This is a genomic window from Streptomyces sp. NPDC002623, from assembly GCF_053592635.1.
Window position 1 is genome coordinate 171,198 of record NZ_JBSFWB010000013.1, and the last position, 89,888, is coordinate 261,085.

An 89,888-nucleotide genomic window follows, 5' to 3' on the forward strand; every position below is an offset into this window, starting at 1 on the left:
GCAGCACGCGCGGCTCCGCCGTACTGCGCTGGGCGCGCGAGTCCCGGGACGACTGGAAGGGCTGGGCGTTGACGGTGGCCGCCGCCCCCGCCCAGACGGCCGGCGCCACCGGGGCCAGTCCGAACGCGGTGAACGACACGCCCTTCGACGCGGACGAGCCCACACTGTGCGCGACGGCGGTGGAGGAGTTGTGCTGCACGTCCACCTTGGTCGCCGCGCCCTCGGCATCGGGACCCGCGGCGGAGAACACCGGGGGCCGGTCGTCGACCGCGGGGGAGAGCGTCACCGTGACGTCGTAGCGGTCCGTGCCCCGCGGCCCGGTGACCGCGAAGGCCCGGCCGCGCCCGTAGAACGACTCGGGCCGCCCGGCCAGCTCCGCCCCGATCTCGGCGACGACGTCGTCGCGGCGGCCGATCTGCTCGGCCAGGGTGGTCGTGACGAACTCATGGCCGGTGAGCGCGTAGGCCGTCGACAGTCCTCCCGCCTCCATGTACCGCAGATACGGCGGGAGTTCCAGGGCGTCGTCCGCCACCTCCTCGACGACGTCGAGCATCGGCGCCTTCCGGCGGCGGGCGGTGGAGGGCCCCGCCCCGTTCAGCGCCGCGACGGTCGCCGCGTTGCCCGCGCTCTGCTGAAGCCCCAGCAAGGGGTTCGGCCCACCGCTGCGACCTGCCGCCCAGGGCGCACGCGTCGCCAGCGGGGACCGCTCACGGGCACTGCTGTGACGGTCGTCGCCCGCCTGCCGATGATCTCGCACGCGCGTCAGCGTATGGAGCGTCCAGCGGCCCGGCGGGCGTCGCGCGAAGTGTTCAACTGGCGTATGCCCGCAGGTCGTCGACCACGAGGAACGACTCCCCCGGCGGGGGTGGCCGCCCCTGACGTGCGGCCACCCCCCACGTGCGGGGAGACGGGTGTGGTGCGGGGGCCCAAGGGGGGCCCTGGGCCTTCGGTCAGTAGGTGTGCAGGGTGAGTCCGTAGCGGTTGAGGATCTCGTTCACCGGCTGGAACCATGTCTCGCCGCCGCCGGTGCAGTTGCCCCAGCCGCCGGAGGTGACACCCTGTGCCTGGTCGCCGCTGATGAACGAGCCGCCGGAGTCGCCGCCTTCGGCGCAGACGCTCGTCTTCGTCATCTGGTGCACCGCGCCCTGGCTGTAGTTGACGGTCTCGTTCTTCGCGAGGACCGTGCCGCAGTGCCAGTGCGTGGTCGACCCGGACCGGCAGACGGACGAGCCGACGGGCGCCTCGGCCGAGCCGCGCACCAGCCGGTCGGGGATCGTCCCCCAGCCGAGCACGACCGGCACCGTCCACCAGCCGCTGCCCACGTTGACCCAGGCGTAGTCGTTGTCGGGGAACGAGGAGCCCTGGAAGTTGCCGATGTACGAGCCGTCCCAGCCCCGCACGCCCGCGCCCGCCTGACCGCAGTGACCGGCGGTCACGAACCCGCCGTGCACCGAGAAGCCGATGGAGCAGCGGACGTTGCCCGTGTAGTAGGGGTCGCCGCCGACCGTGCCCGCCGCGAAGGTGCGCGGGGCGGCGGCGACCGTCTCGACGGTGACGGGACCGGCGGCGCGGGCCTGCGCCAGGAACCGCTGGACATCGTTGTCCGAGCGTCGGTCGCGGACGACGGTGACCACGACGGTGTTCGCCACCGGGTCGACGTGCCAGCTCCCCACCGCGGAGGGTGCGGAGAGCCGGTCGAGGCGCGCCTTCGCCGCGTCCAGCGCCCGTGCGCTGTGCTCGACGACCCGGACATCGGCCCCTTCGGCGCGGATCGCCGCGCGCGCGGCCTGCGACGCCTGCGAGGTGACGGCCACGGTCAGCCGGTCCTCGGCGGCGTCGAACCAGGACCCCGCGTACGCGGCCCCGGCCGTGCGGCGCGCCTTGGGTTCGAGCGCGGTGGCGGCCTGCTCGGCCTCGAGGCGGGCGACCGCCTGTTCCTCGGTGAGCCCGAACTCCTGCCGCATGGCCTGGAGCAGCCCCGGGGAGGCGGGGGTGGCGGCGGGGGCGGTCTCGGCGGTCGATCCGGCCGCCGCCGCGGGGAGCGTGTTCGTGCCGCCGAGCGCGGCGAGCGTCAGCAGCGCGGCCAGACAGACGTGCTTGAGCCGTGTGCGTCTCATGGGAGTTGCCCTTCGTCGTTCCAGGAGGTGGGGGTGGAACAGCGGATCCGTGAGAGCGCTCTCAGGTATGGCGCGGCAGAGCCTAGCCCGTCCGTGGTGTCAGGTCTATGCCAATGCGGGGCCGGGTTTCCGGGCCGGGACGACGCTGCTGTTCAGGGCCTGACGAAGCCGGGCTCCGCACCCCCGTACCCTGTTGCGGGTGTCGTCTTCCCGCCTCCGACGTGTCGCCGTCCTCGTGCTCGAAGGGGCGAAGCCGCTCGATGTCGGCATCCCCGCGCAGGTCTTCACGACCCGCGCGAGCATGCCGTACGAGGTGCGGGTGTGCGGGGCCGCGCCCGGCCTGGTGACCGGCGGCGACGGTCTGTCGTACCACGTCGCCCACGGCCCCGAGGCGCTCGAATGGGCCGAGGTTGTCTTCATCCCCGGCTACCGCTTCCCCGACCGTGAGGACCCGCCGCGGGTGGTGGTCGACGCGCTGCTCGCCGCCCATGCCCGCGGCGCCCGGCTCGCCGCCATCTCGACCGGGGCCTTCGCGCTCGCCGCCACCGGACTGCTCGACGGCAGACGCGCCACGACCCACTGGCACTACACCCGGGCGCTGGCGGCGAAGCACCCGCTCGTCCAGGTCGACGAGAACGTCCTGTTCGTCGACGAGGGCAGCGTCCTGACGTCGGCCGGCGCCGCCTCCGGCATCGACCTGTGCCTGCACATCCTGCGCCGCGACCTCGGCGTCGCCGCCTCCAACCACGCGGCCCGCCGCCTGGTCGCGGCCCCCTACCGCAGCGGCGGTCAGGCACAGTACGTGCCCCGCAGCGTGCCGGAGCCGCTCGGCGAACGGTTCGCCGCCACCCGGGAGTGGGCCCTGCACCGGCTCGGCGAACCCCTCACCCTGGAGGCGCTCGCCCGGCACGCGGCGGTCTCCGAGCGCACCTTCTCGCGCCGCTTCGTCGAGGACACCGGGTACACGCCGATGCAGTGGGTCATGCGCGCCCGCCTCGACGCGGCCCGTGAGCTGCTCGAACGTTCCGAACGCGGCGTCGAGCAGATCGCGGGCGACGTCGGGCTCGGCACCGGGGCGAACCTGCGGATGCACTTCCAGCAGATCCTCGGCACCACGCCGAGCGAGTACCGGCGCACCTTCACCCAGGGCGAGTAGCCGGGACGTCCGCAGGGCTGGCGAGATCCTTGCGAACCATGGCGCTCACGCCCTGGCCACGGGATCGGGCCGCGCGCGAGGCTGGTGGCGAACCGAAGGGACACCATTCATGACTCGCATCGCCGTCAACGGATTCGGCCGCATCGGACGCAACGTGCTGCGCGCGCTCCTCGAACGCGACAGCGACCTCGAGATCGTCGCCGTCAACGACCTCACCGAGCCCACCGCCCTCGCGCAGCTGCTCGCCTTCGACTCGACGTCCGGCCGGCTGGGCCGCCCGGTCGGCGTGGAGGACGGCGACACCCTCGTCGTCGACGGCCGTCGTATCAAGGTGCTCGCCGAGCGCGAGCCGGCGCAGCTGCCGTGGGCCGAGCTCGGCGTCGACATCGTGCTGGAGGCGACCGGCCGCTTCACCTCCGCCAAGGCGGCCCGCGCCCACCTCGACGCCGGCGCGAAGAAGGTGCTCGTCAGCGCGCCCTCGGACGGCGCCGACGTCACGCTCGCCTACGGGGTCAACACCGACGCCTACGACGCCGAGCTGCACACGATCGTCTCGAACGCCTCCTGCACCACCAACGCGCTCGCGCCGCTGGCCGCCGTCCTCGACGACCTCGCCGGCATCGAGCACGGGTTCATGACGACCGTGCACGCCTACACGCAGGAGCAGAACCTCCAGGACGGTCCGCACCGCGACCCGCGCCGTGCCCGCGCCGCCGGCGTCAACATCGTGCCGACCACGACGGGCGCCGCCAAGGCGATCGGCCTCGTGCTGCCGAACCTCGAGGGCAAGCTGTCCGGCGACTCGATCCGGGTGCCCGTCCCGGTGGGCTCGATCGTCGAGCTGAACACCACCGTCGCCCGCGACGTGACCCGTGAGGACGTGCTCGCCGCGTACCGCACCGCCGCCGAGGGCCCGCTCGCGGGCGTCCTCGAGTACTCGGAGGACCCGCTCGTGTCCTCCGACATCACCGGCAACCCGGCCTCGTCGATCTTCGACTCGGCCCTCACCCGGGTCGAAGGCCGCCACATCAAGGTGGTCGCCTGGTACGACAACGAGTGGGGCTTCTCGAACCGGGTGATCGACACCCTCGAGCTGCTCGCCGGTCACTGACCGGAGCGCGCCGCGGGCGAGCCTGACCGGTGGCCGGTACCGGCCCGGAGGTCCGCCGCGAGCGCGTCGAGCCACACCTCGACGTCGCTCAGGAGCGACAGGACCGGCGGCGGCGCCCGGGACGTGAGGGACGGCGGCGGCGTCAGCCGGACCCGCAGCCCGTCCGGGGGGAAGTCCGCCGCCCGGACGGCGGCCGCCTGCACCGCCTCGCCGACGTCCCGGACCCACGTCCGGGCGGCGGCGGGCAACTCGTGCGCATGAGCCGTCCGGGGCAGCCAGTAGGCGCCCAACTGGACGCGGGCGCCGAAGTTCAGCACGGCGAGGTAGTCGGGTTCGGCCCCGGGGGCGGACGGCCCGGGAGCGGACGGAGCGGGCTCGGTGCGGTACTGCGCATACGAGCCCTCCGCCATGCGCAGCCGGTGCCGGGCCAGCCGCAGGGCCTGATCCGCGGCGCCGTCGCCTCCGGTGGGTGCGTCACCGGTCACGGCCCTGGTGGTGTCCCGGATCAGGGGCGCGGCGTCCCGGAGCAGCGCCGCCATGCTGCGCCGGGTCTCGGCATGGGCCCCGAAGGGCCAGGCCAGCACACCGCACAGCAGCCCGACCGCGCTCCCGGTGAGCACATCGACGACCCGCAGCTCCGCGAGCCGCCAGGTCACGGGCGCGATCTGGGCGAACGCCACCGACACGACAAGGGTGAACAGCCCCTGCGCCCAGGCGGGTCCCTCCAGGGGACCCACGGTGAACGCGAGCAGCATCATCGGGACGAGCAGGGCCGCGTACACCTCGGTGGCGTCGCCCGCCCCGATGAGGAGCAGTCCGGCGGCCAGCGCGCCGGCGAGGGTGCCCAGGACAGCCGCGCGGACGGCGGACCAGGTGGCCAGCGCCGTGGTGCGCCCCAGGGTCAGCACGGCCAGCAGCACCCAGAAACCGTGCGAGAGGTCCAGCGAGCCCGCCACCAGGCGGGCCAGCGCGAGACCGAGCGCGGTGCGCAGTGCGTTCTGGAAGGTGACGGAGCGCCGCGTGAGGTTGCCGGCGAGGCGGATGCCGAAGAGACGGACCGTCGGGGTCCGGGCGTACCAGAACTGCTCTTCGGGCAGACCGTGCACCGGCTGACGGCCGCCGAACGCCAGCGTGACCGCCGTGCGCACGATCACCGCCGACACCGCGGCGGTCAGTACGGTCGACTGCCGCACCAGCGCCTCGTGCGGCAGTCGACCCCCGCGCTCCGCCACCGTCCCCGCCCCTGTCGCCGCCTCTGACGTCGGCGCGTCGCGCGCGGCCAGGAACTGGGCGATCATCTCCTCGAGCAGCCCGGGCCCTGTCCCGGGGCGGGCCCGGCGCAGCGCGCCGGCCGTCTCGGCGCAGGCCGCCGCCGTGCCGTGCAGGAGGGTCTGCGAGGCCAGGTCCGCGGGCGCGGCGGGCAGCGCGGTGAGGGCGGCCAGCTGGTCCACGAGGCGCCGGGTCGCGGAACCCGCCTCGGCCAGCGCCCGGGCCGTCCGCCCCGCGCCGGTCGGACGTGCACCGGGAGGCTGCTGCGAGAACCGCAGGCCCCGGCCCGCCGCCCTCAGCCGTTCGGCCGCACCGGGCTCGGGGACCCCGGCGCGCAGCAGCGACCCGGCCGCCCGGGCCGCGAGATCCAGCGTGTCGGCGAGCCGGTCGCGGTACGCCGGATCCGGGAGGTCCCCGGCCGCCGCCAGCTCGCACAGGACGAGCGCCGCCCCGCCGACCGCGACCCCGGTCAGCCGTTCGGGCAGCGTCTCGGGGGCGAAGGGCGGAAAGCACGCCAGGATGTAGAACAGCAGCAGCCCGGGCACGGTGCCGGACAGCCGCGGCCCGCACACCGCGCCGAACCTCAGCCCGAACCCGACGAGCAGCATCCCCGCCACGGCCGGCCAGGTCCCCACCGCGAGGGCAGTGCCCAGGGCGGTGAGGACGGCGGCGGCCGGCAGGGCGTTCAGCACCGTCGCGGCCCGCCGGCGCCCGGATCCGGGCACGGGCGAGAGGACGCCGAACGCGATGGGCGTGAACAGGGCGTAGATCGCGGTCACCGGCTGATCGAGCAGGTACGCCGCCGGATAGAACCCCGCCGCGGCGGCGACCGTGACCCGAGCCGCACGCCGACCCGCCCCGACGGATTCGGCGAGCGACGGCCGCTTGGGCATCAGGGCTCCTCTCCGTACGCGCCCCGAGGATCGTCCGCAACCTCAGTGTCGCGCGGGTCGGGTGATCACGCAGTCGGGCGGCCCCGACGCGAGCCCCCGGTCACCGACGCCGGCACACCTCTGACGCGACGTCACATGCGGTTCTCCGCCCGGGTGGTCGCCGACAGCCGCCGCGCTGCGGCCGACCCCCTGCGTCCGGCTCCTACGATGGCCCGGTGACGAAGGCCCCGAAAGCCCTGACCTCCGGCGGTGTCGATGTCTTCGACGTTCCCCGGCTCCGGCTGGTGGAGGCCGCGCCGCCGCGTCTGTCGCCCGCGGACGAGGCGGCCCGGGACCGTGCCTGGCAGCAGGCGGTCGAGGCCAACCCCGACCTCTTCGACGGCCCGGTGGCGGCGTGTGCGGGGGTGGCCTGGGAGGGGCCGCATCGTCTCGTCCTGTCCTGGACGCGGGTGACCTACCGGCACTACGCGCTGCGCCGGGTGCCGGGCAACCGGGCCTGGCTGCCGTCGCTGTTCGTGTACGTCGTGCAGCCCACGGACGACGGCAGGATGCTGATCGCGCGGATGTCGTCGTCGACGTCCACCCCGGGACGATGGCAGCTGCCGGGCGGCTCGGTCGAGCCTCCGCAGGACGGCGCGGAACTCGACGAGGAGGCCCTGCGCGCCCATGCCGCGCGGGAGCTGGCCGAGGAGACCGGCGTCGACCTCCCGGCCCGGCAGCTGGCGCTGTGGGCGGTCACCCGCGGCGCGCACCGGAGCATCGGCCTCGCCCATCTCGCCCCACCGCGTCCGGCGAAGGAGCTGCGGGAGGCATTCGAGGCCATGACGGCCGCCGAACGGACCGCAGGGCGTGTCCCGGAACTGGACCGCATTACCCTGGTGAGCTGCCCGGCCGAGCTGGCCGGACTGGCGGGTCCACACGTGGACTACCTGGAGCCCATCATCCGCCGCTACACGAGCACGGCCAGGTGAGAGAGGCGGCGGGGGAGTTGCGCGAACGAGGAGCCGTCGAGGCGGCCGGAACCGCGCTGGTGGTGCGGCACACACCGGTGGGGCCGCCGGGCGCCGCGGTCGTGGTCCTGCACGGCGGCCGCGAACGCGGCCGGCAGCCGTCGCGGGCCTGGCATGCGGCCGCCCTGCGGATGCGTCCCGTCCTGCGGGCGGCCGTTGCCGCGACGGACCGTCGGGACGTGCTCGTCGCCGAGGTGCGGTACCGCTATCGCGGCTGGAACGCGACCGCCGACCCGGTGCACGACACCGCACGGGCGCTCGACGAGCTGCGAAGGCTGGCGGGCGAGGTGCCGGTGACCCTGGTCGGGCACTCCATGGGCGGCCGAGCGGCACTGCGGGCGGCGGCCGACCCTGCCGTGCACGGAGTGCTCGCGCTCGCCCCGTGGTGCCCGCCCGACGAACCCGTGGCCCACCTCGGCGGGACGCGGATCGTCGTCCTGCACGGAGACCGCGACCGGGTCACCGATCCCGGGGACTCCGCGGCCTACGTCCGACGGGCGCGGGGGACTGCGGCGCAGGCCGGCCTCGTCCTCGTCCGCCGGGGCGATCACGCGATGCTCCGGCGCGGCGGCGACTGGCACCGCGCCACCGGCGCGATCGTCGCCCAACTGCTGCGCCCCGAACCGGTCCGTGAGGGACTCGCCGGCGAGGCCTGCGCGGCGGACGGCCCCCTGCCGTGGTAGGGCCCGGGGGAGTCCGCGCGGGCCTCCTCCGTGCTCCCCTGAGCCCCCTGGTCACCCGCACCATGCCGCATCAGGGACAATACGATGGTGCCGTCGCCGACGGTTGAGCTGTCGAATCGTCAGGCGACGTCGCGCAAGCGTCGATTCGTCCCGTCGGATCGCCGGCCGTGTCCGAAGCAAGTCCTGCCGTGTCGGCCCGCCCGACCGTCCACGAAAGCAGAGCCTCCTCGGTGACCCCCGTCTTCGACGACACCCCGATCTACCACCGTCTCATCACCGAACGCGGTGACATCCCCGCCCAGGTGCGCGGCGAGGCCGAGCGGATCAAGCGAGACCTGGACCGGGTCATGAGCGCCCCGTCCTCCTTCACTCCCGGCCTGCCCGCGCCGCGGGGGTTCTTCGGCTGAGCACGCCCGGATCCGAGGAGATTCGTGAACGAAGGCGAAGTCGGCACCGTGCCCCGGCCGTTGACGCTGCCCGACGGCCGGCCCGCGCTGTCCGCCTGGACGCTCGACCCCGGGATGCGGCACCTCAACCACGGCTCGTTCGGCGCGGTCCCGCGGGTCGCGCAGGAGCGGCAGAACGCACTGCGGGCCGAGATGGAACGCGCCCCCGTGGCGTGGTTCCCGGCGCTGCCCGGACGGCTGGCCGCGGCCCGCGCGGCCGTCGCCGGCCATCTGCGGACCGACGGCCGGGACCTGGCCCTCGTACCGAACGCCAGCGCCGGGGTCGGCATCGTCCACGCCGCTCTGGCCGCCCGCCCCGGCGGGGACATCGTGGTCACCGACCACGGCTACGGCGCCGTCACCATGAGCGCCCAGCGGCTGGCCGACCGCTGGGGAACGCGCGTGCGCACCGCCCGCGTCCCGCTGGCGGCCGACGCCGAGCAGGCGTACGAAGCGGTGCTGGCGGAGGTCGACGACGACGTCGCGCTCATCGTCCTGGACCAGATCACCTCCGCCACGGCCCGCCGGATGCCGGTCGAACGCGTCGGCGCCGAAGCCGCCCGGCGCGGGGTCGCCCTGCTCGTCGACGGCGCACACGCCCCCGGTCTGCTCGCCGCGCCACTGGACGGCCTGGTCTGCGACGCCTGGGTCGGCAACCTCCACAAGTGGGGATGCGCCCCGCGCGGCACGGCGGCCCTCGTCGCGCGCGGTCCGCTGCGCGCGGACCTGCACCCGCTGATCGACTCCTGGGGCGCGGCCGAACCCTTCCCGGACCGCTTCGACCATCAGGGCACGATCGACGCCACCGGCTGTCTGGCCGCGCCCACGGCCCTGGAGTTCATCGACGGCACCTGGGGCTGGGACACCGCCCGCCGCTACATGGACGAACTGGCCGAGCACGGCGCCCGCGTCGTCGCGGAGGCCTTCGGCCGGACCGGGAACCCGGCGGACCCCGTCGACGTCGGGATGCCCGTCCCCGGCATGCGTCTGGTCCGCCTGCCCGACGGCCTGGGAGACAGCCGGGTCGCGGCCGACGCCCTGCGCGACCGGGCGACCGCCGAACTGGGCGTGGAGGCCGCGTTCACCAGCTTCGACGGGCTCGGCTACCTCCGGCTGTCCGCCCACGTCTACAACACCCCCGAGGACTACGAGCACTTCGCCGAGGCCTGTGTGCCCGTCGTCGAGAAGTGGGCCCGCGGGCTCTGAGGCCCGTTGTCAGTGCCGTGCTGAAGGATGCGCAGGTGAGATCAACTTCGCCACAGGCACTCGACGTTCTGCGCATCGTCTCCGATTCGCGCACACCCGTGTTCGTCACCGAGTACGCCAGTGGACGGCGGGTGTACGGCTACTGGCGGCCGTTGGACGCCGTCGGCGGCCGGGGAGGCTGCTACGTGGCGCTGTCCACCGCCGAGTGCGACGAGCTGTACCGGACCGGGCGGATCACCCTCGGCGAGCCGGTCATGGACCCGACGAAGACGACCTATCGGGTCCGCCGCCCTGAGCCTTCGATTGCACGACAACTCTCCGTTGCTTGAGAGGTTTTGAAAGGCGGTCAGGTCTCACAGCAGGTCTTCAGTCAATTCCTGCTTCTTTCATTGACAGCAGAAAATAAGGGCCATAGGTTCCCGGCCATGCCTTCGCTCTCCCGCTCGCACCCCGCCGAGAGGTTCCCCGCCGGCACGCCGGCCGCGTCGCAGATCTTCACCACCGCGCTGTCCCAGGGGCCGCTCACCCGGCTCGAACTGGCCCGCCGGGCCGGGCTGTCCGCGGCGGCCGTCACCAAGGCGGTCCGGCCGCTGATCGAGTCGGGATACCTGGTGGAGGACGCGGACCCGGACGCGCCCGTGGCGCTCGGGCGGCCCGCGAACCTGGTGCGGGTCGACGGCGGCCGCGCCCTGTTCCTCGGGCTCAAGCTCACCGGCGACGAGATCATCGGCGTGCTCACGGACCTGCGCTGCCGGATCCTGCTGGCCCGGCATGTGCCGCTCACCGACCGCGCTCCGAAAGCCGTCCTGACCTCGGTCGCGGAGATCGTGCGGGAGCTGCTGACGGAGGCGGACGGCTACGGCGTACGCGTCATGGGACTCGGCATCGCCGTCTCCGGCGACGTCGACCGCGGGGAGGGCGTGGTCCGCTACTCGCCGTTCCTCGAGTGGCGTGACGTACCGCTGGCCGAACTCGCCTCCACCGTCACCGGCCTGCCGGTCACCGTCGACAACGACGTACGGGCCCTCACCGTCGCCGAGCAGTGGTTCGGCGCCGGCGTGGGCCTGTCGGACTTCGCCGTGGTGACCGTCGGCGCGGGCATCGGCTGCGGCCTCGTGGTCCACGGCCGGGTGGTCGCCGGGGCGCACGGCGTGGCCGGCGAGATCGGCCATGTCACCGTCGACCCGAACGGGCCGCTCTGCCACTGCGGCAACCGCGGCTGCGTCGAGGCCGTGGCCGCGGACCCGGCGATCCTCGCCCGGATCCGCGAACGGACCGGCGTCGAGGTCACAGGCACCGCCGAGGCCGTCGAACTCGCCCGCCGGGGCGACCCCGAGGCGCGCGAGGCGTACGCCAGGGCGGGGGAGGCGATCGGCCGCGGCATCGCCACCGTGGCCAACCTCCTCGGCCCGGAGCGGGTGGTCATCTCCGGCGAGGGCCTCGCCGCCCACGACCTGTTCGCCGAGCAGATCCGCAGCGCCTTCGCGGCGGCCGCGTTCGGCTCGGCCGCGCAGTGCGACGTCCAGACCCGTCCGCTGCCCTTCGAGGAGTGGGCGCGGGGCGCCGCGGCCACCGCCATCCAGTCCTTCATCACCGACCCCGACTGACAGACCCCGCACCCGCACCCCCACCGTCACCCCCACCCCCAGGAGGTACGACCCATGCGGTCACCCTCGCACTCCGCCCTGCCCGCACGCGCCCTGAGGGCGGTCAGAGCCGTCCGGGCCGTCCGGGCCGTGGTCGTCCTGGCGCTCGCCGCCGGCACCGCGACCGTCGCCCCCGCGGCCCATGCCGAGACGCTCGCGCCTGCCGCGCCCGGGATCGCCGCGAAGCCCTACATGGGCTGGTCGAGCTGGAGCATGCAGTCCTCCAAGTACCCGGGCCTGAACCCCGACGGCGACTACAGCTACCTCACCGAGGCGAACGTGCTGAAGCAGGCCGACGCCCTCGCCGGGAAGCTGAAGAAGTACGGCTACGAGTACGTCAACATCGACGCCGGCTGGTGGATGGACAAGGCATGGAAGGCGGGGTTCGACCAGTACGCCCGCCAGCGGGCCGACCCGCAGCGCTTCCCCCAGGGCATGAAGGCGGTCGCCGACCACGTGCACGCCAAGGGCCTCAAGGCCGGCATCTACCTGCCCGTCGGCCTGGAGAAGGGGGCGTACGCCGACGGCAAGGCCCCGATCTGGAACGCCGACGGCTGCACCACCGCCGACATCGTGCACTCCGATCTGCGCACCACCAACGGCTGGGACAGCGCCTACAAGATCGACTTCTCGAATCCCTGCGCGCAGAAGTACATCGACTCCCAGGCCCGGATGTTCGCCGACTGGGGCTATGACTTCCTCAAGCTCGACGGCGTCGGACCCGGCTCCTTCAAGAGCGGCGACAACTACGACAACATCGCCGACGTGGCCGCCTGGCAGAAGGCGATCGCCGCCACCGGCCGTCCGATCCATCTGGAGGTGTCCTGGTCCCTCGACATCGGACACGCCGCCGACTGGAAGAAGTACAGCAACGGCTGGCGGGTCGACACCGACGTCGAGTGCTACTGCAACACCCTGGTCTCCTGGGAGAACTCCGTCGACGACCGCTTCGACGACACCCCGGCCTGGACCCGGCACGCCGGCCCCGGCGGCTGGAACGACCTCGACTCGCTCGACGTCGGCAACGGGGCGATGGACGGTCTGACCAAGGCCGAGCGGCAGACCTACGCCACCCTCTGGGCCATCGCCAAGTCCCCGCTCTACACCGGCGACGACCTCACCCGCCTGGACTCCTACGGTCTGTCCCTGCTCACCAACCGTGAGGTCATCGCCGTCAACCAGGGCGACACGCCGCCCGCGCACCCGGTCACCCCGTCCGACCCCCAGCAGGTCTGGGCCGCGAAGAACCCCGACGGCACCTACACCGTCGCCCTGTTCAACCTGGCCGACGCGCCGGCCTCGGTGAGCGCCGACTGGACGACGCTCGGCTTCACCGGCAAGGCGTCGGTCCGCGACCTGTGGAACCACGAGAACCTCGGCGCGTACAAGAACGGGATCACCCAGGCACTGCCCGCCCACGGCTCCCGCCTGTTCACCGTCACCCCGCGCGGCGCCACGCTGACGTACAACGGCCATGAAGCCGAGGCCGCGGCGAACACCCTCGCCGGGAACGCCTCCGTCGCCGACTGCTCGACCTGCTCCGACGGCAAGAAGGTCGGCAACCTCTACCTCGGCGGCAAGCTCACCGTGAACGACGTCGTGGTCGACAAGGCCGGTGTCTACCAGGTCAAGGTCGCCTACATCAGCGGCGACGCCCGCTCGCTGGACGTCTCGGCGAACAGCGGCGGCGCCGTCCGGCACAAGTTCCCGTCCACCGGCGACTGGGGGACCGTGTCGGTCGTCCATGTGCCCGTGACGCTCAAGGCCGGCGTCAACACGATCACTTTCGACAGCGGTTCGGGCTACGCGCCGGACATCGACCGGATCGACGTACCGAAGTCCTCCTGAACACTCCGGGGCCCCGCGCCGTCCGCGGGGCCCCTTCTCAGACTTCTGGAGCCGTCATGAACCCCCGCCCCAGCAGAAGAACCCTGCTCTCCCTCGCCGCGACGACCGGAGCCCTTGCCACGCTCCCGACCTTCACCGCCACCGCGGCACCTCAACGTCCCTCTGCGTCAACGGTGTTCGAGGGCGATCCGCGCCACCAGCTGTGGTGGCAGGCCCCCGCCGACGACCACTCCATGATCGAACAGGGCCTGCCCGTCGGCAACGGCCGCCTCGGCGCCCTCGCGAGCAACGATCCGGGCCGCGAACTCCTGCTGGTCACCGACGCCACCATGTGGACCGGCGGCCTCAACGACACGCTGGACGCCGACGGCCAATTCCCCTACGGCCGCGCCGACTTCGGATCCTTCACCCTGCTCGCCCGGCTGACCGTGGAGATCCCCGACCACGACCTGTCCGGCGTCAACGGCTACCGCCGCACCCTCGACCTCGCCCAGGCCGTGCTCACGACGACCTACGTCCGCTCCGGGGTGACGTACCGGCGGCAGATCTTCGCCAGCCGCCCCGACGACGTGATCGTCCTGCACTTCACCCAGAGCGGCGGCGGCCGCTACACCGGATCGGTGACCCTGGACGGCACGCACGGCGAGACCGGAACGGGAGCGGAGTCGTTCGGCGCGTCCCTCCCGAACGGCCTGCGCTACGGCGCCGCCGTCACCGCGCACGGCAGCGGCGGCAGGGTCCGGGTGAACGGGACCCGGATCGACTTCACGGGCTGCACCGACCTCACGGTGGTGGTCAGCGGCGGCACCGACTACGCACCCGACGCCGAGGCGAAGTACCGCGACCCGTCGCTCGACCCGCAGAAGCTGGCCCGGACGAAGGTGCGCGCGGCCGCCGCCCACTCCGTCCCCACGCTGCTGCGCACCCATGTCGCCGACTACCGAGCCCTGTACGGCCAACTCGACCTCTCACTCGGCGAGTCCACCGCCGAGCAGCGCTCCCTGGACACCTGGCAACGCCTCACGGCACGCGCCCGCGACACGACGCCGGACCCCGAACTCGAAGCCTCCTACCTTCAGTTCGGCCGCTATCTGATGATCTCCGGATCCCGCGGCAGCCTCCCGCTCAACCTCCAGGGACTGTGGCTCGACGGCAACGACCCGGACTGGATGGGCGACTACCACACCGACATCAACCTCCAGATGAACTACTGGATGGCCGACCGCACGGGCCTGTCCCAGTGCTTCGACGCCCTCACCGACTACTGCCTCGCCCAACTGCCCTCCTGGACCGCGCTCACGCGCTCCCTGTTCGACGATCCCCGCAACCGCTATCGCAACTCCACCGGCAAGAACGCCGGTTGGACGGTCGCGATCTCCACCAACCCGCACGGCGGCATGGGCTGGTGGTGGCACCCCGCAGGCAACGCCTGGCTGGCCAACACCCTGTGGGAGCACTACGAGTTCACCCGCTCACGCGCCCATCTGGCCAGGATCTACCCGCTGTTGAAGGGCGCCTGCGAGTTCTGGGAGGCACGGCTGCTGCCGACGACCCTCCCCGGCTCCGCACAGGAGGTCCTCGTCGCCGACAGCGACTGGTCGCCCGAACACGGCCCGCTCGACGCCCAGGGCATCACCTACGCCCAGGAGTCGGTGTGGGAGCTGTTCGGCCACTACGGCGCCGCCGCCGGGGAGCTGGGGGAGGACGCCGCCTACGCCGACACCATCGCAGGCCTGCGCAAGCGGCTGTATCTGCCCGAGGTGAGCCCCAGGACCGGCCGGCTGCAGGAATGGATGTCCCCGGACGACCTCGGCGAGACCACCCACCGCCATCTCTCCCCACTGGTCGGCCTCTTCCCCGGCGACCGGATCCGCCCCGACGGATCCACGCCGAAGGACATCGTCGACGGCGCCACCGCCCTCCTCACCGCGCGCGGCATGAACAGCTTCGGCTGGGCGAACGCCTGGCGCGCCCTGTGCTGGGCCCGCCTGAAGAACGCGGAGAACGCCTACCAACTGGTCGTGAACAACCTGCGCCCGTCGACGGGCGGCGGCAACGGCACCGCCTTCAACCTGTTCGACGTCTACGAGGTCGAACCGGGCCGGGGCATCTTCCAGATCGACGCCAACTTCGGCACGCCCGCCGCGATGAGCGAGATGCTCCTGTACTCCCGCCCCGGACACCTGGAACTCCTGCCCGCCCTGCCCGCGGCCTGGGCCGCCGCCGGACATGTCACCGGCCTGCCTGCCCGTGGCGGTTTCGTCGCCGACCTGCGCTGGCGCGACGGCACACCCACCTCGCTGCGGCTGCGCAGTGTCGGCGGCCGGACCACGACGGTGACGTACGCGGGGACCTCCCGGACCGTGGACCTGCGACCGGGGGAGTCCGTCACGCTGAAGGGCTTCACCCGATGACGGCCCGTCGCTCGCCGGTGCGGCTGTTCGTCGCCGTCCTGTCGGCCGTCGCCCTGCTCCAGGCCCTCCCGGCGGCCCATGCGGCCGAACCCCGGCACGACGTCATCACCTGGGGCGCGTCCGCCGACCGGATGGGTGAGGGCGTCGCCGACCGCGGCTACCGGCTCGTGGTGCGCACCAGCGTCGGCGGCAGCGACCTGCGGATCCGGCTCACCAACGCCTTCGGCGACCGTCCGGTGACCTTCGACAGCGTGTACGCGGGGGTGCGGCAGCAGGGCGCGGCACTGGTGCCCGGCAGCAACCGGCGGCTGAGTTTCGGCGGCGCGGACTCCGTCACGATCCCCGCCGGCGGCACGGCGCTGAGCGACGCGCTGCCCGGCAGCCTGCCCGCCGCGACCGACCTGGCGGTCAGCCTGCACTCATCGGACGCGGCGGGCCCGGCGAGCGGTCACGGGATGGCCATGCAGACGTCGTACATCGCCCAGGGCGACCACACCGCCGAGGAGAGCGCCGAACGGTGGACCGGGGCGATCGGCTCGTGGTTCTACCTCGACGCCGTCTCCGTGCGCGCGAACGCGTCGACGGGCGCGGTGGTCGCGCTCGGCGACTCCATCACGGACGGCTGGCAGTCCACGTCCGATCTCGACCGCCGCTGGCCCGACTACCTCGCCCGCCGGCTGCAACAGGCGAAATCCCCGATCAAGGGGGTGGCGAACGAGGGGATCTCCGGCAACAAGGTCCTCGCGGACGGACTCGGCCAGAGCGCGCTGAACCGGCTCCAGCGGGACGTGCTGTCCCACCCGGGCGTGCGCACGGTGTTCCTCTTCGAGGGCGTGAACGACATCAAGGCCCACACCGGAGTGACGGCCCAGGACCTGATCGCCGGCTACCGGGAGATCGTCCGCCGGGTGCACGCGGCGGGCAAGTGCGTCGTCGGCGCCACCGTGGCCCCCTTCAAGGGCTGGTCGGAGTGGGACCCGGCCGCCGAGTCCGTACGCCAGGAAGTCAATGCGTTCATCCGCACCGGCGGGGAGTTCGACGCCGTCACCGACTTCGACCGCATCCTGCGCAGCCCCTACGACGCTGAGCGGATCCTGCCCTTCTTCGACGGCGGCGACCATCTGCACCCCAACGACAAGGGGATGCAGGCGATGGCCGACGCGGTGGACCTCACGGCACTCGACTGCCCCTGATCGCGTGACCGAGCGGCGCGTAACCGGGCGGCGCCTACCTGGGCAGTGCGTACCCGGGCAGCTCCCGCCCGGGCTGAGGGGGCGGCGAAAGCGAGGCATGGTGGAGTCATGATCGTGCTCGCCGTGCTCTTCGCCGTCCTGGGCGCCGCCAGCAACGCGGTGGGCACGGCCTTCCAGCGCAAGGCCGCCGCCACGGTGGCGCGGGGCGGCGGAGTGCGGCTGCTGCTCGCGCTCGCGCGGCGGCCCGCCTGGGCGATCGGCATCGCGGGCGTGACGGGGGCCGCGGTGTTCCAGGCCCTGGCCCTGATCAACGGACCCATGGCCCTGGTCCAGCCCGTGTTCATCCTCGAACTTCCGTTCGCCCTGCTGGTGGCGGTGCCCCTGCTGCACCGCCGGCTGTCGGCAGCCGCCTGGTGGGCCGTCGGGGCGGTGGTGGCCGGACTCGCCCTGCTCCTGGCCGCGGCGGCCCCCTCCGGCGACCGGCACCAGGCCGCCATGGACTGGTGGATCCCGGTACTGGTCGTCGTCATGGCGGTGATGGCCGGCGCGGCTCTCCTGGCCCGCTCCGCGTCCTCGCCGTTGTTCCGGGCAGCCGCGCTGGCGTCGGCCGCGGCGGTGGGCAACGCCCTGACGGCAGCTCTCCTGAAGTCGGCGACAGGCCGTCTCGCCGACGGCGGCCTGTCCGCCTTCCTCAGCGCCTGGCAGACCTACGGCTTCGCGATCACCGGGGTGGCGGCACTCCTGCTGCTGGAGAACGCGCTGCAAGCCGGCCCCCTGGCCGCCTCCCAGCCCGCGCTGACCATCGGTGACGCCGCGGTGAGTCTCCTGCTGGGCGTCGTGCTCTTCGAGGAGCAGATCCGCACGGGCTGGTGGCTGCTGCCCGAGGCGATCGGCGTGCTCCTCATCCTCTGGGGCGTACTACGGCTGACCCGCGTGGTGCCGCACCTCGCCGACGTCGTCCACTGAAGCCGGACGGTCAGCGGCCGCCGCGCCCGTGGGTGAGGCGCTTCAGCACCGCACCCGCCATGGCTTCCTCCCCCTTGGCGTTGGGGTGTGCGGGAGCGGCCGGCGAGGCGGGCTGCAACGGCTCGATCCAACGGACGGCCGGGGACTTGCACATGTCGTGGCCGATGGTCGGACCGTAGGTGTCGACGTACTCCACGTGGTTCCAGCGGGCCACCAGACGGAGCATCAGGTTGAGACGCTTCTCGGTGTCCCGGAGGTAGGGGAAGTCCCCTGTCGCGAAGGGCACCGACGGCGCACAGCCGCTGCCGTCGTCGGGCAGCAGGTCCGGATAGCCGACGAGGAGCACCCGGGCGCGCGGGGCCCGGTCGTGCACGGCCTCCAGCACCCGTGCGATCTTGGGCGCGGTCTTGGCGATCGTGACGCTGAGCTGGTCGACGCCGGAGGCGCCGTAGTGGCGCCGGCACGGATCGCCGGTCGGGTCCGTCGGAGCCAGCTGCGCGCAGGTGCCGATGATGGTGCCGAAGCCGATGTCGTTGCCGCCGATCTGCACGGTGACGACGTCGCTGTTGCGGCCCACCGCGTCGAGCTGCGGGCCGTTGGTGCCCTGTGGCTTCCACATGTGCTCGGTCGTCGCCCCGCTGCAGCTGACGTCCTTGAACTGGCTCACCCGTAGCTGCCCGGCCACGATCGACGGGTAGTTGTGGTCGGAGCGCGCGCAGTTGGCGTCCACCTGCCGGGGGATGAAGGGGCCGGAGGTGTAGGAGTCGCCGAGCGCGACGTACTGGCTGTCACGCCCCCCGCCGTGCGCCGCGGCGGGCACCGTGGAGGCGGCGACCAGCGCGCAACCCCCCAGCGCTGCCAGGAGGGTGACGCCCTTTCGGCGGTTGATCCGGCTCGCCTTGCCCACGTTGCTCTGCATCGCGTTCCTCCCCCTTGAACCGACGCCTGACCGACGACGCCGTCACGTACGGCCGTTGTACCGTTCGACGGGGCTTGTATACCGCCGGGTAGGTCGCCGGGGCCAGAGCCGGGAGCGTACGCGTTCGCCGAGGGCTCGAAACCGTCGACGACTTGGCCGACTCATGGAGTGGAACCGGGATGCCTGACGGATGGCAGTGGGACCGCACCCTGTTCCAGGGCAGCGCGGCCCATTACGAGCGCGGTCGGCTCCCCTACGCCCCGGGCTTCGCCGACACACTGGCGACGGCCCTCGGACTGGACGGCCGGGGCAGACTCCTCGACGTCGGCTGCGGCCCGGGCATCGTGCTGCTCCCGATGGCGCGGTTCGTCACCGAGGCGGTCGGCCTCGACCCGGACGAGGACATGCTCACCGAGGCCCGGCGACAGGCCGGACGACGCGGGGTGACCAACGCACGGTGGGTGGTCGCCCGCGCCGAGGACCTCCCGGCGGGGCTGGGCGCGTTCCGGGCCGTGGTGTTCGCCCAGTCCTTCCACTGGACGGATCGCGATCGCGTCGCGGCCACCGTGCTGGAGATGCTGGAGCCGGGTGGTGCGTTCGTCCACATCAGTGACCTCAAGGACCCGCCCGCCGACCCGAGGCCGCTGCCCTCGCCCGAACCCCCGTACGACCGGATCCGCGATCTGGTGCGCGGATACCTGGGGCCGGTGCGCCGAGCGGGGCAGGGCACGCTCGTGCACGGCACGCCGGACCGGGAGGACCTCGTCATCGCCCGGGCGGGATTCGGGCCCGTCGAGCGACACGTCGTGCCTGCCGGGGACGTCGTCGACCGCACGGCGGACGACATCGTCGCGTGGACGTTCTCCCGATCCGACTCCGCGCCGCACCTGTTCGGCGACCGGCTGGCGGACTTCGAGCGGGAGCTGCGCGCGCTGCTGCGGCAGACGGCAGCACCCGGGAGCGGCTTCGCGGAGCGACTTCCGGCGACCGAGATCAGGATCTGGCGCAAACCACAGGATCGAGCCTGACGAAACCTGTCGACCCCGACCATCACGGTGATCTGCGTCACGCGGGCCGTCTTCGCTGTGATGATCTTCAGCCCCGGAGCGCTGTACGCGGAGGGGGCCCGCGAGACGGGTGTGCCCCGCGTGCCATGTCTTCTGTGGCCTTACCGGCCGTCTTTGGGGGTTTTCGTCGTGAGTCGTCGTTCGTCGCATGCGTACAGACCATTGAGCCTGAAACGGCGCGCGTGGCTGACGCTGGGCGCGGTCGTCCTGGGCGGTGGCGGTGTGGTGACCTACGCGGTCGCCAGCCCCTCCGACCATTCCGAGGCCTCGGGCCGGTCCAAGCGGCCGGTGAAGGTCTACGACGTGGGTCTGAAGAGCGCCGCGGGCGACCGCCGTGAGCTGGCGCGCACGGGCACCGCGCAGTTCTCGATGCTCGGCGTCTCCTGGACGGGGGCCGCGAAGCGGCTCGACGGCACGGCGCAGGTCCGCACCCGCAGCCTGACGAGCGGCGAATGGAGCGCCTGGCACGACCTGGACGTGGACGTCGACCCGCTGGACCGTCCGGAGCCCGGGGTGCGCGGCGCGTCCGAGCCCCTGTGGGTCGGCCCCTCGGACGGCGTGCAGGTACAGGTCGTCCGCAAGAACGGCACCACGAGCACTTCGCTGCCCAAGGGCATGGAGGTCAACCTCGTCGACCCGGGTGTGGTGACCGCGGCCGAGGCCAAGGTCGACGCGCCGGAGCCGGCCGCGTTCGTCGCCGACGAGACCCCCGACCCCACGGACACCGCTTCCACCGAGTCCACCGACTCCGCCTCTCCGACCGACAGCGCCACCTCGACCCCGACGGACAGTCAGACCACCGCGTCCGCCGAGCCGACCGACACCACGACCTCGGCCACGCCGACGGACTCGGGTTCCCCGTCCGCCACGCCGAGCACGACCCCGAGCCCGACGGCCACCGTGCCCACCGCGCCGTCGTCCACCGTCCCCGAACCGCCGATCACCTCACGGGTCGGCTGGGGCGCGGACGAGTCGATCAGCCCCGAGGCGCCGGAGTACAACGCGGACGTCAAGGCCGTCTTCGTCCATCACACCGACGGGGCCAACGACTACTCCTGCACCGCCGACTCGGCGTCGATCGTGCGCGCCATCTACGCCTACCACGTGCAGGTCAGCGGCTGGAAGGACATGGGCTACAACTTCCTGGTCGACAAGTGCGGCACGATCTTCGAAGGCCGTAAGGGCGGCGTCGACCTGCCGGTGTTCGGCGCCCACACCTACGGCTGGAACCGGGAGGCCGCGGGCGTCGCGGTGCTCGGCGACTACACCACCGCCAGCCCCTCCAGCGCCGCCCTCGCCTCGGTCGCCCGCCTGGCCGCCTGGAAGCTGGGCCAGTACGGCGCCGACCCCGCCGGGACCGTCCAGCTCACCTCTGGCGCCACCCAGAAGAACTTCTCCGGCACCGCCTTCACCGCGGGCACCAAGTACACCTTCCAGCGCATCTCCGGGCACCGGGACGGCTACAACACCCTGTGCCCCGGCGGTCTGCTCTACGACCAGCTGCCGACCATCCGCGCCTGGGCCGCCGGCCCCGTGCAGGGGTTGAAGGTCGCCTCGGTGAGCGGCGCGACCCTGTCCGGCTCGACGTACTACACCAAGGGCGCGATCACCGCGCGCTGGTCGACGACCACGCCCGGCACGCTCATCTCCAGGACCGAACTGCTGGTCGACGGCAAGATCGCGGCCACCGCCGCCGGCACCGCCACCTCCGCGAGCGCGACCCTGGCCGCGGGCAGCCACACCGTCGCCGTACGGGCCGTCCACCAGTCCGGCAAGGCGACGACCACCGCCGCGCTCACGGTCGTGGCCGACACCGCCGCCCCGACCTTCACCACCGCCCCGAAGCTCTCCCTGCGCACCGGCGTCGTCACCGCCACGGCCGTCCCGGTCACCCTCGGCTGGAAGGCCGTCGACGACAAGGCGCTGCGGGAGGTGAGGCTGCTGGCCCCCACCACGGCCACGTTCGGCCCGACCGTCACCGCCTCCAGCCGCACCGCCAAGCCCGGCGCCGCCGCCACCTGGTCGATGCAGGCCTATGACTATGCGGGCAACTACCGCGCCTCCTCGGCCTCCTACACCCCGGCGATCCTCCAGGAGACCTCCGCGGCCAAGTCCGGTGCCTGGACCGCCCGTTCCTCCACCAGCTACCTCGGCGGCAAGTCGTACTCCAGCGCAGCCAAGGGCGCGAGCCTCACCTGGACCTTCACCGGGCGCTCCGCCGCCTGGGTGGTCTCCCGCGCCGCCACCTCGGGCCAGGCGTACGTCTACGTCGACGGCGCCAAGGTCGCGACCGTCGACCTGAAGTCCGCCACCACCCTCTACCGGCAGGCGGTCTGGACGAAGACCTGGTCCACCGCCGCCAAGCACACGGTCAAGATCGTCGTCGTGGGCACCGCGGGCCGCCCGACCGTCACCACCGACGGGCTCGTCCACATCAAGTAGGCGCGATGGGTGTCGTCCACCTCAGGGTGTGGGCGACACCCGTCTTCCCGATTGTCGAACGCCGTCGGCAGCACGCCTGCCACCATCGCCGTGTCGGGGAACGGCCGGAACGGAAGGCGGCGTGGAACATGATCGAGTGGGTGTCCCTGAGGCCAGGTACCAGGCCCGTGCCCCAGCCCGTCGCCACCCCGCTGGTGTGGGCCACGGCCTTCGGCGGTGCGCTGATCCTGGTGGCGCTGCACAACATCCTGCTGGGCACGGACCGGCCGGGGCTCGCGCTGGCGGCGCTGTCCGCGCTGGCGGCCTTACTGGGGCTGTGCGCCCGCTTCACCGCGGCCCCCGGCACCGCCGTCCTGTGCTGGCTGATGCTCAACGGGTTCGCCGTCCCGCCCGCCGGCACCCTCACCTGGGCCGGCGACCGGGACGCGTTCTGGCTGAGCTGCCTGTGCGCCGCGGCCCTCGTCGGCACCGCGCTGGCCCGGATCCTCGACGCCCGCGCCGCCTATCGCCGTATCGCGGCGACGGCGCCCGCTCCGGCGACGGACCCGGAGGACGCAACGGCGGACGGACCGACCTGATCGCCGACTCGACGATGCGCACGGCGACATGGCCCGAGCACAGGCGCGACGGCGAGGGTCTCGCGCGGCGATCCGACCCTGTCCCCGAGTTCCCGAACACGACTACCCGGCCGAGGGGTCGGGATCGGCGGTCTTCGCCGTCGCGTCCTGATGGCGCAGTGCCTGGCGGACGGACCACACCACGGCCACGAAGGGCACGGCCACGACCGCTCCGATCACGCCGGCCGCGACCGCTCCGCCGGTGACCGACAGGGCGACCACCACCGGATGCAGCCGGACGGCCCAGCTCATCACGATCGGGTGCAGCAGATGGCCCTCGATCTGACCGATGATCACGATCAGCGCCACGACCACCGCCGCGGTGAGCACCCCCTTCGACGCGAGTGCGACGACGGCCGCGACGGAGAGCGCGATGGGCGAGCCGATCAGCGGGATGAACGCGGCGGTGAATTCCAGGAGTGCCAGCGGCACCGCGAGCGGGACGCCCAGCAGGGACAGGGCGATGCCGACGAGGACCGCGTTGGTGGCGGCGACCAGCAGGATGCCATGGGTGTAGCCGGTGAAGGTCCGCCAGGCCGTCCGGCCCGCGAGTGCCACCCGGCCCTGCGCCGGCGGCGGCAGCTGGTCGCAGAACCAGCGCCACTGCCGGTCGCCCGAGTGGGTGAAGAAGACCGAGCAGAACAAGGCGAGGGCGAGGACGGTCAGCACCTCGAGGAGTCGGCTCGCGCCGCTCAGCGCGGTGCTGATGACCGTGGAGCGGTGGCTGGAGAGCAGCCTGCCGATCCGGGACCGGACGTCGTCCAGCGCCCCCGGCTCCAGCCGGAAGGGCGGATCCTCCAGCCGGTGCTCGATCCGGTCGAAGCCCGAGACGAACTCCCGCTCGAGTCCGGTCCGCTGTCCGGCGACGGTCTCGCCCACCAGAGCCAGGCCGCCGAGGACGAGGACGATCCCCGCGACGACGGCGACCGCGACCGCGAGCGGCCGGGGCAGGACACGGGAGAGCAGGTCGGCCAGGGGCTTCAGCACGGCCGTGATGACGAGACCGAGAAAGACCGCGACGGCGATGCGATGGAACTGTCCCAGCACGGAGAACGCGGCCTGCACGACGACGCCGACCACCAGGATGCGCCAGGCGTACGCGGCGGCGCTCCGCAGCGTGCGCGGCACGCGGGTCTGCGTACCGCCGGTCCGGCCGGGCGGTGACGCGGGCGGGTCGGAGTGGGGGGACATGCCCCTCTTCGTTCCACCCGCGGCCCGGCGGCCCACGCGGACGGCCGCGGATTCCCCCGAAGGCCTGGCGGCGCCCGTTCTCGGCCCGGCTCCTCAGACGAGCTGGTAGCCACGCAGGTTGGTGAGCAGGAGATAGCAGTCCTGCAGGGACCCGGAGGTGTCGCCGAGGGAGCGGTAGATGCCCCACTTCGGGCGCACCCGGTCGGCGAGGAAGGTGTCGACGCCGGTCTTCGAGGCGTCGACGACGGTGGTCGAGCCGCTCTTGAGGATCCAGCGCACCGAGCCGGCCGAGCCGTCGCCGACCTTGATCTGGAAGTCGACGTCGGTCCATTTGTCGTGCAGGGGCGCGAGGTCGGTGCGGCCCACCAGGATGTCCTGCTCGAACAGCTTGAGCTCGATGGTCTGCACCCCGTTCACCCGCCGCAGCGACTGCACGACGATCGGCGAGGTGCCGGTGCCCGGCTGCTTCATCTGCATGATGTGCGTGAAGGTGGTGGTTGCCTTCAGGGAGCTGGGGATGTACATCGAGTACGTGACCCGCCAGGTCTGTCCCGAGGTCCACTTGAGGTAGTCGCTGCCGCTGCCGTTGCGCAGACCGGTGACCTCCTGACGCTGACGGTCGGTGGAGGTGTCCCGGTCGCCCATGTGCATGTTGAAGCGCCAGTTGTTGCCGGTGGCGAAGATGTGCGGCTGACCCGATGTGTGGGAGTCGGCGCGGTCGTCCTCGATCGTCTCGAAGGCGCCCAGGCCGGCGCTGCTCGCCGACGGCGCCCACTTCTGCTGCCAGGCGGCGGCGTGGGCGGTGCCGGGCAGGCCGCCGACCGTGACCGCCGCCGCACCGCCGAGTGCCGCGCCGAGCAGGGTCCTGCGGGACGCGTTGCGGGATGTGCTCATGATGGACTCACCTCGTTCTCGTTCATATACATGGACAGAGTTCATGCATCAGATTGAGGGGCGTGGAACAGAGTCCCGGTCGGACCGGGCACGGTCAATGGTCCGGACCGATGAGGCCGGATCGGTTTCCGGCCAATCTCCGCGGCGGTGAAAGCTTCGCCCGCGAAACCCTCCCGGCTCAGGCGCCGGGCAGTCCCCAGCGGGGTGCGTCCTCGTTCGCGCGCACGGGTGCGACGGTCAGGTCGGGGCGGTCGCCCCTGGCGGTGATCAGCGCCGACTCGCCCTTGCGCAGCGGGACATGGACGGCGCCGTCGCCGGCCTCGGAGTGCCGCAGGACGCGGCCCCGCCGGTCACGGACATCGACCGGTCCCGGGATCCCGTGCCGTACGACGCAGTCGGCGCCCGCCTCGCTGACCAGCCGCACCCAGCGGGTGGCGCCGCCCTGGCGGCGGGCGCTCAGCAGGAAGGCGCCCTGGGTGCGGAAGTCGTGCACGACGAGGTCCGCCCAGGCGGCGGGCAGTGCGGGGAACACCCTGATGATCCCGCCCCAGGACTGGCAGACCATGTCGTGCAGGGACTGGGCCGCCGACAGGGGCGTCTCGATGACCGGGCCCGACTCCTGGTACATGGTGTTGGGCTTGATGAAGCGGGTCATGAGCTCGCCGAGGTACCGCAGCGCGTCCTCACCCTTGCCGAGCAGTGCGGAGATCGAGGCGGCGCCCGTGAACGTATAGCCCTGGAGAGCCCCCTCGAAGCCCACCCAGTGCGCCAACGACCGCTCGATCAGGGCGCGTTCGTCGGGCGTGCGGCCGGTCACCTCGTACAGCGGGTAGACGGCGAGCAGGTGCGAGTAGTGGCGGTGGGACTTCGCGAAGGGGATGTCCGCGCCGATCATGAAACCGTTCGCGTCCGTCGGATACGCCGCCCGCTTCGCCAGCACCTCGCGCCAGCGGGGGGCCGACGGGTCCTGGACGCCGAGGAGTTCGGCGGATTCGAGCAGGGTGCGGCAGCCCCAGGTCAGGAGCATCAGGTCGTAGTTGCAGTCGCGCGAGTCGCCGCCGTACTCGGGGGAGAAGGTCGCGGGCAGGTGCAGTCTGCCGTCCGGTCCGGGCTCCAGGAAGTGCAGGTAGTAGTTGATCGCCTTGCGGAGGAGGGGGTAGAGGACGTCCCGGAGGATCGACCTGTCCATTGTGTGGCGGTAGCTGAGCCAGACGTTGTGCAACGCCCAGGTCAGATTGCCGACTTCGGGGGTCGGCGGGTCCTGGCCGGGGACGCCGACGCCGTACCCCATCAGGGCGCTGGCCGCGCCGTTGACCAGGTGGGGGTCGGTGGTGCGGGGGATGCCGAGCGAGTCGGTGCGGTACGGCGTCGGCACCTCGGCCGCGAGGTTGTCCCGGAACTCGCTCAACGCCCTTGTGATCGCGTCGAGTTCGAGATGGTTGGAGCCGTGGATGAGCCAGTACTCCAGCTGGGCGTTGAGGTTCCACCAGGTGTTGGGCCAGGGCGTGGGCTCCAGCCAGGGGCCGCTCGTCGCCATCACCGGAGCGTCGCGGCGGGCCGCGGAGGCGGTCTTGTAGAGCTGGATCCAGTAGAAGCGCTGGATACGGGCGTCGGGGACGGACAGGAAGCTCTTGCGGTAGTACGCGTGCCACCACGCGCGATGGCTCACGGCCAGGGCGGAGTACGGCAGCAGGGCCGCGGCACGGACCGCCCCCAGGGCTCGCTCCAGGGCTGTGCTCCGCGGGAACGAGTGCGCGACGTGCACGTAGAGCGTCCGCGTCCGGCCCCTGGTCCGCTCCCGCCAGGCGGTGACGTGCTGTCCGCCCGCCAGCAGTGGCTGCACGGCGGCCGTCACCCCGCCGTGGTCGGCGACCTGCGCGGGCGGGTTGCCCCGGTAGCCGTCCGGCAGCGGCTTGAACGCGGCTCGTGGACTGATCGCGTCCGCCGGGTGGAACACCCAGCGGAAACCGCGCTCGCCCGTGCTCGGCGTCACCTCCACGGCGAGGACCGAGCGGTCGTTGTGGACCAGGGCGCGCAGCGACAGAGTGCCCTTGTCGGTGGTGAGCGTGCCGGTCAACTCGGCCTCGTGCAGCGACAGTCGCCAGTCCAGACCGGTGATCGCCCCCACCGGCTCCAGGGTGAAGTAACCGATCGGCAACCGGGCCAGGCCGAAGAGGGAGCCGAACTCCGGCCGGTGGTCCTGCACTTCGGAGTGCTGGACGTTGAAGCGCACGGCCGTCGACGCCGCGCCCGGCTCGGCGCTCGGCTCCGCGTAGATCCCGGAGCCGAGGAGGCCGTTGCCGAGGAACGGGCCCTCGTACCAGGTCGTCGGCATCCGCTGCCAGACGAGGTCGGCGTCGTCGAGAACGACCCGCCAGGGGTCCTCACGGGTCGTGGCCGTCTCGGCGCGGTCGGCCGCGCTCGCCCGGGCGGCCGACAGGCCGGTGGCCAACACCGCGCCGCCCACGGCGGATCCGGTGGCGAGGACGGTACGTCTGGACGGGTCGGGCGCGGCGGGGCAGGGCACGGTGCCTCCAGGCAGGCTCGGCGATTCATCGGAGCTATCCCGTGGCGCAACATAGGGAAGGGGATGATGTACGTCAATGCACTGCGAGAGATCCGATCTATCCGACCTGCCGGGGGCCGACAGCCAAGGGCCGTGGGCAGTGTGAGCAGGGCCTGCCCTGCGCCGCGCGGACCGTGCGCCGTGGCTCAGCCGAAGCGGCCCGCCACATAGTCCGCCGTCCGCGGGTCCTTCGGGGCGCCGAAGACATCGGTCGTGGGGCCGGCCTCGACGATGCCGCCCGGGGTGCCCTGTTCGGCGAGGAAGAACGCGCACTGCTGGGAGACGCGGGCGGCCTGCTGCATGTTGTGGGTGACGATCACGACCGTGACCTGCCCGGCCAGCTCCTGGACGGTCTCCTCGACGCGGCGGGTGGAGGTGGGGTCCAGCGCCGAGCACGGCTCGTCCATCAGCAGCACCCGGGGGCGTACGGCCAACGCCCTTGCGATGCACAGACGTTGCTGCTGACCGCCGGACAGCGCGCCGCCGGGCTGGCGCAGCCGGCCCTTGACCTCTTTCCAGAGGCCGGCGCGGGTCAGGGACTCCTCGACCAGGACGTCCCGCTCGCGACGGCCGGTCCGGGTGCCGGTGAGGCGCAGGCCCGCCACCACATTGTCGTAGATCGACATGGCGGGGAACGGGTTCGGCTTCTGGAAGACCATGCCGATGCGCCGCCGGGCGTCCGTGAGCCGCCACGACGCGTCGTAGACGTCCTCGCCCTCGAAGAGCACCTCGCCGCCGAACCGGGCGGCCGGGGTCAGCTCGTGCATCCGGTTCAGGGTGCGCAGGAACGTCGACTTGCCGCAGCCGGAGGGGCCGATGAGGGCGGTGACCTCGCCCGCGGGCATCGTCAGCGACACCCGGCTGAGCACCTGGTGGCTGCCGAACCAGGCGGAGACGGAACGCGCTTCGAGGGTGGCGGGGGCGGCGGCCGGAGCAGGAGCGACGGTCGGCAGGACGATCGTGTCGGTCACGGGGGCACCTCGGGTCTAGAGCAGATTGGGCAGGAGTTCGGTGGTGCGGGTGGCGACCTGGAGGCCGAGGACCAGCACGACGGGGGCGAAGACGATCCAGGTCTGGTGACGGCCCCACCGGTGCCAGGTCCACACGGCGGCCACCGAGACCAGCAGCAGCGCCTGGAGCCACATCACCAGCGGCCAGGGCGCCCCGGACGGGCGGGCCAGCGGTTCCTCGGCGTCCGGGAGCGTGCCGGAGCGGATGACCGCCGCCGGGGTCTGGAACGGCGCGGAGACCAGATCGGCGTCCACCCGCAGCAGTCCGGCCGGCATGAAGCGGTGACCGGTGGCGGTGACCAGGACCAGGCGGCCCTTGCCCGCGGCGAGCGGAGCGGGGGCCGGGTCGCCGGCCCGCCGCACACCGGTGACCTGGTAGGTCGCCTTGCCCTGGCCGGTGGTGACGGTCAACGTGTCGCCCGCGCCGAGGGAGGCCAGCTCGCCGAAGGGGGCGCCGTACGCGGCGGCGCGGCCCATCAGGACGCTGGTGCCGGCCTGACCGGGCAGGGGAGTGTCCCGGCGGTGGCCGGGGCCCTCGGTCAGGACGGAGGAGTCGGTGCCCTCCAGGACCACTTGGGTCATGCCCAGCCGGGGGACGTCGATCAGCGCGACCGGTGTGCCCGGCGCGAGCAGCCGGCCGTCCTGGTCGGTCTGGGCCACCGGGGCGGTGCCCAGGGCCAGTCGACCCCGCAGTTCGTCGAACGAGGCCTGCTGCGCGGACCGTTCCTGGACGCCGCTGACCAGCAGCAGCTGAGCGGTGATGCCGAGCAGCAGGGCGGCGAGGGCGAGCAGCCCGCCGCGCGCGAGGTGGCGGACGGCGGTGACGCCGCGGGCACGGGTGAGCGTGATGGGTACGGCGACCGTCACGGCGGCCCGCCTCCTTCACAGATGTCGGCCCGGCGGCCCGAAGTTCGGGCCGCCGGGATCACCCCATGGGCTGGGGATCAGGTGGACTTGATGACGAAGTTGGCGCTGCTCCTGCTGGTCACCGTCGTCGAGCCCACGTAGAAGGCGCGCAGGGTGTGCCGGGCCTTGCTCAGCTTCGGCAGGGTGACGATGACCTTGCCGCCGCTCAGGGTGCCGGTGGCGATCACGCGGGAGCCCTCGTAGATGCGGACCGTGCCGCCGGGGACGGTGCCGGTCGCGGTGACCTTGACGGTGACCTTGGCGCGGGCCGTGTGCTTCACGGAGACGGGCGCGCTGGTGGAGACCGCGGGCGTCGCCTTGGTGACCGTCAGGGAGACGGTCGTCGCGGACGCGTTGAGCTTGGCGGAGCCGCCGTAGGAGACGGTCAGCTTGTGCGTGGCCGGCTTCAGGTGGTTCGACAGGCTGACGGTCACCTTGCCGGTGGAGCCGAGGATGCCGGTGCCGAGGATGGTGGCGCCCTCCTTGACGGTCACCTTGCCGCCCGCCACGACCGAGTGCGTACCGGTGACGGTGACGGCGATCTTCGGGGTCCTGCCGTACTGGGTCGCCGCGGTGGTCGCCTTGGTGGTGCTGGCGTACCGGACCGAGCCGGACCAGGTGGCCTCCGCGCCGGTGCCGTTGACGTTGTTCGCGGTGACCGTGGCGGTGTAGGCGCCGGTGGCCAGGCCGGTGAAGGAGTACGACGTGGTGGCCGCCGTCAGGTCCTTCGTGGCGACGACGCCGCCGTCCGCGTCCTTCAGGGTGACGCGGTAGTCGGTGATCGCCTGTGCGGGGGCGGGGCTGGGCGCGGTCCAGGCCAGCTTGAGGCTCGCGTCGCCCAGGGTGGTCGTGAGCGTGGGCTTGGCGGGCGTGCTGCTGTCCAGGCCCGAGATCTCCAGGCCGCCGACCTTGGCGTGCTTGGCCAGGTTGATCGAGCCGTTGTACGACTCGTTCAGGAAGCCGAAGCCGGAGATGACCTTCTCGGCGTTGTCGGAGGCCAGGGCCGCCTCGTGGGTGCCGCTGGTGACGAAGACGTCGTAGAGGTCCTTGTCGAAGAAGATGCTGGTCGGGTCGATGGCCCGGCTCGGGACGACGTTGTAGACGTCACGGCCGAAGGTGGCGTTCTCGTAGTAGCCGGCGACCGGGGTGAGCTTGCCGTTCACCGTGGTGACCGGGCTGGTGTCGCCGCTGTCGTTGGGCAGCGTGATGCTCGCCAGGTGCGCGCCGGCGGCGATCGCGGTGTCGCTCTTGGTGGGGGCGACGCCGTTGCTCTGGGCGATCCAGCTGCCCACGGAGAACGGGACGAGCGTGCCGTCCTCGGTGAGGGCGTCGTTCGCCTGGTTCTCCTGGACGGTCGGCAGGCTCGTGTCCACCGTGTTCTCGCTCAGGCCGATCGCCCCGAGGAAGAACTTGCGGGTGCCGGAGCCGCTCTGCGGCAGGACCGGGTGCACGGTCTGGCCGTTGACCGTGTGGGCGCTGCCGGCCGCGTAGACGTCGTGCAGCTGGGCGACCGTCAGCGAGTCGAGGCCGGAGCCGCGGACCGCGACGCCGACCGCGTCCCGCGCGAACGGGATGTAGGTGAGGGCGTTGCCGGAGACGCTCGGACCGCCGGAGGACCGGGCGAAGTCGACCTGGCCCTGGACGGCGACGCCGGTCGCGGTGGGGAACTTGTCGCCGGTCAGCGACATGCTGAGCGCCGTACGGCCCGGACCCGAACCGTTGGGGCGGGTGAAGACCGGACCGCCGGAGCGGGTCTGGATCGTGCTGGAGCCGATCGCGTCGTACGAGGCGATGCCCGCGCCGGACGCCGACTTCACCGCAGTGGGGGTGTAGTCCGTGCCGTTGACAGTGTCGCCGGCCAGGGCGTTCAACACGTCCTGGGTGGTGTCGGAGCCCGTGCCGACCAGCTGGCGGAAGGTTCCGGCGGGGGTGGGATCGGCGTACGCGGGGCTCGCGAGAGCCATGCCGCCGGCCACCACTGAGGCGGCGACGAGGGCCGCCGTGGAGCGCGTTCTGCGCATCGAGAGTCTCCGTGACTGTGCGAATGGGGTGGTGCGGAGAGGGATCTGGCAGGGTGGTGCGGGCCGTCCGCCCCGACTGTCCTTCGGGGCGGGCGGCCGTCCGTGGGGGCGCTCTCAGCGCCGCAGCAGCTTGTGCAGCCGCTCGGAGAGCGCCGGCAGGGCCGGCAGGGCCGGTAGGAGGGTCGCCGTGCGGCCACCGGGCAGCCGCACCCGCAGCGGGAGCCGCAGCCGGCGGCCGCCCGCGAAGGGCGCGCCCACCGCGGCCGCCGCGCCCAGGGCGGCGCCCACGGGAACGGCGTAGCGCAGGGCGTTCGCGGGGTCGTCGGGGGTCGTGCCCAGCGCGGTCGTGCGCACCGCGTCGCCACCGCCGAACGACGCCGAGGCGGCCGGAGAGGCACTCGCGGCGCCGCTCGCCGCCGCGCCGGCGCCGCCGTCGGCCGAAGCACTGCCCGCGCCGGTCTCCGTGCCGGAGCCGCCGGTCGACGAGCCGGCGGAGGAACCGCTGCTCCCGCTGCCGGAGGGGCCGCCCTTGTAGGCGGCCAGGGCGTCGGCGGCGGAGACGGTGCGGTCGCGCAGCTTCTTCGGCAGCGGGGCGTAGCCGGCGGGCAGCCGGCCCGGGTCGGCGCCGGTGAGCTGGCCGTCGCCCGCCGCGTACCGCAGCAGGGTCGCGTAGTCCTTGCGGGCGGCGGCGTCCAGCTCGGCGGGGCGGGCGGCGGCGTAGACCAGCTGGGCGAGCGGGTAGGCGGCCTTGGCGGTGGCCGTCGCCGGACTGATCTCGGCGACCTGGGAACCGGCGGCGCTCGCGGCGGCGGCGGTCAGGGCGGCGGTCGTCGGCGCGGCGAACGTTCCGGCCGTGTTGCGCAGCCGGGCGGTCTGCAGGCCGTAGCGGGTGGCCGAGGCCGCGTCGGTGACGGTGATGACGAACCGGGAGCCGACGGTCTGCGGGCCAGGGCTCTTGTAGGCGGGCGGGCTGGCCAGCGGGTCCCAGGTGGACTTCCACAGGCCGTCCGTGCGGCGGGTGTGCAGCGCGGCGGAGTGCATGTCGTCGACGTACGGATGGAAGTCGATCATGCACTGCTGCTGGGTGGCGCCGGTGCCGGGCGGAACCGTGCACCAGGGGTCGCTCTTCGGGTAGTCGTCCGTGCGGGACGGGTCGAAGGCGGCGCCGGTCGGGTTCACATCGGCGTTCGTGGAGTAGTACGGGTTGACCCGCATGCCCCAGTCGTCGGAGACCCCGCCGAGGAACTGCCGGGCATCCTTGTCCGACCGGATCCACTGCCACAGCGCACGGGCCGAGTCGGAGTGGCCCAGCGAGGTGAGCAGGTCCGTGTCGGTGGCCGGGGTCTCGGCGACCGACAGCTCCGCGAACTCGGGGTTCAGCTCCACGAACTCGGGGTCGGTGGCGAGGCCGGCCGGGTTGTTCTTCGCCCAGCCGTAGTTCTTGGCGGCGGTGCCGCTGATCACCGCGCCCCAGGGCGAGTTGCGGTAGGACGAGGTGAGCAGCTTGGCGACCAGCCGCGGGGTGAGGTCGATCGACTCGACCTTCGTGCCCGCGAGTCTCTCCACCGCCTGCGACGCCCCGGCCTTCGGCCTGCGTTCGACGGTGAACCCGATGACGGTTGCGGACAGCGCGACCGGCGCGTACGACGTCGTCCCCGAAGGAGCGGTCGTGCCCTCGTCGGCGCCCAGCGCACGGGTGGTGAAGGCGAGCCCGGAGCCGCCGTCGCGGGTGAGACGGGCGCGGGCGTCGGGCTCGCCGAGCTCCGTGTAGCCGTACACCTTGCCGGACGGGCACAGGGCCGCCTGCCAGCTGGTCATCGCGTCGGCCGCGAGCTCGCTGCCGGCGGTGGCGCGTTCGTCCGAGCCCAGGGCGCAGTTGACGCCGACCTGGTTGAAGCCGAGCGGGATCGCGATGCGGTTCTGCCAGTTGCTGGAGGAGACCGGGGAGCCCGCGTTGACCTGGCTCCGGTCGGCGTACGGCTTGCCGTCGAGGTCGAGACGGCCCTGCGGGACGATCACCAGCCAGCAACCGCGCGGCTTGGTCACACCGCCCGCGGTGACGGGTGCGCCGCAGCCGAGATGCGGGGCCTCGTTCGCGGTCTGGACCTCGAAGAACTCCTTGCCGGTGCCGTCGGCGCCGGTGCGGGCGAAGTCGACCTCGTTGGTGGTGTTGCGGTTGAAGTAGGGGTTGTTCTGGGTGCCGCTGGTGACGGTGTCACCGCTGACCGGCTTGAAGGGGACCTCGCCCGGCGCGTTCGGGTTGGCGGCCCCGTAGCGGTTGTCCTGACCGTAGTTGGCGGGGTCCGCGCTGTAGAAGACGCGGCGGGTGTCGTCGTAGTCGTTGCCCGGCCAGCTGCCCCGGTCGGTGGTCGGGGAGGCCCCGAACTGGCACTGGGTGCGCGACGGGCCGGGGTTGGCCGGGACCGTCCCGTCGTCGTCGCCCCAGCACTGCATGATCTGCACGAAGTCCGTGTTGAACAGGGTGCCCGCGAACGTCGTCGGGGTGCCCCCGGTCCAGGAGACGGTGACCGCCTGGCTGGTGAGGTGCGTGGTCCGGTCGACCGTGAACCTCATGTCCTTGAACTCGCCGCGGCCGGAGACCGTGACGGCGGATCCGCTGCCGGTGCTCGCGGCGGTCGCGGGCGGGGCCGCCTGGGCGACCGCGAGTCCGGCGAGCGCGCCGACGGCCGCGCCGGCCAGGAGACGGGTGAGAAGACCGCGGACGGCGTTCTTCATCGCGAAGCCCCCTTGTCGCGGAGGAGACGGGACACCACGGACGGCAGCAGGATCAGCCCGAGCACCAGGAGCGCGGCGAGCAGCATCAGGGTCTGGGCGCCGGTCCAGCCGGTGCGTCCGGCGACCGCGACAGGCTGGGCCAGCGCGACCGTGCCGTCCGCGGCGGTGGCGGCGTCCCCCGAGCCGCCGGCGGTACCGGATCCTCCGCCCGGGCTCAGCGTCTGGCCGGTGTCGGGGTCGACGGAGGGCCGGCCGCCGGCGCTTCCCGCGGAGGAGCTGCCGCCGGTCGTGCCGCCGGACGTCGTGCCTCCGCTGGATCCGCCGGAGGCAGCGCCGGAACCGGTGCTCGTGCCGGTCGACTTGGCGCCGCCGCTGCCGCCGGTGCAGGACGCGGCGCCCTTCTTGTCGCAGGCCTTGGGGTAGGGGGCCGTCTCGGCGAGCTTGTTGCGGCCGTTGGAGGTGAAGGTGGGGTTGTTGCACTTGCTGATGTCGATGTTCTGCGCCTGCACGCCCGGGATGCGGCGGATCTGCTCGAAGCCGGCCTGGACGAGGTTGATCGGCAGCGGCGAGTAGCCGAGGTCGGGCGCCTGCTGCTGGCCCTGGCACATGAAGTAGTAGGAGAACGCGCCGAGCGTCTTGCCCTTGGCCTTGGTGAAGGTGCCCTGCACCTTCAGCGGCAGGATCATGTACGAGTAGCTGGACAGCGGGTAGTTGCGCCGGTCGCTGTCGTTGTAGACGCCTTCGAGCTGCTGGGTGAGGTAGTCGGCGGAGCTCCTGTTGGTGTTGATCTTCGCCTTGAGGAGCGACACCGCGACGTTCTGCGGGGTGGGCTCGGTGTAGTAGCCGGCGTGGTTGAGGACCTTGGCGACCGGATAGTGCGCGTTGAGGGCGTACGAGTAGTTGACGTAACCGATCGCGCCCTCCCCGTAGTTCTGGGCGACGTAACCGGCCACGCCCAGGTCGCCGGACTGCGCGATCATGCCGGAGACGGTGGGGAAGTACGAGGTCTGCCCGCATGCGCCCGAGCGGCCCACCTTGGCGCAGTAGGCCTGCCACAGCGACTTGTGCTGGTTGGCCATCCACATCGTGAACTGGGCGGTCGAGCCGGAGCCGTCGGAGCGGACGACGGGCACGATCGTGCGGTGGGGGAGCTGGAGCCCCGGGTTGTCCGCCTTGATGACGGGGTCGTCCCAGGTCTTGATCACCCCGGTGAAGATCTTCGTGACGACGTCCCCGGAGAGACGCAGGTTGGTGACCCGCTTGCCGTTGACGGTCAGGTGGTACATGAACACCGTGCCGCCGGCGACGATCGGCATGTAGGCGTACGATCCCGCGCCCGGGCGCTCGGCCGCGGAGCCGTCGGTCGGGTTGGTCTGGAACGGGATGTCCGAGACGGCGAAGTCGACGGTGCCGGAGAGGAACTGACGCCGTCCGTCGGAGGAACCGGTACCGGCGTAACTGATCCGCATGCCGTACTGGTTGACCGCCCTGCGCCACTCGTCCACGGCGTTCTCGGCCCAGGTGGAGCCGGCGCCGGCGATGGGAGTGTAGGTCTCGGCCGAGGCGGGCGTGGCCGTGCTGAGGATGCCTATCAGGGCGGCCAGGATGCCCAGTCGTCTGAGGGCGTTGATCATCGGTGAAGATCTCCGTTGTCGGGTGCGGGTGCGTGGGGGCCGGTCGCGCCCGGGGAGTTGGTCTCGGCGTATCTCTGGACGTCCCGGCGGGACGCTCCGGCCGTCCTGCGGGCCTGGCGTTTCGTCTGGTGGCCCGGGCCCCGGCCGCCGATGACACGGGCGATCATGAAGAGGATCAGGACCAGGCCCATCAGCACCGCCGCCGCACCGAAGCCGCGCGCGATCATCGTGGGCTCGGGGGACTTGACGAAGTTGAAGACCGCGAGGGGGAGCGAGACCATCGGCCCGCTCGTCGGGTCGGCGTTGAGCGCGGCCGTGAAGCCGGCCGTGAGCAGCACGGGCGAGGTCTCGCCGATGCCGCGCGCCGTGCCGAGGATGACCGCCGTCGCAAGGCCGGAGCGGGCGGTCGGCAGGACGACGTGCCAGACGGTCCGCCAGCGCGGCGCGCCCAGCGCCTCGGCGGCCTCGGTCAGCGTGCCGGGAACCAGCCGCAGCACCACGTCCGCCGCGCGGATCACGATCGGCAGCATCATCACGCTGATCGCGAACCCCGCCGCCAGCCCCGACTTCTGCATGCCGAGGCCGAGGATCCAGACGGCGTACACCATGAGCCCCGCCACGATCGACGGCAGCGCGGTCATCGCCTCGACGATGGTCCGCACGAAGCGGGAGAAGCGGCCCGGGATCTGGTTGAGATAGACCGCGCAGGCCAGCCCCAGCGGGACCGTGACGGCCAGCGCGATGGCGATCATGATCAGCGTGCCGACCATCGCGTGGGCGATGCCGCCGTTGCTCAGCGGGTCGAGCGGGCCGGCCGCCTGCATGTCCTGGGTGAAGAAGTTGCCGTGCGGCAACGCCTCGCGCCCGCGCCACGCGGTGAAGCCGACGACGAGGGCGAGCGCCGTGAACAGCAGCCCCGCCGCCGTCCACAGCACCGTGGTCATCACCCGGTCGCGGACCGCCTGTCCGTCCTCCTCCAGGCCGGTGAGCACGGCGTAGATCGCGAGGAAGGCGGCGTACCAGGTGACGGCGAAGCCCAACGAGCCGGAGAACGGCGCGATCTGACCGAACAGCAGCACCGCGACGCACAGCCCGGACACGGCGGCCCCGCACAGCGCCAGCACACCGGAACGGGTGGGTCCGCCGATGCGGCGCGGCTGGTCGGGAGGCTCGACGGGGGCTTCGAGGGGGTCCGGAGCGGCGTCCGTCACCGAGGGCATCTCTTCTACGACGGTCATCTCATGCCTCGCTCTGCGCGCCGGACCGGGAGCGGGCCACGATGGAGGAGGCGGTGAAGTTGACCGCCAGGGTGAGCAGGAACAGCGCCAGGCCCGCTGCCATCAGCGCCGACATGCCGAAGTCGGAGGCGTCGCCGTAGTGCAGGGCGATGAGGGAGGAGACCGAGTTGGAGCCGGTCTGCAGGATGTGCGGCTGGATGAGGAAGACCGGCGAGATGATCAGATAGACGGCGATCGTCTCGCCGAGCGCCCGCCCGAGCCCCAGCATCGTGCCGCCGATGATGCCGCCCTTGCCGTACGGCAGGACGACCGAGCGGATCATCCCCCAGCGGGTGGCGCCCAGCGCGTACGCGCCCTCCCGTTCGCCGGCCGGGGCCTGCGCGAACACCTCGCGCATCACCGAGCACTGGATCGGCGCGACCATCAGCGCGACGACGATCCCGGCGACGAACGCGGACGCGGTGTACACGCTCTCGGACGCGAGAGGTTCGCCGGGATCGGCGCCGTCGACCGCGAACAGCGGGATCCAGCCGAACCAGGTGGACAGCCACCGCGACAGTCCGATCACATGCTGCTGGAGGAAGAACAGCCCCCACAGCCCGTACACCACCGACGGGACGGCCGCCATCAGGTCGACGAGCGTGACGAGGGTGCGGCGCAGGCCGCGCGGGGCGACGTCGGAGATGAACAACGCGGTCCCGACGGCCAGCGGCACGGAGATCGTCACCGCGACGGCCGCGATCAGCAGGGTGCCGGTGAGGACGGCCGCGATGCCGAAGTTGTGGACGTCCGGCTGCCATTGGGCGGTGGTGAGGAACCCGAACCCCCGCGCACGCAGCGCCTGACCGGCCCTCAGCAGCAGGAACAGTCCGACCGCCGCCATGATGCCGAGGACGACGACCCCGGTGGCCGTCAGCTGGAACCGGAAGATCCGGTCACCGAGCCCCCGGGCCGTGTGCAGTTGCCGTGGCACGGGTGGGTCCAACTTTCCCGACAAGCCGGATCTATCGGGCTCCGGTTCATCGGCAGCGTCCAGTACGGACGTCACTGCTCCCCCCAAAGGAAACGTTTCTCCGCAAGCGGCTTCGTGATCGAGGCGCGCGTGCAGAGTCAATGGCCGAATCCTTTCCCCCCAACGCGTCGGATGTGGACAAGATGTGAACCCCTCATGTCTCTTTCGTGGGGGCGCTGTGGGGCTGGAGGGTGGCCCGGGGGTGTCGCGGGTGACTCGAAGGGGTCAGGCGGCGGGCCGGCGCAGGCCCGCGACGAGGAACGCGACCAGTCGGCGTGCGTCGTAGCGCGAGTCGCTGTCGGCGCCGATGCAGAGGTTTCCGACGCCGCGCATGAGTTGGTAGGCATCCAGGTCGGCGCGGATCTCGCCGGAATCGGCGGCGGCGTCGAGGAGTTGGGTGCACACCGGCAGGAGGCGGTCGAGGAAGTAGGTGTGCAGCGCCTCGAAGCCGGCGTTGTCCGTCTGCATCGCGGCTGCCAGTCCGTGCTTGGTGACCAGGAAGTCGACGAAGAGGTCGACCCACTTGCCGAGGGCCGCGTGCGGTGTCGGGCCGGCCGCGAGCAGAGCCGGGCCCGCCTCGGCGCAGGCCTCCACCTGATGGCGGTAGACGGCGATGACGAGATCCGCCCGGGTGGGGAAGTGGCGGTAGATCGTGCCCATCCCGACGCCGGCCTCGGCCGCGATGTCGCGCACCGGCGCCTCCACACCCGAGGTGACGAACACCGCGGCGGCCGCGTCCAGCAGGGTCTGCTGATTGCGCCGGGCGTCCTTGCGCTTGGACCCGGCCGCGCTGCCCGCCTTCTGGCCGCTGTCGTCCACCGCGGCTCTCCTTCCGTGACTTCCGTGACTTCCATGGCTGCTGTGGCTTCCATGGCTGAACCTTGCGAAGCGGAACAGTGTTCCGTATCGTAAGCGGAGCAAGGTTCCGGTTTGCTCATGATGGCAGACCGGGGGACCGGCGGCCATGCCGTCATGCCATCACATGCCACCCGCGTCCACCCGGCCCGGCCTGCGGCGCGCCTCGCCGCCGGGCCCGCCGAACCAGGACTCGAAGACGCCGAAACAGCCGAAGAAACCGAAGAAACCGAAGAAACCGAAGAAGCCGTACGGAAGGCACATCCATGTCCGGATCAACCGCTCCGACCACCTCGACCACCTCGACCAGCTCGACCGCCTCGACCAGCTCGACCGCCTCGACCAGCTCGACCGCCTCGACCAGCTCGACCGCCTCGATCAGCTCGACCAGCTCGACCACCGTGATCTCCGCGAAGCCCGTCGTGCTGTCCGCCCCGGGCCGGGGCGAGGACCTCCAGGTCCGCGTGTCCGCCCCCGCCGCCCCCGCCGCCGGCGCCGACCTGCCCGTCATCGTCTTCTCGCACGGCTTCGGCTGGTCGATGAACGGCTATGCCCCGCTGGCGGACCACTGGGCCGCGCACGGCTTCGTGGTCGTCCAGCCCACCCACCTCGACTCCCGGACGCTCGGCATCCCCGCCGAGGACCCCCGTACACCGCGGATCTGGCGCATCCGGATCGAGGACCTCACGCGCGTGCTGGACGGACTCGACGTGCTGGAAGCCTCCGTGCCGGGCCTCGGCGGGCGGATCGACCGCGATCGCATCGCGGTGGCCGGCCACTCCTGGGGCGCTCAGACGGCGAGCGCACTGCTCGGCGCGCGGGTCCTCGACTCCGCCGGCGCGCCCGGCGAGGACATGTCCGACCCTCGCGTCAAGGCGGGCGTGCTGCTCGCCCTGACCGGCCTGGGCGACGACCTCACCCCGTTCGCCGCCGAGCATCTCCCCTTCCTGAGGCCGTCCTTCGACGCCATGACCCCGCCTGCTCTCATCGTCGCCGGGGACAACGACCGGTCCCAGCTGTCCACCCGCGGACCGGACTGGTTCACCGACCCCTACACCCACAGCCCGGGCGACAAGAGCCTGCTCACCCTGTTCGGCGCGGAGCACTCGCTCGGCGGCATCCCCGGCTACGAGGTCGCCGAGACGACCGACGAGAGTCCCGCCCGCGTCGCCCTGATCCAGCAGCTCAGCACCGCTTACCTGCGCAGCGTCCTCCACCCCGGGGACACCTCCTGGAAGGCGGCGACCGTCGCACTCGAGGGCGACGGTCACCCGCTGGGGAAGCTGGAGAGCAAGTGACGGCTCACGGTTCCATGGCGCAATCCCCCACCCCCCGATTCGGCATCATGACCGCTCCCTCGCAGGTCGACTACGACGACATCCTGCGGGTCTGGCGTGAGGCCGACACCCTCCCGGAGATCGAGCACGCATGGCTGTTCGATCACCTCATGCCGATCGGCGGCGACCCCGACGGCGTGACCTACGAAGGCTGGACGCTGCTCTCCGCCCTGGCCGCCCACACCCGACGGCTGCGTCTGGGCGTGATGGTGACCAGCAATCGCTTCCGGCCGCCGGCGATGCTGGCCAAGATCGCCACGACCGTCGACGTCGTCTCCGGCGGACGCCTCGACTTCGGCATCGGCGTCGGCTCACGCCCCAGCCACCCCATGGCCCGGCGCGAGTACGCCGCCCACGGTCTGCCCTTCCACGACACCGCCCAGGCGGTGAACGGCCTCGCCGAGGCGTGCACGGTGATCCGGCGGCTCTGGACCGAGACCGAGCCGTTCGACTTCCACGGCACCCAGGTTCAGCTGACCGGCGCCTTCGGCAACCCCAAACCGGTCCAACGGCCCCACCCGCCGATCCTCATCGGCGGACGCGCCGCCTCGACGCTGCGGGTGGTCGCCGAGCACGCCGACCTGTGGAACATCCCGGGCGGCGACATCGCCGACGCCGTCGAGCGCAGCGCACTGCTGGACCGGTACTGCGCCGAGATCGGGCGCGATCCCGCCGCCATCACGCGTTCGATCGTGCTCCAGGTCTCCTATGACGACCCCGGCGCGACCCGGCACGCCATCGCCGAAGCGATCGACGCCGGTTTCCGGCACATCGTCCTCGGACTGGCCGCGCCCTACCCCGACGACGTCGCACGCTGGGTCGCGGAGGAACTCGTCGCCGCCTCGATCGAGGGACGCCGCCCGGGGTGAGGCACTGCGTCTCGTACCCGGCTTCGGTGTCAGCCCTGTGCCGCGGTGATGTTGACCATCCATGTGATGCCGAAGCGGTCCGTACACATGCCGAACACGTCGCCCCACATCTGCTTGTCCAGCGGCACCGACACCGTGCCGTCGGCGGACAGCTTGTCCCAGTAGCCGCGCAGCTCGGCGTCGTCGTCCCCGCTCAGGCTCACGGAGAAGTTGGTGCCGACGGTGAAGTCCATGCCGGGCGGGGTGTCCGCGGCCATCAGGGTGAAGCCGCTCGGGGTCTCCAGCATGCCGTGCATAATCTTGTCCGCGCCGGCCGAGCCCGGGGCCTCGGCCTGGCCGAAGTCGCCGTAGGTGTTCAGCGACAGGGTGCCGCCGAAGACCTCCTTGTAGCGCTCCAGCGCCTGCCGGGCCTCGCCGGCGAAGGTGATGTAGGGGTTGAGTCGCGAAGCCATGGAATCCTCCTGAAAGAGGCAGCGGGTCGGTTCTGCGGACATTAGCCGGGGGCACTGACAACGGCACCCGGGACGGCTCCGGCTGCATCGGCTCCGTCCCCCATATGACCGACGCGAGGCGCCGAACTCATCGGTGGCCACGGACGTTGTACCTTCGTCGGTACCTTCGTCGACGGGAACGAGGGTCGGCTCCGGGGCCTGCCCGCACGGAAGGGGATGGTGGAGATAGCCACGCAGGTCGGCACCGCCGCGCAGCCCCGCGCGCCGTTGAGCAGGCAGCGGGTGCTGAGTGCCGCCGTCGCCCTGGCCGACGAAGGCGGAGTCGACGCGCTCAGCATGCGCAGGATCGCGCAGGCGCTGGGTGTCGTGCCCATGGCGCTGTACAAGCACGTGGCGAACAAGAACGAGCTGCTGGACGGCATGATCGACGTCCTCGTCGGCGAGATCGACCCGCCGGCCGGTGACGCCGACTGGAAGACCGCCGTCCGACTGCGGGTGCTGTCGGCCCGCCGCATGCTGCTGCGCCACCCGTGGGCGCCCGAGGTCATCGAGTCGCGGATGAAGGCGCGGTCCGCCCCGACGCCCGCGCTCATGGCGTATCTGGACTCGATGATCGGGATCTTCCGGGCCGGGGGGTTCTCGCTCGACCTGGTCCATCACGCGATGCACGTCATGGGGAGCCGTCTGCTGGGCTTCTCCCAGGAGTTGTTCGAGGACAGCTCCGACCGCGAGCCGGATCCGGACGCGTTGCCGCCCGAGGAGATGGCCGCGCGCTATCCCCACATCACGGAACTGGCCATGGCGGTCGCCCATGACGAGGAGTCCGTGGTCGGCTCGGGCTGCGACGACCAGTTCGAGTTCGAGTTCGCGCTGGACCTGACCCTGGACGGCCTCGAACGGCTCCAGCGCGCGATCTGATCCAGTCGCTCGGTTTTCCTGGTTCTGCCCTCTTCCCGCTTCGCCCCTTGACGGGTGTACGGCGTACACCTACCGTGCGACTGAGGGTGTACGCCGTACACCTCCAGTCGCGATCACGAGGTGGCAGGGGAGACGAGACCTGATGAAGGCGATCGTTCAGGAGCGGTTCGGTCCGCCGGACACACTGCGGCTCGCGGACACCGACCGGCCGAAGCCCGGGGCCGGCCAGGTGCTGGTACGGGTGCATGCCGCCGCCCTCAACCCCTACGACTGGCACATGCTGCGCGGCGACCCGTATGTGGCACGGCTGATGGGCGGCGTGGGGTTGACCCGGCCCAGGTGCCGGGTGGCCGGCATCGACGCGGCCGGACGGGTGGAGGCGGTCGGCGCCGACGTACGCGGGCTCGCGCCGGGCGACGAGGTGCTGGGCTTCTGCCCGGGCTCCTTCGCCGAGTACGCGCTCACCACCGCGGACCTGCTGGTGCCCAAGCCCGCCGGTCTGACCTTCGAGCAGGCCGCGGCCGTGCCGATGGGGGCGGTGACCGCCCTGCGCGGCATCCGGACCGTGGGGCGGACGCAGGCCGGACAGCGAGTGCTGGTCAACGGGGCCGCCGGTGGCGTCGGCACGTTCGCCGTGCAGATCGCCGCGGCCCTCGGCGCGGAGGTCACCGGCGTGTGCAGCGCCCGCAACGCCGACCTGGTGGCCGCACTGGGCGCCGCGCACGTCGTCGACTACGCCCAGGAGGACTTCACCGACGGCCGCGTGCCCTACGACGTCATCCTGGACAACGTCGGCAACCGCCCGCTGAGCCGGCTGCGCCGGGCGCTCGCCCCGAGCGGGACCCTGGTGGCCAACGGCGGCGGCTCGCCCGGCCATGTCTTCGGAGCCGTGGGCTCCATGCTGCGGCTGGTCGCGGCCGACGCGTTCGCCCGGCAGCGGCTCCGCCCGATCCTTCCGTCGGCCCCGGCCGGGCCCACCCAGGAGGACCTGCTCGCCGTCACCGCACTCATCGAGGCCGGCACGCTCACCCCGGTGGTCGACCGGGCCTACCCCCTGGCCGACACCGCCGAAGGCGTGCGCCATGTGGAGCGGGGCCACGCCCGCGGCAAGGCTGTGATCACCGTGCCGTGAGGGCCGTGAGGGCCGTGAGTGCCGTGAGTGCCGTGAGTGCCGTGAGTGGTGTGAGCGTGCGGAGCCGTGAGCCGCTCCGTCTGACGGACGCTCAGGGCGCCGCTGTCCGCGAGGCGGTCGGTGTCACGTACACCCGCCAGCCAGCCACCTCGTGCCAGGGCCAGGCGCGGGCGTACGCAGGCGGGCCGGCGTCCCCCTTCGCCAGTACGGCGACCGGGGTGTGGCGCGCGGTGCGCAGCAGGGTCGCCGCCGTGGTGTTGGCGTTGTGGCCGACGGTCGCCACGGAGGAACAGCCCGCGTAGAAGGCGATCGGGACGTTGAAGTGCCCGGTGAGCAGACAGGGCGGCCGGATGCCGAGCCGGTGCAGGCCGGCGGCGACGTGGGTCCAGTTGTGGTGGGCGGCCGTGGTCCGCCGTACCGTGCGGTCCAGCACGGCGAACTGCACGGCGAGATGCCCGGCCAGCGCCACCGTCACGCAGATCACCGCGACCGTCCGCCGGACCCGGCCCCGCGTCGTGACCAGGCGGACGAGCAGGTCGGCGATCGGCACGGCGAGCAGCGCGTAGGCGGGCAACAGGAAGCGGGGCGCGGCGTATCCGATGAGGAAGAGGTAGGGGAAGGCCGCCGTCGCGGCGCAGGCCAGCGGCACCAGCGTGGCGGCCGTGCGGCGGGCCCGGACGGCGACCACGAGTGCGAGGGCGGCGAGCAGCGGGAGGGCGTACCACCACAGCGTCACCGTCGGGTGGGGCAGGTCGCCTGTGCATGGGCGGCACAGGGTACGTCCGTCCATGCTGCGCAGTTGGTCCGCGACGGCGATGTTCCAGCCCAGGCCGCCCTGGATGCGGGAGCCGTCCGACAGCCGCTGCGCCAGGCCGCCGTAGGAGACGTATGCCTCGACGACCCACTGGGCGGCCCCGGCGACCAGGCCGCCGGCCAGTGCCAGTAGCAGCGCAAGCCGCCGCCACTTCGGAACGCACACGAGCAGGACGAGCAGCGGCAGGGTCGTCCAGAGTGCGTCCGTGGGGCGCATCCAGGCCATCACGGCGGCGCTCAGGCCCACGCCCCACAGGGCCGTGCGGTCGTGCCGGTCGGCCTGGGCGCGCAGGAAGTACCCGGTGCCGGCCAGGGCGGCGACGGCGACCCAGTAGTTGGGCATGGCCTGCGGGCCGTAGAACAGCGTCACCCACAACGTGGCGAACAGGCCGCCCGCGGTCGCGAGGACGCGGATCGGGAAGACGCCCCGCCAGGCGTGCAGCGCCAGGAAGAGCGTCAGGCCGGACAGGGCCGCCAGGTAGACCCGCAGCAGTTCGGTGGACGACGACCACGCGGCGATCGGCGCCACCAGCAGCGGGACGCCACGGGCGCGCGGGGCGCTGAAGAACGCGGCCGGCACGTGCGGGCTGACCTGGCTGACATAGACCGTCTCGTCCCAGCCGAGGCCCATCCCCGGCCGGACGAGGAGGAGTTGGGCCAGGGTGAAGGCGCCTGCGACGAAGGCGAGCCACACCGTGCCGCGAACCGGCCACCGAGCGCCCTCGGCCGTCGGCGCCGCTCGCCCGCGGGCGCTGCCGACCAGCGTGGCCTGGGAGCTGTCGGTCATCGCTCACCCCTTGCCCCTACCGCCCGCAGGGTCCGTTTCGCCCCATGGGACGCGGGGCTGCGACAAGGGCCGGTCCAGCAGCCCCTACAGCCGCAACGTTTCACCCATGGTCGGCCCGGGCGCGCGGGGCACCGCCGAACGGCGTAACGCGCCTCGATGCCTCAAGGGGGCGTCGGGTGGTCAAGGTCGGTGCGTGACGGTCACCTGCACGGTCATCGAACCCCGGTTGTCCTGGGAGCAGAGGCCGGCGACGTCGTTCGCGCCCAGTTGCAGGGTGCCGTTCCCGGCCGCCCGGAAGGTCAGCTTCCGCCCGACGGAGCCGGCGGAGGGGTGTCCCTGGAGGACATCCGCAGCCGCGACGTGGGGCCGTAGTCGGCCGGGCGCTGTCACGAAATGTGCGAGTGGCTGTGTCGATGGTTGCGTGATGGGATCGACTCGTCCCGCACGTCGCGTCGACCGCACGGCGCGTCGACCCCGGTGGAGGAGGGTTGCTGTGAGCGATCGTCAGCACCCGACCGGGCCGGACGACGGTTCGGTGCCGAGATCGGAGTCGGCCGGCGGGCCGAGCGCGCGGGACGCCGTCCGCCTCGCGGTGGTGATCGGCGCCCTCGGCGTCGTGTTCGGTGACATCGGGACCAGCCCGATCTACACCCTCCAGACCGTGTTCAACCCGAACGACCCGCACCCCGTCCCGGTCAGCACGGCGAACGTGTACGGCGTGGTGTCCCTCGTGTTCTGGTCAGTGATGATCATCGTCATGGTCACCTACGTCCTGCTGGCGATGCGCGCCGACAACGACGGCGAGGGCGGCATCATGGCGCTGATCACGCTGCTGAGGCGGCAGAGCGAACAGCGCGGACGGCGGGCCGCCGCCTTCCTCGCGGCGCTGGGCATCTTCGGCGCGTCGCTGTTCTTCGGAGACAGCATGATCACCCCGGCGATCTCGGTCCTGTCCGCGGTCGAGGGGCTCAAGGTCGTCGAGCCGTCCATGGACGACGCGGTCGTCCCGATCACCGTAGTGATCATCGTGGCGCTGTTCCTGGTGCAGCGCAGAGGGACCGCGGCCGTCGGCAGGGTGTTCGGACCGGTGATGATCCTCTGGTTCGTCTCCATCGGCGCCTGCGGCGTGGACGGCATCGTCGACCACCCGGAGATCCTCAAGGCGCTGTCGCCGTCCTACGCGCTGGGCTTCCTGACCGGTCACTTCGGCACCGCGTTCTTCGCGCTGGCCGCGGTCGTGCTCGCGGTCACCGGGGCCGAGGCGCTCTACGCCGACATGGGGCACTTCGGGCGCCGGGCGATCACCCGCGCCTGGCTGCTCCTCGTCTTCCCCGCGTGCATGCTCAGCTATCTGGGCCAGGGCGCCCTGATCCTGGGCGACGAGGCGCACGTCAGCAGCCCGTTCTTCCTGCTCGTGCCCGAGTGGGGACGATGGCCCATGGTCGTGCTGGCCACGGCCGCGACGGTGATCGCCTCCCAGGCGGTGATCACCGGGGCCTACTCGGTCGCCTCCCAGGCGGCCCGGCTCGGCTATCTGCCCAGGCTGCGGATCGAGCACACCTCCGAGTCCACCATCGGCCAGATCTACGTACCGTGGATCAACTGGCTGCTGATGGTCTCGGTCCTCACCCTCGTCTTCGCCTTCCGCAGCTCCGCGGCGCTGGCCTACGCGTTCGGCATGGCGGTGACCGGGACCATCACGATCACCACCCTCCTGTTCTTCTACGTCGCCCGCGTCAAGTGGTCGACGCCGCGGTGGCTGCTCGCCGGCGGCCTGAGCGTGCTGCTGTTCGTGGACCTGCTCTTCGTGGCGGCCAACCTGACCAAGCTCGTCCACGGGGCCTGGTTGCCGCTGCTGATCGGCGTCACCGCGTTCACCGTCATGACCACCTGGCAACGCGGCCGCGCGATCGTCACCGAGGAGCGGGTACGGCACGAAGGCCCGCTGCCCGAGTTCATCGACCGACTGCGCACCGGGGAGGCGCCGACGTTCCGGGTGCCCGGCACGGCCGTCTTCCTCAACCGGGGCAGACAGACGGCGCCGCTGGCCATGCGGGCCAACGTCGAGCACAACCATGTGCGACACGAGCAGGTCGTGATCCTCTCCCTCGAGACCGAGCCGGTGCCCAGGGTGCCGGCCGACCGGCGGATGAGCGTGGACCCCCTCGGCTACGGCGACGACGGGATCATCTACGTCACCGCCCGGTACGGCTACCTGGAGACACCGGACGTGCCCTCCGCACTGGCGACGCTCGACCCGGCCCTGACCGAGGGGCTGCTGGAGCTGGACCAGGCGTCGTACTTCGTCTCGAAGATCAAGCTCCGGCGCGGAGCGGAGCCGACCATGGCGTCCTGGCGGAAGCGGCTGTTCATCGCCACCTCCTACATCACGGCCGACGCCGCCGAGCACTTCGGCCTGCCCCGCGACCGCACGGTCATCATGGGAGCGCACATCGACGTGTAGCGGATCCCTCGACCGAGATCCCGGACACCGACGGCTCTCGCGCGAGCCGGGCATCCGCACGTCCGACCACGCGTCACCGGCCCCAGATCATCCGGTAGGCCTCCTGGTAGCCCGACGGGTCCCAGGAGGTGGCGCCCTGGCTGTTCTCGGCCGTGGCGATGTGGACGGGGGCCACATACCCGCTGGCGGGCCGGCCGGAGAAGGCGCGGTTGAACTCGTCGACGATCTGCCAGCCCTGCAGGGTCAGTGGCTCGGGCACCGTGGCGGACTGGTACTGCCTGCTGTCGATGCGCTGGAAGGCCGAGGGGTCGCCGTCGCCCGCACCGATGTTGAAGGGCGGGCCGGAGCCCTTCCGGCCGGCCGCGCGGAAGGCGGGGGCGGCGTCGGCGAAGTACAGGTCGTTGATGGCGACGGAGTGGGTCCACCTCCCTCGGAACCGGGAGAGGAGGGTGGAGATCTCCCACCGGGTGCGGTTGCTCGCGTCCGCGATCGGGATGTTCTCGTACGAGAGCAGCCGCACGCCCGAGCAGGTGGCGAGTTCCTCTCGGATCAGTTCGGACTTGTGCTTGGCGAACGGGATCGAGGCGTCGGTGATGAGCACGACCCCGGCGTGGCCGTCGGAGTGCGCGATGATCCACTGCGCGCTGATGTCGGCCACGTCCTCGACCCGCGTGGTGACGTTGGTGAAGAGCGGGGGGCGCCGACTGGGACCCGGTGTGGCGACCGCGTGCCAGCCGATGAGCGGGATGCCCATGGCATCGGCCCGGGAGACCTGCCGTGACGTCGAGCCGGGGTCGAAGCCGCCGATGACGATGCCGGACGGCCGGAGCGCCACGGCCTCGCTCATGGCCGCCTGGATGCCCGCGGGCGTTCCCCCGCCGTCGATCACCCGGACGTTCCATCCGATCGCCCGCGAGGCCTCCCGCACCCCCTTCGCGGCCCCCGCGACCCCGGGATTGATCATGGCCTGGGCCACGTAGACGAGGCTCTTGCCGGATGTCGCCGTGGGCCCGGTGGTCGGACCGTTCCAGGGGACGTCGGTCTGCTCCGCCCGGACGACGGCGGCCTGAGCCCTGCCGCGAACGGCAGGACAGCCGCCCGGACCGCCTGTCGAGGCCGCGTCCGACCCGTCCGGCGAGCCGCGCTCGCACCCACCGAGGAGGCTTGCCGTCGCCGCTGCCGCCAGGACACCCGCAACGAGCCGCGAACGCGGACTGCCGACCGGGCGGCGGTCCCGACACCCCGCGCGGGCCCGACGCGCGGCCCGCCGGGTTCGCCCGGTCACGGTGGAGGGCCCGTCGTGTCGGCGGGTTCCCGTGCCGGCGCGGGTTCCGGGCCTCTGCGCAGGCGGTGGCGGGCCGTGTAGCCGGCCAGGCCGACGGCGGCCAGGAGGGTGCCGCCGTAGAACAGGGGGACCGTCCAGAAGTCGGCGCCCAGTTGGCCGATGCCGGTGAGGCCCACCGCGAGGACCGCGACGGCGACCACGGTGCCGAAGGCGTTGGGGCGGCCGGGCTTGATGGCCGTGGCGCCGAGGAGCGCGCCGACGAACGCGGGCAGCAGATAGTCGAGGCCGACGCTCGGGTTGCCGATCCGCTGCTCGGCCGCGAGCAGCACGCCGGCGCAGCCGACGATCAGCCCCGACGTGGTGAACGCGTAGACGGTGTATCTGCGGGTCGGGATGCCGACGAGGTCGGCGGCGCGCGGGTTCGAGCCGATGACGTACAGGTACCGGCCGAGCGGCAGTCGCTCCAGCATCAGCCAGAGCACGACCGCGAGGGCGAGCACATAGAAGGCGGGGACCGGCAGGCCGAGGAACGTGGAGTCGTACAGATCGGTGAACGCGGTCGGCAGGCCTTGCGGGCCGGGGACGATCCGGCCGCCGTCGGTGACCCAGCCGGTCACGGCGTAGAGCATGCTGCCGGTTCCGAGGGTGGCGATGAAGGAGTCGATCCGGCCGAACACGACGATGACGCCGTTGACGACGCCCATGACCGCCCCTCCGACGATCACCGTGAGGCAGGCGAGCGGCCAGGGCCACCCGGCGTGCACGATGAGCTGCATGACCATGACGTGCGCCAGGCCGAGGGCGTAGCCGAGGGAGAGGTCGAACGAGCCGGTCACGATCGGGACCATGGCGGCGAGCGCGAGGACGGCCGGGATCGACTGGGTGTAGAGGATCGAGTCGACCGTGTCCAGCGTGGGAAAGGTGCGCGGCAGGGCGAGGGAGAAGACCAGGAAGAGCAGGGCCGTCAGAGCGAGCAGACCGTAGGCGCTGATGAGCTGCCCACCGGGGCGATGTGCCCCGGGTCGCCCGCGCGAGGCCGTCATGCGTGCGCCGGAGGTTCGGAAGGGGGCACGGGCGGTGGCGTGGAACGCGGCACGGACGGCGGCACGGACGGCGGAGTGGAAGGTGGCACGGACGGCGGAGTGGAAGGTGGCACGGATGGCGGCATGGCCGAGGCCGCTCGGGTGAGTTCCGCGACCGTGAGGGCCGTACCGCTCAGTTCGGACGTCACGGCTCCGCGCACGAAGACCAGGGCGCGTCGGCACACGCTCGCGACCTCCTCGAAGTCGGTGGAGACGAGCAGGACCGCGAGGCCCGCGGCCACCGCCTCGTCGAGCAGGCGGTGGATCGCGGCCTTCGCCCCGACGTCCACACTCGCGGTCGGCTCCTCGAGGATCAGCAGCCGCAGGTCCACGCGCAGCCACCGGCCGAGCATGACCTTCTGCTGGTTGCCGCCGGACAGGATGGCGATGGGCGCCTCGCTGTCGCGGGGGCGCACCGAGAACCGTTCGATCAGGGCGGCGGCCTCGGCGCGTTCGCGGCGGGGGAGGAGCGGGCGCAGCGCGGACAGGCCTCCCGCACGCGGATTGGCCAGCAGGTTCTCCCGGACGGTCAGCCCGGCGGCGCAGCCCTCCCGCACCCGGTCGCCCGGCACGAAGCCGACTCCGAAGCCCACGGCCTCCGCGACCGTACGGGGGCGGTACGGCTGTCCGCCGAGCAGGGACCGCCCGTCGAGGAGGGGCCCGGACCCGGCGAGGGCCCGGCCCAGCTCCAGATGTCCGGCCCCCGAGAGGCCGACCAGGCCGAGGACTTCCCGGGCCCGCAGCTCCAGGCCGACCGGCCCCGTGCCGACGGTCCGTACGCCGTCGAGGTCCAGGAGGGCCGGTCCGTCGGCCGGAGTCATGGCGGACCGGTGAGCCGTCGGTTCCACGCCGTCCCCGTCCCCGTTCCCGTCCGCGTCTCTGTCTCCGTCTCCGCCTCCGCCTCCGCCGACGATGTCGTGGACCAGGCTGACCGGGCTGTGGCCCGCCAGCGGGCCGTGGCTGACGAGGCGGCCGTCGCGCAGCACGGCGAAGGAGTCGGCGACCCGGTACACCTCGTCCAGCCGGTGGGTCACGTAGAGGATGGCGTGCCCCCGGACGCGCAGGGCGTGCAGGACGTCGAACAGCCGGGCGCAGTCGGCGGCCGGGAGGCGGGCGGTCGGCTCGTCGAGGACGATGAGCTTCGCGCGGGCCGCGAGTGCCCTGGCGATCGCGACCAGCGAGCGCTCGGCCGGGTCGAGCCCGGCGATCGGCGCGTCGGGGTCGAGCTGCCCGGCGACGGCCCGCAGGGCGTCGGCGCAGCGCTCGCGGGTCCGCCGCCAGGAGATCAGTCCGGCGCGGCGCGCATAGCCGGCGCTCAGGGCGATGTTCTCGGCGACCGTCATCCACTCCACGAGACCGAGGTCCTGGTGGATGAAGGACATGGTCCGGGAGGCGGCGTGACTGCCGAGCGGGTGTCCGGCCACGGTGATCCGCCCGGCGTCGGCGTGGTGGACGCCGGCCAGCACCTTGATCAGCGTCGACTTCCCCGCGCCGTTCGGCCCGAGCAGGGCGAGCGTGCTGCCGGCGTGGACGTCCAGATCGACGTCGTCCAGCGCGATCGTCCCGCCGAAGCGCTTGCGGAGCCCGCGGACGCGGACCAGGGGCTCCGACGCGAAGGGACGCATGAACTGATCCTATAGGGATCATTCATGATATTTCAGACATTCACTTCACGCCGCGTCGAGCCCGCATTCGGCCCAGATGACCTTGCCCTGCGCGAGGTAGCGCGTGCCCCAGCTCCGGGACAGCTGCGCGACGAGGAACAGGCCCCGTCCGCCCTCGTCGGTGCTGGCCGCCCGGCGCAGGTGCGGGGCGGTGTTGGCGGCGTCGGAGACCTCGCAGATCAGGGCGCGGTCGTACAGCAGCCGCACCCGGATGGGCCCGGAGCCGTGGCGGACGGCGTTGGTCACCAGCTCGCTCAGGATCAGCTCCGCGGCGAACGAGGCCTCGTCGAGTCCCCAGTCGGCCAGCTGGCGCATGGCGGCCGCCCGGACTTCGCTGACCTGGGCCGGGTCGGCGGGCAGCTCCCAGGTCGCGATCCGGGCGGGGTCCAGCGCGTGGGTGCGGGCGACGAGCAGGGCGATGTCGTCGCAGGGGTGGGCGGGCGCCACGGTGTCCAGGATCGCCTGGCAGGTCTCCTCGGGGGTGCGCCCCGGCTGGGCCAGGGCCTCGCGCAGCTGTTCGAGGACCAGGTCGACATCGCGGTGCCGGTCCTCGATGAGCCCGTCGGTGTAGAGGACCAGCTGACTGTCCTGCGGGACGTCGATCTCGACGGCGTCGAAGGGCAGCCCGCCGAGGCCGAGCGGCGGCCCGGCCGGCAGGTCGGGATAGGACACGGTGCCGTCGGGGCTGACCAGCGCGGGCGGCGGATGACCGGCGCGGGCCATGACGCACCGCTGCGTGGTCGGGTCGTAGACGGCGTAGAGGCAGGTCGCGCCGATGATGCCGACGCCCTCGCCGTCGGGGTCCTCCCGGTCCAGCCGTCCCACGAGGTTGTCGAGGTGGACGAGGACCTCGTCCGGCGGGAAGTCGAGTTCGGCGTAGCTGCGCGCGGCGGTGCGCAGCCGGCCCATGGTGGCGGCGGAGAGCATGCCGTGCCCGACGACGTCGCCGACGAGGAGGCCGATGCGGCTGCCCGAGAGCGGGATGACGTCGTACCAGTCGCCGCCGACGTCGGATTCGGCGGGCAGATAGCGGTGGGCGACCTCGACGGCGTCCTGATCGGGCAGACCGTGCGGGAGCAGTCGGCGTTGCAGGGCCAGGACCATGGCGCGTTCGTGGGTGTAGCGCCGGGCGTTGTCGAGGGACAGGGCGGCCCGGGTGGAGAGTTCCTGGGCGAGCGAACGGTCGTCGTCCCCGTACGGCTCCCCTGCGCGGTAGAAGCTGGCGATGCCCAGGAGGACGCCACGGGCGACCAGGGGGACGGCGATGAGGGAGTGGACATGCTCCAGCAGCTGCTCGGTGTGCTCGGGATCCTGGGCGAGCCAGCCCGCCGCGGCCTTCAGGTCCGGCTCCAGCACCGCCCGTCCGCTGGTCAGGCACCGCAGCTGGGGCGCGGTCGGGCCGAACTCGATCCGCTTGCCGACCGGAGTGAAGGGCAGACCGTCGCGGATGCCGTGGACCACGACGCGGCGCAGGTCCTCGACGGGGTCGGCGGACTCCTCGCCGCGCAGCGCGGCCTCGGGCAGATCGACGGTCACGAAGTCGGCCAGTCGCGGGACCGCCGTCTCGGCCAGTTCCTCGGCGGTGCGGCGTACGTCCAGCGTGGTGCCCATCCGGGCGCTGGCCTCGGACAGCAGCTCCAGGCGGCGGCGCGCGGCGACGGCGTACGTCCCCACGTGCGGCTCTCCCAGCAGCACCAGCCCTCTGGCCGCGGGCGACGGCTCCGCGGCCTCGGGCAGCCGCCCGGTCCGCCCGGTCCGCCCGGTCCGCACGGCGACCGCGAGTCGTGGGCGCGATCGGGCCGCCGAGAGGACGGCGGGCTCGGCAGCCAGCTCGGCAGCGGGTTCGGCGGTGGCCTCGGCGGTGGCCTCGACGGTGGGGAAGCCCAGCACCTCGTCGACCTTGTGGGGGACGAGCAGCGGCGCCCCCGGGACGGAGCCGGGGAGCAGCGCCTCGATGGCGATGCCCTGCACCCCGGACGCGCTCGTCATCGGACGGCTCACCAGCGTGATGCGTCGGCCGCCGGGCAGGGAGACGTCGACGGCGGCCCGCTGGGCGCCCGAGATGAGCTCGGCGGCCTTCTCCTTGAGGATCGCCCGGTCACGAGGGTGCAGATCGAGGGCCGGCACGCGGTCCAGCCCGTCGGCGGCGTCGGCGCCCGGCACGTCGGTCCTGGTCGCCAGATACGCCTGCAGCAGAGCGCGCTCACGCGTGGAACTCTGCCTCAGCAGCCGCCGCTCCGTGGCCTGGGCCGCCTTGCGGATCACGGCGGTCAGCGCCGGGGTCTCGGCGCTGAGCGGGTAGCCGAAGCAGAGGATCCCCTCGATGCGCCCGCTGAGCGGGTCGCGGACCGGCAGCGCGATGCAGGCGCCCCGCTGGGAGCGCTCCGCGAAGTGCTCGGCGCCGTAGACCCGTATGAGCTGCCGTTCGGCCAGGGCGAGGCCGATGCCGTTGGTGCCCGCGACCTGCTCGGCGAACACGAATCCGGGCACGGTCTGGATCGCCGGCAGCTTTCTGAGCAGCGACGACTGTCCGAAGCGACGCAGCAGGACGGTGCCGCTCGCGTCGGCGAGGGAGATGTTCATCTCGCTGCCGGAGAACCTGGTCTGCAGCCGGTCGAGCACCGGCACGGCGGCGCGGACGAGCCGGCCGCCCGGATCGAAGTCCTCCCGGAAGGGAAGGTCGGTCTGGTCCGGCGAGAGGCCCAGGGCCCGGCTGCGCCGCCACGAGCTCAGAATGGGCGTGCGGACGCCCGCGTCGACCGGCTCGCCCTGCAGAAACCGCTCACGGAAGCGCGTGGGTCCCGTGCCGCCCGTCGCACGTCCCGTCGCTGTCGGTATCGGTGTCGGCTCGCTGTCGGACCGGACCACGCTCTGCCTCGCTCGCCTCTGCCATAAGCCACTTTCCGGAGGAATCCGGCATTGCCGAGGATACGGTCATTGGTGGCGCGAGTCACGGCCGTCACCTCACGCCCGGCACCGGGCAGCCGTCAGAGAACCGCGACCGGGGTGACCGGCGAACCCGTGCCGCCCGGCACGTTCAACGGCGACACGACGAACAGGAACGTGTGGCGCCCCGCCTCGGCGGTCGCGGCGGAGAGGGCCTCCAGGTCCAGGTTGTCCAGCAGCGGCACCCCCAGCGCGGCGACGGCCAGGGTGTGCACCGGCGAGTGCACGCCGGCCACCGGCGAGGGCCGCACATCGCTGTCGCCGTCGCCGCCGAGCAACGCGATCCCCCGCTCCGCCAGCAGCGGCACGGCGTCCACATGGAAGCCCGCGCTGCCCGCGCCGGAGTCCCAGGCGCCGAGTTCCGTGCGGCGACGGACGTGCCCGGAACGCAGCAACACCGCGTCGCCCTCGCCGATCGTCACCCCGAGCGCCTCCTCCACGGCGATGACGTCCTGCGCGTGCACCGCCCGGCCCGGCTCCAGCCACGGGACGCCGAGGACGGCCGGCAGGTCGAGGAGCACGCCCGTCGTGACCAGGGGGCCGAGCGCCGACACCGCGCCGAAGCGGGCGCCCGCGGCGTCCACGACCTCGTGCGCGGTCCGGCCGTCGTAGAGCCGCCCCCGGTAGGCGATGTGGCACAGTGCGTCCAGATGGGTGACGGCCTTGCCGTGGTGGTCGACGGCGATGAAGTCCTTGTAGGCGGTCGGCTCCGGGCCCTCCACGTCACCGAGGTCGGTCATGTGGTGCAGGGCGGGCCTGCGGTTGTCGGGGCCGGGCTCGGTGTTCCAGGGCAGCGCCATCGGGACGACCGTCCCCGACCGAACGCACGCCGTGGCCCGCCGTACGTGATCTGCGGTCACCCGGTTCCAGGCGCCGCGGTCGGCCGGGGTCCAGCGACCCCACGTCCGCACGGCCTCGAAGAGCGCGTCGAACTCCCGACGCGAGACCGGCGGCCCGTTGCCGACGCCGGTCAGCTCGATCCCGGGGTCCTCGGCGGGGCCCGGGCTCATCCGTGCGCGCCGGGATTCGACGCGCCGTCCGGGCCCGAGGGCAGCGCGAGGTGGGCGAGGTCGCCCGGCGGAGGACTCGTCACGGACCACAGCGGAGCGGCGTCCCCGTCGGCGATCGCGGCCGGGGCGTCGGTGAGATTCATGCGCTCGCGCAGCCTGCCGTAGAAGTCCGTCGGACCCAGCCGGACCGCCCGAAGCCGCCGGGGAGCCGCGTACACCCCGATCCAGTCGCCCGGGTCGAGCACTCCCCGCAGCTGGCCGTCGACGCTGACGGCGGCCTGGCCGGACCGTTCGAGGATCCGCAGCGCGACGGGTTCGTCCGGGGCGGCCACCACCGAGCGGTTGAACGTCATGTGCGGGGCGACCGGAGTGAACACGAGACCCTCCGCACGGGGCGAGACGACGGGACCGCCGGCGGCGAAGCTGTACGCGGTCGACCCCGTCGGCGTGGCCACCAGCAGCGCGTCGGCGGAGTAGGACGCCAGGAGCCGGCCCGCCAGATAGACGCCGACCGACACCTGCCGGTCCCTGGACAACTTCTCCACGACGATGTCGTTCAGCGCGATGACGTCGAGGGCGACGCCCCAGTCGTCACCGACCTCGCAGTCGGGGCGCACCGCCGGCGCCGGCAACAGCGGCCCGCGGCCGTACCGCAACAGCGCCGCCACGTCCGGCGGCACCCGCAGCGGGCAGGAGGCCCGCATGGTGAGCAGCATCCGGCTCTCGACGGTGAGCCGCTCCTCCCGCACGGCGTCCAACGCCGCCCGGACGGCCGTGGCGGGCACCTCCGTCAGAAAACCCACCCGGCCGAGATCGACCCCCAGGACCAGGGCGTCGTGCTCGGCGGCCAGCCGGGCCCCGCGCAGGAAGGTGCCGTCGCCGCCCAGCGTGACGACGAGATCCGGGTCTCCCGCGGCGGCGACCTCCTCCCGGGCGCTGTGCCGCTCGCCTTCCCGCCACACGTCGATGTCCGCGCACCCCACGGCGTTCTCGGCGCACCACGCCCGCACGGCCCGCGCGGCGTCCACGGCCGCCGCGCGCCCACCGTGCACGACCAAGCCGATCCGGTTCACCGCCATGCCTGCCTCCCAGCCGACTCGCACGGACGCCTAGAAAGCCATACTCGCCGCGAAAGCCCCCCGGCGCGCCCCGCACGCCCACGCCGCCGTGCGCCGTCAGGTCGCGTGCTGCTCGTACCAGCCCTCGAGCAGGGTGGTTCCGAGGTCGGGCGACTTCTTGATCAGCTTCTGGGAGAGCAGGAAGTCGACGATCTTCCGGGACGAGGCGAGGTCGGAGTCGTCGATGCCGCGCGCGGCGAAACTGATCTCCGGGAGCACCTGAGTGGTCTGCGCCACCGGGAGCTTGGCCTGCCGGTCGGCCGCCTGCGCCGCGGCGGCCGGGTCCTCGGTGACCAGCTTGTCCGCCTCGGCCACGACCTTGAAGATCTTCCCGGCGACGTCCTCGTTGTCCTTCAGCCAGTTCTGGTCGGCGAGCAGCCACTGTGCGTACCGCACGCCGAAGTCGCCGATGCGGCCCGCGATGTGCCCGCCGTCGGCCGCGCCCTTGGCCGCCCACGGTTCGAACAGGATGTACCCGTCGATCAGACCGCGCTTCAGCATCCCGGGGATCTCCGGCGGAGAACTCTGCAGGATCTTCACGGACTTCGGGTCGATGCCGTGGTGCCGCAGATACGTGTGGGTGGCGTAGAGGCCGAGCCCCTGGATCGACGCCATCGTCCTGATCTGCCGAGGCTCGGTGACGCCGTTGCGCAGGACCACCTTGAGGTAGCGGTCGGACGTCTGGAAGACGCCCAGGGCCCGCAGGCCGGGGCTGGTCACCATCAGCGGCAGCGCGGTGGAGTCGGCGTTGGCCGAGATCTGCGCGGTGCCCGCCGTCACCGCCTGGGCGGCGGCCGGCCCGCCCTCCGTCTGCACGAGCTGGACGTCCACCCCGGCCTTGTCGAACAGACCGCGCTCCTCGGCCAGGTAGAACGGGGCGTACGAGGCGTCGACGCCCAGGGCGACGCGGACCGTCGGCCGCCCGGCCGACCCCACGGACGCCGAGTCCGTCGACCCGGCGGTACAGGCGGAGGCGAGGACCAGCGCCGCGCAGGCGGCGATCAGGGCACGCGGGGTGCCGGTTCTGACGGTGTGCATGGACGTCCTCCCAGGGGCGGAAAGCTCGAGGACTCGACGGTCCCAGCACGGGCCCGGACCGGTAAGCGCGACGTCCTGCTCACCGGACCGACAGCTCCACCGTCCCCGTGACGCACGGCGTGCCGTCCTCCTTGACGATCGACACGTCGAGCGACACCCGGACCCCCACTTCGGAGCCGGAGCCGGAGCCGGAGCCGGTGACCGAGCGGACCGTCGCCGTCCAGGTGAGCGGTTCGCCGGCTGTCGCGGTCGCGGCATTGCGCCAACTCACGGCGAGGAGACGGGCGTCGGGGCCGGCCCAGGCCAGTGCGTGCCGACCGAGCGTCTCGCCGTGGAGGGTGGACTGCACGACGACGTCCGGGAACCCCTCCGAGACCGCGAAGGCGGCGTCGTAGTGGATGCGGTGCGAGTTCCACGACACCGCGCTGAACCGGAACAGCTGCACCCTGCTGTGCGTGTACCGCAGAGGGGCGCAGACCTCACCCGCGATCGGGGCCGTCACGCGGCGCCTCCCCGGGCCTGAGGCTCCAGGGCCTCGCGGACGACGATCGTCTCGTCCACGGCCGTCAGCTCGCTCCCGTCCGCCGACGTGAACCGTGTCGTGAGCGCCAGGAGCACGAACGCGCCCGAGCGGCCGTGCTTGCGCTGGGCGGACACCACCGCCCGGGACGCCGTGACCCGGGTGCCGGCCACCGGTGCCCGCGTCAGCCGCACCGACTGACCGCCGTGCACCTGACGCACCGGCAGGCCCCGGGTGCACGGCGACTCCCGCACGGCCAGGCCGTCCGGCCGCAGATCCCCTTCCACCGGCCCGTCCTCCCAGCTCATCGTGCCCGCGAGGAACAGCGGGGGCGCCTCGACGGGCTCCCCGGCCGCCTCCCGGGCGCGTGCCCACCGGACGTACTCGTCGTCGTTCAGCGCCGCCGCGTACCGGCAGAAGTCCCGGACCGTCATCGCGCCGCAGTCCTCGTGGTCCCAGCGGTCGACGAGACGGCGGGCCCGCGCCAGCACCTCGTCCAGCGCGGACCCCCCGCCGGCGTTCACAGCGCCGACCGCAGGGCTCGGCTGATCCCCAGGCCCGCGGTGCGCAGCGCGCCGGCGTGGGCGGTCGCGTCGACGCGGTAGGTGGGCGCGGTGATGGACAGCGCGCCCGCCGGAACGTCCTCGCGGCCGAAGACCGGCACGGCCGTGCTCGTGTAGCCGAGCCGCACCTCCTCCGCCTCCGTCGCGACGCCCTGCTCCCGGATCCGCTCCAGCTGGCCGCGCAGCCGGCCCGGCGAGGTGATCGTGTGCCGGGTGAACGGCTTCAGCCCGCTCCTGACCACCTCGCCGAAGAGCGCGCCGGGGGAGAAGGCGAGGATCGCCTTGCCGGTGGCCGTGCAGTACAGCGGCAGCCGGCCCGCCACCCGGGACTCCTCGCTCAGCCCCCGGTGCGGCAGGATCTTCTCCAGGTACACCACGTCGAGGCCGTCGTGGATCGCGAAGTGGATCGTCTCCCGGGTGGCCAGCAGCAGATCCTCCATGTACGGCTGGGCCACCTCGCGCAGGATCCGCTGCCGGTGCACCCGCTGGCCGATCTCGAACAGCCGCAGTCCCAGCCGGTAGTTGCAGCCCGCTCTCTCCAGCAGCCCCCAGACGACCAGCTCCTGGCAGAGCCGGTGCACGGTCGCCTTCGCCACGCCCGTGCGGCGCACGAGATCGGCGAGGGACAGCGAGTCGTCGTCGACGGTGAACGCCTCCAGGATGGGCCGCACCTTGCCGAGCACGGAGTTCATCGAGTCGTGGTCGGAAGCGGAGCCGGGGCCGGGGACTGCGGAGCGGTCGATCGGGACGACGGTCATGAGAGCACCTCGCGATTCAGTCGACGGAGGACGCCTCGGCGAGGAACGCCAGGCTGAGCGGGTTGTAAAGATCGGCCTTCTCATGCTGAGGCCAGTGCCCGCATTCGGGGAAGACCTCCAGGCGGGCCCCCGGGATCGCCGCGGCGATCGCCTCCGCCTCCGGGACGTCGCCGAGCGGGTTCTTGTTGCCCCACACGACCAGCGTCGGCACCTTGATCCGCGCCATGCGGTCCGGGCGCAGCAGGTTGCGCTCACGGGCCTCGACCTCCTGCAGCGCCAGCAGGTTGTGCAGGTTCCGCCGGAACTCGGGGTGGTGGTAGATCTCGTACCGCACCCGGGTCAGCTCGTCGCCCAGCTCCTCGTCCCACTCCGCCCACAGCAGCCGCAGCCGCTCGCGGGTGAAGGAGACGTCGTCCTCCAGCGCGGCGGCCCGGGTGGAGGTCTTCAGCCGGTCCATCACCTTCGGGTTGATCTTCGTGCCGCCCATGCACAGCAGCTGCAGCGAGGCCACCCGGTCCGGGTGCTCGCTCGCCGCCCACGAGCCCACCCAGCCGCCCAGCGACTCACCGACGAGGTGCGCGCGTTCGGCGCCGACCGCGTCCAGGTAGGACAGCAGGTGATCGACGTACGCCGGGATCTCGCCGGGCCGGTCCGGCTTGCCGGTGTAGCCGTGCCCCAGCATGTCGACGGCGTGGCAGCGGTAGCCGGCCCCGGCGTGCGCCGGGATGTTCCGTACGAAGGCCTCCAGATGGCCCGTGGTGCCGTGCAGGAACACCACGTGCTCGCCGTCCTGCGGGCCGGCCTGCAGGGCGCGGGTCCTGAAGTCGCCGGTCTCGACGTACGCGTGGCGGTAGTCGAGGCCCGACAGTTCGGTCCAGATGCTCATGACTGCCTTTCGTGGGTCGGTGCGGGATCGAGGACGGCGACGGCCATCCCGGTGAGCCATTCCGGCATCGGCTCGTAGGCCAGTCGCCGCCCCGGGACGTGGTCGAGGACGGCGGCCATGAGCAGCCAGGTGCGCAGCTCCTGCGCCCCGTTGCCGGCGGCCTTCTCCAGCTCCCCGGTGGTGAACGCGGTCGCCCGGTGCGCCTGGCCGCGCTCGACGAGCGTCAGGAACCCGTCGTCGAACTCCGGGGTGATCGCCGCCTCGGCGGCGCGGATGATCTCGCGGCGGCGCGCGTCGTAGTCCTGCCAGTTCTCGCGGCCGTTCAGCCAGGCGCCGACCATGAACTCCTCGTCGTCGCCGTGCGGATCGCGCCAGTCGGGCCAGGGCAGCCGGTGCGACAGCCCACCGGAGCCGATCACCGCGATCCGGCGGTCGTCGGGGAACGCCAGCGCCGCCTCCCGGATCGCCCGGCCCAGCTGGTCGCAGCGCTCCAGGGTGGGCAGCGGAGGCGCGAACACGTTCACGACGAGCGGCACGATCTCCACGTCCAGCCCGTCGAGCAGATACTGGATCGCGTGCGACTGCCCGTGGTCGATCTGCAGCCGCGCCGAGAACGCGACGTCGAACCGGCCGCCGTCCACCAACGAGTCGGCGAGATGCCGGGCGAGCGGGACGTCGACCGACTGCGGCCCCTTCGGGGTGCCGGACTCACCGCTGGCGACGCACTCGCCGACGCCGATCGTGAACGCCGGGATCAGGTCGAGCCAGAAGCCCCGGAAGTGGTTGGAGCCGACCAGGATCACGGTGTCGGGCCGGGCGGCGGCGAGCGCCTCGCGCGCCTGGCCGAGCGCGTCGCGGAAGCGTTCCGCGCGGTCCTTGTGGAGGGTCTCCTCCCAGTGGGTGTTCATCAGCGTGCTGTGCGACGCGCCCACACCCAGGACGATCTCGGTCATGCCGTGGCTCCTTCCAGCTCGGCGCGTGTGCGGGTGACGGTGTCGACGGCCGTCCGGATCAGATGGCGCGTCAGCTTCTCCATGGCCCGCACCGAGACGGTGTTCATGCCCCGCGCGAAGTCGATCCCGAAGGGCGCCTCGACGACCTTGGGCATGCCGACCCGCACGGTGGGGATGCCCCGGTTGCGCAGGATGTTGGCGTCGGTGGCACCGCTGTTCCCCCGGATCGCCTCGTGCTCGCGGCCCTCGAACGCGGCCCAGCCCGCCGTCGCGCTACGGCAGATCCAGCTCTGCGGGTCCGTCCGCGTGCCCGGGATCGCGACCGCCATCTCGGCGCTCACGTCGAGGCCGGGCAGCTTGCCGCGGATGGTGTCGATCGCCGCGAGGAACTCCCGCTTGGCCCGCATCGGCGTGGTGTCCGGGCCGATGCGCAGATCGACCATGAGGGTGCAGGAGGCCGGCGTCACCGCCGCCGTCCGCGGCCAGCCGCCGTGCACGGAGGCGACGATGCCCTGCGGGGCGACCGTGCCCGACGTATGGCGCTCGGCGTACTCGACGAACCACTCCTCCAGGTACCGGGTGACCTCACCGGCGCGGGCGATCGCGTTGTCGTAGGGCAGACGATGCCGTGAGCCGACGTAGGTGTGCGTGCCGCGGACGGTGACCTGGAACCAGACGAGGCCCACCTCGTCCCAGGAGACCGTCCAGCCCGGTTTGGCGATGACCGCGTAGTCGGTCCACACGCCCTGCTCCAGGAGGAACGAACAGCCCACGCCCTGGCCCGTGTTGCGCCGCACCCCGACCGGCCGGGCGTTCGTGGGCATGCCGCCCGCGCCGAACGCGGCCACCAGATCGCCGGTGAGCGGCACGCCCGCCAGCCCGATGGCCTCGGCGGCCATCATCACGCACGCGGCGTGCCCCTTCGGGTTGGAGGCGCCGAGGCCGACGACGAGATCGTCGTAGACCGTGGCCTGCGGGCGCATGTCGTCCCGCAGCTCGGGGCCGATCCAGGGGAGGTCCTCGCTCTCCTCGCCGACCGTGAGGGTGTCGATCGGCGCGTAGAGCATCAGGTCGGGGCCGGTGCCGTCGCCCTCCAGCCGGGCCCAGGCGTTGGCCTGCCGGTCGTCGAGCGGTTGGACTTCCGTGCGGCATCCGGAGATCGCGAGGGTGTCCGCGATGTGCGCGGCGAGCGGCCCCTCGTCGCCGGTGGGGCTCGGGATGTCGACGAGCCCGATGATCAGCTCGCGCAGCCGGTCGCCGGTCACATGCCGCCAGGCCTCCTCGGCCCAGCCGCGCCGCCGGTCGTCGAGGCCCGCGAGCCCGTCGGGGCTCACTGGTTGATCCTGTGGACCTGGGTCATGGCGGTGCGCGCGAGGCGCTTCCTCGCCAGGGGGATGCCGACGGCGATCGCGGCCCCGGCCAGCAGGGTGAGCAGGGTACGGCCCATGGTCATGCCTTCTTCTCGATCGGGGGGTTCCCGCCCGCCGGGTTCGCGCCCGCCGCCGCGAGCTTCTTGGCGTACTCCTCCTCGCTGAGGTTCCGCCAGGCGGTCAGCGAGATGTCGGGGCGGTAGAGCTTCTCCGGCGGCGCGTCCGTGATGTCGACCATCCACGCGTCCTGGCCGGAGAACTGGCCGTGGAACAGCCAGCGGATCGCGCCCAGGTACTTGGCGTAGAAGCGGAGCGTGTTCCAGCCCTCGGTGAAGTTGACCATCACGCCGACGTAGCGGTGGCTGTCCTCGTCGACGGGGACGTAGAACTCGTAGTGGATGAAGTTCGGGTAGGCGATCCGCAGCACCCCCGGCATGGACAGGGAGGCGAAGCCGGGGAACTCCTGCGCCTCGATGACCGGGTCGACCCGGTCCGGCTTGCCGGTGTTGCCGATGTTGAAGGTCTCCTTCGGCGGCTGCTGCTTCCACCAGCGCTTGTTGCTCCAGTGGCCCACGCCGGGGAAGTCGGCCTCCCAGTGGACCTCGTCCTGCACCCGGAAGATCCACCGGTCCCTGGGCACGATCCGGGTGATGTTCCAGGTCGGCATGGGTTTGAACAGCCGCCACAGCGCCGTGCGGTGCAGATACTTGGCGTGCCCCTCGTCGAAGCCGTTCTCGCAGGCGAAGCGCCAGTTGCCGGAGCGCGGGTCGATCCGCCCGCCCATTACGAAGGCGTTCTCCACCAGCTCCTCCGGGAGCTGCGAGTCGATCGGGTGCGGTTCCTCGTCGGCGATCGGGATGTACACCCACACCATGCCGAGCCGCTCCTCGACCGGGTACGTGCGCACCGAGACCTTGCCGGTGAGCCGACAGCCCGGCCCGTCGGTGATGACCGCGCTCAGCTTCCCGGTGGGCAGGTCGAAGGTCCAGCCGTGGTACGGGCAGCTGACGGTGCCGGGGAACTGCTGATCGCCCTCCGACAGCGGCACCCCCCGGTGCGGGCAGCGGTTGTGCAGCGCGTACGCCGTGCCGTTGTCCCTGATCAGCGTGATCTTCTCGCCGCAGATCGTGAACGGCAACGGTTTGCCGGTGATCTGGCCGGCCCAGGTGACCGGGTACCAGTAGCCGCGGAAGCCCGCGCCCGCCGCGTCGTAGTGGGGCCAGGAACGCCAGTCCTGGCGGCCGGGCTCGCCGGATGCTCTGCGGCGCCCGCGGACGGGAGTCTGTGCCTCGGGTGAGTCCTCGACCGTCATCGTGCGTGTCCTCCTGCTGCCGTGCGAACAGTCGACCCGAGCATGCGGGCGCCGACGGATCTGCCCAAGGGACCCGTCTCGCTGAGCAGAACGCCCCCTCGACGACGGGACGGCGGAGGAATCCTCGGGCCGCGTCCCGCTCAGCGGACCCATGCCGATGCAGGGAGGTCGGGCCGGGGTCTACGGTGCGCCAATTCGGGCCGCTCTTCGACGACCCGCCGCGACCGGCGGTCTCTTCCCCATCACCGAGGTGCGCATGCAGACACCGTCCCGCCCAAGACGTCTCCTCGCAGGATCCGCAGCCCTGACCGCCGCACTCCTCACGCTCACCTCGTGCGGCGCCGGCACCACCGACTCGACCGCAGCAGGGGGCGGGAAGGACGCCGGCCCCACGATCCGGATCGCCGTCGGCATCGACCCCTCCTTCGCCCCCTTCTTCCTCGCCGACGCCCAGGGACTGTGGGCGAAGCACGGCGTCGACGTCCGACTCGTCCAGTTCGGCAAGGGCGGTGAGGGGGTGGACGCCCTCGGCGCCGGCCAGGTGCAGCTGGCCGGCAACTCCGACACCACCACCATCGGAGTGCTCCAGCAGACCCCCTCGCTCCGGTCGCTGCTGGTGTACGAGCAGTCCGGCCGCTATCTGAAGGTCGTCCTCGGCCCGAAGATCAAGTCGGCCGCGCAGATCAGGAAGATGGCCGTCGTCCCCGGTCTCTCCCAGCTCGCGGCCACCCGGTTCCTGGAGTCGAAGGGCATCGACCCCGAGACGGTCGACCTGGTCACCGCCGACCCGCCCGAGATCCCGGCGCTGACCCGGAAAGGAGACGTGGACGCCTACGTCCTGTGGGAGCCCTGGCCCACCAAGGGCGTGGCACTCGGCGAGCGGATCCTGGAGACCACCGGCGACTTCGGCCTGTCCTACTCCCACTGGCTGCTGACGACCGACACCTGGCTCAAGGACAACACCGCGACCGCCGTCAAGGTCGCGACTGCGCTCCAGGAGGCCGCCGAGCAGACCGAGAGCGACCCGGACGCGGCGGCCGAGGCCACGAAGAAGGCCACCAAGATCCCGCCGGCCCAGACCGTGAACGCGATCAAGGAGATCGACTTCGCGGTCCGTGACTTCACCGCCGAGGACCTGAAGGCGTACGACGACACCGCCTCCTTCTATCTGGGCACCGGCAAGGTCAAGGCGAAGCCGGACGTGGCCACGGCCGTCCTGAACGGCTGGTCCACCGAGCACCTGAAGGGATCCTGATGACCAAGGCCATCGAGACCACCGCAGTGGAGAGCGGCCGGGCGGCCGGGCGCGGCGCCGCACTGCGCGCCGACGGCGTCGGCATCCGCTTCGGCTCGTTCCAGGCGGTGCGGGACATATCCCTGGACATCGCCGCCGGCGAGTTCCTCTGTCTGCTCGGACCGAGCGGCTGCGGCAAGTCCACCCTGCTGTCGGCGATGGCGGGGTTCGTGACACCGAGCGAGGGCAGCCTCACCGCGGGCGGCGCCGAGATCGCCGGGCCCGACCCCGAGCTGGGCATGGTCTTCCAGAGCAGCGAGGCGCTCTTCGACTGGATGACGGTCCGGCAGAACGTGATGTTCGGACCGCGCATGCGCCGGAAATCGCGTGCGGTGCAGGCGGAACTCGCCGACGAATACCTGAGGTTGGTCGGACTCCGGCACTGCGCCGACCGCTTCCCCGGCCAGTTGAGCGGCGGCATGCGGCAACGCGTCCAGATCGCCCGCGTGTTGGCCAACGAACCGAGCGTCGTCCTCATGGACGAACCGTTCGGCGCGCTCGACGCGCAGACCCGGCAGGTGCTCCAGGAGGAGACGGACCGCATCTGGCGCGCCTCGGGCTGCACCGTCGTGTTCGTCACCCACGACATCGACGAGGCGATCCTGCTCGCCGACCGCATCGCCGTGATGACCGCGGGACCGGCGGCGAGGATCAAGTCCGTGTATCCGGTGGACCTGCCGAGACCACGCGACGAGGCCGACCCGGGCGTCGTCGAACTGCGCCGCAGCCTCCGGGAGGACATCGGCGAGGAGGTGCGCAAGGCCCTGCGCGACCAGGGCCTGGACACGGAGGAGGACGTCCGATGACGGTTGCGACGGCGGGCCGAGCCGCCACCCCACAGGCCCGGCGGCGCTCCGACCGGGCGAGCGCCCAGAGCCTGCGCACGATCGGCCTGTACACCCTGTCCGTCCTCATCGGCGTCGGCGTCTGGCAGCTGCTGGCCCTGCAGTACGGCTCCTCCCTGGTCGCCTCGCCCAAGGAGACCCTGTCGGCCGCGGAGGAACTGGCCCGGGACGGCACGCTGACCAACTCGATCATCGCCTCCAGCCGGCGCATCCTGATCGGCTGGGGACTCGGGATCGTCGTCGGCGTGCCGGTCGGCCTGCTGGTGGGACAGATCAAGGTCGTACGCCAACTCCTGGACCCGTACATCGAGTTCTTCCGGTTCATCCCGCCGGTCGCCTTCGTCACCCTGGCCGTGGTGTGGCTGGGCATCGGCGAGTCGTCGAAGGTGGTCCTGATCTTCTACACGGCCGTCTTCATCGTCACCCTCAACACGAGCGCCGGCGTCATGGCGGTGAGCGAGTCCAAGCTCAGGGCGGCGGCGAGCCTGGGCGCGAGCCGACGGCAGATCCTCCAGCGGATCGTCCTGCCGTCCACCGTGCCGCACATCATCACCGGCGCACGGCTGGCCATGGGCAACAGCTTCCTGACCATCGTCTCCGCCGAGATCGTCGCCGCCCAGGTCGGTCTCGGCTCGCTGATCTGGACCTCCCGCAACTACGGCCGGATCGACTGGGTCTTCGTCGGAATCATCACCCTGGGCATCCTCGGGTTCGTCTTCGACCGCGTCCTGCGGATCGTCGCCTCCCGGGCCCTGCGTCGATACGGAGTGAAACTGTGAGTCGTGCCCTTGTCCTGGAGACGTTCGGCGCGCTGCCGAGGCTCGTGGAGCGGCCGATACCGGAGCCGAGGCCCGGCCACACCCTCGTACGGCTGAGCGCCGCCGCCGTCACCCACCTCGATCTCAACGTCGTCGACGGCCGGTTCGGCATCCTCCCCGACCTGCCGGCGGTGCCCGGAACCGCGGGCAGCGGAACCGTCCTGGCCTCGGACACCCATCCGGAGGGCAGCCTCGTCCAACTCCGCGGCAAGGCGCTCGGGCTGCGCAGGGACGGCTGCTGGGCGGAGCACGCCCTGGTGCCGGACGCGGCCGTCGAGGCCGTGCCGGCCGGCACGGATCCCGCGCTGGCGTGCAGCTACTTCTCCCCGGCGGGCACGGCCTGGGCGGCGGTGCACCCGGTCGCGGCCGTGCTGCCGGGGGAGCGGGTCCTGGTGACCGGGGCCGCGGGCGCGGTCGGCGCGCTGACCGTGCAGCTCGCCGCGCGGGCCGGGGCGGAGGTGGTCGGCGTGGTCGGCCGCCCGGCCAAGCTCGCGCACGTCCCGCCGCCCGCGAAGGCCGTGTCGGCGGCCGAGCTGTCGCCGGAGGCGGTCGGCGGACCGATCGACGTGCTGATCGACACCGTGGGCGGGCCCGTGCTGCGGGACGCGCTGCGACTGGTCCGACCGCGCGGGCGCGCCGCCCTCGTCGGCTACACCGCCGGACGCGAGTTCACCGTGGACCTCGCGGACTTCCTCCTCGCCGACGTGTCGCTCAGAACCGTCAACCTGATGTCACGGGCCGCGGAGGTGGCCGACGACGTGCGGCGACTGCTCGCCGATCTCACGGCGGGGGAGCTGACGCTGCCGATCGAGCGGTACGCGCTCGACGACCTCGCCGAGGCCGTCGAGCGGCTGCGGACCGGGGAGGCGGTCGGCAGGGTGACGCTCGACCTGGGCTGATGCCGGATCCTGGGGGCCCGTCCGGCCGGACGGGCCCCCAGGATCACCCCGGTACGACCACCGCGCGGCCCCGGCAGCACACCGTGCCGTCGGGGCCGCAGTGTTCGACGAGGTCCAGCGTGACCGCACCGCTCGCCGCGTCCACCGCCCGCACCGTGCCGGTCACCACGAGCCGCTCCCCGGCGTGCGCGGGCGCCCGGTTCTGCCACCCGACCTCCAGGACGCGTCCGGCGTCCCCCGCGAACCGCGCCGCCGCGCGATGGAACAGACAGCCGTGCAACTGCGCCATGACCACCGGCCCGGCCAACCCCTCCGAGCGCGCGAACTCGCCGTCGTAGTGGATGCGGTGGGCGTTGCGCGTGACCGCGCCGAAGCGGAGCAGGCCGACGGCGCTCGGGGTCAGCTCGACGGCCGGCACCGCCTGCCCCACGGTGACCTGGCGGACCTGAGCCGTCATCGGACGATGAACCTCTCCGTGACCTCGACGAGGGCGCCCCGCTCCGCCGAGTACGTCTTCTCGACCGTCAGCAGCAGGAACCCCGCGCCGCCGCCCTTGCGTTCCACACCCGTGAGGGCCCGGCGCACCCTGAGACGGTCCCCGGGCCGCACCTCGGCCCGGAAGCGCACGTCCTGACCGCCCGCCATCAGCCGGACGTCGAGTCCGTCGGTGCCGGGCACCTCGTCGCGGTACATGCCGTCGGGCCGGAACTCGGCCGGATCGGCGCCCGGCGCGCCGCGCAGCAGACTCACCGCGTACAGGGGATGGACGCGGAAGCCGGGATGACCGGGATCGACCAGATGCGGTGCGCTCTCGCCGGCGGCGCGGGCGAACTCCGCGGCGTCCTCGGCCCGTACGACCCCCAGGGACCGCTGCTCCGGGACCCCGATCGCCGCCCGGGCTCTCTCCTCGGCCAGTTCCAACGCCGACATGCGCCGCCTCCCCACTCACGTCACGGGCTGTGCACACTAAGGTCCGGTTCCGTTCGACGGCCACGGAACCGGACCGTTCAACGGACCGATCCGCTTGGGCGGCGATCACCCCCGCCCCACCATCGGTCCATGGACCTCATGGACATCCAGGCGCCCCCGCAGGGCGCCTACGCGGAAGCGGACGGCGTCAAGTACCACTACGTCGAGCTGGGGGAGGGCAGCCCGACCGTGTTCCTGCACGGCGGCGGGCCCGGCTGCACCGGCTGGTCCGACTTCGGGCAGGTGGCCCCGCTGTTCGCCGCCGACCGCCGCTGCCTCCTCGTCGACATCCTGCAGTACGGCAAGTCCGCCAAGCCCGTCATCGAGGGCCCCATGTGGGACTACCACGCCGCGAAGACCGTGGCCCTCCTCGACGCCCTCGGCGTCGAGCGCGCCGACTTCGTGTGCAACTCGTGGGGCGGCACCATCGCCCTCGACCTCGCCGCCAAGTACCCCGAGCGCGTACGGTCGTTGGTGATCACCGGCAGCATGCCCGTGTTCTACGGCCCCCTCGCGCCCCTCCCCGAGGGCGGCCGCCGCGGCCGCAACGCCCGCGACGTGTACTACGGCGGCACCGGCCCGTCCTGGCAGAAGATGCGCGAGCTGATCGCCCGCCTGGAGTGGTACGACCCGGAGGCCGTCCCCGACGGCACCGTGACCCTGCGCCACGAGCAGAGCCTCGACCCCGAGGAGACCGCCCTCGCCGGCGCCTCCGACAACCCGCGCGGCGACTGGCAGGACCTCACCGCCGAACTCGGCCGCGTCCAGGCCCCTACCCTCTTCCTATGGGGCATGCACGACGCCTTCCTCACCCCCGACTACCCGCTGATGCTGGCCCGCATGATCCCCAGGGGAAACCTCCATGTGATGAGCGAGGCCTCCCACCACCCTCAGGAGGAGCGGCCGTACGACTACCACAGCGTCGTCAGCGGCTTCCTGAACCAGCGGCACCAGTGACCCACAGGGGAGGAAACGTGAGCGGACCGGCTCTGCGCGTCGTCGAACTGTCCAGTCCCTTCGTCCGGTTCGCGGGCCGGCTGCTGGTCGGCCTCGGACACGAGGTCGTGCTGGCCGAACCCCCGGACGGCGACCCGACCCGGCGTGAGCTCGGCGGAGACGCGTTCGCCCACTGGCACGCCGGGAAGCGATCCGTCGTCGTCGGCTCCGCGCAGGAGCTGCGCCGACTGCTCGAAGGCGCGGACGTGTTGCTCGACGGGACGCCGGACGGAGTGGCGGCTCCCGACCGTCTGGTGCACGTCCGCGTCACGCCCTTCGGGCTCGTCGGGCCGCGTTCCCACTGGCAGGGCACCGACCTCGTGGTGGCGGCGCTGGGCGGGATGCTGGCGCAGGTGGGCGACCCGGACGGGCCGCCGCTGCGGCTGCCCGAGAACCAGGCCGAGCAACTCGCCGGCGTCAACGCGGCGATCGCCGCCCTCCTCGGGCTCCGCGCCCGCCGCCGGGGCCCCGGCCAGCTGATCGACGTGTCCGCGCAGGCCTGCGTGGCGGCCGCCCTGGAGGCGGGCGCCCTCGCCTATCTGCACGAGGACCGGGTGCCGCCCCGGCCGGGAGCCGTGCACCCGCTCGTGCCGCACGGCCTGTTCCGCGCCGCCGACGGCCACCTGGGCGGCGGTCTCGGCGGCAGCCCCCGGATGTGGGACGCGCTGCTGGAGTGGCTGCGCGAGGAGGGCACCGAGGCCGATCTCGGCGAGCCGCGCTGGCAGGACCCGGTCGAACGCAAGAAACACCAGGAGCATGTCTTCAAGGTCGTCCAGGACTTCGCGGGCGCCTGGCCCAAGGCCGAGTTCGCCGAGGCCGCCCAGGCCAGGAAGCTGCCCTGGGCCGCCGTGGACCTGCCGTCGGAACTGCCGGACAACCCGCAGCTCACGGCCCGCGGCTTCTTCACCCGGGTGGACGGTCGGACCGACGTCGGTTTCCCCTTCGCGTTCCCGGAGGGCCGGCGGCGGCAGGAACTCGACGTCCCCGGCCTCGACGCCGACCGCGCGCTCCTCGACACACCCCGCCCGGCGCCCCCGGCCGTCGCCGCCCAGGACCCCGCGCGCCCCGCGCTGGACGGCGTCCGCGTCCTCGACCTGACCTGGGTGCTCGCGGGCCCGTACTGCACGAAGATCCTCGCCGACCACGGCGCCGACGTCATCAAGGTCGAGTCGGCGGGCCGCCCCGACCCCACCCGGTTCGCCCCCTTCATGCACCTCTCCCGGGGCCCGCACACGGACCCGGACACCAGCGGCTACTTCAACGACGTCAACCGCAACAAACGCAGCATCACGCTGGACACCCGCTCCGCGGACGGCCTCGCCGTACTGCGCGACCTCATCGCGTCCTGCGACGTCCTCGTGGAGAACTTCAGCTCCACCGTCATGACCCGGATGGGCCTCGGCCACGAGGAACTCGCCCGGATCAACCCCGGCATCGTCTACGTCAGCATGTCGGGCATGGGACACACCGGCCCCCGCAACGGCTGGGTCTCGTACGCCGACACGGTCTCGGCCGCCTCCGGACTGACCGGGCTGACCGGCTGGGGGCCGCAGGACGTGATCGGCGTGATCTACGGCCACGGCGACATCGTCGCGGGACTCCAGGCCGCGCTCGCGACCCTCGCCGCCCTGGAACACCGGGCGGAGACCGGACGCGGGCAGCACATCGACCTGTCCCAACTCGAGGCGATCGCCGCGCACATGGGCACCAGCCTGCTCACCGGCACCCCATCGGCGCCGACGGGCAACACCCACCCCGAGTGGAGCCCGCAGGGCGTGTACCGGTGTCTCGGCACCGACCGCTGGCTGGCCGTCAGCGTGCGCTCGGACCCCGAGTGGGCGGCCCTGTGCGAGGTCGTCGGCCGCCCCGACCTCGCCGTCGACGAGCGGACCCGGACGGCGCGGGCCCGCCGACGCGAGAGCGCCCTCGTCGACGAAGCCCTCGGCTCCTGGGCCCGGACGATGCCGGCCGACCTCGCCGCCGAACTCCTCCAGGAGGTCGGCGTCCCGGCCGGAGCCGTGCAGGACGGGCGTGAACTCGTCGAGCACGACCCGCAGTTGCGGGCACGCGGCTTCTACGTCCGCCGGGAGCACCCGGCCGCGGGCGCCTTCCTGCACGAGGGGGTGCCGATCCGGCTCACCCGCACACCCGGCGCCGTCCGCGACCCCGCGCCCCTGCTCGGCGCCGACACCGACGCCGTACTGCGGGAGGTGGCGGGGTACTCGCCGGAGCGGATCGGGCGGTTGCGGGACACCGGGGTGCTGCGATGATCCGGGCCCGCTCCGTCCCCGGGCTGCTGGAGGCGGCCGCCGAGGAGTTCGGCGACCGGGTCTTCCTGCGCGTGGGCGAGGTGACGCGCACCTACCGGGAGACCCGCCGGACCGCCGCCACGACGGCCGGGGCGCTCGCGGCCCGCGGCTGCCGCCCCGGCGACCGCATCGCCGCCATGACCGGCAACCGCATCGAGCTCGTCGACCTGATCCTCGGCAGCGCGTGGCTCGGCGCGGTCCTCGTCCCGCTCAACACCGGTCTGCGCGGTCCCGGTCTGCGGCACGCGCTGCACGCCGCGGAGCCCGCGTTCCTGCTGGCGGAGCCCGAGCCGGCCGCACGCGTCGTCGAGGCCGGCTACCGGGGAACGCTGTGGGTCACCGACGGAGCCGACGACCTCCCGACGCCCGAGGACGGCACGCCGGAACTCCCGCCCGCCCGGGTCCGCGCCGAGGACACCGCGTTCGTCCTGTTCACCTCGGGCACCACCGGGACCTCGCGCGGCGTGCGCTGCCCGCACGCCCAGTTCTCCTGGTGGGGCCGCAACGTCGCCGACTCCCTGCGGCTGACCGCCGACGACGTCCTGCACACCTGCCTGCCCCTGTTCCACACCAACGCCCTGAACGCGCTGGCCCAGGCCATGACCGTGGGCGCCGCCTACTCGCTCGCACCGCGCTTCTCGGCCTCCCGGTACTGGACGCAGGTCGCGCGGGCCGAGGCGACCGTCGTCCATCTGCTCGGCGCGATGGTCCCCATGCTGCTCGCCACGCCTCCCGGCCCCCACGACCGCGCCCACCGCGCGTGGCGCGGCCTCTCACCCGCCACTCCCGGCCCCGCCTGGCAGCCGTTCCGTGAGCGCTTCGGCGTCACCCTCGTCGACGGATTCGGCTCCACCGAGACCAACCTCGTCATCGGATCCACCCCCGAGGAACAGCGGCCCGGCTGCCTCGGCACCGTCCGCGACGGGTTCTCGGCGCGGGTGGTCGACGAACTGCTCGCCCCGGTCCCCGACGGCACACCCGGCGAACTCCTCGTCCGCAGCCACCAGCCTTTCGCCTTCGCCACCGGCTACCTGGGCGACGCCGAGAGCCCGGCACCGGCCGACTGGCGGCGCACCGGCGACCGCGTGGTCCGGGACCCGGACGGCTCGTTCCGCTTCGTCGACCGCATCAAGGACGTCATCCGCCGCCGCGGCGAGAACATCTCCTCGCAGGAGGTGGAGTCCGCCGTCCGCACCCATCCGGCGGTCGCCGACGTCGCCGCCTTCCCGGTGGCCTCGGAGCTGGCCGAGGACGAGGTCATGGTGGCGGTGGTCCTCCGCCCGGACCGCACGCTCGACCCCCACGACCTCGTACGGCACTGCGAGCGCGAGCTGCCCCCGTTCGCCGTGCCCCGCCATGTCGACGTCGTGGCGGAGCTGCCGCTCACCGAGACCGGCAAGGTCCGCAAGGCGGAGCTCCGCGCCCGGGGGATCACGGCGACGACCTGGGACCGTACGGCCCGGCTCAGCCCTTCGCCACCCACTCCCGGATGACCTCGGCGAACTCCTGCGCAAGCTGCTCCGGCACGGGTACATGACCGCCCGACAGCACCCGGGTCTCCCAGCCGAGCGCCGCGAACTTCTCCAGCGCAGGCAGCGAGTAGTGGTCGCCCGGGGCGCAGACCGCGAGGGCGCGGGCGGTGACGTACGGCAGCCGCTCCTCCATCCGGTACCGGGTCACCGCCAGATGACCCTCCTCCACCCGGTCCAGGACGGTGAGCGCGTCCACCATGAACCGGTGGAGCGCGGCCTCCTCGCCCGGCCGGTAGAAGCCGCGGCGCCGGTTCCACAGCTCCAGCAGATGCGAGCCGTCGGGTTTCGGGTCGACATGGTCGACCGGCTTGCGGGTCGCGGCCCGGCCGCGCCGCTCCTCGTCGACGAAGGGCGTGCCGGACAGCAGCAGGCCGGCCACCCGGTCCTGGAGACGCGCGGCGACCTCCACGGCGATCACTCCGCCGGTGTGGTGGCCCACCAGGTGGAAACGGTCCAGGCCGAGCGCGTCGACGAGCGCGAGCACCCCGTCGGCGAACCGTTCGACGGAGTGCGGCCCGTCGGGCTTCGCGGAGGCGCCGAAGCCCAGGGTGTCCATGGCGATCGCCCGCTGCCCGGCGGCTCCGACCAGCGGCAGCACGTCCAGGTACTCGGTCCAGGAGCGCGGCGTCTGGTGCAGCATCAGCACGGGCTCGCCGGCGCCGCACTCGACGTAGTGCAACTGCCCGAAGGGGCTCGGCGCGTAGGCGCGTCGGAGGGCGTCCGTCATGGGTGACCTTCCTTCGTACGGAGCGGGCGGCATCGCACGAACACTGTGCTGACCGCCCGGGCCCCGCACCAGGCGAGAGGTCCGCTGGACGGACCGTCGCCGTCCGTCCCTCACGCCGCTCCGCTCGGCACCCGGGGCGTGTCCTGGGGCAGCCGGAGCGGCACGATGCCCACGCTGTGGCCGTCACGGTCCAGCAGCCGTCCCATGTGCTTGACCGTGCGCAGCACCACCGAGCGGTCCTCGACCGTGAGCCGCGGCAGCCGCCGGGACAGATGGGCCTCGAAGGCGTGCACATCGTGCAGGTCGCGCAGCCACACGTCGACCACCAGATTGTGCGGGCCGGCCGTGATCGCGCAGGAACGCACCTCGCGCACCGAGGCCAGCACCCGGCTGGTCTCCTCCACGAACTGCCCCGGCACCGAGGCGAAGTACACGGCGGACAGCGGCCAGCCCGACAGCGGCCGGGCCAGATCGCAGCGCAGGCTCAACCGTGAGGCGAGCAGCGACTGCAGACGCCGACGCACGGTCGTCAGGCTCGCGCCGGTCGCCGCGGACAGGTCCCGCAGCGACATGCGCCCGTCCACGCTGAGCAGTTCCAGCAGCTGGGCGTCCAGATCGTCCCACCTGGCCTCCGCGTCGGACAGCAGCGCGGGGGCCGCCACGGCCTGCTCGACGCGTGCGACCTGAGCCGCGTCGAGGCTGCGCAGCCGCCACCGGCTGCCCTCGGCGGGGATCCCCGTCGACACATGCGTGCGCGTCGCCCGCACCCCGGGCGTCCGCTGGAACAACAGCGTCGTCAGCCGGCCCAACTCGTCGAGGCTGCGGGCCTGTACGGCCGCCACCAGGTCCCGGCCGCCGGCCGTGAGCTTGATGTTGGCCACCGACGGGTCGGCCGCCAGCGCCCGCGCCACGTCCTCGGCGACTCCCGGCTCCGTGTCCACCTCCACCACCGCGCTCACCACGAGCCGCGAGTTGGACAGCCGGGGATAGGCGGTCACCCACGCCAGACCCGCTTCCTCCAGCCGCTGCCAACGCCGGGCGGCCGTGACCGGATTGACCCCCAGCACCTCACCGACCAGCCGCCACGGGGCCCGGGGATGGATCTGGAGGGCATGGACCACCCCCCGGTCGATCTCGTCGAGTCCCGAGGCGGCACAATCCTGCACCCCCCGGTGCGGCGCTTCCCTGCGCACATCGACGGAATCCAGCGTGAAAACTGCACAGTGACACGAGGTTTTCTCGCGCATTCCACACTCCGTTCGCCTGTCCCCGACACCGGAGGAGTGACCGCACCCCATGACGGACACCCACACGAATACCCGGACCGCCCTGCGGATCCACCATGCCCGGCTCATCGACGGCACCGGCTCGTCCCCGGTGGACGACGCGGTCGTCATCGTCGACGGAGACGGCATCATCTCCTACGCCGGAGCCGCCGCGACAGCCCCCCAAGCGCAGGGCGACGCCCCCGACGTCCGGGTCGTCGACGCCGGCGGCCGCACCCTGCTCCCCGGGTTCTTCGACTGCCACGTCCACCTGGCCTACGCGCAGGGCTCGCCGCCCGGCCGCCGCGCCGAACTCGACCCGGTCCTGGTCACCCTGGACACCGCCGCACGGCTGCGGCAGACCCTCGACGCCGGCATCACCAGCGCCCGCGACCTCGGCGGCCTCTCCGCTGGCTACCGCACGGCCGTCGACAGCGGCCGGGTCGTCGGCCCGCGCCTGCACACCGCCGTCCGGATCATCAGCCACACCGGCGGCCACGCCGACGTACGGCTGCCCGACGGCACCGACCTCAGCGCCGGCATGTCGGAGATCGCCGACACCGCCGACGAGGCCCGGCTCGCCGTGCGCCGCGTCCTGCGCGAGGGCGCCGACCTGGTCAAGATCTGCGCCACCGGCGGCATGGGCAGCCCCTACGACCAGCCCGACGACGAGGGCCTGCTGGAGGAGGAGATCCGGGCCGTCGTCGACGAGGCCCGCCGGCACGGCGGCAAGCCCGTCGCCGCGCACGCCCAGGGCAACGCGGGCATCCTCAACGCACTGCGCGGCGGCGTCACCAGCATCGAGCACGGCTACGGCCTCGACGCACGCGCCCTGGACCTGGCGGGCGAGCAGGGCACCTTCGTCGTCCCGACCCTCTCCACCGTGTACGCCGGCATCGACAAGGACACGATGCCGCACTACCACTACGAGAAGAAGGTCCGCTGGTCCGGCATCACCAAGGAGAACATCGCCCGGGCCATCGAGTACGGTGCCCGGATCGCGCTCGGCACCGATGCCGCCGTCGGCCCGCACGGCGTGAACCTCATGGAGCTCAGCTACCTCGTGGACCTGGGCATGGACCCCATGGCCGCCATCGTCGCCGGCACCCGCACCGCCGCCGAACTCCTCGGCGTCGCCGACCGGCTCGGCACCCTCACCCCCGGTCGCACCGCCGACCTCGTCCTGTGCGACGGTGATCCGCTCACGGACATCGGCGTCCTCGGCGACCCCGCCAACATCGTCTGCGTCGTCCAGGACGGCGTCGTCCGCAAGGACCTCCTGCTCCCAGCGGCCCCCACGGGAAGGCAGCCCTGATGTCCTCACTGACCGACCTCCCCACGCCCGACAGCAAGTCGCCCGACACCGGGCGCCCCGGCGTCCTCGACCGCGTCCTGTCGTTCATCGAGCGGGCGGGCAACGCCCTGCCCCACCCGATCGTCCTGTTCGCGGGACTCTTCGCCCTCCTGGCCGTCGTCTCCACCGGGCTGGAACTGGCCGACGTCTCCGTCGAGGTCCCCGGCACCGACGAGACCAAGCAGGTGGGCGGGCTGTTCACCGGCGACGGGCTGCGCTGGCTGGTGGAGAACCTGATCCCCAACTTCGCGAGCTTCCCGCCGATCGGCGCCGTACTGGTCCTGATCATGGTGGTCGGACTCGCGGAACGCACGGGGCTCCTGGAGACCGTCATGCGGGCCACCCTGGCCCGCGTGCCCCGCGCGGCGCTCCCCTACGCGGTCGCGCTCATCGCCAGCCAGGCGCACATGATGAGCGACGTCGCCGCCATCGTGCTGCCCCCGCTGGCGGCCCTGGTCTTCAAGAGCGCCGGACGCCACCCCGTGGCCGGTCTCATCGGCGGCTTCGCCTGCGTGACCGCGGGCTACGCCGCCGGCTTCACCATCGGCTCGCTCGACGCCCTGTACATCGGCATCACCCAACAGGCGGCCTCGGTGCTGCCGGCCGCCGCCGGTCTCCACATCCACCTGCTCATCAACTACTTCTTCACCGCGGCGAGCAGCCTCGTCCTCGCCGCGCTCGGCGGATTCCTCATCGGCCGCGTCCTGGAACCGCGCCTCGGGGCGTACGAGCCGACCGGCGAGGAGCCGCAGGAGCAGGAGGACCTGACCCTCACGCCGATCCAGCGCCGCGGCCTGCTGGCCACGACCGTCGTCGTCCTGCTCTACGCGGGCGGGGTCCTCGCCCTGTGGCTGCCGTCCGGGGCCCCGCTGCGCGGCGAGGGCGGCGCGTTCGTGCCCTCGCCGGTCCTCAGCGGCATCGTCCCGGTCCTCTTCGGCGCCTTCCTGCTGGCCGGGCTCACCTACGGCTTCACGGTCAAGAAGCTCACCGGCACCGAGGACGTGGTCACCGCGGTGACCGACTCGGTGAAGAGCATGTCCGGCTACATCGTCATGATGTTCGTCGCCGCCCAGGTCATCGCACTGTTCACGTGGTCCAACGTGGGCATCCTGCTGGCGGTCAAGGCCGCGGCCCTGTTCACCGACCTCGGCGTGACGGGCTTCGGGGCGATCGTGGTCTTCGTGCTCCTCGCGGCCTGCCTCAACCTCTTCATCGTCTCCGGCTCCGCCCTGTGGTCGCTGGTCGGACCCGTCTTCATCCCCGCGTTCATGCTGATGGGCATGAGCCCGGCGCTCAGCCAGGCGGCCTTCCGCATCGGCGACTCCGCGACCGGCGCCATCACCCCGATGAACCCCTACCTCTTCCTCATCCTGGCGATGCTCCGCCAGTACGAGCCCGACGCGAAGCTCGGCACGCTGATATCCCGGCTCGCCGTTTTCGTCATCCCGTTCATGGCGGTGTGGCTGGTGATCCTGGCCGTCTTCTACGGCTTCGACCTGCCACTCGGCCCGGGCGCGCACATCGGCCTCAAGTGAACGCCTTAGCGCTCCGCTGGTCGTGCCGTGATGTGCGGTCGTTCTGCTGCGGCGCCGTCGTGGCTGGTCGCGCAGTTCCCCGCGCCCCTTTGGGGCGCGGGCGAACCGTAGCCGACCTTGCCCGACCCGCTTTGTCATCGCGCGCCCGCTGTTCAGGTCGGGCGGGGGAGCGTGCGCGTCGGCAGTACCGACGAACCGACCGCCTCGATCAGGTCGGTCGGCGGGTCGTAGGAGCCGACGTGCTGGAGGAGAACCCCCGTGACTCCGGCGGCGTGCAGGGCGCGGAGCCGTGTGCTGAGCTGCTCGGCGGTCCCGAACAGGCAGAACTCCTCGGCGAAGCGCAGGGCAGCCGCGTCGCTGATCCAGGCCGAACAGATCTCGACGGCCTTGTCCCAGTCCTCGGCGTGCACCAGGTCCGGGTAGACGCCCGCCACCGTCGCGGGGACGTCCACCTCGATCCCCGCCAGGGCGAGGAACGGCGCGCCGCCGTTCTGGGCGATCGACGCGCACACCGGCTTGAGCCGGCGCGCCGCGGACTCGACGTCGTCGGTGACCGCGCAGAACGCGGACACGGTCAACGGGATCGCCCCGTACGCCCGGCCCGCCGCCTCGGCGCCTTCCCGCACCCGCGCGGTCGCGCTCGCCAGGGTCGCCGGTGAGACTCCGCTGAGCAGGATGACACCGTCGGCGATCTCACCGGCCAGCCGCAGGTTCCTCGGCCCGCTCGCCGCCAGATGCAGCGGCACCCCGGGCTGCGGATCGCGGAGCCGGGAGCGGACCTTGCCCTCGAACTCCCACTCCTGACCGCCCAGCAGGGCGCGCAGCATGCCGAGGCCTTCGCGCATCGACGCCGATGTGCTCTGCCGCAGACCGATCGGCCCGACCGAGCTGTTGCCCACGCCGAGACCCAGGGTGAACCGGCCGGGGGCGAGTTCCGCGACGCTGCGGGCGGCCGACGCGACGACGGCCGGATGCCGGGTCGCCAGGTTGGTGACCGCGGTCCCCAGACCGATGCGCCCGGTGCCCAGGGCCGCGGCGGTCAACGTGGTGAACACATCCCGCCACAGCAGCTGGGAGTCCGGGAACCAGACGTCGTCGAAGCCCAGTTCCTCGGCCCGGCGCACGGTCTCGACCACCCGGTCAGCCCGGTCGCAGGGCGGGATGCGGATCCCGACCCGCGGGGCCGTCGTCCCTGCGCCGGTCACCGCGAACCGCTCGGCGACGCGCTGACGAGAGGCGTGTCCGCGCCCACCGGACCGACGCCGGCGGCACCGCCCGGAGTGCCCAGGGGCGCGGTGCGGCCCGGCAGCGTCTCGTCGAAGAAGCGCCGGTTGTCGGCGCGGAACTCGGGGTCGGCGAGCCGGTCCACGGTGATCGCCAGCTCGGGGCAGGCCGTCTCGCACGCGCCGCAGTCGATGCACTCCACCGGGTTGATGTAGAGCTTGCGCTCACCCTCGTAGATGCAGTCGACCGGGCACTCCTCCATGCAGGACCGGTCCATGATGTCGACGCAGGCCGGGCCGATGACATAGGCCATGTCAGTTCTCCTTCTCGGTGGAATGCCCGGGAAACAGCTGGGCCTCCGGGTCGATGACGGTGGCGGCGTTGTTGACGGCGGTGGCGACCTCGCCGAAACCCACGGAGATCAGCCGCACCTTGCCCGGGTAGTCGGTGATGTCCCCGGCCGCGAACACCCGGGGCAGATTCGTGGCCATCCGGGTGTCCACCGCGATCTTCCGGGCGTTCAGGGCCAGCCCCCAGTGCTGGAGCGGGCCGAGGTCGGCGAGAAAACCGAGCGCGGCGACGACCGTGCGCGCCGGCAGCGGACGGGTGTCCCGGGTGACCCGGTGGCGGACCTCCACCCGCTCCAGCCGGTCGTCGCCGTGCAGCGCGCTGACCTCGGACTCGGTGATGATCTCGATGCCGAGAGCGCGGACCTTGTCGACGGACGCGCGGTGCGCACGGAACCGGCCGGTGCGGTGGACGAGCGTGACGGACCGGGCGACCGGGGCGAGCATCGCCGCCCAGTCGAAGGCGCTGTCGCCGCCGCCGACGACCACGACATCGTGATCGGCGTGGGCGGCCGCCTCCGGCACGAAGTACACCTGGCCGCGACCGAGATAGTCCTCACCGGCCGGCAGGGGCCGCGGCGTGAACGTCCCCACCCCGCCGGTGATCACCACGGCCCCCGCCCGTACGACCGTCCCCTGATCGCCGCGGACGACGGGCCGCCCGCCGGAGTCGTAGGTCAGCTCGACCGCCCGCTCCCCGAGGAGGTAGCGGGGACCGTACGGCTCCGCCTGGGCGACCAGGGCGGCGACCAGATCCCGCCCGCGCACCGACGGAAACCCGGCGATGTCGAAGATGGGCTTCTCCGGGTACATCGCGCTGATCTGGCCGCCGCGCAGGGGCAGGACGTCCATGACCGCGACGCGCAGCCCCCGGAAACCCGCGTAGTAGGCGCCGTAGAGGCCCGACGGGCCGGCGCCGATGATCAGGACATCGGTCTCGACCGCCCGTGAGGCGTCCGTGGCGACCGGCTCATCTGAAAGAACGCTCATGGGCCAGGAGCGTATGAACGCTCCCGCCGCCACCCAACGGAACCGGTCCGCCTGACGGTACGCGGGAGAACGAGCTGACGGTACGCGGGAGAACGAGGCCGGACCCGCCCGTGGTCCCGGGCGGGTCCGGCCTCGTGCGCCGACGAAGGGTCTCCTCAGGCGAGGGGCTTGCCCTCGCGGTGGCGGCGCAGGCCCTCGGGCCCCTCCACCACGGCGGCCGTGAGCTCCTCGACGCTGGTGTCCTCGCGGCGTACGTCGAGGATCTTGCGCCCGTGGTTCATCACGATGTGCCGGTCGCAGATCTGGAACGCGTGGTGCAGGTTGTGCGTGACCAGCACCGAGCTGACGCCCTCCTCCTTCAGCTGCAGAAGGTAGTTGAGCAGGGCCTCCGTCGCGCGCACGGCCAGCGCGCTCGTCGGCTCGTCCAGGATCAGCAGACTGCGCTTGAAGTGCACCGCGCGGGCGATCGCCACGGCCTGCTGCTGGCCGCCGGAGAGCGAACCCACCAGCTGGCGGGGGCTCTTGATGCCCTCGATGGTGACCACGCTGTCGAGGATCTGCGCGGCGATCTCGTCCATCTTCCGCAAGCGCAGCAACCCGAGCGCATTGGTGAGCTCACGGCCCATGAAGATGTTGCGGGTGATGGTCATGGACGGCACCAGGGCGGAGTCCTGGAAGATCGTCTCGACGCCGCGTCTCTCGGTCTCCTGCCGGTTGGGCGTGGTCAGCTTCTCACCGCGCCACAGATAGTCGCCCGCCTCGGCGGTGACGACCCCGGACATCGTCTTGACCAGCGTCGACTTGCCGGCTCCGTTGTCGCCGAGCAGGCCCACGACCTCGCCCTGGTGGATCGTGAAACCGACGTCGTTCAGAACCGTGTTGGCGCCGTACCGCTTGGTGATGCCGGACAGCTCCAGCAGCACCTCGCCGGTGCGTTCCTCGGTGGCGGTGGGTGACATGGTTGCTCCGTTTCCGGCGGCGGGCGCTGTGGCGCTCACTTCGCCTTCCCCTCGATCATGCGGTTGAAGAAGGCCGCGGCGACGATGATCAGACCCACGAACAGGTCCAGGTAGAAGCCGGGGGCGCCACCGAGCAGCAGGATGTCCTGCACGGTGAGGATGAGGGCCGCGCCCAGGACCATGCCGAGGACGCTGCCCCGGCCCCCGGACAGCGCGACTCCGCCCACGACGGCCGCCGCGATCGCCTTCAGCTCCATGCCACGGCCGGTGCCGGGCTGGACGGAACCGGTGCGGACGGCCGTGAGGACCGCCGCGAGAGCGACGCACAGACCGAGGATGCCGAACGCGATGATCTTGACCCGGTCGGGGTTGATGGAGATGGCGCGGGCGGCGGCGGGGTTGCCGCCCACGGCGAAGATGTGGTTGCCGAGCCGGTGGCGGTGCACCAGCAGCCAGAACACGACGCCGACGCCGAGCAGCCACAGCACCTGACCGCGGAAGAAGCCGAGTTCGGCGGTGAAGACCTGCTTCATGGTGTCGCTGGGGACCAACAGGGCGGCCGTGGTGCCGTTGTAGAAGAGGGCCGCTCCTTCCCAGAACAGCATCATGCCGAGCGTCACGATGAAGGAGGGGATCTTGGCCTTGGTGACGAGAAGGGCGTTCAGCAGGGCGATCGCCACACCGGTGACCAGCGCCATGCCGGTGGCGGCCCAGGCGCCCGCCCCGTCGGTGTACCACCTGGTGAACACCAGCGCGCAGAAGGTGAAGTTGGCGCCGAGCGACAGATCGAACTCGCCGGCGATGATCAGGACGCCGGCCCCGATGGCGAGGATCGCCAGCACGGGGATGCTCTGGCTCAGGACGTTGAAGTTCGACTTCTCCAGGTAGGGGAAGCCCACGGGGTCCACGAGGTAGTAGACGATGCAGCCGAGCTGCACCAGGACGAAGACCAGGCCGATCTCCAGCGCGCCGCGCCCGCGGACCTGCCGCAGCCGCTCGGCCAGCCGGTCTGCGGTGGTGGTGGGGGCGGAGTCCGCGAGAGTCCGCTTCCGGGCGGGCTCGCCCCCTGTCGTGGCGTTCTCCGCCACGGCGGCGCCCCCTGCCGCCGGGGCGCTCCCCGCGGTCGCCTGACCGCTCCGCTCGCTCATGGTCGTACTGCCTTCCTGGTGGTGATGGCGGGGCGGCCGGCCGATGCTGCCTGGCCGCCCCGAGCCGAGACGTCGGCGGACGAGGTGGTGCCGGAGGTCCGGCCGGAGTGGCTCAGCGGACCTTGCCGGCGAGTTCCTTGGCGATGCCGACGTTGGACTTGTCGACCAGGCCGCTGCCGCCGGAGTTGATGTCGGCCGGGCTCAGCCCGAAGTCGAGCTTCAGGCCGAGCTCCACGACCGTCTGGAAGCCCTGGACGTAGCCCTGCTGGTCGGCCGCCGCGTCGATGGCGCCGGACTCGATGCCGGAGACGATCTGCGGGGCCAGGTCGAAGCCGACGACCGGCGCCTTCACCCCGGAGTCCTCCAGGGCCTTCACGACGTTGCGGTGCGGGGTTCCGCCCAGCGGGACGACGGCGGCCGTCTTCTTGTGACCGAGCAGGTACTGCGTGATCTTGTCCAGCGCGGCGGAGTCCTCGATGCCCGTGCCGAGGATGTCCGTCCTGGCGCCCACCTCGTCCAGGGCGCGCTTGACGCCGGCGTGCCGCTGGACGGCGTAGACCTGGTCGGGGAACTCGACGGGCGTGAGGACGGTGTCGCCCTTGCCGATGTCCGGGTTGTCGGCCAGGAGGCGCTTGCCGAGCAGATAGCCGACCTCCTCGAAGTCCTGTCCGACGAAGCCGAGCGTGCAGGCGCCGACCGTGCCCGCCTGGGTGATGTTGTAGCTCATCACGGGGATGCCGGCCTTCTGCGCCGCGCAGACGTTCTCGGTGTACTTGTTGGGGTCGTCGAGCACCACGGCCAGCGCCGCGGGCTTGTCGGCGACCGCGCTGCCGATCAGGTCGTTGTACTTGGTCTGGTCGCCCGAGCTGGTCTGCATGTTCAGGTCGAGGTTGAGCAACTGCGCGGCGTCCTTGGCGCCCTGGGCGATCGTCGTCCAGAACGGGTCCCCCGGGTCCTGCGGGAGCAGGAAGGTGACCTTGCGGTCCTTGGCCTTGCTGCCGAGGCCCGACGCCAGCGAGGCGCTCTTGCCGGAAGCGGACGCCGTGTCGTCGGCGCCCGAGGAACAGCCGACTGCGAGCAGCGCCAGTGCGGGGACGACGGCCAGTGCGCGCAGCCGGGAGACCCGACGGGTTCTTCGGAGCGCGGGGGCGGAGCCGGTGGAGTGAGCGGAGTGCGGCATGGTCCTACCTCTTCTGTGAGGAATAAGAACGGCGCGGAAAGAGATGCGGAAAGAGATGAGGCGAGATGAGGCGAGATGAGGTCCTGAATTCGCCGTCGAGCGGTCGGCGACCTCGTTGGCGAAATTTAGCGCCAGTTCGGCGGAACGTGTCAATACGGTGGCGGGCGCTGAATGAGCAACGAATAGGTCACGCGTTTTGTAGTGCCGTTCCGGCTGGTGGAGAGGGTTTTTGGGCAGCAGAAAGGGCCTTGCCGGGTGACGGACAGCACTCGGCAAGGCTTTCTCTGAGAGATTTTCGAATTATTTCTGAGGAACTGGAGAAACAGCTATTCCGGTCTCAGGCGGCGAGTTCCTCGGTGATGCGGTCGAGCATGAATGCGGAGGATTCGTGGGCGCGCTCTTCCCAGGCGAAGACGCAGGCGGTGGCGACGCCGTCGAAGTTCAGCTCGCGCAGGGTGCCGAAGAACGCGTTCCAGTCGACTTCGCCCTGTCCGATGTCGAGGTGCTGGTGGATGCGGGCGGCGGTGCCGGGCGGGTTCAGGATGTAGCGCAGCCCGGAGGAGCCCTTGTGGTTGAAGGAGTCGGCGATGTGGACGTGCTGGAGCTTGTCGCCGGCGTAGCGCATCATCGCGGCGATGTCGGCGGTGGGATCGGCTCCGGACAGATGGAACGAGTGGGGCGCGCAGTAGAGGTAGTTCACCCAGGGCTTGTCGATCGCCCGGACGAGGTCGACGGCGGGAGCGTTCTCCTCGCAGAAGTCGTCGGGGTGGGCCTCCAGATTGAGGGCGATGCCCTCGCGCTCGAAGAGCGGCAGGAGTTCGTCGAGCGAGCGCCAGAAGGCGGCCTCGCTCGCTGCGGCTTGTTCGGGTCGGCCGTTGAACTCGGAGTTGATCAGGGGGCATTCGAGGTCGGCCGTGATCTCGATGATGCGTTTCCAGTAGCGGACGGCGGCCTGCCGTTCGGTCTCGTCGGGCGAGGACCACTTGTACAGCGGCAGCACGGAGGACAGTTTCACGCCGTGCGTGCGCAGGGAGTTCTTGAGTTCGGCGATGCGCGCGTCGTCCGCACGGGGGTGGAGGAAGAACGGCATGAAGTCGTCGCGCGGTGACAACTCGATGTATTCGTAGCCGAGTTCGGCGACGGTGCGCACCATGTCGTCGATCGGCAACGCACGGAACATATACGGGTCGAGGGCGATTTTCACGCGGCACCTCCGTAGAAGACGGGACGGGGCTTGAGGTCCGTGGCGACGACCCGGTCCGACTCCAGGGCCTCGACGGTCGCGCTGGTGATGACGGTCGCGGCATAGCCGTCCCAGGCCGAGGGGCCGGTGGGCTCGGCGCCGGCGGCGATCCCCGCGATCCACTCGCGGAACTCGGTGTCGAAGGCGTCCGCGAAACGGCCCACCCAGTCCGTCAGGACCCCCGTGGTGTGCTGTCCGGCCCTGCGCACGCCGACCGAGGCGGGATCGGGCAGCCGGACGAGACCCTCCTCGCCCACCGCCTCGCACTGGATGTCGTAGCCGTACTGGCAGTTGACGAAGACCTCCAGATCGATACGGACGCCCTTGGCGGTCTCGAAGAGCATGATCTGCGGGTCCCTGAGGTGCGCGAACCGCTTGCTCGTGGCGCGCGGGGTGACCACCTGGGTGGAGACGATCTCGTCGTCGAGCAGCCAGCGCAGCACATCCACCTCGTGCACCGCCGTGTCCAGCGCCGCCATGGCGGAGGTGTACGTCGCCGGGACGGTCGGGTTGCGGTGGGCGCAGTGCACGATCAGCGGCGCACCGATCCGGCCGGAGTCGATGACCTGCTTCAACTGCCGGTAGCCGACGTCGTAGCGGCGCATGAAGCCGACCTGGACCAGACGGCGGCCGTGCGCCGTCTCGGCCTCGATGATTTTCAGACAGTCCTCGGCGGTCGTGGCGAGAGGCTTCTCGCAGAACACCGGCTTCCCGGCGGCTATCGCGTTCAGCACATGCTCGGCATGGGTCGGTCCCCAGGACGTCACGAGGACCGCGTCGACGTCGTCCGCCGCGACCACGGCCGCTCCGTCGGGCAGCACCCGGGCACCGGCCGGCGCCGCCGCCTCCTCGGCGCGGACCGGGTCGATGTCGGTGACCGCGGTGACACGGGCTCCGGTGACGGTCTCGGTGAGCCGTCGGATGTGCTCCTTGCCGATCCAGCCGGCGCCGATGACTCCTACACGTACGGTCATGGTCGTTCCTTCGAAGAGGGGTTCAGAGGGTTCACAGGGTTCAGAGGGTTCACGGGGGGTCAGGAGAAGCGCGCCCGGAGTTCGGCTTCGAGGGACTCGAGCGTGCGGCCCTTGGTCTCGGGGACGTAGAGCTTCACGAAGGTGAGCGAGAACAGACCCGCCACCACGAAGAGGAAGAACGTGTTGGAGACCCCGATCCCGTCGACGAGGGACGGGAAGACGAGCCCGATCACGAAGTTGGTCAGCCACAGCACCACGGCCGCCATCCCCATCCCGAAACCGCGCATCCGCATCGGGAAGATCTCCGACAGCATCAGCCAGGTCACCGGCGAGATCGCCCCCTGCTGGAACGCCAGGAACGTGACGGTCATCGCGAGCACCGCGTACGCCCGCGCGTCACCCGAAGGCAGCACCAGGGAGAAGACGCCGATCAGCAGAAGAGCTGCGACAGTGCCGATCTGACCCGTCATCAGCATCGGACGACGAGGCACGCGGCCCAGCAGCCAGATGCCGACGAAGGTGGCCAACACCGAGATCACACCGTTGGCGATGTTCGCGGTCAGCGCGCTGTCGGCGGCGAAGCCGGCGTCGGTGAGGATCTGGGTGCCGTAGTACATGATCGTGTTGACGCCGGTGATCTGCTGCACGATCGCGATGCCGAAGCCGACGAACATCAGCCTGCGCACCCACGGCACGGCCTTGATGTCCTGCCAGCCGCCGAGCTTTTCCCGCTCGTCGTGCACGGCCAGCGCGGACACCTCGCTCAGCTCGGCCTCGGCCCGCTGCCGGGACCGCACCTGCTTGAGGACGTCGAGCGCCTCGGCGAAACGGCTCCGGGAGGCCAGCCAGCGCGGACTCTCCGGCATGACCAGCATGCCGAACCAGAGCACGACGGCAGGGAGAGTGGCGATCACCAGCATCCAGCGCCACACACCGCCGGCCTCGCCGCTCACCCGCGCGATGATCGCGTTGGAGGTGAAGGCCAGCAACTGACCGCTGACGATCATCAGCTCGTTGCGGGTGACCAGCGCGCCGCGCCGCTCGGCGGGCGAGACCTCGGCGAGGTAGACGGGCACGGTCACCGACGCGCCGCCGACCGCGAGGCCGAGCACGAAGCGTGCCGCGATCATGACCGCGGTGTTCGGCGCGAGAGTACAGCCGAGGGCGCCGATGAAGAACACCACGGCCAGCGTCAGGATCGTGCGCCGCCGGCCGCGTGCGTCCGACATCCGGCCGCCGGTGATGGCGCCGAGGGCCGCGCCCAGCAGGAGCGAACTGGTGACCATGCCTTCGGTGACCGGGGTCAGTCCCAGATCGTCGGTCATGTACGGCAGGGCGCCGTTGATGACGCCGGTGTCGTAGCCGAAGAGCAGCCCGCCGAAGGTGGCGATGACCGTGATGAGCCGCAGCCGCCGGGAGACCGCGGGCGGAGCGTCGTCCGCGACGGCGGTGGCGGCGCCGACGGGGGGCGCGGCGACGGAGGTCGCGGCGGTGCGGGCCCGGGTCGTGTCGTCGCTGACGTCCATGGCCACCTCCTACTTGCCCGAGTCGGGCCGACGGGTTCCGGTGAGTCCGCAACCGGCCAGGTGCTCACGGGTGCTGACCGCGATGGGCAGCGGCACCTCGGGAGCGCACGGGTACAGGTCCTGCTCGACGATCACGAACAACTCGGCGTCCAGCTGCGCGAGTTCGGCCACCACATCGGCCGGGTTCGGCACGCCGGCGGGCGGCGAGACGCACACCCCGCGCTTGACGGCCTCGCCGAACGAGAGGTCCTCCGCGGCCACTTGGGCGAGGATCTCGGGATCCATCTGCTTGATGTGGACGTAGCCCACGCGCTCGCCGAAGCGCCGGATCAGATCGAGGTTGTCGCCGCCGCCGTAGGCCACGTGCCCGGTGTCCAGGCACAGGTTCGTGTAGCGGGAGTCCGACTCGTTGAGCAGCCGCTCGATCTCCGGCTGCGTCTGGATGTGGCTGTCGGCGTGCGGATGGACGACGAGGCGGACGTCGTACTCGTCGAGCAGCAGCTTGCCGAGCCGGTCGGCGGCCCGCCCGAACCCCGCCCACTGGACGGCGGTCAGCTCGGGCGACTCGGTGAAGGCGCCGGTCTTCTCGTCCCGGTACATCGGCGGGATGAGGACCAGGTGGTGGGCGCCCGCGGCGGCGGTCAGCGCGGCCACCTGCCGGACATGGGCGAGCATCTCGTCCCAGGCCTCCGGCCGGTGCAGGGCGCCGAACGCGGTGCCGCCGGAGACCTGCAGCCCACGGGAGTCCAGCTCCTCCTTCAGCCGCTGCGGATCGGTGGGCAGGTACCCGTACGGCCCGAGCTCCAGCCACTGGTAACCGGCGGCGGCCAGCTCGTCGAGGAAGCGGGTGTGCGACACCTGCTGCTCGTCCTCGGGGAACCAGACACCCCAGGAGTCGGGGGCGGAGCCCAGGCACAGATTGCCCACGGTGGTGCGCAGAGGGGATGGCGTCGTTGCCATGGTGTACGTCCTTCGAAAGGTCCCGGTGGGGAATCTCAGTTGGAGGTGGGGAAGTTGAAGCCGGCGGTGACGTGCTGGGCGGGCTGCGGCCAGCGGGTGGTGACGACCTTGGGGCGGGTGTAGAAGCGGATGCCTTCGGGGCCGTGGATGGGGGAGTCGCCGATGAGGGAGTCCTTCCAGCCGCCGAAGGAGTAGTAGGACATCGGGACGGGCACCGGCACGTTGATGCCGATCATGCCGACCTTGATGTTGCGCTGGAATCGGCGTGCGGCTTCGCCGGAGGCGGTGAAGAGGGCGGTGCCGTTGCCGTAGGGGTTGGCGTTGATCAGGTCGATGGCCTGGTCGAGGGAGTCGGCGCGGACGACGGCCAGCACCGGGCCGAACAGCTCTTCCTGGTAGGCGTCCATCTCGGTGGTGACGTGGTCGAGGAGGGAGGGGCCGGTGAAGAAGC

At 72.2% G+C, this 89,888-nt stretch carries 78 protein-coding genes (1 of these 78 only partly in view); 29 read left to right on the top strand and 49 right to left on the bottom strand.

What is annotated here, in order from left to right:
• Together ACWD4O_RS24435 and ACWD4O_RS24440 are read right to left on the bottom strand one after the other, a co-directional pair.
• On the bottom strand, positions 1–757 hold the beginning of the coding sequence (locus ACWD4O_RS24435) for a hypothetical protein (protein WP_451282790.1). Its footprint begins 4,409 nt before the window's first position; 757 of the gene's 5,166 nt are visible here — the first part of the coding sequence; the start codon lies at positions 755–757; its stop codon lies off the left edge, out of view.
• Between the two features lie 193 nt (positions 758–950).
• Complete coding sequence (locus ACWD4O_RS24440; RefSeq protein ID WP_451282791.1) at positions 951–2,117, bottom strand: S1 family peptidase; 1,167 nt, start codon at positions 2,115–2,117, stop codon at positions 951–953.
• Between the two features lie 199 nt (positions 2,118–2,316).
• Between ACWD4O_RS24440 and ACWD4O_RS24445 the strand changes: the two genes are divergently transcribed.
• Together ACWD4O_RS24445 and gap are read left to right on the top strand one after the other, a co-directional pair.
• Positions 2,317–3,273: a GlxA family transcriptional regulator gene (locus tag ACWD4O_RS24445; RefSeq protein ID WP_451282793.1), complete on the top strand. Its 957-nt coding sequence runs from the start codon at positions 2,317–2,319 to the stop codon at positions 3,271–3,273.
• A gap of 109 nt (positions 3,274–3,382) precedes the next feature.
• Positions 3,383–4,384, top strand: coding sequence for a type I glyceraldehyde-3-phosphate dehydrogenase (gap, locus tag ACWD4O_RS24450; protein WP_451282795.1), 1,002 nt, complete (start codon positions 3,383–3,385; stop codon positions 4,382–4,384).
• On the opposite strand, the gene ACWD4O_RS24455 is transcribed toward gap, so the two are convergent.
• Entirely contained in the window at positions 4,378–6,546 is a 2,169-nt protein-coding gene (locus tag ACWD4O_RS24455) for an FUSC family protein (protein WP_451282797.1), read from the bottom strand. The two genes, gap and ACWD4O_RS24455, sit on opposite strands and share 7 nt — an antisense overlap.
• Positions 6,547–6,761: 215 nt before the next feature.
• On the opposite strand from ACWD4O_RS24455, the gene ACWD4O_RS24460 reads away from it, so the two are divergent.
• The 10 genes from ACWD4O_RS24460 to ACWD4O_RS24505 all read left to right on the top strand — a co-directional run bounded on the left by ACWD4O_RS24460 (position 6,762) and on the right by ACWD4O_RS24505 (position 17,958).
• Positions 6,762–7,517, top strand: coding sequence for an NUDIX domain-containing protein (locus ACWD4O_RS24460; protein ID WP_451282799.1), 756 nt, complete (start codon positions 6,762–6,764; stop codon positions 7,515–7,517).
• Complete coding sequence (locus ACWD4O_RS24465) at positions 7,514–8,239, top strand: alpha/beta hydrolase (RefSeq protein ID WP_451282801.1); 726 nt, start codon at positions 7,514–7,516, stop codon at positions 8,237–8,239. The genes ACWD4O_RS24460 and ACWD4O_RS24465 overlap by 4 nt, the downstream gene beginning before the upstream one ends.
• 167 nt (positions 8,240–8,406) lie before the next feature.
• Positions 8,407–8,646, top strand: a complete 240-nt coding sequence (locus ACWD4O_RS24470; protein ID WP_450947634.1) for a hypothetical protein — start codon at positions 8,407–8,409, stop codon at positions 8,644–8,646.
• Between the two features lie 24 nt (positions 8,647–8,670).
• Positions 8,671–9,891 carry an aminotransferase class V-fold PLP-dependent enzyme gene (locus tag ACWD4O_RS24475; RefSeq protein ID WP_451282804.1) on the top strand — a complete coding sequence of 407 codons (1,221 nt, stop codon included), beginning with the start codon at positions 8,671–8,673 and terminating at the stop codon, positions 9,889–9,891.
• Between the two features lie 35 nt (positions 9,892–9,926).
• Positions 9,927–10,220: a hypothetical protein gene (locus tag ACWD4O_RS24480; RefSeq protein ID WP_451282806.1), complete on the top strand. Its 294-nt coding sequence runs from the start codon at positions 9,927–9,929 to the stop codon at positions 10,218–10,220.
• Between the two features lie 96 nt (positions 10,221–10,316).
• Positions 10,317–11,498: an ROK family protein gene (locus ACWD4O_RS24485; RefSeq protein WP_451282808.1), complete on the top strand. Its 1,182-nt coding sequence runs from the start codon at positions 10,317–10,319 to the stop codon at positions 11,496–11,498.
• A gap of 54 nt (positions 11,499–11,552) precedes the next feature.
• The gene (locus tag ACWD4O_RS24490) at positions 11,553–13,385 is read left to right on the top strand and encodes an alpha-galactosidase D (protein WP_451282809.1); all 1,833 of its coding nucleotides are present in this window, start codon (positions 11,553–11,555) and stop codon (positions 13,383–13,385) included.
• Positions 13,386–13,441: 56 nt separating this feature from the next.
• The gene (locus tag ACWD4O_RS24495) at positions 13,442–15,799 is read left to right on the top strand and encodes a glycosyl hydrolase family 95 catalytic domain-containing protein (RefSeq protein ID WP_451282811.1); all 2,358 of its coding nucleotides are present in this window, start codon (positions 13,442–13,444) and stop codon (positions 15,797–15,799) included.
• Positions 15,796–16,992, top strand: coding sequence for an SGNH/GDSL hydrolase family protein (locus tag ACWD4O_RS24500; RefSeq protein ID WP_451282813.1), 1,197 nt, complete (start codon positions 15,796–15,798; stop codon positions 16,990–16,992). Before ACWD4O_RS24495 ends, ACWD4O_RS24500 begins: the two co-directional genes overlap by 4 nt.
• 108 nt (positions 16,993–17,100) lie before the next feature.
• The gene (locus ACWD4O_RS24505; protein ID WP_451282815.1) at positions 17,101–17,958 is read left to right on the top strand and encodes a DMT family transporter; all 858 of its coding nucleotides are present in this window, start codon (positions 17,101–17,103) and stop codon (positions 17,956–17,958) included.
• Between the two features lie 10 nt (positions 17,959–17,968).
• Here the strand turns inward: ACWD4O_RS24505 and ACWD4O_RS24510 are convergent, their stop codons facing one another.
• Positions 17,969–18,877, bottom strand: a complete 909-nt coding sequence (locus ACWD4O_RS24510) for an SGNH/GDSL hydrolase family protein (protein ID WP_451282816.1) — start codon at positions 18,875–18,877, stop codon at positions 17,969–17,971.
• A gap of 179 nt (positions 18,878–19,056) precedes the next feature.
• Between ACWD4O_RS24510 and ACWD4O_RS24515 the strand changes: the two genes are divergently transcribed.
• From ACWD4O_RS24515 to ACWD4O_RS24525, 3 genes are all read left to right on the top strand, one after another.
• Positions 19,057–19,905 (top strand): class I SAM-dependent methyltransferase, encoded by an 849-nt coding sequence (locus ACWD4O_RS24515; RefSeq protein ID WP_451282818.1) that lies wholly within the window; start codon positions 19,057–19,059, stop codon positions 19,903–19,905.
• A gap of 207 nt (positions 19,906–20,112) precedes the next feature.
• Positions 20,113–22,386 (top strand): N-acetylmuramoyl-L-alanine amidase, encoded by a 2,274-nt coding sequence (locus tag ACWD4O_RS24520; RefSeq protein WP_451282950.1) that lies wholly within the window; start codon positions 20,113–20,115, stop codon positions 22,384–22,386.
• Between the two features lie 128 nt (positions 22,387–22,514).
• Entirely contained in the window at positions 22,515–22,964 is a 450-nt protein-coding gene (locus ACWD4O_RS24525) for a hypothetical protein (protein ID WP_451282820.1), read from the top strand.
• 102 nt (positions 22,965–23,066) lie between these two features.
• Here ACWD4O_RS24525 and ACWD4O_RS24530 read toward each other — a convergent pair whose 3' ends face one another.
• The 12 genes from ACWD4O_RS24530 to ACWD4O_RS24585 form a co-directional block, all read right to left on the bottom strand.
• Entirely contained in the window at positions 23,067–24,194 is a 1,128-nt protein-coding gene (locus tag ACWD4O_RS24530; protein WP_451282822.1) for an AI-2E family transporter, read from the bottom strand.
• A gap of 93 nt (positions 24,195–24,287) precedes the next feature.
• The gene (locus ACWD4O_RS24535) at positions 24,288–25,088 is read right to left on the bottom strand and encodes a Tat pathway signal sequence domain protein (protein WP_451282824.1); all 801 of its coding nucleotides are present in this window, start codon (positions 25,086–25,088) and stop codon (positions 24,288–24,290) included.
• 178 nt (positions 25,089–25,266) lie between these two features.
• Positions 25,267–27,615, bottom strand: coding sequence for a glycosyl hydrolase family 95 catalytic domain-containing protein (locus ACWD4O_RS24540; protein ID WP_451282826.1), 2,349 nt, complete (start codon positions 27,613–27,615; stop codon positions 25,267–25,269).
• A 185-nt stretch (positions 27,616–27,800) separates the two neighbouring features.
• On the bottom strand, positions 27,801–28,625 hold the full coding sequence (locus ACWD4O_RS24545; protein WP_451282827.1) for a phosphate ABC transporter ATP-binding protein: 825 nt from the start codon (positions 28,623–28,625) through the stop codon (positions 27,801–27,803).
• Between the two features lie 15 nt (positions 28,626–28,640).
• Positions 28,641–29,531 (bottom strand): sortase, encoded by an 891-nt coding sequence (locus ACWD4O_RS24550; protein WP_451282829.1) that lies wholly within the window; start codon positions 29,529–29,531, stop codon positions 28,641–28,643.
• Between the two features lie 77 nt (positions 29,532–29,608).
• Positions 29,609–31,591, bottom strand: a complete 1,983-nt coding sequence (locus ACWD4O_RS24555; RefSeq protein ID WP_451282831.1) for an Ig-like domain repeat protein — start codon at positions 31,589–31,591, stop codon at positions 29,609–29,611.
• A 114-nt stretch (positions 31,592–31,705) separates the two neighbouring features.
• Complete coding sequence (locus ACWD4O_RS24560; protein ID WP_451282833.1) at positions 31,706–34,327, bottom strand: hypothetical protein; 2,622 nt, start codon at positions 34,325–34,327, stop codon at positions 31,706–31,708.
• A complete protein-coding gene (gene pstS / locus ACWD4O_RS24565) occupies positions 34,324–35,961 on the bottom strand; it encodes a phosphate ABC transporter substrate-binding protein PstS (RefSeq protein WP_451282835.1) in 1,638 nt (545 codons plus the stop codon). The genes ACWD4O_RS24560 and pstS overlap by 4 nt, the downstream gene beginning before the upstream one ends.
• Positions 35,958–37,199: a phosphate ABC transporter permease PstA gene (pstA, locus tag ACWD4O_RS24570; protein WP_451282837.1), complete on the bottom strand. Its 1,242-nt coding sequence runs from the start codon at positions 37,197–37,199 to the stop codon at positions 35,958–35,960. The genes pstS and pstA overlap by 4 nt, the downstream gene beginning before the upstream one ends.
• Before the next feature lies 1 nt (position 37,200).
• Positions 37,201–38,172, bottom strand: a complete 972-nt coding sequence (pstC, locus tag ACWD4O_RS24575) for a phosphate ABC transporter permease subunit PstC (protein ID WP_451282838.1) — start codon at positions 38,170–38,172, stop codon at positions 37,201–37,203.
• A gap of 264 nt (positions 38,173–38,436) precedes the next feature.
• Positions 38,437–39,030, bottom strand: a complete 594-nt coding sequence (locus ACWD4O_RS24580) for a TetR/AcrR family transcriptional regulator (protein WP_451282840.1) — start codon at positions 39,028–39,030, stop codon at positions 38,437–38,439.
• Positions 39,031–39,181: 151 nt separating this feature from the next.
• Entirely contained in the window at positions 39,182–39,466 is a 285-nt protein-coding gene (locus ACWD4O_RS24585; protein ID WP_451282842.1) for a hypothetical protein, read from the bottom strand.
• A gap of 1 nt (position 39,467) precedes the next feature.
• Here ACWD4O_RS24585 and ACWD4O_RS24590 point away from each other — a divergent pair, with 1 nt between their 5' ends.
• Both ACWD4O_RS24590 and ACWD4O_RS24595 read left to right on the top strand, forming a co-directional pair.
• On the top strand, positions 39,468–40,364 hold the full coding sequence (locus ACWD4O_RS24590; protein WP_451282844.1) for an alpha/beta hydrolase family protein: 897 nt from the start codon (positions 39,468–39,470) through the stop codon (positions 40,362–40,364).
• 14 nt (positions 40,365–40,378) lie between these two features.
• Positions 40,379–41,272 (top strand): LLM class flavin-dependent oxidoreductase, encoded by an 894-nt coding sequence (locus tag ACWD4O_RS24595; protein ID WP_451282846.1) that lies wholly within the window; start codon positions 40,379–40,381, stop codon positions 41,270–41,272.
• 29 nt (positions 41,273–41,301) lie between these two features.
• Here the strand turns inward: ACWD4O_RS24595 and ACWD4O_RS24600 are convergent, their stop codons facing one another.
• Positions 41,302–41,724, bottom strand: coding sequence for a VOC family protein (locus ACWD4O_RS24600; protein WP_451282847.1), 423 nt, complete (start codon positions 41,722–41,724; stop codon positions 41,302–41,304).
• Positions 41,725–41,940: 216 nt separating this feature from the next.
• Between ACWD4O_RS24600 and ACWD4O_RS24605 the strand changes: the two genes are divergently transcribed.
• Positions 41,941–42,642, top strand: coding sequence for a TetR/AcrR family transcriptional regulator (locus tag ACWD4O_RS24605; protein WP_451282849.1), 702 nt, complete (start codon positions 41,941–41,943; stop codon positions 42,640–42,642).
• 142 nt (positions 42,643–42,784) lie between these two features.
• Complete coding sequence (locus tag ACWD4O_RS24610) at positions 42,785–43,774, top strand: NAD(P)-dependent alcohol dehydrogenase (protein WP_451282850.1); 990 nt, start codon at positions 42,785–42,787, stop codon at positions 43,772–43,774.
• A gap of 91 nt (positions 43,775–43,865) precedes the next feature.
• Here the strand turns inward: ACWD4O_RS24610 and ACWD4O_RS24615 are convergent, their stop codons facing one another.
• Both ACWD4O_RS24615 and ACWD4O_RS24620 read right to left on the bottom strand, forming a co-directional pair.
• On the bottom strand, positions 43,866–45,374 hold the full coding sequence (locus ACWD4O_RS24615) for a hypothetical protein (RefSeq protein ID WP_451282852.1): 1,509 nt from the start codon (positions 45,372–45,374) through the stop codon (positions 43,866–43,868).
• Between the two features lie 180 nt (positions 45,375–45,554).
• On the bottom strand, positions 45,555–45,764 hold the full coding sequence (locus ACWD4O_RS24620; RefSeq protein ID WP_451282854.1) for a hypothetical protein: 210 nt from the start codon (positions 45,762–45,764) through the stop codon (positions 45,555–45,557).
• A gap of 103 nt (positions 45,765–45,867) precedes the next feature.
• On the opposite strand from ACWD4O_RS24620, the gene ACWD4O_RS24625 reads away from it, so the two are divergent.
• Positions 45,868–47,838: a potassium transporter Kup gene (locus ACWD4O_RS24625; protein WP_451282856.1), complete on the top strand. Its 1,971-nt coding sequence runs from the start codon at positions 45,868–45,870 to the stop codon at positions 47,836–47,838.
• Between the two features lie 73 nt (positions 47,839–47,911).
• Here the strand turns inward: ACWD4O_RS24625 and ACWD4O_RS24630 are convergent, their stop codons facing one another.
• The 15 genes from ACWD4O_RS24630 to ACWD4O_RS24700 form a co-directional block, all read right to left on the bottom strand.
• Positions 47,912–49,024: a substrate-binding domain-containing protein gene (locus ACWD4O_RS24630; protein WP_451282952.1), complete on the bottom strand. Its 1,113-nt coding sequence runs from the start codon at positions 49,022–49,024 to the stop codon at positions 47,912–47,914.
• A 95-nt stretch (positions 49,025–49,119) separates the two neighbouring features.
• Positions 49,120–50,166, bottom strand: a complete 1,047-nt coding sequence (locus ACWD4O_RS24635; protein WP_451282857.1) for an ABC transporter permease — start codon at positions 50,164–50,166, stop codon at positions 49,120–49,122.
• Positions 50,163–51,830 carry a sugar ABC transporter ATP-binding protein gene (locus tag ACWD4O_RS24640; RefSeq protein WP_451282859.1) on the bottom strand — a complete coding sequence of 556 codons (1,668 nt, stop codon included), beginning with the start codon at positions 51,828–51,830 and terminating at the stop codon, positions 50,163–50,165. Before ACWD4O_RS24640 ends, ACWD4O_RS24635 begins: the two co-directional genes overlap by 4 nt.
• A gap of 45 nt (positions 51,831–51,875) precedes the next feature.
• Complete coding sequence (locus tag ACWD4O_RS24645) at positions 51,876–54,737, bottom strand: SpoIIE family protein phosphatase (protein ID WP_451282861.1); 2,862 nt, start codon at positions 54,735–54,737, stop codon at positions 51,876–51,878.
• A gap of 119 nt (positions 54,738–54,856) precedes the next feature.
• Complete coding sequence (locus tag ACWD4O_RS24650; protein ID WP_451282863.1) at positions 54,857–55,825, bottom strand: cyclase family protein; 969 nt, start codon at positions 55,823–55,825, stop codon at positions 54,857–54,859.
• A complete protein-coding gene (locus ACWD4O_RS24655) occupies positions 55,822–56,904 on the bottom strand; it encodes an NAD(+)/NADH kinase (protein WP_451282865.1) in 1,083 nt (360 codons plus the stop codon). Before ACWD4O_RS24655 ends, ACWD4O_RS24650 begins: the two co-directional genes overlap by 4 nt.
• 96 nt (positions 56,905–57,000) lie before the next feature.
• On the bottom strand, positions 57,001–57,981 hold the full coding sequence (locus ACWD4O_RS24660) for an ABC transporter substrate-binding protein (RefSeq protein ID WP_451282867.1): 981 nt from the start codon (positions 57,979–57,981) through the stop codon (positions 57,001–57,003).
• A gap of 79 nt (positions 57,982–58,060) precedes the next feature.
• On the bottom strand, positions 58,061–58,483 hold the full coding sequence (locus ACWD4O_RS24665) for an acyl dehydratase (protein WP_451282869.1): 423 nt from the start codon (positions 58,481–58,483) through the stop codon (positions 58,061–58,063).
• On the bottom strand, positions 58,480–59,025 hold the full coding sequence (locus ACWD4O_RS24670; RefSeq protein WP_451282870.1) for an FAS1-like dehydratase domain-containing protein: 546 nt from the start codon (positions 59,023–59,025) through the stop codon (positions 58,480–58,482). The genes ACWD4O_RS24665 and ACWD4O_RS24670 overlap by 4 nt, the downstream gene beginning before the upstream one ends.
• On the bottom strand, positions 59,022–59,822 hold the full coding sequence (locus ACWD4O_RS24675; protein ID WP_451282871.1) for an IclR family transcriptional regulator: 801 nt from the start codon (positions 59,820–59,822) through the stop codon (positions 59,022–59,024). Before ACWD4O_RS24675 ends, ACWD4O_RS24670 begins: the two co-directional genes overlap by 4 nt.
• A 16-nt stretch (positions 59,823–59,838) precedes the next feature.
• Positions 59,839–60,708: an alpha/beta fold hydrolase gene (locus ACWD4O_RS24680; RefSeq protein ID WP_451282873.1), complete on the bottom strand. Its 870-nt coding sequence runs from the start codon at positions 60,706–60,708 to the stop codon at positions 59,839–59,841.
• Positions 60,705–61,661 (bottom strand): DODA-type extradiol aromatic ring-opening family dioxygenase, encoded by a 957-nt coding sequence (locus ACWD4O_RS24685; protein ID WP_451282875.1) that lies wholly within the window; start codon positions 61,659–61,661, stop codon positions 60,705–60,707. The genes ACWD4O_RS24680 and ACWD4O_RS24685 overlap by 4 nt, the downstream gene beginning before the upstream one ends.
• Complete coding sequence (locus ACWD4O_RS24690) at positions 61,658–62,995, bottom strand: M20 family metallopeptidase (RefSeq protein WP_451282876.1); 1,338 nt, start codon at positions 62,993–62,995, stop codon at positions 61,658–61,660. Before ACWD4O_RS24690 ends, ACWD4O_RS24685 begins: the two co-directional genes overlap by 4 nt.
• Positions 62,992–63,114, bottom strand: coding sequence for a hypothetical protein (locus tag ACWD4O_RS24695; RefSeq protein ID WP_351907440.1), 123 nt, complete (start codon positions 63,112–63,114; stop codon positions 62,992–62,994). The genes ACWD4O_RS24690 and ACWD4O_RS24695 overlap by 4 nt, the downstream gene beginning before the upstream one ends.
• Complete coding sequence (locus ACWD4O_RS24700) at positions 63,111–64,343, bottom strand: Rieske 2Fe-2S domain-containing protein (protein WP_451282879.1); 1,233 nt, start codon at positions 64,341–64,343, stop codon at positions 63,111–63,113. The genes ACWD4O_RS24695 and ACWD4O_RS24700 overlap by 4 nt, the downstream gene beginning before the upstream one ends.
• Before the next feature lie 256 nt (positions 64,344–64,599).
• Here ACWD4O_RS24700 and ACWD4O_RS24705 point away from each other — a divergent pair, with 256 nt between their 5' ends.
• The 4 genes from ACWD4O_RS24705 to ACWD4O_RS24720 are packed head-to-tail and all read left to right on the top strand — an operon-like array spanning position 64,600 to position 68,199.
• Positions 64,600–65,598, top strand: coding sequence for an ABC transporter substrate-binding protein (locus ACWD4O_RS24705; protein WP_451282881.1), 999 nt, complete (start codon positions 64,600–64,602; stop codon positions 65,596–65,598).
• Positions 65,598–66,443 (top strand): ABC transporter ATP-binding protein, encoded by an 846-nt coding sequence (locus ACWD4O_RS24710; RefSeq protein ID WP_451282883.1) that lies wholly within the window; start codon positions 65,598–65,600, stop codon positions 66,441–66,443. Before ACWD4O_RS24705 ends, ACWD4O_RS24710 begins: the two co-directional genes overlap by 1 nt.
• Positions 66,440–67,261, top strand: a complete 822-nt coding sequence (locus tag ACWD4O_RS24715) for an ABC transporter permease (protein WP_451282885.1) — start codon at positions 66,440–66,442, stop codon at positions 67,259–67,261. Before ACWD4O_RS24710 ends, ACWD4O_RS24715 begins: the two co-directional genes overlap by 4 nt.
• Complete coding sequence (locus ACWD4O_RS24720) at positions 67,258–68,199, top strand: quinone oxidoreductase family protein (RefSeq protein WP_451282887.1); 942 nt, start codon at positions 67,258–67,260, stop codon at positions 68,197–68,199. Before ACWD4O_RS24715 ends, ACWD4O_RS24720 begins: the two co-directional genes overlap by 4 nt.
• 43 nt (positions 68,200–68,242) lie before the next feature.
• On the opposite strand, the gene ACWD4O_RS24725 is transcribed toward ACWD4O_RS24720, so the two are convergent.
• Both ACWD4O_RS24725 and ACWD4O_RS24730 read right to left on the bottom strand, forming a co-directional pair.
• On the bottom strand, positions 68,243–68,656 hold the full coding sequence (locus tag ACWD4O_RS24725; RefSeq protein ID WP_451282888.1) for an acyl dehydratase: 414 nt from the start codon (positions 68,654–68,656) through the stop codon (positions 68,243–68,245).
• The gene (locus ACWD4O_RS24730; protein ID WP_451282890.1) at positions 68,653–69,129 is read right to left on the bottom strand and encodes an FAS1-like dehydratase domain-containing protein; all 477 of its coding nucleotides are present in this window, start codon (positions 69,127–69,129) and stop codon (positions 68,653–68,655) included. The genes ACWD4O_RS24725 and ACWD4O_RS24730 overlap by 4 nt, the downstream gene beginning before the upstream one ends.
• Positions 69,130–69,258: 129 nt before the next feature.
• On the opposite strand from ACWD4O_RS24730, the gene ACWD4O_RS24735 reads away from it, so the two are divergent.
• From ACWD4O_RS24735 to ACWD4O_RS24745, 3 genes are read left to right on the top strand one after another with little or no spacing between them, the layout of a single operon-like run.
• Positions 69,259–70,125: an alpha/beta fold hydrolase gene (locus ACWD4O_RS24735; protein ID WP_451282892.1), complete on the top strand. Its 867-nt coding sequence runs from the start codon at positions 69,259–69,261 to the stop codon at positions 70,123–70,125.
• 17 nt (positions 70,126–70,142) lie between these two features.
• On the top strand, positions 70,143–72,434 hold the full coding sequence (locus ACWD4O_RS24740; RefSeq protein WP_451282894.1) for a CoA transferase: 2,292 nt from the start codon (positions 70,143–70,145) through the stop codon (positions 72,432–72,434).
• Positions 72,431–73,966 (top strand): AMP-binding protein, encoded by a 1,536-nt coding sequence (locus tag ACWD4O_RS24745; RefSeq protein ID WP_451282896.1) that lies wholly within the window; start codon positions 72,431–72,433, stop codon positions 73,964–73,966. The genes ACWD4O_RS24740 and ACWD4O_RS24745 overlap by 4 nt, the downstream gene beginning before the upstream one ends.
• On the opposite strand, the gene ACWD4O_RS24750 is transcribed toward ACWD4O_RS24745, so the two are convergent.
• Both ACWD4O_RS24750 and ACWD4O_RS24755 read right to left on the bottom strand, forming a co-directional pair.
• The gene (locus tag ACWD4O_RS24750; protein WP_451282898.1) at positions 73,938–74,732 is read right to left on the bottom strand and encodes an alpha/beta fold hydrolase; all 795 of its coding nucleotides are present in this window, start codon (positions 74,730–74,732) and stop codon (positions 73,938–73,940) included. The two genes, ACWD4O_RS24745 and ACWD4O_RS24750, sit on opposite strands and share 29 nt — an antisense overlap.
• 110 nt (positions 74,733–74,842) lie before the next feature.
• Entirely contained in the window at positions 74,843–75,898 is a 1,056-nt protein-coding gene (locus ACWD4O_RS24755) for an Lrp/AsnC family transcriptional regulator (protein WP_451282900.1), read from the bottom strand.
• A gap of 130 nt (positions 75,899–76,028) precedes the next feature.
• Here ACWD4O_RS24755 and ACWD4O_RS24760 point away from each other — a divergent pair, with 130 nt between their 5' ends.
• On the top strand, positions 76,029–77,312 hold the full coding sequence (locus ACWD4O_RS24760) for an amidohydrolase family protein (RefSeq protein WP_451282902.1): 1,284 nt from the start codon (positions 76,029–76,031) through the stop codon (positions 77,310–77,312).
• Positions 77,312–78,886, top strand: coding sequence for an AbgT family transporter (locus ACWD4O_RS24765; RefSeq protein ID WP_451282904.1), 1,575 nt, complete (start codon positions 77,312–77,314; stop codon positions 78,884–78,886). Before ACWD4O_RS24760 ends, ACWD4O_RS24765 begins: the two co-directional genes overlap by 1 nt.
• A 152-nt stretch (positions 78,887–79,038) precedes the next feature.
• Here the strand turns inward: ACWD4O_RS24765 and ACWD4O_RS24770 are convergent, their stop codons facing one another.
• The 11 genes from ACWD4O_RS24770 to ACWD4O_RS24820 all read right to left on the bottom strand — a co-directional run.
• Positions 79,039–80,091: an LLM class flavin-dependent oxidoreductase gene (locus ACWD4O_RS24770; protein WP_451282906.1), complete on the bottom strand. Its 1,053-nt coding sequence runs from the start codon at positions 80,089–80,091 to the stop codon at positions 79,039–79,041.
• Positions 80,088–80,423, bottom strand: coding sequence for a ferredoxin (gene fdxA, locus ACWD4O_RS24775; RefSeq protein ID WP_351907488.1), 336 nt, complete (start codon positions 80,421–80,423; stop codon positions 80,088–80,090). The genes ACWD4O_RS24770 and fdxA overlap by 4 nt, the downstream gene beginning before the upstream one ends.
• Position 80,424: 1 nt before the next feature.
• Positions 80,425–81,447, bottom strand: a complete 1,023-nt coding sequence (locus ACWD4O_RS24780) for an NAD(P)/FAD-dependent oxidoreductase (protein WP_451282908.1) — start codon at positions 81,445–81,447, stop codon at positions 80,425–80,427.
• A 155-nt stretch (positions 81,448–81,602) separates the two neighbouring features.
• On the bottom strand, positions 81,603–82,406 hold the full coding sequence (locus ACWD4O_RS24785) for an ATP-binding cassette domain-containing protein (protein ID WP_451282910.1): 804 nt from the start codon (positions 82,404–82,406) through the stop codon (positions 81,603–81,605).
• Between the two features lie 35 nt (positions 82,407–82,441).
• Positions 82,442–83,554, bottom strand: a complete 1,113-nt coding sequence (locus ACWD4O_RS24790) for an ABC transporter permease (protein WP_451282912.1) — start codon at positions 83,552–83,554, stop codon at positions 82,442–82,444.
• Positions 83,555–83,666: 112 nt separating this feature from the next.
• Positions 83,667–84,734 (bottom strand): sugar ABC transporter substrate-binding protein, encoded by a 1,068-nt coding sequence (locus ACWD4O_RS24795; protein ID WP_451282914.1) that lies wholly within the window; start codon positions 84,732–84,734, stop codon positions 83,667–83,669.
• Between the two features lie 337 nt (positions 84,735–85,071).
• Positions 85,072–85,938 carry a sugar phosphate isomerase/epimerase family protein gene (locus tag ACWD4O_RS24800; protein ID WP_451282916.1) on the bottom strand — a complete coding sequence of 289 codons (867 nt, stop codon included), beginning with the start codon at positions 85,936–85,938 and terminating at the stop codon, positions 85,072–85,074.
• Complete coding sequence (locus ACWD4O_RS24805; protein WP_451282918.1) at positions 85,935–86,951, bottom strand: Gfo/Idh/MocA family oxidoreductase; 1,017 nt, start codon at positions 86,949–86,951, stop codon at positions 85,935–85,937. Before ACWD4O_RS24805 ends, ACWD4O_RS24800 begins: the two co-directional genes overlap by 4 nt.
• Before the next feature lie 59 nt (positions 86,952–87,010).
• Positions 87,011–88,477 (bottom strand): sugar porter family MFS transporter, encoded by a 1,467-nt coding sequence (locus ACWD4O_RS24810; RefSeq protein ID WP_451282920.1) that lies wholly within the window; start codon positions 88,475–88,477, stop codon positions 87,011–87,013.
• Positions 88,478–88,486: 9 nt separating this feature from the next.
• Entirely contained in the window at positions 88,487–89,437 is a 951-nt protein-coding gene (locus ACWD4O_RS24815; RefSeq protein ID WP_451282922.1) for a TIM barrel protein, read from the bottom strand.
• Between the two features lie 35 nt (positions 89,438–89,472).
• The coding region (locus ACWD4O_RS24820) for an aldehyde dehydrogenase family protein (protein WP_451282924.1) at positions 89,473–89,888 on the bottom strand (416 nt) is incomplete at its 5' end.

Coding starts and splice junctions, on each gene's coding strand:
- ACWD4O_RS24440 (WP_451282791.1), bottom strand. CDS start 2,117: ATGAGACGCACACGGCTCAAGCACGTCTGTCTGGCCGCGCTGCTGACG.
- gap (WP_451282795.1), top strand. CDS start 3,383: ATGACTCGCATCGCCGTCAACGGATTCGGCCGCATCGGACGCAACGTG.
- ACWD4O_RS24455 (WP_451282797.1), bottom strand. CDS start 6,546: ATGCCCAAGCGGCCGTCGCTCGCCGAATCCGTCGGGGCGGGTCGGCGT.
- ACWD4O_RS24485 (WP_451282808.1), top strand. CDS start 10,317: ATGCCTTCGCTCTCCCGCTCGCACCCCGCCGAGAGGTTCCCCGCCGGC.
- ACWD4O_RS24490 (WP_451282809.1), top strand. CDS start 11,553: ATGCGGTCACCCTCGCACTCCGCCCTGCCCGCACGCGCCCTGAGGGCG.
- ACWD4O_RS24495 (WP_451282811.1), top strand. CDS start 13,442: ATGAACCCCCGCCCCAGCAGAAGAACCCTGCTCTCCCTCGCCGCGACG.
- ACWD4O_RS24500 (WP_451282813.1), top strand. CDS start 15,796: ATGACGGCCCGTCGCTCGCCGGTGCGGCTGTTCGTCGCCGTCCTGTCG.
- ACWD4O_RS24505 (WP_451282815.1), top strand. CDS start 17,101: ATGATCGTGCTCGCCGTGCTCTTCGCCGTCCTGGGCGCCGCCAGCAAC.
- ACWD4O_RS24510 (WP_451282816.1), bottom strand. CDS start 18,877: ATGCAGAGCAACGTGGGCAAGGCGAGCCGGATCAACCGCCGAAAGGGC.
- ACWD4O_RS24515 (WP_451282818.1), top strand. CDS start 19,057: ATGCCTGACGGATGGCAGTGGGACCGCACCCTGTTCCAGGGCAGCGCG.
- ACWD4O_RS24525 (WP_451282820.1), top strand. CDS start 22,515: ATGATCGAGTGGGTGTCCCTGAGGCCAGGTACCAGGCCCGTGCCCCAG.
- ACWD4O_RS24530 (WP_451282822.1), bottom strand. CDS start 24,194: ATGTCCCCCCACTCCGACCCGCCCGCGTCACCGCCCGGCCGGACCGGC.
- ACWD4O_RS24535 (WP_451282824.1), bottom strand. CDS start 25,088: ATGAGCACATCCCGCAACGCGTCCCGCAGGACCCTGCTCGGCGCGGCA.
- ACWD4O_RS24555 (WP_451282831.1), bottom strand. CDS start 31,591: ATGCGCAGAACGCGCTCCACGGCGGCCCTCGTCGCCGCCTCAGTGGTG.
- ACWD4O_RS24560 (WP_451282833.1), bottom strand. CDS start 34,327: ATGAAGAACGCCGTCCGCGGTCTTCTCACCCGTCTCCTGGCCGGCGCG.
- pstS (WP_451282835.1), bottom strand. CDS start 35,961: ATGATCAACGCCCTCAGACGACTGGGCATCCTGGCCGCCCTGATAGGC.
- pstA (WP_451282837.1), bottom strand. CDS start 37,199: ATGACCGTCGTAGAAGAGATGCCCTCGGTGACGGACGCCGCTCCGGAC.
- ACWD4O_RS24595 (WP_451282846.1), top strand. CDS start 40,379: ATGGCGCAATCCCCCACCCCCCGATTCGGCATCATGACCGCTCCCTCG.
- ACWD4O_RS24600 (WP_451282847.1), bottom strand. CDS start 41,724: ATGGCTTCGCGACTCAACCCCTACATCACCTTCGCCGGCGAGGCCCGG.
- ACWD4O_RS24605 (WP_451282849.1), top strand. CDS start 41,941: ATGGTGGAGATAGCCACGCAGGTCGGCACCGCCGCGCAGCCCCGCGCG.
- ACWD4O_RS24610 (WP_451282850.1), top strand. CDS start 42,785: ATGAAGGCGATCGTTCAGGAGCGGTTCGGTCCGCCGGACACACTGCGG.
- ACWD4O_RS24615 (WP_451282852.1), bottom strand. CDS start 45,374: ATGACCGACAGCTCCCAGGCCACGCTGGTCGGCAGCGCCCGCGGGCGA.
- ACWD4O_RS24635 (WP_451282857.1), bottom strand. CDS start 50,166: ATGACGGCCTCGCGCGGGCGACCCGGGGCACATCGCCCCGGTGGGCAG.
- ACWD4O_RS24640 (WP_451282859.1), bottom strand. CDS start 51,830: ATGCGTCCCTTCGCGTCGGAGCCCCTGGTCCGCGTCCGCGGGCTCCGC.
- ACWD4O_RS24650 (WP_451282863.1), bottom strand. CDS start 55,825: ATGAGCCCGGGCCCCGCCGAGGACCCCGGGATCGAGCTGACCGGCGTC.
- ACWD4O_RS24655 (WP_451282865.1), bottom strand. CDS start 56,904: ATGGCGGTGAACCGGATCGGCTTGGTCGTGCACGGTGGGCGCGCGGCG.
- ACWD4O_RS24660 (WP_451282867.1), bottom strand. CDS start 57,981: ATGCACACCGTCAGAACCGGCACCCCGCGTGCCCTGATCGCCGCCTGC.
- ACWD4O_RS24675 (WP_451282871.1), bottom strand. CDS start 59,822: ATGACCGTCGTCCCGATCGACCGCTCCGCAGTCCCCGGCCCCGGCTCC.
- ACWD4O_RS24680 (WP_451282873.1), bottom strand. CDS start 60,708: ATGAGCATCTGGACCGAACTGTCGGGCCTCGACTACCGCCACGCGTAC.
- ACWD4O_RS24685 (WP_451282875.1), bottom strand. CDS start 61,661: ATGACCGAGATCGTCCTGGGTGTGGGCGCGTCGCACAGCACGCTGATG.
- ACWD4O_RS24695 (WP_351907440.1), bottom strand. CDS start 63,114: ATGACCATGGGCCGTACCCTGCTCACCCTGCTGGCCGGGGCCGCGATC.
- ACWD4O_RS24700 (WP_451282879.1), bottom strand. CDS start 64,343: ATGACGGTCGAGGACTCACCCGAGGCACAGACTCCCGTCCGCGGGCGC.
- ACWD4O_RS24705 (WP_451282881.1), top strand. CDS start 64,600: ATGCAGACACCGTCCCGCCCAAGACGTCTCCTCGCAGGATCCGCAGCC.
- ACWD4O_RS24710 (WP_451282883.1), top strand. CDS start 65,598: ATGACCAAGGCCATCGAGACCACCGCAGTGGAGAGCGGCCGGGCGGCC.
- ACWD4O_RS24715 (WP_451282885.1), top strand. CDS start 66,440: ATGACGGTTGCGACGGCGGGCCGAGCCGCCACCCCACAGGCCCGGCGG.
- ACWD4O_RS24725 (WP_451282888.1), bottom strand. CDS start 68,656: ATGACGGCTCAGGTCCGCCAGGTCACCGTGGGGCAGGCGGTGCCGGCC.
- ACWD4O_RS24730 (WP_451282890.1), bottom strand. CDS start 69,129: ATGTCGGCGTTGGAACTGGCCGAGGAGAGAGCCCGGGCGGCGATCGGG.
- ACWD4O_RS24735 (WP_451282892.1), top strand. CDS start 69,259: ATGGACCTCATGGACATCCAGGCGCCCCCGCAGGGCGCCTACGCGGAA.
- ACWD4O_RS24745 (WP_451282896.1), top strand. CDS start 72,431: ATGATCCGGGCCCGCTCCGTCCCCGGGCTGCTGGAGGCGGCCGCCGAG.
- ACWD4O_RS24750 (WP_451282898.1), bottom strand. CDS start 74,732: ATGACGGACGCCCTCCGACGCGCCTACGCGCCGAGCCCCTTCGGGCAG.
- ACWD4O_RS24760 (WP_451282902.1), top strand. CDS start 76,029: ATGACGGACACCCACACGAATACCCGGACCGCCCTGCGGATCCACCAT.
- ACWD4O_RS24765 (WP_451282904.1), top strand. CDS start 77,312: ATGTCCTCACTGACCGACCTCCCCACGCCCGACAGCAAGTCGCCCGAC.
- fdxA (WP_351907488.1), bottom strand. CDS start 80,423: ATGGCCTATGTCATCGGCCCGGCCTGCGTCGACATCATGGACCGGTCC.
- ACWD4O_RS24780 (WP_451282908.1), bottom strand. CDS start 81,447: ATGAGCGTTCTTTCAGATGAGCCGGTCGCCACGGACGCCTCACGGGCG.
- ACWD4O_RS24785 (WP_451282910.1), bottom strand. CDS start 82,406: ATGTCACCCACCGCCACCGAGGAACGCACCGGCGAGGTGCTGCTGGAG.
- ACWD4O_RS24790 (WP_451282912.1), bottom strand. CDS start 83,554: ATGAGCGAGCGGAGCGGTCAGGCGACCGCGGGGAGCGCCCCGGCGGCA.
- ACWD4O_RS24795 (WP_451282914.1), bottom strand. CDS start 84,734: ATGCCGCACTCCGCTCACTCCACCGGCTCCGCCCCCGCGCTCCGAAGA.
- ACWD4O_RS24805 (WP_451282918.1), bottom strand. CDS start 86,951: ATGACCGTACGTGTAGGAGTCATCGGCGCCGGCTGGATCGGCAAGGAG.
- ACWD4O_RS24810 (WP_451282920.1), bottom strand. CDS start 88,477: ATGGACGTCAGCGACGACACGACCCGGGCCCGCACCGCCGCGACCTCC.
- ACWD4O_RS24815 (WP_451282922.1), bottom strand. CDS start 89,437: ATGGCAACGACGCCATCCCCTCTGCGCACCACCGTGGGCAATCTGTGC.